Below are 90450 nucleotides of genomic sequence, written 5' to 3'. Positions count from 1 at the left end.
GATATATTATAACAACAAAAAAAACATTCCTCTTTTTTATTAATAAAAATATCGTTATTTTATGATAGGAATTTTTTCATTGGTCGATAAATATTTCTTGAAGATTATATACTGTCTCCTCTCCTCTCTCTTTAGCAAATGATAGCAACAAATCACATAAAAAAACACGTCACAGCTATCGATAACTGACCAACTATGATACGATAAAATCAAAGGAGGATGCCATGCCTAAGAAGAAAGTCATCTTACATACTAGAACCAAACCATTTGCACCAGTGACCCAATTACTGACGCAGCGGTTGCTGCTCCTCTATAGTTGCTCGTTGATCTTGATTGGCTGTCTTTCAACGCCACCTGCAGCTTTATTCGCAGGTTCTGTGCGTATTTTAAGCGCATCGAGTCAGCTGGTCTCGGATTTTATGGCCGTCGGAAATATTGGCAGTGCTTTTTTGAATAGCGGTCTATTGATGTTGGTCACTGTTTTACTCACAAGAAAGCAAGGAACCGTGATCACAGGCCCGATGATTGCCGCAATCCTGACCTTATCTGGTTTTTCTTTATTTGGAAAGAACATGTTCAACTCGGTTCCAATTCCATTAGGTGTTTATTTATACGCGCGGATCCAACAACGTCCTTTCGCTCAGTATTCATTAGTAGCTTTATTCGGCAGTGCTGCATCGCCAGTGATCAGCTATCTCGCTTTTGGCTTACAACTGCCTTTGGTCGTCGGTATTCCTTTAGGCTATGGCGTCGGTCTATTGATTGGGATGATCCTCCCCGCGCTTTCAGCACAATTTTTGCAATTCCACCAAGGTTTTTCTCTATATAATATTGGGTTTGCTGCGGGAATCGTCACGATGTTTTTCACCAGTTTTTTGCGACTATTTGACGCAGATGTCATTCCTCAAACAATCGTATCAACAGACCATCACACCTTTTTGGTGTATTTTGTCCTGATTTTGTCTTGTCTGCTCTTTGCCATTGGTTATATCGTCAACGATCGATCCTTGACCGGTCTGGAAAAACTTTTTCAGACATCTGGTAAACTGATGACCGATTTCGTGACGATTTTTGGCTTAGGCGTTGCCTTGATGAACATGGCATTGATGGGTTTCTTGATGCTTGGTTTTATTTTGCTCATGCAAGGTCAGCTTTCCGGCCCATTGCTAGGTGCAGTCTTGACGGTCATCGGCTTTGGGGCTTTCGGTAACCATTGGAAAAACAGCGTGCCGATCTTGATTGGCGTCGTCATAGCAAGCAAGTTTGGCTTAACTGCGGATGTATCCACCTTCAGTATGCTTATGACAGCGATTTTCGGCACAAGTCTAGCGCCAATCAGCGGCTACTATGGACCGTTGGCCGGTATTGCTGCTGGTATTACCCATGCGGCATTGGTATCAAACGTTGCATTTTTACACGGTGGTCTTAATCTATACAACAATGGATTTTCAAGTGGATTCGTTGCTGCTGCAATGGTCCCGATATTAGACGAAATCAAACAATTTAAAAGGCGGAAAAACAATGATTGAAAAAGAACGCGCACGGCGTATAGCTGACGAAGTGGTGACCTACTTCCTCTCCCATCACTGTACACAGATCACAAGTCAAATGACTTTTGAAGCAGAGGGATTCTATGGCCGCGTCCATGGTCCCTGTTCAGAGAAACCGGATGATCTTGCTCATTTTATCGATATGTTGAACACTCCTAGAGATATCACTTTAGAAAATTATTACGTTGAGCTTTTGGGCGGACACCAAACGATCCATGAAGAAAAAGACTACTATCTATTGGGGACAATGATCGATAAGGCTACGATTACTTACGAAGATAACTATTTGACAGTTTCAGTATTTCGTAAAAAATACGGACGTGGATCTTCTTGACCCCTCCTCCCTCGCATCATCATGTTTCCCTCAGCGCTTGCTTGGTCACTAAGACGAAGAGCAAGTGCTGTTTTTTTTGCGCGCCTTTCTCTTCACCTGTATCAGTCGATACTTGTGACAAAACTGAAAGTTTTTTGATAGATTTTTCCCATTACTTTTCAGAAAGTCAGCGCTATACTTTCAACATAATCTAAATTGAGGTGAACCACATGAAAAAATTATTGGTTGGCTTAGCAGTCGTTGTCTTGGTTCTTTTCGGCGGATTGCAAATAGCACAGAAAATGGTGATGGGCGGAGAAAGTTATTATGTCCAGATCACAACCAATGGAGAGAAAAGCACATCACAAGACAGCAATGGCAATGTCAGCAATGAATATGATTATGATTTGACAGGCTATAACGAAAACGGAGAAAGCAAAGAATTGTCCTTTACCGCCTTCAAAGATCGCCCATTGCGTAAAGAAGCTTATCTGAAAATCACTTGGAACGAAAAACGCGGTGTCACCAGCTACGAAGAAGTCCAAGCATCAGATATTCCAACGAAAGCGTTGAATCAATTAAAAGGAGCATAATCAGCACATGGAAAAAATCATTCAAGCACATGAATTAACCAAAACATACGGCAAGAACAACGAAAAACAAACCCAAGCCTTGAAATGCGTCACATTTGATATCGAAAAAGGAGAATTTATTGGGATCATGGGTGCTTCTGGCTCAGGCAAATCAACATTGTTGAATATTCTATCAACATTGGATCATCCAAGTACCGGTTCGATCAAAATCAACAATAGCGACATTACCAAATTAAAAGGCAATGCGCTGGCAGATTTTCGCAGCCGTGAGATTGGCTTTATTTTCCAAGACTTCAATTTATTAGAAAATCTGACCGCTTCAGAAAATATCGCAGTCCCATTGTCGTTGCAGGGCGTCAAACCCAAAGTGATCAAACAACGGATCACGCAAGTGGCACAAAGATTGTCCATCAGCCAAATTCTTGATAAATATCCATCCGAAATCTCTGGTGGTCAAAAACAACGGGTTGCAGCTGCGCGGGCATTGATTACAGAACCAACTATTCTATTCGCGGATGAACCTACTGGTGCCTTAGATTCGAAAAGTGCCAAAGATTTACTGGATATGATGGATGATTTAAATACCAATGACCAAGTATCGATTTTACTCGTTACCCATGATCCGTTGTCTGCTAGTTATTGCCAAAAAATACTGTTTATCAAAGATGGCATGATCCATCAAGAAGTCAAAAGACATGACCAAAGCCGAGAAGATTTTTACCGACAAATCCTTGTCATCCTTGGCAACTTGGAACAGTAAGGAGGAACCATTATGCTTTGGAAATTATCACTTACTGGGATCAAAGGCCGCTTAAAGGATTACATTGTCTTGTTTTCAGGATTGATCATGGCTTCGGCCATATTCTATATGTTTGAATCAATGGCCAGCAATGAAGCATTTCTGACCAGCAATTCGATTCTGGGAACCATCGTATTTATCTTCCGCTTTGGGTCTGTATTGCTGGGCATCATTACTTTCGCCTATATTCTCTATGCCAATTCATTTCTAATGGCGATGCGTCAAAGAGATTATGCGATGTTTATGATGCTGGGCGCTAAAGGACGCAAAATTGCCCAAATGATTTTCATTGAAACCTTTATGGTCGGTTTTGTGGCAACCGTCATTGGGTCCATCGCAGGCATGGGATTGGCTCATGGGGTCAATGCACTGCTTGTCAGTCGCTTGAATCTGCAAATTACCCATTATTCAGCGTTTAGCAGTAAAGCGTTGATGGTGACATTGATTTTCTTCGCGTTATTATTTTTGGTAGCGGCGATCTTCAACGCATCTGCGATTACCAAGAAAGCCATTCTCGAATTATTACGAGAAACCAGTACACCCGCTCGGTTGAAACAACGGCCTATCTGGCTCGTCTTGCAAGCAATCATCGGTGTCTGTTCTTTGGCTTTTGGCTACTACATGATGAGTGATTTGATGAAGTTTCAATTGATTGGTATCGGGGTCGCCTTAGTGACGATCGTCTTAGGTACCTATTTGGTTTTCAGCTCAGTGATCATCACCGTATTGTCTGTGTTAAAATCAACTGACAAAATCGCCATGAAAAAATTAAACAACTTTACCTTTTCACAATTAAGCTTCCGAATCCGGGACTATACACAAATGCTTTCAATGGCTGCGATGCTTTTTGCTTTGGCGTTGGGCGCATTGACCGTTGGACTTGGCTTCAAAAACGAGATTCCTATCATGGCCAAATCAGTCGCTCCCTATGATTTGATTTTGAACAATGCGCAAGATGTAGATAATGCGTCAGTATCAGCGTTAAACCCAACCTTCGATACAACATACAGCCAAAAAGAAACAACCGATGCTATCTATTACATCAAAGAGCAATTCAATGACCAACCGTTACTCGCACCGGTTTATAATGAACACGGTGTCGATGCCGAGGGAAATTACAGTCAACTATCTGGGGATCTTTTGCAAGAAGACTTGAATGCTCAAGACGAATTGCGGGGCTATGAAGTGATGGAACAACGAGACAAAGAGATACGTTTTGTAGATGCAACGGATTTTGCAGCTATTGACGCGCAAGAAACCAGCTTACGGCTCATTCAAGTGGCCGATTTTGAAAGTAGTTATGCTGCATTGCGTACATTGGCAGAAGCCAACCAAACTGCGAATACCGTACAACCGATCGAAGCCAATTTCAATCAACGGGTGTTTGTCTATGACACGTACAACGGGATGTTCTCTGGCTTTGAGTTCATGGGCTTTTTCTTAGGCATCGCCTTTTTGACCATGCTGGCTAGCTGTTTGATGTTCAAAATCTTATCTGGTGCCAACAACGATATCACCCGCTACACGATGCTACGTAAAATCGGTACCCGAACAGCTTTACTGAAACAATCTATCAGAAAAGAAATTGGTGTCCTATTTTTAGCCCCGGGTATTTTGGGTATGATCCATGTCTTGTTTGGGCTTAAGATGTTTACGGCGTTAATGATCAATCCTTACGATAAATTATGGATTCCATTTGGTATCTTCATCGCTTTATACGCCATTTACTATTGCTTGACCGTATGGTTGTATGCCAACATTGTATTGAAAGACAAATAACCAAGAAACTGGATGACAGTAGAACGACTACGTTCTAACGTCATCTAGTTTTTCATTATTTATGACTTTTCTTAGCTTTTCCCCAGCTATTCACATCATCGAAACCTGACATTTGACGGCCAACCATTTACATGCTATCGTATTCTGAATATGTCTTGATTGTAATTAAACATGCTATCAACAATGAAACATTATCCAGATATCAAGAAAGGTTGCTGTTTGTGACAAATAGTTTAGCTTTTATTTCATATATTATCGTTGCCAGTTTCTCTCCTGGTCCCAATGCAATTCTATCCATGGCTCACGGTGGCAAGTACCGTTTGCGCAAAAGTATTCTATTTAATTGGGGTATTTTCATCGGCGTTTTGGTAGTCATGAATATCTGCGCTTTCTTTAGTCGCATGCTGCTAACCATTTTCCCTAGCTTTCAATCAATCATGATTTGGATCGGTGCAGCTTACATTCTCTATCTCGCTTGGCAAACACTAAAAAGTCAAACCAAGTCTGACGCCTCTGTCGAAGAACAAGAACATATTTTTGTCCAAGGAATCTTATTACAGTTTGCCAGTCCTAATACATTGCTCTATGGTATTACGGTATACTCTTCTTTCATCTTGCCTCATTATGAAACACCTGCAGCACTAAGCTTCTTTTCGCTTTTATTGGCTGTCGTCGCATTTATATTTACAGCTTGTTGGACGGTTTTCGGGGCACTGTTCCAACATTTCATACGGAAATATACGTACTGGGTCAATGTGACATTAGCGCTGCTCCTCGTATACAGTGCAGTAGCACTGATTATGCGTAATTTCTAAACAATAAAAGTGGTATCGATAATCCAGGCAGTTTGTTGCCTGTTTCCTCGATACCACTTTTTTATTCATGTTTCCAAAGAATCAAAAACGCGATTCGTACTGCGATCAATCCTAGTACCACCGCAAAGATCAGTGGATTTTGCATCCAAATCATCACATGACCCAAGTAGGGAATGTGCACAGCCATGCGACCGACAAACTTATCCTCTGTCACTTGTTTCATATCATTGACTGTATTGTGGTCGCCTCTCGTTTGGATGCCTTCATCCGTTATGGAAATAATGCGATGGGTCACCATCATGCCCTCATCTTCAAAGGTAATGATTTCGCCAACTTGCAACTGATCGAAATCCTCCGCCTTCACGACGACATAATCGCCAACCTTCAAGGTAGGTTCCATACTGCCGCTGATCACCGTATACCCTTTATAACCGAATAAACCGTCCCCTGATGGTTTCGAAAGAAAATTCAACACCGCCAGCAATAAGACTGCTGCCACCAAAAGCGTGCCGCAGCATGACCAAATGATCCGCATCACCGTTTTTATTTTACTCAAGATATCTCCTCAACTTTGATCAATTGATTTTGTTTGGTTGAATTGTACAAATAAAGCCCCCACTCGCTTGTCACAAACACTCGACTCTCATAAGCGGTCAACCCATTATCTGATTGGACTTTTCCGACGAAAGCTGGCAGCGCGGACAAAAATTCTTCCGGTCGCTGCTCATTGGTCACCGACATGTCATAACGAATCGTTTTCGAGACCAAACCAACTTGTCCTTTCCCATCGATTTGAAAGACATCGGCCGCAGGTGTTGGCTGCAACACTAACAAAAGATAGTTTTCCCTTAAAAGCAAATACATTCTTTGCTTGATAATTGCAATCGATACACTTTCTAATTCAGTGGAATGATCATCACTGGCTGACGCAAAGGCAGTTAGATTGGTCAATTGCAGCAATTGCGGCGAACCAGTTGTTTTAGCGACATGCTTCGCCTTTTCCACGAATGCCTCTCGGGTCATTGGTTCTGAATAAGTAGTCGTTTCAAAAAAATCAGTCCGAAATATATCATCTTTGATTTCATCATTCAACACAGCTGTCGATAACAAATGCTGATTCTCAGCATTTTTTTCATTCATATGGACTTTAAAAAAATAAAAGAAACTTGTAACTGCAGCAAACAACAACAAACTTACAACAATTTTATACGCTCTTTTCACCCAGTGCTTCGCTACTTTCTACAAGTCGTGTCAATCTCGTTTAAAAAATGACCAAACAAAGAATAGCGCAATTAGCCCACATAGTAAAGCAAAAATCAGCGGATTTTGCATTTTCATCATAAAAGTGCCTAAATATGGAATCACGATGATTTGTTTGCCAATGTAATTGCTTTTCGTTACCGTCTCTTGATCAGGTGTGTCATTTTGATCTCCTTGCACTGTCACTGCATCAGCCATTTTTTCCACAACGCGATGGGTCACGATCGTTTGATCCTCTGCTTGGTAAGTGATAATATCGTCTGTCTCGATCGAATCAAAGGCAGCCATTCGATCAATCACATAATCTCCTGCACGAAAAACAGGTTTCATACTATTGCTCAACACAGTATACCCTTTAAAGCCAAACAGCCCCTTGCCTTGCGGCGCGGATAAGACGTTTAATAGCACGAATAGCAGTAAGATGACAGTAACGATAGTGAGTAGGCTGTTGGTGATTGTTCTGAGTTTCATTCTGGCTCCTTGCTTGGTTCGGTTTGGTTGGTGGCTGGTTCGGTTGACTGGCTTGTTGAGGATTCCGGTTTTGATGCGCTACTATTCTCAAAAAATTGCTCCGAAGATTCATCAGCCGTACCTTCTGATGAATCAGGTGAAGTTTCTTTTGCTTCTTGCTGAACATCGCTATCTAATCCTGACTCTTTATATGTAGAATCAGAAAGGATAGAATCTATTAAATCCTTATTTTTTGTACTTTGACTATTGATATTGTTTTCAGGGGAATTTCCTGACTCAGAGGACTGACTTTGATTTTCAATCATAAGTTTCTGCAAGGTACTTTGATCATTCAAAACTTCAAAGGATATCCATTTTTCAAGAATTTTTCCGCTCATATCAAATTTTTTAAAAATCATAGTTTGATTGATGCTCCATGGAAAAGTAGTTGACTGATATTGGTAACTAATTTCCATAAATTCTTCATCCAAACTATATACTATGTTATAAGAAGTGATCCCTGGTCCAAGTGTAATAGTCTGGTCATAGAATTGAGAAATAAAGTTTTTCGGAATTTTAAGATATACTTTCATTCCACTTGAAAAAACACCATTAGATAAAGTTATATCGTTATTTATTGCTTTAAACTGGAAATCATCGTACAAACTGGCAGTCAACTCTTCGCTCAAATCTTTTTGATTAATTGAAGTTATTTCACGGGAAAAGACCACTATATGAGTATCCTTGTCCCGAAATGTCAGTTGACTCGACAATCCACCTTTTGAATTTTTCTGTTTAATCATCAAATCATTCGTATCAGAAAATGAAAATGAGAACCATTCACTATCCACGCCTTCAATAGAAATTGAATAATGTTCTTTTATGTATTTGATGTCTTCAAACTCAGTTATTCCCCACCAAAAGTTATTTGATTCTGTTATTGAAAAGAAATTATACCGTGTGCCGGAGATACTACTTTGTAAAGGTAAATCCTTATCAGCATCTGTTTCGAGAGCATCTGGAATCATTAAAAGGGGCTTAACAGCTTGAGAAATATCAACCTTTTTTGACTCCTGATCTAGTGTTTCTAATGTAATTCCATAGACATTTGATCTACCTTCTAAACTTTTATCGTCCATTTTGAATTGGATGCGGAAGCCTTTTTTTTCAATATAGTCTATTTTATCAACTTCCACATTGTTGTTTAAATTACTACTATTCAATAATGTTGTTAGATTCTTTATCGCAATATCTTGTTCAGCTTGACTCAATAATTGCTTATCTTTAAATTTGTAATAAACAATCCCAGGAATCACAGTTGTCGCACGACCGTTTACAATACTATAAAAGAGTTTTTTTTCAACATATAAATCATTATTCTTGAATAGATTGTCATCTATCCAGTTATTTGAATCAGCACTTTTAGGCTCTGAATACGAAAATACAATTGTTTTTTCATCAATGAAACCATATGTAGCCTCTTTTATGTTTATTTGACTTAAACGAACTTTTATTTCAAGCGTTAATGTTTGTCCTTTTAGCAGACTTTTTAACTTTTTAAAGTTAAACAATATACTATGAGTTTCAGTAGACAAGATGCTGGTATTTTGTTTTGGAAGTGTAAAGTTAAAGTACTCGGCTAATTCTGAAGGCTCAATAGGTTTGCTGTCCAATAAAATAGTTTCAAGAGTATACGATAGCTTACCATCAAGTGATCCAGAATTTTTCAAATCTACAGTGATTTCAGTTTGATTTGAATGCTCAGTAAAACTTATTTGATGTTTTTCTAATTGATTACTATCAAATGAAAGAAACCCACTCGATAGCTGAATTTCATCTTGTATGTCTTCTACATCTTGAAACTGCGCATAAGTAGTAGTGGGCAATAAAAAAAATAAAGCAGATACCACAAAAAATAGTGGTAGCTGATAGCACCGACAATTCATTATGGTATACCCCTTAAATTAGTTTGGTTAATTTGTTTGAACTGCAGTAACAGTTATTGGATTTAATTGATTTAATGAAAGTCCATTACTTTTATTTCGCGATCCATCCTCATTAAATTTCTCAGGCTCATTTTTTGGTGATAAACCAATTTTTATTGTGATTTCGATTTCTTCATTTTGTTGAACATCAAATCCTGCATATTGATCAGGATTAATAAGCGAGCCATTCAACTTGACAACAACAGCTGCGTCGTATTTCACTTTTTGAACATCTTGAATAAGCGTATCAATATCCTTAATAGATATTTTAGCACGAAGACTACCGCTATAGTGAATTGTTACTGTCTTTTGAAATGCATCACCTGGTTGCAAATTATTAGCACTTTTATTGACTAAGCTTAAATTTCTAGATGTTGATGAATTATCCCAAGTTACGTACTGCCAATCACCTACATTTTTCGTATCAAAACTAACTGTACCAGCTGTCAATTCGATATCCGTTCTAATACTCGTACTATCCGTAAAATAAGCATATGTCCCATAAGTAGCAAAACCGATAAAAATAAGTGCCAGCATCAAAATTGAATAACGGTTGCTTTTACGCTTTGCATTTCCTTCGCTCTTTTGTTGTTTGTGATTAAACATGTTTACTCTCCTTTTTATACGCCTTTTCAGCTCAACGTTCTAAAGTATAGCAAAGGAGAAACCTTATGACAACAAGGAAAAACAGCATTTTTAGTTTTATAACGCTAGGCAAAATATTCAAAATGAACTTTTTATACAACGCAATTGATTTTCACGTAAATATAATTATTAAAATTATTTACAGAAAAAAATGAATGCATACTGAATGAAGTTGCAAAAAAATATACAACATTCCAGAAAAATATTCATTTTTATAACATTAAAATTAGATTAAAAAACTTACATTTATTTAGTAAACCAGTTTAACCTTGATGCGTTTTCAAGAAAAAAATTGTCTCTTCAATCGTTCGAATTCGAAATAAATGTAAATCTTTACTTTTGTAGTATAACGGTCAATGTCTGATGCGATAGTGATAAAAACTGATATATCAATATTTACAGCGTATTTCTCAACATTTTCCACCTTTAAAAAAGTCCTCTTATTAAAAGCCAAACGATCTAAATACAGTATCGGCTAAAAAAAAGTTGATTTAAGTCCTGACAAGAATTATTTTTTTCTCATCGTTAACAGGAAAAATGCCGATTTCATTTCATTGTATATGTTCTAAATCCTGCTTTCAGAATATTCATTTTTGACCACGGATTGGGCTTTCGCCAGATGTAAATAGCGTGGGTTATAATAACTCTAAAAAATCACCGTTAAAAAAAGGGTCATTTTTAACGGTGATTCTTAGTATGATTGAATGAAGATCGTTGATATTAATTCGTTTCAGCTGTCGGCACGCCCTCGATTGTTAATGACTCAATACTTGCAGCGGTCATATCAGCGGTCACATTGGCTTGGAATGTCACTTGATCACCCACTTGCAAGAATTGTGCATAAGGCGAATTGTTGATATTGACACTGTAGATGATTGGATCATTTTCTAATATAAAGGAAACCACTGTTTGACTGGTACCTGTCAATAGCTGTACACGTTGCACGGTGCCTTGTTTTTCGGCCATATTGGCTGGATCACTGTTTTGATTGTTGCTACCGCTAGTGGCCAGCTCAATTCGGTAGGCATCCAGTGCGGCTTGTGCTGTATCTGCATCAATGACAATATCATTATCGACGGCATTGATGTATACATATTTTTTGAAGATGCCTTTTGAATCCATTAGTGAAACAATCCATGTTTGGACACCATCAATATTATAAAGTACCGGCATTTCCGCCTTCCACTTTTTCTCTGGATAAATTTTTGAAGCGATCGAAATCGCACCGTCACTATCCATGATACCAACATCCGCATCACGATAGTACGTTAGTTGACCGGTCCGTGCATTGATCAGTGAATAGCCTAATGCAGAGTCTTGGTTGCTGTCATCACTAGTAAAATCCGTGAAATATAATAATTCACTGTCTTTGTTCAGCAATGGCGTGATTTGTCCAGATGCGTAGATGCCGTTTTCTGTCGGTATTTTGACATCTTTTTTGGCACCAAAGATAAATTGATTCCACCAACCTTGGCTATATCGGCCATAGTATTCATTCAGACGATTGGCTGCCGCAGAAGTGATTGGTGCGTCAATGAAGCTTGGGGCTTTTTCGCTATCATACAAGTCAACTGCACCGGTTTGTGCATTTAAGACTGCCGTTTTAAAGTGGTCAAAATGCATCAATCCTGTGACGCCATATTCTTTGTACAATGTTTGGATATAAAATGGATTGCCCTCTTCATCGATTTCCAAATTAATGGTTCCTAATGAACCATACCCAGGAAAGGCTGCATATATTTTGCGGGCTGCATCTTCATTGAAGTATGCTGACGGTGTATAATGCAATGGCTTGCTAACAAATTCAGGCTGTGCATTGATGTCTGTCGCACTGATTTTGAAGTAGCCGGGGATTTCCTTCAGCTTGAACCATTTCCAGAACCCGTTGTATTCTAACGTCGCCACATAGACGTACTCTCCATTGATGGTTTGTGCTGTGATTCCATCTAAAGTAAACATGTTAGAGTTCGGAATGACTGAAAATTTTTGCAACATTTTGCGTTTCGCTGTATCCGGTGCAATTGCAATGGGGGTTTCTTTCGTCGATGTCAGTGTTTCTGCTTGTTCTTGCGTTGTAGCCGGAATCGTGGCATAGATCGAATCAGTAGAGACGATTCGTGTGATCCCGCTCACACCCCATAGCAACAACGCGGCGAGCACACCGAGCCAAAAAACTTTTGGCGCCAACGCCAGCGGTTTCTTCGCTGGTTTGACCACTTTGTTTTGTCTAGCTTGTTTGATTTCTTCTGCAAGTTGTCCAGATCGTATGTAACGCAGCAGCCATAAAATGGCACTGGCTCCTAACACACCAATCAAATTGATCCATAAAATCGAAGACAGCGTTTTACTCGGCAGTAGCGCATAAACTGCGCCGCCCAAAATCAACAGCTCAACAATCGTCAACACGATAATCGGTTTCTTCTTTCCTTTTTGCAACATAGCTACCCCTATGTTGGTGCCCAAGATCCCTAATCCAAAGAGGATGGTTAATTGTATAAAGTCAATAAGCATCTCATTTCTCCTTTCATTTCCCTATAGTTCATTATTGAACAAAAGAACCTATTTGTCTATCCACCTTTGGTTGGATTTTGGCTGGCAGACCAAAAAAACCACTGAGATCCGTAAGCTGAAGCATCAGTGGTTCACCGATTGATTGGTTTGGCTTATGGTTTGAAGCCCATGTGCATGGCTGTGACACCGCCAGCATAGCTTTTGATTTGCACATCACGAAAGCCGGCTTGCTCAAAATCATCCCGCAACTGTTCTTTGCCAGGAAATGAGTGGGCAGATTCTTGCAGCCACGCATATTCTTGGAAACTTTTTGCAAAAAGTTTGCCAAAAAAGGGCATGATATAATGAAAGTAAAAACGAAACAATTGTTTCCAACCCGGTATTTCCGGCTGCGATGTTTCCAGACATACTACCATGCCTCCGGGTTTTGTTATCCGATATAGCTCTTGCAAAACTTGCTGATGATCTTCAACATTGCGCAAGCCAAACCCAATCGTCACATAATCAAATTGGTCATCCGCAAAGTCTAACGCCATTGCATTGCCGATTTGCCAAATAATGGGTCCGCTGTTCTCCGGTCTTGATTTGTTGGCTGCAACCGATAACATTTGCCCGCTGAAATCGACGCCAGTAACTTCTCCAGTGGGTCCGACAGCTTCAGCCAAAGCCAGACTCCATTCGCCTGTCCCGCAGCAAACATCCGCTATAACGCTCCCTGCTTGAACAGACATCCGTTTCATCACATCTTTTCGCCAACGCTTGTGCAGCTGAAATGAGATAATGCTGTTCATTGGATCATACTGCGGGGCAATCCGTTCGAAGACTTGGTGTACTTTCGCTTCTTTGCTTGGCTGTTCCATCCTTCATCCTCCTCATTGTGGTTCCAGACGTATCAATTTTTTATCAGTCTATCACGAACCATCTGAATCAACAAAAAATAGAACTTGTCTGACTTTGCACAAAAGTCAAAACAAGTTCTATCCTATTTATTCTTATCCCCTATTCTGAATTCACTGATTGCCTCGCCTGCTATAAAGTTTCATCCTGCAAAGGATTGATTTTACTTAATGCAAACCCCCAGCGAATCAATTTGTTGAACTCTGGATAATCATGGATGGGGATTTTCTTTTTTCCTGTACGGGATAGTTTGATCCGGTTGCGTATCTCACTATAGCGTTCTTCTTCCACTAATCGTGCAATTTCAGAAAGACCTTTTTCAATGTCTGGGTCCTGATGATCAGATTGTTTATACTGATGATAGTAATAATCTAAGTACTTTCCGTATTGAAGAAAGTAGCGGTACTCAATCTCTTCGATCCCCATTTTCACTCTGATCTCCCCTTGATAGTTCTACACTCATTGCTGTAATGCGCGCAAGTAATGATAAATCCTATTTGATGCTGTTTCTGATGAACCCTCCGTTAAGCCAAAGACTTCAACTAATGCACCTATGTCACTCGTCTGTATCACTTCAACTTTTGGCAATAACTTATATGTGGTATGAACATTGTCGATCAACGGCAGATGGCAGTCAATTTTATCTACCAACGAGTATGTCGTAGCATCGTGGTTGTCGGACGTATATGATGCATCGATTGGGACAGAATAATAGAACCAACCGTCTTCAGGATTGTACACCCAAGAATCTCTTTGGATCTCTCGAAAATCACTTACAGCCCCAAAATGAATTTGAATGTTAGCCGCACCTAACTGTTGGTGCGCCGCAGTCACAAAACTATTGACCACCTTAACGCTTGCAGAAGGATAGAGTCCGACAGCGTCTGGGAATGTACTAATTTTCTGAGGCAATTGAAAAGCATCACCTAATCCAGAGTCAGTCAATGAGTAATCAAATTGAGTCATCCGACTCATACCTTGTTGGCCCAAATAGGTGAATCCCGTTGGCTGCGTATCTGTGGAATAAGGACTGACCAATTCAGATTTGGCCCAATTTTTGACAGCGTAACGATAGCCATGCTCATAATAACTGAACCGCAGCTGTCTTGCTTCGTACCGACGATCATCCCAATCAAGAGATGGATCTTGAACATACAATGTGCCTGTCATTTTTTGGACAAGCTCGTTATCCTCTGCAGCATAGCGATAAGCAAAAAGCACATCATTGATTCGATAATTATCCCCATATTCCGCACCCTTCTTCAGCCAAACATTGACCAGACCTTTTGTTTGATCAATTGGCAGACCGCCAACGACATCGGTAATGTCTACATAACCCGCCAAAGGAAATGTTTGACTAGTCACTTGCTGAATGACTGGCAAATACTCCCCCATGGCCTCATGATTTGCGGGCGCATCTTTAGTTATTTCACTTGCGTCTTGCGGAAGATACTGCAACACTTCTTCAAAACTCGCGCGGACAAATACCGGTACGTCACTATCATTTTTTACTTTGACTGATTTTTGGATCGTTTTAATGGTATCGTTGGTATATTCTTGCCCTTCTTCTAATAGTTCAACTTCAGTCAAAACGCCACTTTCCATTTGCATATGTTGGATGTATTGTAATTGCGTATTCTGCCAGATCATGACACAAATGATGACCATAAACATACACATACTAACAATCAATCGCATTAAATTTGTTTTCTTCTTCACTGTAAGGCCTCTTATTCATCTTTTCCGTCGTCAACTAAAGAGATATACGCCTAATAAAATAAATAACGTTATCAGTGAGACACAAAAAACCAATGATAAAAATAAGTTATAGTCTATAAAGCGAAATAAATCTGCTAAGTTGCGGATACTTGTGGCAACGATTCCGACGAAACTATCGGCTGCGACACTTTCTTCCTCAAAGGGTTGCGCATCACCTACAACGCGCAATTCCTGCGTCTGGTCTTCCGCGCTTTCAATGGCGACCAAACGGCGTGCGGTATAGACAGGTGCTTGTGCACGCTGTAACACGATCACTTCATTCATGGCGGTTTCCACCAATGTCTGCTCTTTTACAATCACTATGTCTCTGGTTCGCAGTCCACTGGTTTGTGTCATCATGCCATTGTCTTGCAGTCGAACAACGCGGTGACCAAATACAGAAAGATTCATTTGATAGGCCATATAAAGGGAGCTAAACCCTAGAAGTAAGAGCATCACGACCGTACATATGAAATAGTATAGAACTTTCAACCCTTTCCCTGATGGCTTGGCTTGTGTGTTTTTCGGTTGCGTATTTCTTTTATTTTTTGAAGCGATTTCTTTATTTGGGTTGGGTCTTTGTTTCTGCCCAGATTGACCCGTATTGTTCTTTGGCCTTTTCGTTGCACTTTTTTGTGTTTGACCCTCTTTTTTCTTGACTGCTGTAGGTTGGGCAGAAACAGTACGTTGTGGGGCCGGCTTCTTTTTTCTAGGTTGTGCAGCCGGCGATTTCTTACTGTTCTTACTTGAGACTGCTTTATTTGAACTTGAAGGGTTTGTATTGGTTGGTCTTGCTGGTTTACGCTTCTTTTTTACCTGATTGAATTCCTTGTTTTCAAGAACTACAGGTTTTTGGGGTTTATTCGACGCTTTGTTGGCGGCTGTTTTCTTTCCTTTCACGCGTTGCTCAGGATTTTCAGTCACTCGATTTCGTTTTGACACCTGTGTGATATCTTGCGCATGTTGCTTTTTTTTGCGCTTATTGGCCGGCAGTTGCGGTGGACGGTTGCCATTTGATGATTTGGTCTGCTTCATCTCATTCATCCCGTACCACCTCATTACCTGCAGGTTCTTTGCCTTTTAGTTGCAAAGCATATTGATTGGCATTGGCATTATTTTGCAAACGTGCTTCCTTTGTTTGCACAGATGCAGAGGATGACTCCGACCACTGAGGACTCGCGGACAATACCTGTCTCTCTTTTGCTTGTTGTGTTTCCTCGGTATCCTTTGTATTTTCTTGCGCTTGAGTATCCAATCGTTCCTTTTCATCAACTGTTTGGGTGAGCGCTGGAGATGTATCAAAACGTTGTAGCTGATATGTGTTGATCAATGCGTCCAGTTTCTTGTTGTAGTGGATATCTGTGGCATAACGGCCTGTTAGCCAAGCAGTTGCTTCTTGATAGGTAGCCGCATTTTCTTTCCAAACAGGGGCATAAAAATGGGCATTTCCAGATATACCGCCTTTTAACAAGCGCGCATAATCCTCAATCGATTCTTTATATCCTGGATATTTCCTAAAGTTTGACGAAATCGTATACCAAGTGCCATTTCCTTTGTCTTCTTGTGTATTAAAGACTACTTTCTGTCCTAAATAACTGCCTTTGATGCCGAATAAATTGTAATTTGGCGCGCTGGATAATGTACTATTTCCTGAGCCTGTTTCAAGAATGGCTTGGGCAATCATCACAGAAGCGTATAAACCGTTTGCATAAGCAACCTCTTGCGCATCCTCACCAATCATCGCAATAAATTCGTTTGTTGTTTGGTTCTTCACAACTGAAAATTGAAAATGTTCCTCGGTTTGCTCTTCATCGATTTGTGTCTTGGCTTCTTCTTTGATTTGCTCAATTACTGGTTCATCCGTCTCTTTTTGGGTCGTTTCCTGTGTCGTTGACTCTTCTTTGGGTGCAGGACTTGATTGCTGAGTATCAGATTCTTTATTTGACGTACTTTGTTCCTTATTCTCTGTCACATCAGGTTGGTCCGGAATAGACGGATGGCTACTCTCGATTTCCTGCTCATCGAGCAAACTTTCCTCAGCTTCTGCCGGAATCTCTGATTCTATTGACTCAACGTCTTGATTGATGTCTGCTAGGTTATCCTCTTCCGGAACATTTTTTGCTTCAGGAGCTGAAATGAAATCATTCCCTGAAGATTCTGAATTTTGTCCAGAAATAAAATGCTCTTCTAAAGAATCAATTTCCTGATTGATATAGGTTAATGGTACATGGGTTGCTATCGCTGGTTCTACTGGTTTTTGTGCCCTACGTTCGTCAACGGCTGTCATATATTCCTTCGGCGACATCCCAAGAAACGGTTGGACGAATGCTTCTGATACTGTCTCTTGAAAGAGCCCTAGACTAAGAATGGCGCTCATAGCTAGTCCTTTTGCGCCTTTGCTTCGATTTTTCACCTTTTTCTTCAACCTCCCTAAACCCAACACTGGTTCCCAATTTTTTCTCACGTACTATTTTACTTTCTTAATCCTCAAAATGGACAAGGAGCAACTGATAATGAAATGCGTTATTTCGTAAATGCATGGTAAATCCCAATAAGAATGCTAAAAGAAAAAGATGGCTGATCGTCACATAATCACGAAATGCAGACAAGTAAAAATAGGCAGTCAATTGTAAGAATATTGCCAGCGGGATGAATGAAGCAATAAAGTAGATCCGATACAATAATACAAGCCTTTTTCTTTTATCGATATGCAACATATACATCTCCTCTACATATGCGTTTGAGTGACAGAAATTTTTTGTTCGATCAAATAGCTTTCTCCTTGCAGTAAATCGAAATAAGCAGATTTCCTTAATAGATTGTCATAATCCATTTTCATCATTCGTACGTAAGGTTTCTGGAACCAAGGTCTCTCATTGATTTTTACTCTGGATTCAATGACACTGCATTCATAAAAAACCAAACTGATATCTTTGGCAGAGAGGTGATTGTCTAATATTTCTTTTGTTTGTCCACGCTCATATACCAATTCATTATTGTTTAATGTCATTTTTTCTATTTTTTGAATCAAATTATCATTGATACGCCACATCTGTTCAAGATATTTGGCTTTTTGAAACAAGTAGGTATATTCTTTAAGGCTGATTTTGTAGCGCTTGTGCCATTTCTCATCTTCATCGACAGATAAGGCATTCAAATATTGGATACTGTTTTTTATCATCGATGCTTCTAAATTTTCAACGTATAGTTCCAATTTTTGATTGGCTAATCGTAACCGCTCTTTACTGGCACGTTCTCTTTTTGCGTCCTCTTGTAACGCAATGTGGGTCGAATCAATCTTTGATATTTTGTCTGTATCTTTCATTTTCGCTACACGATTTTTCTTTTTGACATTTGGTGCAGACTGCTGTTCTTTGATAGCTTGATATTCGCTTTCCCTCTTTCGAGTCGCTAATTTCTTTTCAATGTTTGTTCGTCGTTCTTCAAACACTTGCATTTTAGGTAGGTTGATGACCGAAACGATTTCTTTTCCCAAAACCGATCCAATCATTTCGCTCATTCTTTGTTTCATTTCTGACACAGAATACTCGGCTTTTTTTTGTTGATCGAGACTCTCTTCAAGACTGATCATAAATGGCCACTCATTGTCAGTCAGCGCAATCGGGATAAATTCTAGAATCAGCGTTCTAATTTTTGGTGATAAGAAGTTTGTTCCTACTTGCGTCCACACCCATTGAGGAAACTCTTTTTTTAATATAGAAAGACAAGTGTCTAGATCAATCTCTTTGTTGACAATATCGATTGAGAAATGGTGTGTGAAAGCTTCAACAGAAAAATATTCACTGAAGTAATGATCCAGTTGATTTTTATTCAATGGGGTGTCTGGCCACGTTCTTTCATAGAGGTCCACACAGGTTTCGACCATGGTGGTAAGAACATCAACTGTATATAATACGTCCTCTAGATTTGGGCTTAAAGTTGGATATACGTCTATTCTTAATATGTCTTTAGTCAAGTTTTTCCCGAAAGCTATTTGTACTAAATGAAATGGTCGTTTGTTACAAAAGTAACAAAGAATATCAAAAAAACAAATAATTTTCGGTTTCCCTCCTTTACCCAAGTTCTTGCCCTCATTTGGCCTTCATCTTTTTACATATATGGCATCGTCTTGTATCCATCAAGGCAAATCAAAACCCTCGCTCGATTTGAGCCATTGTTTAAAGAGTCCTTCTGATTCTTGATGAAACTGCGTCAATCGCTCTTTATATTGTTTCAAGTCTTGCCTGATGCGGATCACTTCCATTGATGCTTCTGAAACAATTTTGTTTGCTTCATTTTCGGCTTTTTGTCGTCGATGTTTGGCTTCAATCTCTGCCGCAGCGGTGGTCTCCCGCGCTTTTTCCTTCGCTTCTAAGAGAATCGTTGCCAACTCATTTTTCATGTGTTCTTGTCTTTCCAACTCTCTTTCGAGATCTCTTTGCATCACATTTCTGTCGGCCAATTGCTGCACTCGTGAATTTTCTAGTTCCTGGTATTTATGATTAACGTTTTGCAAACGATCGCTCATTTGTTGGTGCTCGTGCTTTAAAGTCTTCAGTTGATCTGATAATGCTTCTTCATTTTCCTTCAACCTTGAGATGATTTCGTCTTTGGTTTTTCGTTCTTTTGTCCACTCTTCTTTGACATCTTTTAGTGGAGAGAGTTCTTCAAGCTGACGATTCAATTCTTCATTTTGATCCAGTAGATCTTTTATTCTATCTTCATACGCCTCTGCATGATCAGCCGATTCTGATAATTCAGACAAATCACGTTGATATGTCGCGGATAACGCTCGTTTTTCTTCTTGCGCTGCTTCTAGTTGTCTGCTTAATTCATTGACTTTGGCTTGTAGTTGATCTTTTTCGTAAACAACGCTATCATGCCTTGTCACTTGAGCGGCCATTCGATTGATTGATTCTTGTTTATTGTCGAGTTGTTTTGAAAGATGTTCAACCGTTTGACTCAGTTGCGTAATCGTTAATTCAAGATTCTGAACATGTCCACGGGTAGATTCGTGACCAGATGAATCGTCTTCATCCTCCTCATAGTCCTCATCCTCGTACTCGTCTTCATCATAGTCATCTTCATCGTATGCTTCTTCATCGTATGCTTCTTCGTCATATTCATCTTCATCATATTCGTCTTCATCATATACGTGGACGTTTTCATATGTTTCGTCCTCTTTTTTCTTTCTAAAAAGCCCCATCTTACTCCTCCTAGCGTCCTATCGTATTACTGATGTACCAGCAGTGCGCTTTAACCATTGGCAACATCCAACAACCTTTTTTTAAATTTGATCACTTAAACAAATCAGTGACCATGGAACGTCATCAATCGTTCGTTTACCTAATGACTCTCGGTAATACGTTCGACAATCAGATTCAATGATTTGAATCAGCTCTTCTTCACTGACACCAAAGCTATCAATGATTTCTTCTTGCGCTGTAGACAATCCTAGCAGGATTTGAAGTTTGGCATCCAGATTTAGCAGCAATCGCATTCTCTCAATGAAGGAATACGTTTTTTGATGCTCGATCATACAAATCTCGGATTTTAACATGTCGTAATAATCTGCAACCCGTGGATGTGTAGCTAAGAAATGGGGACACATTTTTTTATCAATACCGCGTACATATTCTTGAATATCTTTTATATCATTCAAATTCATCTCGTAGACTCCTCCTTCCATTCAAATCACTTGTTTATTTTTTACAGCTGAATGTTTCTTGCCTAAAGACCTATTTATAATAAAACATCCGACCAACACTTGTAATATCACAGTCAAGATGCGAATATACCCGTTTATTTGGCTCTTTTGCCACTGTTCATATTGCGTGGTGATCCTATTGTCCCCTGCCGACTGATTTTGTTCCTGATCAGGCAATGTCTCCTCTTTCACTGGCAAAGCAATGATTTGCCAGCGATGTGGGGAGCGTCTGGCATTTGGACAAGTAATAATGGTCAATCTCGGTCCATAATTGTTTTCCGTGACAACCATATTGGTTTCTTCGATGAAGTTTTTTTCAATGATTTGATACGTCACTTTTTCATCAAAGTAGGAGACTGTCACTTTCGAACCTACCGCTAGATCAACAAACTGGCCAAACAAAACACGCTGATTGCCTAAATTATGTCCGAGAAGCACTACATTGTCTTTTGACAACTGTCTTTCAGGAAACATCACCACACCACCTTGTAACAGATTCTGATTGGTGATGCCAATCAATAGTGGTTCCTGAAAGGAAATGGACGGTATTTCTATAAATCCATACGCATCCACTTCACTCGTCGTATTCTCTAAAATTGCTGGCACATCGACAGAACGAATGGGTTCTTCAGGTGCTACAACTGGGAACTCTTGATGCAGTATGATTTTTTTATTACCCAACTGGATGGCTACGATGCTTTCTTGCAAAAATGGAAAGTAAACCATCATGATACCGAAAATAGTCAAAAGATATATCATACAGCGAATCAATCTATCTGCTTGCTTCATTCCTTGTTTTTCTTTTTACGGTAAATCAGCAGCAGGAGTAAACCAATCAATAAGAAGACAATTCCGCCAACAATATACATCCATGTGATATCATCCTCAATCGTCACATCGGCTGCATTTAAGGTCCGGGCAACTTCTGCAGTAATTTCAAAGGTTTGATCGAATTCCCACTTGTACATATACGTGTCAATCTCACCTGCTTCATTTTCCACTTCATACTCGCCCTCATCGCTTTTTATCCCATAAGCAGTTGACGTGAAATGATAGGTTCCAGGTTCAAGTCTCTCTCCGTTCAAGGAAATAGGATACGTAAATTGTGAATTTGGTGCGACTTGCATACTTTCTTGGTCGGAAGCATACAGAACATCCGTTTCATTTTCTTTGGTCACTTGATTGATCAATCGCAGTTGATTCAAATAGGCAGACGCTTCGTTGCGGAAGGTTGCATTGATGACATTTCTCGCATTGACTTGACCGGCTTCGACATTTGTTAAATCTAATGTGGGTGATACTTCATTCAGATTCTGGCGTAAAAGAAGGGCTACAACATACGAATATTCATTCTTGATGGTCATTCCTTGTTCTTCTTCTGTTTCCACATCCGAGTCATCGATTTCTTTGAAAGTGATTCCACCAGCAATCAGCCCATCAAAAGCTGTGTCTGGCATTTGAATTGCCAAGCGCAAAACCGTTGTACTTTCTTTGGGTAATATGATTGAATCCTCAACTTCTACGAGATCCGTCAGGTTATAACGTAAGGATTCGTCTGGTATGATATCATTCAACCCATATTCGACTACCCCGTTCAAGTTGGTAGATGCGGGGGCAATTTCTATGCCGACTTCTACTTCTTCATCAGAATCATTTCTTAATTCAACTTCTATCGTCTGTGATTGACCCGGATCCATCTTTAAATCAAAATAAGACTTCGTTGTATCTACTTGATTATCTGGTGTAATCGGATTGACCGCAAACCGAAACTGTGATGCTTGAACAGTTGATATACCCAGCGTACATACGAGCGTCGCCATCAAGATACTAATAATGAGTTTTTTTAACATACATAATTCCTTCCTGTTTCTATGTACAGATCTAGGGTTCATTGAAAATCCTAGATCAAAAAATAAACTTGTCTACGGTGTATCGTTTAACGTCCAAGTAAAGGTCGTTGTATATTGTGTTGCATATTTCGTTGATGAACCAGGCACTTCCAAAACAATACTTTCGCGGGCTTCATCGACGGTTTCACCCCATGTCATCAAGTATGTTCCAGCCCCTTCACCTTCATGGGCAGTCATTACATGTGACTCAGCACCATTAGGATCTAAGACGATCTTGTTGGCACTTTCAGATGGTTTCGTAGAATCTGAATTTGTCACGATTCCACCATTGTTGAAAGTAATTTCTGCGTTGTCCAACTCTTGCTCCCACTCAGAAGAATAGAATTGACCATTTTGTTTCACTGACAATGACCAGCCGGCTTCTGTTCCGCGGTTGTCCGTTACTTGGACAAAGTTCGGCCCTTCACCGTCTTCGCCGTCAAAGTCCGTATATTTTTGGCTTGCTGCATGATAGTATTCTGTTCTAGAGGTGATTTCTTGGGTACCAAAATCTAGACTTGACGCAAAGTCAATCGACAATGGTCCTTGGGTTCCTGGATTTGGTTCCCCGCCAGGTACAGTTGGATCCACCGGTTTGATTGGTCTATCCGGATCCGGATCAAGTGGATCTAATGGATTTGTGCTATCAGTACTTGGTTGAAATGAGATTTGACCGTTAGAGTCGTATTCAATGACATCATTGGCAAATGCCAGTGTCGGTGCCAATACACAGACACTAAGTAAACTTATTACTGCACTTCTTTTCTTCATCGTTGATTTCCTCCTTAGTTATTATCAGTTCCGTTCAAGGGTGCATCGGTTAGATTCCAGTTTAATGTTGTACGATAAACTACCGCTTCTTTCGGTGTGCTGCCGGGTACGCTCAAAGAAACAGCTTTCGTTACGTGTGCTTCAACATCGTCATTGTCTTCATTCTTTTCAGTGATTGTTTCAACTTCACCCCAACCGTTTACCCAAGTTCCAGCACCACTTTTGTCTTTTGCTGCCATAACTGTTGAAATAGCACCATTTGGATCAAGCGTGATTTGGCTAAAGGTTTCTGGTCGTGCAACCTGTGCAGCGGCATTAGAATTCACAAATGAGTCAGTTAGTGTAATTTGAGAACCATCTAAAGTGCCATAGTCTGCTTCCTCACTATAAAATTGACCATTTTGCTTCACAGTCAATGTCCAACCTGCATTTGTCCCGCGATTATCTGTCACTTGGACATAGTTTGGTGTGATCAATTCTTCAGCATCTTCAACATCCGAATGATAGAATTGCGCACGGGCATAATAGGTCTCATCCCGATTTGAGATGCGGTTGATCCCGAAATCAAAACTTGATGCATAATCGATCGACAAAGGACCGTTTGTTCCAGGGTTTGGACCTTCTGGATTAACTGGATCGATTGGCTTCACTGGTTCTCCTGGATCTGGATCGATGGGATTGACTGGAGACGTGATATTATTATTGGGAATAAATTGCACGCCACCATTTGATTCATATTCTCCGCCTGTATTGGCACTTGCTTCTGTGCTGATTGCAACAGCTGATAAAAGTAGGACACTGCATAATCCAATTGTTTTTTTCATATTGTTTTCTCCTTTGATTTTAACCTGGCGTATTCCTCAGACTCCATGTTAACGTTGTTGAATATTCTTTTTCTGAAATAGGTTGTTTGTCCTAATCATCGTCTTACTTTGCTCTTTTCGAAGCCCTAGTTTGTTCAAATTATAAAATTTTTTTATATTTTTTAACTATCATAAGTAACTGTTGGTATATTACTTAAAGTCCACGTTATTGTTGTGCTGTATTCTTGTGCTAATTTGACAGTTTTTCCAGGAACGTTTAATTTCACCGCAGTTCGGCCTTCTTCGGCATCATTTCCAAACTTATAAATCCAAGTACCCATACCTTGACCACTATTAGCACTTACTAAAACATCTTGAAATCCATTTGGATTTAGGGTTACTTCTCTTTTTAGTGTAGCTCTAGGGCTATACTGTTGATCTGTAACAGAAGTGGTCGTTCCAGCAGATAAAAATAATTCTGCGCCTTCAAGAATATCTCCATTTCTTGTTTCAAATTGTCCGTTTTGTTTCACAGATACCGTCCAGCCTTCTTGTGTTCCCCGTTTATCCGTGATCTGGATATAGTTGGGACCGTCTTCGCTGTCTTGGAAGGTTTGCAGGCCTGCATAGTAGTCCATTGTTTCTGTAGTGATTTTATGACCGCCGAAGATAAAACTTGACGCGAAATCGATGGATAATGGGCCGCCAGTCCCTTCAGTAGGTTTGTCATCCGGTTTTGAAGGATCAATCGGTGTTACAGGTTTTTCTGGATTAACGGGATCCACAGGCGGTGTAATCGAATCATCTGCTTCAAACGTGATGGTTCCATTTGTTTGGTAACTTGCGACTTCTTCTGCGGATACTTGTGTTGCTTGGATCAATGCCAGACTACATACTGTCAGTCCTAAAGTTGCTAGATTTTTTTTCATTTTCACTTCTCCTTTTTAAGATTGCAATTCCTGCGACAAGCAGGATAACGCCATAAGTTTGTATGATGAGATAGGATTGCGCACCTGTTGCTGGCAATACTTGCTGCTTGTCTTGATTGATTTGCTGGCTGCCTGCTTCTGGGACAGGTCGCTCATTGTTATTAGATGGATCGCGATCATTGTCTGTTGTTTCTCGATCTCGATCATCTTTATCAAGAGTGTCCTCATCCTCTTGGATCACTTCATATTCCCCAAAGAATGATGTGGCCCCATTGCTCTCATAAGCACTGCCTACCACCGGTGCCGACAGCAACAAACATAACGCGCCTAACACGCGCCAACAATAGAAACTGCTTTTCTTCATGCTGAACTCCTTTTCGTGAATAAGTCCGTTGACTATCTGCGATGATGCACGCATCAAATAATTGTGGTTCCTTATTTCTCTTACGATACTACCAAACTCACTATCTGATGAAAAATCAATCATTTCTTCGATCGAAGAAAATTGTGCTATTTTCTTTTTTCGCAACGTCCTTATACGCGTAATTACTATAAAGGGAAGCGAAAGCGCAATACACATTTTCAAAAGATACTGGTTTACACTTTTATGATTCCTCCTGCCTTACATTTTTTCTGATATGTTATTTACATATCTCAGTATGTGGACAAATGAAAGGATGGGGGACACTTTCTTGTCTCGAAATATCTTATCAAAGCTCATTTAGATGACAAAATCAATCATTTCTTCGATTGATGAAATACGTGAATGAAACTGATTGCTCTGGGATTCAACAGCGTACTATTATAATTTTATTCTGGGTTTTATAAAGAAATTCAAGAAGCAGTCAAACAATCAACGTCTCCTTAGATAAGCAATACCATGTCTTAAAAAACAGGAAAATAAATACCTCTATACGTATCAAGGTGTTTTTTGGACAATCTGACATGTAAGACAAAAAAAAGCCACTATATATGTTTGACATACAAGTGACCATTTCTTGATTTATAAGTTATTCCGTACTTCAATGAAATTAAATACAGCACCCATTACATTTGCTTCTTTTGAAAAACTACATGGGTGTATGTTAGTTTGCACATCTATTGCCCGATTCTGTACCAAATAGTGATTGACTCTTTGTTCGATTTCTTCAACAAAACCTGAACGTGTAACGATTGCCCCACCAATCAAAACACAGTCAGGATCAACCACCATCATCGCATTAAAGATACCTCTTGCTAGTGAATCTTTCAAATAATCCACCGACTTTTTTGCAAGATGGTCTTTTGCGAGTGATAAATTAAAAAGTTGTTGACCTGTGATTTCTTCTTTTAACCCTTTTTCGAGACTATATCTACGGGCATGGTGAACTGGACTTGCTGCTTGACTAAATGTATGCTCTTCATTTAATTGCATATAGCCAAACTCTCCACCAAACAAATGACGTCCTTTCACTATGTTCTTATCAATAATCAGCGCACCGCCAATGCCTGAACCAACAACGATTATTATTGCTGAATGAACATTTTTAGCGCCGCCAGCTGTTAGTTCAGCTAACGCCGCACAATTAGCATCATTTTCGATACAAACTGGACACTTGAAAATATATTCCATATATTCAACAAATGGAAAACCATGAATATATGGAACAGCACTAACACCTCCAATCTGCCCCTTCAAGGTATCAACCGCTCCGGGCAAACTAAAGCTCAGGCCTTCCAGCTTTCCATACACTGTTTCAACTGATATCTTCAGCAATTCTATGGCCGACACAAAACTTGCTAAATCTTTCGGTGTAGTGACTGATTTTTGAAGAAAAAGTTTACCTTCTATCCAGACGCCTGACTTTATGGCAGTTCCGCCAACATCGATTGCTAAAATTTTCGCTTTCACCGAATATCCTTGAGGCTCATAGATAATTTCCTTTTTTGACATAATAATCCCCCAAAAATCATGTATTTCTTAGATGATATGTTTGACACATTGATTGCTTACTGGTCAACACTTAAACCATTGTTGTCCACAACTGATTTAAACCAGTAGCCAGATTTTTTAATTGTTTTGATTTGCGTGTGGATATTATTAGAAATGAAACCATAGCGATTCCGATAAGCATTCATCCAAGACCAGCAATCAATTGGTGTCCAACTATGGTAGCCAAAGCAATGGCTGCCTTCTGAGATGGCTTGATGCAGATAACTTAAGTGTTCTTTCATAAATTGAATACGATAATCATCAGCAATTGACCCATCGGCTTGCAAAAATCGCTCTTCTCTGGAAACACCCATACCATTTTCAGAGACAAACCAATCAATATTGTCATAATTGTCTCGAATATCAATGGCAATATCATAAATGGCTTTTGGAAAAATCTCCCATCCTTTATCTACATTCATACGCCTTCCCGGCATGGCATACTTATCAAAATAACGTGAAGGTACCCAATCAACAGCCAAACTATTTGCAGAAACATCAGGCGCTTTGACTCTAGAAGGATGATAATAATTGATTCCTAAGTAATCAATCGTATTTTCTCGAATGATTGCCTCTTCTTCTGATGTTCCTTGCCAGAACACATTATCTGCTTTTAATAGGTCGACCAATTCGGAAGGAAACACGCCTTTTACTGACGCATCCAAAAATAGTTTGTTCTTCCATAGGTTTGCATGAGTCGCAGCTTGTAAATCTTCTACCTTATCACTGGCTGGATAAGAAGGAGTCAAGTTAAGAATGATACCGATTTTTCCGTCTTCATTCTTTGACGATTTTCTAAAACGTTCAATAGCCATGGCTGAAGCTAACTGTAGATGATAGGCTGTTTGAACAGCCTTTTTTCCATCAACCAAATTGGGATAATGAATTTGATGTAAATATTGCCCATCTACAATAACCATTGGCTCATTGAAAGTAAACCAGTCCGTCACTTTTTCACTGTACAAATTAAAACAAGTTTCGGCAAAATCAGCAAACAATTTCACCACTTTTTTTGATGTCCATCCACCATATTTATGATATAGATCAACAGGCAGATCAAAATGATGCAACGCAATAACCGGGCGAATATCTGCGGCTAAAAATGCATCGATCACATCATGATAAAAGCGTACACCGTCTTCGTCCACTTCTCCCGTTTCTAGATTTTTGATTAACCTTGTCCATTGAATCGATGTGCGAACCGAATTCAATCCAATGTCTTTCATTAATTGAATATCTTCGCGAAAACTATGATAAAAATTTGATGCTGTGTCAGGACCTACCTGATCGTAGAAAACTTCAGGCTCAATTTCGTACCAATAATCGAAGACATTTGCATTGGCTTTATTGAATCTTCCTTCACTTTGTGGTCCTGAAGTGGCAGCCCCCCACCAAAAATCTTGCGGAAATGTTACATTCATTTAAATACTCCTTTTACTCTCACTTATTTTATTCCTTTATCGAGCCCTTGACATAAAATTGAATGTCGGAAACAAAGGACCATTTCCGACATTGTCTTCTTATTGTTGTTCTGCTTCTGCTGTTTTGACCGCTACTCTTTCTGCAACTTTGATAAATGGAATATAAATCAACGTACAGATTGCAATAATCACAATTTGTACCAATACTACTTTGAAATCTCCACTTGAAGCAATCAATCCGCTAACAATTGGCGGTGTAGTCCAAGGGACCATTACTGCCAATGGGTCTACAAATCCCAGAATCGTTGCGAGATAACCAATAGCAGTCCCAATGATTGGTCCCAATACAAAAGGAATAATCAGCGGTAAATTAAATACGATTGGCAAACCAAAAATAATTGGTTCGTTGATATTGAATAAACCTGGTGCAATGGAAATACTTGCAACATCTCTAAATGGCTTGTATTTTCGAACAAAAAAGACGATCGCTATAATCAAACTTATTGTCATTCCGGTACCCCCAGCTTGAGCATAGACCGTTCGAAAAGCTGTACTCAAAATATGTGGAGGAACCATCCCATCTTGAACCGCCTGCATATTCTCATTCATGTTTACCAAAAGCAATGGATCCAATAAAGTACCGGCTATCACAGTCTGATGAATACCTAACGTAAACAAGAAATTTGCAACAGATGTAATAAAAATAAAACCGAAAATCGACGTATTCAACCTACGCAAAGGTTCTTGGACGACGGTTGAAATAATTGAAATTAAATTTGTATCGAATAATGCTAAAACCGTTGCCAATAAAGCGAAAAGACCTATAACGATCAAAGTCGGAATCAACGTACTGAAAGATTTTCCAACTGCTGGTGGTACTTGATCTCCTAAATTGATTTTTAGCTTTTCGCTTTCCGATAGACGAATAAATAAATCTGTAGCAACTAATCCACATATGATTCCAGCGAACATCCCTTTTGTTCCGATATCGTTGAATGTGATCACACCGGAAACCGTCACTGCTTCATCGGCACCAATAGGAACAATTGATTGTGTGATAGATAGCATCACAATCAAACAGGTTGTCGCAACAAATGTCGCATTGATCGCGTTATCACTTTGTTTGTTTCTGCCAAGAAAATAAGCAATCATTGGCGCAATCAATAGACCAGCAACGTTTAAAGTTCCATTGCTGATCGAGTTGCCAAACACTTGTAGTTTCGATAATGTATCACCCTCGAAAAACCACGGTAAAAAAACACTATTGATCAATACCGCAATCCCTGCAATGATAAACGCAGGCATGAGTGTAGCAAACGCATCTCGTAAACTTTTTAGATGAACCTGATTTGCAAGCTTTACAGAGAACTCTGTGAATTTATCTAAAAATGACTTCTTTGATCCCGTTTCCATTTTTTTCCTCCTATAATAGACCAACTTTATACAACATCCAATAATTTACCGTATATCCTCATCCCTATCGATTGTTAAAATCCGCTCGTCAATCAACGAACGATACCAACTTGCTGATTTTTTCAAGCTTCTTGTTCTGCGCTCATCTAACTCAATCCGAACAAATCCATAGCGATTTTTAAAGGCATTCATCGGAGATACACAATCGGTAAAGGCCCACATCATGTATCCTTCACAATTTGCGCCCTCAGATACCGCACGTAACAAGTGTGCAACATGCTGACCGACAAAATCAATGCGATAATCGTCCTCGACTTGACCATCCTCATTCATATATGACTCTTCGTTTTCTTGCCCCATACCATTTTCAGTGATTAACCATGGTATGTTCTGATATCGTGACTTCATATACATCGCCATATCGTACATCATCTCTGGATAAATTTCCCATCCACGAGATTGATTCATTTTTTTGCCAGGTAAATCAAAATTTTCATAAAACATTGCCGGATGGAACGGGGTATCTGGATGCCATTGATACCTAGGTGCCATGACACGCTTTGGATAGTATTGGTTCAATCCCAAAAAGTCAACGGTATTTTCTGCGATCACTGCTAATTCAGCGGGTGATGGATCGAAATCAATTCCATACTTTTGACAAATCTCAATAAATTCTTCGGAATAACTACCGTTGATCATTGGGTCAAAAAAGACACGGTTAAAAAACAAATCATACATATATGCAGCTTTTTGATCTGCTTTTGCACTTGATCTCGCATAAACCATTTCTGGATTCAAGATACAACCGATCCTTCCATTGGTCTGGTTACGACGGAAGACTTCGATTGCTTTCGCATTAGCCAAAACTTTATGATAATTCCAAAGCATCCATTTGGCTGTATTTTGCTCATGCGGCCACCGAATCGCATCTAGATAACACCTGCTCTGAGGAACGATCGGTTCATTAAATGTGAACCACTGCTTTACGCGATCACCGTATCGTGCAAAAGCAATTTCAGCATATTGCGCATATAGTTCAACAACGATTTTTGAAGACCATCCGTCGTATTTTTCGAGTAAAAATGCGGGCACTTCATAATGCTCTAAACACAACATCGGTTCCACACCAGCGTCAATCAAAGCATCGATCACATCATCAATATGCTTTGCATACTCTTCATCTACAATCAATGCCTCATAATCAGTGAAGAAACGGGCCCAATTAATAGAGGTGCGATAATGAGTTAGATGCATATCCTGCATTAACTGTATATCCTTATGATAATGGGTCATAAAATCAGTAGCTACAGCTGGTCCATATCCTTGATGCCATACGAAACGTTCTTCTTTATACCATTTGTCCAAAAATGAATCTTGTCCCTCTTTTTTTCCAAGCCAACCTTCAGTTTGCCAAGCAGAAGAAGCTGCGCCTAATATAAAGTCTTTTGGTATATTTAAATTCATAATTACCTGCCTTTCAAAATAACTAGCATAAAAGTCATCTGATGTATTTAGCGAAAAAATACCTTCATAGCCGTAATAAAGATAAAAAAATAAAAAAGCAAACGGATACAAAGAATAAATACGAAAAAAGTCATCTGATGTATTTATCATAAAATACATCAGATGACTTGTCAATATCCGTTAAACACTTTTTTTCTTTTTCATTTTATTTCGATTCATCGCCATATGAACTGTCATCGCATCCATTGCGTATACAGGGTCTCTCGCTTCAATTGCAGCTAAGATTTCATCATGAAAATCTATTGATCCTTTAGGGTCTTTGGGATCATTATTGCTATTGTATAACCCTATAGATTGATTGATGATCGGCACAATATGAGAAAGTGCAATGTTCCCGCTTGCCTCAGCGATTGTCGTATGGAACTCCATATCGACTAAAATATGTGTGTCGTCCCCTTCTCGAATAAGTCTCTTTAATTCATTTTGCAAATATTTAAGCTTTTCTATCTGCTCAGCCGTCGCATGTTGCGCTGCCATAGCCGCCATTGTTGGTTCGAGCAAATACCTAAGTTCAAATAAGTCAGCAGTCATTTTATCTTGATCCTTGATCAAACCGAATCCAAAAGGATCATTCGCAATTCCTTTTTGCTTGCTGACGAAAGTACCGGCTCCGTGACGAACTTCTAAGATATTTTTCGACACCAGCATTTTGATTGCTTCTCTCAGTGTACTTCTGCCAACACCTACAACATCGATCAATTCATACTCATTGGGTAATTTGTCGCCAATATCTAAATTTTGATCTTTCATAAAATCAATGATTTTATTACTAGTAACCTCTACTAAAGTTTTATGTTGTTCCATTATATAGACTCCTTAGACAATATATTTAATATCAGTATAATAAGGATTCTGTGGAATTACCACTGAATAAAAAGTATTGGGTTCTATTTTCATTACACCAACTTCTTATGCATATACAAAGTTGCCAGTCGATAATCATAAAATATTTTAGAAAAAGCCAACAACTCTCCATTTTTTAAATAACTATCGTCTCGCACTGTCAAGGTTGGCATCCCTTCTTTTAAATGAAAGAAATCGGCTTGGATTGCATCCAGCGCGTCACTTTGGATAAATTTATCGATGAAACCTACGCGCAGGTCTTTTTCTATTTCCAATGCTTCAAACATTGATCCCAATACCATCGTATCAGATATGTCTCCAACAATTTCTGGAATATAATAGGAATGATCGATCAAATAGGGCTTATTATCCAATGTACGATAACGCTTCACCTCAATGAATTGCTGCTCTTGTGAAAACTGTTTTTGACTCGGCAAAAACAAAGCTTCTTCGCTGTGGATGATGCGCTTGGTGAAATGAACCGTTTGAATATTTTTCTCCCCTCGAGTCAGATCCTCATTAGAGCCCAGATCGCCTTGCTCATAACTTGCTGCGGACATATTTCGCCCACGAATATAGGAACCTCGGCCTTGCATTTGATAAATACGCCCCATTTTGCTTAATTTGTCCAGTGCTTGTCGCAGCGTATAACGAGAAATGGGATAACGCGCCAGCAATTCTCGCTCACTGGGTAATTTCCCCTCTTCATTCGCTAAGGCACCGCTATCTATTTTGCTGATCAGTTCTGCCACCAATTGATCGATATTTAGTTTCTCCATTGTCCATTCTCCCTTATTTCTGTTACTCAATATGTACCATATTATACAGACAAAAAGCCAGCTATTTTTAGATAGCCGGCTTTTTGTTTGACGTAATTATCTTATGCATGTGTCGCTTTGCTTTGTTCTTCGCTATATAATTTCCCATCATACATTTTGATGAACGGGAACCAAATCAAGAATGCTACAGCTGCACAGATGACTGCTAGAACAAACGCACGCCAGTCACCGCCAGATCCGATGAAGCCGGAGAGACCGATTGGTGTTGGCCAGGCTACTTGGGCAATCGGTGGATTCACAAATCCCCAAGAAATGCCAAAATATGCAACGGACATAGAAACCATCGGTGCTAAGAAAAACGGAATCGCTGTATAGGGATTATAAACGACTGGCATACCGAATAGTATTGGTTCATTGATATTAAAGAATGACGGTACTATAGCCGCTTTTCCTAAAGCACTTAATTGTGCTGATTTTGCAAAAAACGCAATGAAAACCACCATACCCAATGTCGCACCAGATCCACCGATCGTTACAAAACTATTGTTAAACTCACCGGCAAAAGCGATATTGGCACCACTTTGATTTTCTACCATATTTGACAATACAATAGGCGTTAAAAATGATGTCACGATTGTCGCTCCATGAATCCCAACGATCCACAAGGCATGCATAAAGAAGTAAATGACAAGCAATCCGAACCAGCTGCTTGTTAATTGAGAAACAAAACTAAATGGTACGGCTATTACTTTAAAGATATCCGTTCCAAAAGCAACCAAAGTACCATTGATCACAATCACAATCAATGCTATCAGTGCTGTTGGAATCAATGCTGTAAATGAGGTAGAAACGCCTGTTGGCACAGTGTCTGGCATCTTAATATATATTTTGCGTTTCACACAAAATGCGTAGACTTTCACTGCGATGATCGCCATGATGATTGCTGTAAAAATACCTGTTGTGCCCAAACGTGTCACGCCACCTGCCATTTCCCAACCGTCGATGATTTTTTGATCATCTGTCACAACATTGACTAATGTAGCCATACCGCCTTCAAAAACTAATTGAGGTAAACACATAAAGAATGCCATCATTGATAATAAAGCACCATTCACAGGGCTTAGAACAAGTTTTTCTTCTTGCGCTTGAATTTTTGTATATTCATATCCAAACACTAAACAAAAGTATAAGGCCAAAATGCCCATCGTTGCGGTATTACCAAGCATATATAAGCTTTCAATCTTATCAAATGAAGCTGCCCAAATGCCTTCTAATGCTGGAAAACTTTGTGGCAAAACACTAATGATCAAGAACATTGATCCCACAATCGTAAATGGAATCGACGCCATACCAGCTGCCATCACACCTCGTACGATACGTAGTTGAGAAATTTTCCCCATTGGTCCCATTAAATAGCGATCTAAAAACGCAAACATCTTGTTGTTTTCTGTATCCATATTATTTCCCTCCATATCCTTCAAACGCTTTCAAATAAGTTAAATATTTATCACGATCATGTTCGATCAACCAAATCTTGCGTTGTACAAAAAGACAAATCAATAAACCGAGCATAAACATGATAAGCAAGAGCCAGCGACCTGTTTCATTCACAAACGGTACGATGCGTTGCTGCTGGCCAACCAACACAAGAAACACACCCATGACATTGACCCCTGTCTGTATCCAAAACACATATTTTGTGACCTGCAAGCGATTTGACTGCTGCCAGTATTTTTGCGTTTGTTCAACCAAAATACATCCATCCATCACCATCAATACGATCGGTATCATTCCAACAACCGTCCAATGGACTAAACTTAATATGCCCCAATATAAATTGACGAATAAAAAAAGTGCGGTAACATATCGAAAAATCAAAAACCGATTAAAGCGCATACTATTTTTGGCTACTAGTTGTTTATCCTCATTGGCCATTGGTTTGCTGCTTTTCACCTGTATCCCTCCTTTCACTTAACTATTCATTTGCTATGTCGATAACTTGTTCGAACAAGTTATATTCTACCATATTTTCATTTGATTGCAATCGGTTACTTTTACTATCGATGAATTTATTCTAGAATGCTTGATTTCGTGGGAATTTTTGCTATTCTATTAGAAATGAAGGGTCGCGATACCTTGATTGCATTTAGAAAGAAGGCTTTTTCGTATGGAAGACACATTTGCGTTTGACGGCTATGAACACAAATTAGTAGAATGTTATACTGCTGAACTCGATAGCAGCGTTGATCCCTATTTCTCTGTGGGATTTATTATTCAACCGCTTGACCAAGATTATTTTATTTTCAATTCCATCAATTTGACTGGGTCACTTGAAAGTATTCAACTGAGAAAGGTCCATGATATTACTTTATTGAAGGAACACACGGCCTATCTTGATGCGTTTGCTTACTATATCGATTATAACCAGCAGCATGGTCTCTTCGATCCCTATCAGCTTGAAGCACAAATGAATGAACATACTTTTGACACGATTTACGAGCTATTCAATCAGCTTTTGCAAAAAAGTCAGATCATCAACATTCTTACCTACGAAGATCAAGTATTCACAGGGAAAATCGCCCTTTTAGATACCGAAAATATTGTCTTACATTTGTTGGATTTTGAGGACTATACTTGGCATCAGAAGCAAACGATTGCCTTACAACAGATACAAACGATTGATCTTTATCATCGAGAAAATTTCTTGATTCAAGGCTATCTCTCGAATAAAAAATCAAGATGAGACACACATCCCGTTGATAACATGCGTTCTCATTGCCTTTTTTATCGTTTCAACATACACTCTAGTCATATAAAGAAATGAAGGGAGACTTTCCAATGGATGCGTTAGAACCATTTCTTGCTAAAATCACCGATGAAGACAAACAAAATAAACTACGCACATTATTTACACATATACTACAAGAATTTCCTGATCTAATTCCTGTCATCAAGTGGGGCCAACCCATGTTTACACATCATCAAACGTTTATTTTGGGTATTAGTGTGTCGAAACAACATTTTGCTGTTTCACCAGAAACACCATGTTTAAATCAATTCACTTCTGAGATTGAAGATGCGGGTTACAGTTATACCGAGAATATTATTCGTATTAAATGGACCGAAGCCATCAATGAAGATATGATTTTTAAAATGATTGCCTTTAATTTGGAAGACAAATCCGAAGTGACAACGTTTTGGCGTTAACCTGAAGAAAACCGATGATCAATCACTGATTGGTCATTTTTTTATTGTCTTGGCATTAAATACGTGATAGGATGTAGAAAATTCTTTAGGAAGGTTGTGACTACATGCTAGGAAATCTTCGGTATATGCCAAAAAAATATCGACTTGCTTATATAGCGTATCTTTGTGCACTCATAGGAAATTTCATTTATATCATCTGGCAACAGCCATCATGGACTTACGCATTGCCAACAGTGATTGTGTTGTTTGCGATTGACTGTTTTTTGTTTTCTAAAAGCACTAAGAGAGTATTATGGCCGTTGCTGGGTGATTGCCTTGTATACATTTTTATTTTGTTATACGTTTTCCTATAAATCTAACTTACATCAAATATGGTTTGAACGAACGCTTTTGTCATCTCCTTGATTTGGTCATTTTTCGTGTTACTATAAATTACACAAACCCAAATTGATGAGGAGAAAAAACTTATGTTAACCATTGCAATCATTATTTTTGCTGCTAGCGTCATTTTTCTAGGACTAGCAAGTATTATTTTTCGTATACGAGCATTTGCCAATAAACCTGCTTGGAATGGACCTGTCATCCCCTTAGGTGTGATTGGCTTTATTTTATTGGTTGTTTCATTGGTATTGATTTATTTGAATTACCCTCAATATGCGAATGAACAAAACCAAACAGCCCTCTCAAAAATTATTGAGAGAGGCTGTTTTTTTTGTATGTTAGATACCTAATTCACTGGCTGGATCAAAGAACCCGGACCAAAGACCTGTGGCCATACCTAAGTGCAAATGAACACCTGTTGAATTTCCAGTTGTACCCATTCCGCCGATATATTGACGGGCAGAAACACTTTGCCCAACAGAAACGGCTGGTAGACTATTGAAATGCATATAGTAGCTATAGATACCGTTGCTATGTTTGATGATGACATAATTTCCTGTAGAGGGTCCGTACCCCGCTTCAACGACCTCTCCTGCTTGTATTGCATAGATAGGTGTGCCGCTGGCGCCAGTGAAATCAATGCCGTTGTGCTGATTTCCAGAAGATCCAGTTGGGTCAGTCCGATAACCAAATCGACTTGACACATGCACAGCGTCGACAGGCATTGACCAGCCACTGGTAGTCGCAGGCGTATCAGATTTATCTGAGGATACTTCTTCGACAGCTTCGTCAGGTGTAACAATAGAAGAAGCCGAAGCTGTGACTGTAGTTGTTTCCGTTTTTGACACATCCGCGTTTGTTTGGTTCGCCTCTTGTTTTGCTGCAATATTTTTGGCTTCGGCTTTTGCGACAGCTTGTTTTTCTACTTCAGCTTCGGCTGCTGCTTTTGCTTGTTGCGCCAATGCTTCTTCTTCAGCTTTTTGTTTCAAAGCCGCTTCCCGTTTGCGCTCTGCTTCTGCTTTCTCTTTTTCTAAGTCGCCTTTCTTCTCTTCTTCTTCATTCAATGAAATGGCTAAAGCCGCCAACTCTACTTCTTGATTCAAATGAATATCTGCCAACTCGGTTTGTTTTTTCTCAACAGTTTGGGTATTGGCATCGATTTCTTCTAGTTTTTCAGTTAAGTCTTTTTCTAAGACTTGACTGGTCTCAATGTCTTGTTGCTGTTGTTCAACAATACTATTGCTGGCATTCATGATTGTCACTGAAGCAATCGCTCTTTGGATCACTTCTCCAAAAGATTCTGCTGCCAAAAGTGATTCCATCATATTGCTTGAAGGTTCTGACACTTGAATATCACGGGCTTGATTAGCTAACGTTTCCGTTCGCTTGGCAATTTTCTCTTCCAAATCCTGAATGTCAAGTACAATCTTGTTGACTTGCTGCTCTGTTGTTGATTTTTCCTCAAACAGCGCGGCAATTTCTGCCTCGATTTGTTTGATTTCTGCTTCCGTCTCTTGTTTATATGCTTCGATAGAGGATGATTGTCCTTTGATATCATTGATACGTTCAGTTTGCTGCTGGATTTTTTGATCGACTGTTTCTTCTGCTTGCCCAACCACTGGCAAACCAAACAAGATCAAGGAACCGGCAAATGCGATCGTCTTTTTCATATGTTCTCCTTTTTCCTTTTACTCACTTTATACAGGATAATTGAAAACATATCGTTTGTGGGCATAATCGATAGAAAATCATCTCACTGCAAACAGATGTTATCTCTTTGTAAACAAATTGTTATTTAGTTATTGGAATGTAAGTTGCATTAACTCACTATCTAATATTTGTCCTATTTTACCGATTCTCTCTCAAAGGTTTGCCCCATTCGTTGAGATAACATCCTTATACCAGTTGAAAGACTGCTTTCGATATCTATCCAGCGTTCCTTGTCCATCATCATCACGATCGACATAGATAAATCCATATCTTTTTTTCATTTCTGCTGTGGAAGCACTAACCAAGTCAATACAGCCCCACATGGTATAACCCAATACTTCGACACCGTCATCAATTGCATCTCCAATGGCTTCTAAATGAGTCTGTAAATAATCAATACGATAACTATCCAACACCGTTTTTTCACCATTCACTTCGATAAGTTCATCGATCGCACCTAAGCCATTTTCCACAACAAAAATAGGCAGTTCATATAAATGCGCAAATCGGTTCAACAAAATGCGTAAGCCTGCTGGATCAATTTCCCAACCCCATTCTGTTTCTTCAAGAAATGGATTTTTTAGTACATTGGTCATATTGCCTTTCCCTTGTTGATACTTTTCAGGTGTAGCAGAAACACATCTGGACATGTAATAGCTGAAGGAAACAAAATCAACAGTATGCTTTAGCAGATCGAGATCTCCCTCTTCAATCTCAATAGAAGCACCATACTTTTGCCATTCCTTTTTTATCCAATTAGGATAATACCCTCTAGTTTGGACATCCATAAAATAATTTAAATTTTTGTCAGCTTCAAGTACAGCTAATGTATCCTCAGGGTTTGATGTCATAGGATAATTATAGATACCTAAAACCATATTGCCTACTTGAATACTTGGGTCTATTTCATGGGCTATTTTAACTGCCAATGCACTTGCAACCAATTCATGATGAGCAATTTGAAACAAATCCTGCTTAGTCAATTCTTCTTTATTCGTCATGACACCTGCACCCATCAAAGGGAAATTCCATAATGCATTGACTTCATTAAAAGTCAGCCAATAGTTTACTTTCCCTTGATACCGTGTAAAGACGGTACGACAATACCTCTCAAAGAAAGTAATTAATGAACGACTTCGCCAACCATCATATACTTTTGTCAGAAAATAAGGTGTCTCATAATGTGACAACGTAATCAATGGTTCAATCCCATAGGATAAACAGCAATCAATTACTTTATCATAAAAATTCAAACCTGCTTCATTGGGTTGCTCTTCATTGCCGTTTGGAAAGATGCGCGACCAAGCAATGGAAAAACGCAACACTTTAAATCCCATTTCCGCAAACAACTTGATGTCTTCTGCATAACGATGGTAAAAATCTATTCCTTCTAATTTTAAGTTTTGCGGAATGATTGTCGGATCTAGCGGTTTCGTTACCCCTTTAGAAAGAAAATCCTGAATTGAAAGTCCTTTACCATCTTGATCAAAAGCGCCCTCGGATTGGTTGGCGGCAATAGCGCCACCCCATAAAAATGAATCTGGAAATCTAGTCATATTTAACTCCTCTGTTTACTGAAAAATTGAAAGTAACAAATCACCTTGTTTAACATGCTCATTCTCCTGATGTACGATCACATCTGTAAAATCAGCTGTATTCGTCACTACCACGGGTGTGATTGTTGAATAGCCTTTACCTTGAATAAACTCTTGATCAAATTGGACCAATACATCACCTTGTTTAAAGGTATCACCAGCTTTAACATAAGCTGTATACCCTTCGCCATCCAATTCAACTGTATCGATGCCGATATGAACAAGCAGCTCTACACCTTGCTCATTTTTTATACCTATCGCGTGTCCTGTCGGGAAAATAGTGACAACTTCTCCATCAAACGGTGCAATCACTTGACCAACTTCGGGATTGATTGCAATTGTTCGACCCATGATTTCATTTGCAAAAACACTATCTGGGATATCACTTGCAGCTATACGCGCTCCGACCAATGGGCTGATTATTTTCAAAGGGGTCCGTAAAGGTTGAACTGAATCATTACTCGAAATGGATATCGCTGGTTCATTTTGTTCTGCAGGAATCATTTTTTCTTTTCCTTCTGCATTAACGAAAAACATTGTTAGAACAAAAGACATTGCAAAGGCAATCACGATACAAATTACTGCATTAATGATATTGGATATATCATCAGTTAAATATACTGGCAGTGCCAAAATCCCTGCAGTAGCAGACGCGTAGGTACGCATATTTGTTAATCCTGCCCATAGTCCTGCCACACCACCAGAGGCAATCACAACCCATAAAGGGGTCCGTAATTTCATTGTTACACCATATAAAGCAGGTTCTGTAATACCAAAAAGTGCAGTCGTACTTGCAGAAAAAGCAGTTTGTTTCATTGTTTTGTCTTTCGTTTTCAATGCTACTGCTAATGAAGCTCCCGATTGGGCAATGTTTGAAGCCAACATACCAGGACCGAGTAATGTACCATACCCTAACGTAGCATACTGCGCTAATTGCACAGGCATAAAGCTATAATGCATTCCTGTCATGACAAAGAACGGTGTAAAGGCACCCATCAATACCGGCAGTACCCAACGCGCTTGGTTATTGAAGAACTCAAATACAACGAGTAAAACATCTCCGACCAAAGCACCTAAAGGACCAATGATACTCCAAGCAAGTGGTGCAGTTACAAGAAAGACAAGCAGTGGTACAAGGAAAATCTTCACTGGATCTGGTGAAATTTTCTTTGCCAACCGTTCGATATGCGCCATTGCCCAAATAATCAAAATAGGCGGTACGACAGCTGACCCATAGGATACTGCACGAACAGAAATACCTGCAAAAGAGATTGGTTCACCCGATGCAACCATCGCTGCAAATGTCGGATGGATCAACATCGCACCTAAAACAGCAGCATAAAATGGATTGGCTTTGAAATACTGCGCACTGGTCACAGCCAACATAATAGGTAAAAAGTAAAACGCAGAATCAGCCAACAAAGCCAATAGTTGATAGGTTTGCGCTTCTACATTCAATACGTTTAAAAATACCAGTAACGCTAGCACTGCTTTCAACATACCCGCTCCACAGATTGCCGGTATAATTGGTTGGAAAATAGACGTAATTGCACCTAAAACCCGATTAATGACTCTTTCATCATTATGATTATTTGATTGATCATCAGTAGGTGTAAACTTGCCCATTTTATTGATTTCTTCTGTTACGTTCGCAACATCTGTCCCAATGATCACTTGATATTGTCCACCTTTAAAAGCAGTCCCCTGTACGCCAGGTGTTGCTTTAAGGTCGTCTTCATTTACTTTTTTATTGTCTTTTAAAACAAACCTTAATCTTGTCATACAATTTGTAACTGATTCAATGTTGTCTAATCCCCCAATATTTCCGATAATATTTTCTGCTAATTCTTGATATTTTTTCATCATTATCCTCCTTCAATAATAAAAACAGACCAAATAAAAATTGAGGCAGATTTGCCATCAACTTTTATTTGGTCTTGCCCATGCGGTAACAAAACTTTCAAGTTAATTCTCTGGTAGTCACGCGATTAATATGAATAACAAAGTACAATAGTTCCGAATCCGTGATTTTGACTTTGTACTGTCCATCGATATGCTTTTTGATTTTCAAACCCGTTTGATAAGCTTTCGGATACAATGATTTTACATGTTGCAACAGATCTGACTCATCTTTGACTTCTTTGCTTTTCGAAAAAATCCGACTCACAAAGTAACGTATGTGCGTTAAAAAACGGTCATAATTCATCGAAGTATCATCTAGCTTCATTCCGTAATCGTATTCGACGATTTGAACGATTTCTCCAATAACCTTTGTCGTAAAAATCGTTTCATTTTTGTATCTTGAACCTGAGCTAGCGTTTACAAAATGTAATGCGATAAAACCCGCTTCGTCTTCAATAAATCTGATTTTTTCTGAACGTTCAATAAACTGAAGTGACCGTTTTGCCGCAGCAAATTCTCTAGGATAATATTTCTTGATTTCCCACATTAAATCATTGGTGATTGCTTCACCTTTATGATTTCTCTCGATGGCATAATTGATATGATCTCCTAAAAATAAATAAATGCTTGGATCAAATGTTCGAGCAAGATCTTTTTCAGCTTCTTCAATGATTTTTGCGGTTAATATAACATGTCTTTCATCCATACCTGCCATAAGGTTTCCAAACTTATTCTGTGTGAATTCACTATCAAGTATATATTTTTTGTCGATTTTTCTTTCATCAATCACACCACTACCTTTTACCCCAAATCCAACACCATTGCCAATCACTACACATTCCGTGCCATTGTCATCGACTAAGATAGCATTGTTGTTGTAGATCGTGATTGGTTTCATCGTTACACTCCCTTTCATACAGACAAAAAAACCGACAAAAATATACAATCCAAGCATAAATAACCCAGTGTATATTTAGTCGGTTTCGCCTTTTCAGTAGCAATCCTAAGACAGATTATAACTTTGTCTTTTGTACTTGTCAATATAAGGTCCAAAAAAATAAAGCGTTTTTATTTTATATGTCACTTTATTATCTATCATCATTCAATCGCTTCACTTACTAACGACCAAGTAATCGTTGATTCATATTGTACATCCCAATCAGAAATATCGACACGACTATCATTGCCATTCACTTGCAAAGCAACTTCTGTCGCATCCCAATATTTCACTGAGGTGATTCATTTGCATTTCCCGCATGTTCTTTGGTACCAAACACTTTAGACTCATTGCTGGTAATTTTTTGACCTAGCTTGGCAGTCGAATTGGCACTATTTACGAATAGACTTCCCTTGACTTCCTCATTGGTACTATTCCCTTCTCCAAATGGTAGATAAAGGATTGTACTGGATTCTGCCAATGTGTCCGTTTCATTGTGAAATGTGGAACGCTTTGCTTTCACTGTCCAGCCGGTCTGATCTTTCTCTGTGACTTGAATCCATTGTTTATCATAATGAGGGTTTGTATTGATTGCATAGTAGATATTGATTCCATAGTCAAAGGATACTGTGCAAAAATCGAAGACACTTGGTACATCGTCTAATGTCAATTCGCCGATTTCACCAGTTCGACTGTTTTCTCTTTCCGTATCCGTGGCAGGAGCTAGAATTTCTGGATTCAATGGGTTTGTGGCAGTGTCCAACACACCATCGTTTTCAATAACAGTCAAGGTAACTTCTATTGAAATCGCAGCAGTGTGTAAGTTACTAATGCCTTCTGGTAAAGTAAATTGCACAGCGTCATCACCACCATTTGCGAAACTATCACCAGCTATAAACGTCTTGATTTCATCAAGATTTGAGACCTTGATCTGATGTTTATCATATGTTTCCAGTTGCCCTAATGAAATAATCGTCACTTTAAGGTTGCCGTGATTCAGCAGCAATTCGGTTAACTCAGTCTCAGAAATAGTGCCCAGAGTTTCTTTTGAAAGGCCAATATCTTTAGCTGTAATAACTAGCGTGGTTTCATAAACAGATACTTTGGCATTGATCGTCGAGACATTGCCAAGACCATCATAAACTAAGATCGGCACCGTTTGAACACCTACTGTATCAAACACCTTTGTTCTATCCGTACTATTTTCAAAAGCATAGGTGAATCCAGTATTTAGTGGATTTGAATCTTCAACATTATTTAGTAACTGTTCTGGCATGATCGTTTCTGGAAAAGAGTCTTTTTTGATTAGATAATATGTCTTCGTTTCTGCTGTTGGTCCAGTTTCATCCAAGACAATTTGACCATCCTCTTGTGCATCATTTTGATAGGCGTAGGCGCCTTTTCCTCCGTAAAAAGCATACAATCGGATACGACTGTTGGCCATGAAGTAATTCTCGCTTATACCGTATCCTTGATTTAAATCAAAAGAAAAATTGCCGCTATCATCCGTTTCAATTGTGAAATTATCCGTAAAATCACTATTGTCACCAATCGATAAAGCAACTGGAGTGGTTATTTTCTGATATACAGAATTATCGATTTCTTGAGTACCGCCAGATGCTGGCGTATCTGTAATTCTAACAAATGCATTTGGCAACTCAGTTCTTTTAACAGTTACATCTACACTATATACGACTCTTGAGACGATATGTAATCCGTCGGCGTTTTTATCATCGGTAGCTAAGGAGGTACATTCTACATCTACCGCATCAATATATTCAAATTATAGTCTTTGAAACCCTGTTTGGTAACTGTATCAAATTTAGCAATAAATTCATTCAATGTTTCTTCATACATGGACATTCCTTGAATACTGCTACTGGTGACCGCTGAACCTACATAAGGTATTTTCAGATCGAACATAGGTGTCCAAGTATAGGAAGGCTCAGAGGCAATATCAGATCCAGTTGTCCGTGCGTTGACCTTCTGTACGTCTATTTCGAAGTAACTATTTCTTGGCATATAAATTAATGCTGATCCAGCAATAGGCGTCAAGTTAAATTGAATATTGATATTTTTTGCATCATTGAATTTGAAAGTAGATATACCTGTAAAATGGATAATATTTTTGGCTTTGGTACCGTCAGTTTGTATGTCGAATGTTGCTTTTGCACCTACTGTAAACGTTGCTTTCCCTCCTGAGTAGATCACAGCTCCAGTTCCAGTTGTATCAAGAGAGGATACCAAAAAGTTTCCACCATCGCTATCGGCTAATTTTGTATCTGCACCCAAATAGATCGTAATATAGTAATATGCATCTCAATGAGGATTCCCTGATGATTTCACATCCAGTGTCGCACCATCCCCAACATTTATGGTCGACCCGGTACCTATCAAACTAAGGAAATTAAAAATGATCAACTGATTGGTAGCGAAGCACAGATTTTCTATTTTTTCAATTGTTTTTTTTTGGCTTTCTTACGAAGATAAAACCAGTCTCACAAAAAAAGGATCCATTATTCGGCACAACATGTCAAATGATAGAAACCTTTTTCCGATTTGACCTAACGTCAGCTCATCGAGAGCAAATGCTATTTTCCTCGCGATTCGCAAACAACGCCTATATGCAAAAAAACTTTTCCAGAAGCATACACAAAAAAAAAGAGACCTACATTTCGTGACTTCAAAAAGCACACTGAAAAAGGAGGTCTCAAGCATTATTCTGAGATGGATCTATTCCTGTTGTATGATATTTGTCATGCCTTTATTCTTCCGTATAACGATAGCCCTTATCAGGTCCGTTGGCTGCAGGAAAATGACAGTCATACGGCCATCGGAAAAGGGTGCACATTGATTTTGAATACATTGCGCACAATGCTCAACAGCAATATACAGGAATCCGATGATACACAAGCCAAGCAGCATTTATGGTGGTTGGCAACGAGCCAATACTATTTTCAGGGATCCTTTTCCGAAATCGATAAATGGGTCGCCGATCATTTCTTCGAAGCACAACAAATTTTCAATGAAACGAATTTCCATACATTCACATGTACTTTGCAAAAAGCAAAAATCAATCAATACCTTCATTTCGATCCAGCAGCCAATTTTTGGCGAACAAATTTAGCCCATTGCGGATTTTTGATTCTTAATGAACGCAAAAAAAGGACCATTCATATCGGCATTCATGATCCATTGAATCCATTGAATGCCCAAATCAATGCACAGCAACTTGAACGTCTATTGGAACTCAAGCAAGATGTTACGATTGAGCGATATGTGCCAACAAACACATATGATTGCCTCATCTCTACGAGTGCATTTCGCCAACTCGAAGAACAAGACCCGCTCCCGGAACAGGTGCCTGTTTTTCGCTCCTCAGGTATTTTGACGCAACGACAAATAGAGTTGGTGCAAGATTTTTTCGAAAAAGAAGTACTAATAAAAAATAGTTGACTCCTTTTGACGTACTTACATAATGAGCAGTCAATAACGGCGCTCATTATTCGCCCGAAAGGTGCAAAGGAGTGTAACGACTATGATTATTGCAAAAACCGGACTGACAGAAATCTCAGTTCAATTCACCGAATCCCAAGAGAGTTTCAAGATCATCTGCAGCAGCGAAGAATTGGCAGACCGCTGGTGCCAAATTTTGACAGCATTGACAAAGGATATTTAGGAAATCATGGTAAGAAAAAGGACCAATCTCATTGATTGGTCCGATTATTTTCTTTGCCGATTTCTTCTGCTTGATGCTTGCGAAATCCCATATTATCTAATTGGGCACTATTTACAGTATCATTTTTATTTAACCCGCCGAAACCTGAATCAACCATTTTACCCCAGCCTTTCAATGGCTCTTTTCCCTGTGCACGCAAAGCCGCATTTTTGCGGCGCAGGCGATCTTTTTTCGCTTCACGTTTAGCTGTCACATAATCTGAGAATTGCTGCCACATGATAAACATCCTTTCGCTGGTGATTGCGATGGAAACCCTAACCACTCAATCTTTCCGAATTCGTTTGGCTTCTTCGATAAAAAATTGTTTGTTGTCGATTTCTTTGCTCAAAAAATTTTGCGCTTGATTGTCACGATTCATATTGTTCAACCCGCCGGATCCTGTGTCGATCATCGTGCCCCATCCTTTGTGGGGATCAATGCCTTGCTGCTTAAGTGCCCAATTCTTTTTGCGCATTTGATCAAGCTTGTTTTTTTTCCGTTTGGCAAAATAACCTGTAAACTTATTTTCCATCTCCCACACCTCGGCTTTTTTTACAATTATACTATATTTTTACATTTTGTAAAACGTTCTCATTTTCACGCATCATTTATCCCTTAGTATTCGTCGACGCAACCAATTGGCACACAGTGTCGTCCATTCAGCAACAGTTGGTTCGATATCTTCGGCATGTAAGGCGGTCACTTCATTGGCAAGGGCTAATCCATGGACCCCTTTCTCAAAAATATGGACTTCGATCGGGATACCGTAAGCACGGGCAGCCATCGCTAAGTCGAGGGTCTGCTGCACATCTACCACCTCATCCTCAGCTGTATGCCATAAAAATAGAGGCGGTGTTTCTTCTGACAAATAATGAATCGGATTGGCAGCAGCAATGACTGCTTCACTGGGTTCCTCACTGCCAAAATAACGCTGATTCAAAAGAGACTGTGATTTCTCTTCAAATCTTGCTTGGTTTTCAATCAATGTCTGTGAATAATAGACCAAGGGGTAGCCGCAAATTGCAAAATCGACTTGAAAATCTTCAACTTCGCCAATATGTAACACTGACTTTGCCAATGCACACTTCTTTGTTGCCAATTGCAGCGCAATATGTCCACCGGCTGAGAAGCCGCATACACCAATACATGCGGTATCCAGCGACCATGCCTGTGTTTGCTGACGGATCAAACGAAGTGCTTCTGCCGCTTCAACCAATGCATGCTGGACGATATTGTCCAGTGCTGCATCGGTTCGATAGCGCAACACCCCACTGTTCAGACCCAAGCTATTGAACCACAAGGCAATCGCTTCGGCTTCCCGATCACTCGTGAAGCGATAACCGCCACCTGGTATCACCATGACGAAACCTCGCTTCTTCAATGGATAATGTTGATTCAATTTTGACAACAAAAATAGATCTAAGCGCCCACCCGTTGATAACTCAATTCGTTCTTGCATTCGCTATTACCTCCTCATAACAAACCGTTGCTGTCCGTGTGTCACTTTTATCCTATCACGTCTGACTCGTTGCTACGAGGGAACAGACAAAAAAGCAACCAGCGATGCGTAGCTGATTGCTTGGTGATTTGGAAGAATATAGCATTGCTGGTCCTGATTTATTTGCATCTATTGAGAGCCATCCGATTACGCCTACTCGTCTGCAACAGCTGATAAGTCAGCCTGTATTGTTTCCGTACCGCGCACCTCCTCATCTGTATAAACTTGATCGTTTGTCAATAGCCTAAGTTCAGCTTCGAGATAAGCGATTCTATCACTTAATTCACTGACTTCATTCGTCAACTGTGCATTTCTTTCCACTAATGTTTTATAATGATCACTATCTACAATTACGCCAACATCTTTATTATTATTTAAAATATAGACAGCATCTCCACTTACTTTAGACAATTCAATGATTTTCATTGGCGATTTTTTAAGGTCACTTACAGATGTCAACGGATTATAAATAACATGCATCATAAACACACCGCCCTTCTTTTTTCTTATATGTTAGCACTTTAACAAGCCTTAATCAAAACTAAATAAAGTCTTTATTCCACCCGAAATCGAAACAACATGCCCAATTAACTCGCTTCGAAAGCATATTCGATTCCTGCACGTTGCAGCGCATTTTTAACAATAAACAGACCCACACCGCTGCCACCTGCGTGTTTATCATGTTCCAGCAAATCAAATACAGCAGCTACGAGCGGGTCCGCTTGCGATGCACATAAGCCCAAGCACGTTGTATAATGGTCAATGGTGTATCCTCCCTTTCCTACAACCGCGCCCTCGCTTTTCTGAGAATCGAGCAGCAAGAACGCAGCTTTTTTGATCAGAAAGGGATTTTGCAAAGTATTCCTGTCTTGTGGATTAAATTCGGTCATACCAATGTCAGTTATAACTGGGTCACTTTAGGTGCCGATAGCATGATCGTTGAAATGGAACGTGATTCCCGCTGAGATTATTTTGGCGGTCGCAGAAAAACTGAGATGTGGGACAATGACGACTGGGTTTTGGCCCGTTATGGCAACGGCCCGCAACTGTCAAGTCCAAATGCATTGGCCTAGATAAGGAGAACAGAATCATGACAAATCATACAGATGATCTTGATAATATAGTAGCAAACATTCAACAACTTGGACAGCTGCGGGATCGCTTGCAGCGTCTCGAAGAAACAGATTACATGATCGCCTACCATAAAGGCTATAGCAATAGCGGCGCAACCCTCGATGAAGTGCAAGCAGAGATGGCTGCATTGGCAGAGGAAATTGCGGTGTTGGAATCGCAAATTGAAGATACGGCTTGGTAGTGGGATAGGTTGGATAAAAAAAGCATGGTCACCGAATATGTATATAAAGTAGAAATACTTCATACGCATATTCAGACCATGCTTTTTTATTTTGTATTTAACCTGTTCCTATCTATTCACTGATCGTGCGAATCGAGCAGCAGTGTGTCGTTTCCCACGAATCGTATTCGACAACACCTCGATATTTTCGATTCCATAAATACCCATATTTGCATCACCAATATGTTGGATATCGACACCTAAGATTTTATTGCGCAGTGCAATTTCTCGTATTGTTTCAGGGTCAGCACTTTCTTGACTAGTACCAATTGCACTCATCACCAATACATCATGCTGATGCGCATACGTTATGGCATTTGCTAGAACTGACTCTGAAATCCCCGGAACGGTACCGATTGCTGGAACCAATAAAATATCCGTTCCGGCTGAAACGATTTTTTCTACTGTTTCTTGATCAACTACTGGTTCATTGACCCCAGCGCCATGCATTTTACCCGCAATGATCAACCCGTCAAAGTGTTCTTTGGCTGTCGCAATACTGCCAATGATTGCTTCATTTGAAACACCGACACCTGGATTACCAGTCAAACAAATAAAATCAAACCCTAGTTTACTTGCTCGAGCAAAGCTCTCTTTCGTCGCCTGTCTGCCTGCTGCGATTTCTGTTCTGTCTTCAGCCATTTGCGCGTTTGGATCCACTGGTTCAAGATTCACACCTACTGGTAATCCAACTAATTTTTTTAAATCACGAATCAAATGCTCTTTTCCTGTGCTTTTGATTTCTGATGCGGCATTTTCATTATACATGCCTAAAACGACTGGATTTTCTGTATCGAATCCATTCAACAAAATCATATCTGCACCATAAGCCCGTGCAAATTCACTATACGTGATATTATGTTCCAATGGTGGATGCAGGACAACATTTTCCGATAAAACAATACGCCCTTCACTCGCCTTGATACTTTGCTTTAATTCATCTCTTGTCATTTGTTCAACTTCGCTAGCTGTTGCACTTAATAAACGTTTAACCATGATCATCCTACTTTCTGAATTTAATCCATTTTTTTATTCTGTTGTGCTCTATCCATTATCAAGAAAAATGGCAAATAGCACAAGACATCAATCGCAATCAAAATGATTTGCCATATGACACCCGAAATATGCCCAGTAGCGAGAAAACCGCTGATCAAAGGCGGTGTCGTCCAAGGGACAGCTACCCCAATCGTTTTATGCAGCAATCCAGCGTTCATCGCAAAATAAGCAATCACAACGTTGACAACTGGCGTGAAAAGAAACGGAATCAATAGAGTCATGTTCAACATGACTGGCAACCCGAACATGACCGGTTCGCTAATATTAAAAAGATTTGGTACTGCAGCAATTGGTTTCAAGGCTTTGGATTGCGCACTTTTTCCAAAGAAAATCAGAACAATCACCAACCCTAAAACTGCCCCTCCACCACCAATATAAGCAAACATATCAAAGAATTGGGAGGTCAAAATATGCGGCAACTCTTGTCCACTTTGAAATGCTACTCGATTGGCATCTGTATTGGCTAAGAAAATAGGCCCAGTCACTGAACCGACAATATTTCCACCATGAATTCCCATGAACCAAAACAAGCTGTTTAAAAAGACTGTCAGAATAGCGCCTGCCAATGTGCCCCCGATAAAACTCAAAGGTCCTGCCAAACTTGTTGCCAATAATAAATGGGCATTTTCAAACGTGGAAGAATCAATAATAAACGCTACAATAAATGCAAGTAATAATATCACTGTACCTGGAATCAAGGCAGCAAAACTGCGACTCACTGCCGGCGGAACACTTTCTGGCATCTTTATGACGATATTACGTCGAATAAAATATTGAAATATCCAAGCGGATATCAGGCCAACCACAATCGCAATAAAAATTCCTTGACTGCCTAGAAATTTAACCGGAATCCCTTCGCCATCATCTGAAATAATATTGGGTGTTAAAATCAACCAAGCGGAAATTGAAAGCACACCTGCGCTTGCTCCATCCACGTTGTATTGTTTGGCCATGCCTGAAGCGATTCCAAAAGCGGCCACCAAACCCATTATACCAAACGAGGAATTGACTACATGATTAAACATCGCTAAAAGACGCCCATCATACAGACTAGCCAACCAATCCGTCCAGCCCGCAATCGGAAAGCTACTGATAATCAAGAAGATACTACCTATAATGATCAATGGCATGGCAAGCGCTATTCCATCCCGAATGGCGATCAACCCTTTTACATTTCCAACCTTTACTGCTATCGGCATCAAACTTTTTTCCATCCATGCTTCAATTTTTTTCATCTATATCCCTCCATTTCAACAAATTAACCTATTTATAATTTAAAACCTGCACCCTCTTAAATGTATACAAAACAAATATAGATATTAAATGACACATATCATGTATCTGTCTCTTATACACATCTAGATGTGTATAAGAGACAAGATTTAATTATCTATATTGTTAAATTTTAAACATGAAAAAGTCAACATATTTGAGCGAAAAACCTAATTAAACATTATAATATTTATCATTTCAATAAAATTCCTTCGTTTAATTCTAACGCTAGTTAAATCATAATTTTCTTTTCACAAATTATTTTTTCTTGAAGATGGTTCATCCAACAGCTGTAACTAATCATTGTAACTTTTCGTCAATGATCTCTTTTATTTCTCGGCAATAAAAGCAAACGAATAGAAACCACTGCCCGAGACATACCTCTTCCGGAACACACATACATCTCATCATTGGCCAAACCAACAACAGGAAAAACAGCGTCCCATTTCTCTCTGCCAACCAATAAAAGAACAACAAAAAAGGCATCAGACCCATTTGTCCAATACCTTTGACATAGTGAAATAAACCTCAGACTCCCCATGAAATTTTTGCGAAAAAACTGCATCCGTGACTAGTAATCACAGACAAATTTCGGTAAAATAAACACGTTGAGTTCTTCGGGATTCAGCAATGGCAACTTGATTGGTCAACAGGGGTAAAACGTTTGTGACTGATCAGGGCTTCGTATCTGTATGTCGGAGTACAGATATGAAGTGCCTTTTTTATTTTGGTTTCTATTCCTCTCCAGATTATAGAAAGCGCTCACTTTTGACAAGGGGGAACTTTTTGATTTGACGGTTAAATAACGCGGGATCACTAGTCCTTTATAAGGAGCGGTTATAAATAACAAAAAAACTTGGTGAAGTTGAGCATGTGTATGTGATTGTTCATCTGTTGTATTGATAAAACGGATGAAACCAGATAAATATATCGACCGCACAAAAGCCAGACATAGTGCAAATAGTTCTGGCTTTTGTGCGCTCTATTTATAAAAACATGTGGATTAGATAGCAACTTGCTATGAATCATCAGCTTTGTCCTTCTCGTCTAACCAACGAGAAAATAGCTCTTTCGCTATACTCACCGAAATGAGGTAAACTATTTCACGCGGACACGATGACTCAATTTTATTTGACAGAATCCTTTACCCAATTAGTTCAAGAGTAAATACTTTATTACATCATATTCTTGCTACTTTGTTCTCCGTATGATTTTCCAATCGACAAACTGGATTGATGAAATTAATGTTTTCGATTATGGTTCAGTTTCCAAAAAGCCACACCAGAGAGAGTCAACACACCACAGCCTAATAATACAACCATATAGGTATCTTGGCTCCCTGTTGCCGGCAATGCTTGTTTATCATTTTCATTCGAGGATTGGCTCACCGTGGAAGATTCCGAATGTTGATGAATTTGCTTATCATCTGTACTTTCAGTTCTTTGTGAACTTTCGCTATTCTGTGAACTTTCTGTACTTTCACTGCTTTGCGAACTTTCGCTACTCTGTGAACTTTCTGTACTTTCACTGCTCTGCGAACTTTCGCTACTCTGTGAACTCTCTGTTCCATCTGTATCTTCATCAATGATGTCACGGATTTTAATCAGCCGCAAATCATCTATTGTTCCCCATGAGTTGGCCGAAGCCTTTATATTCAATGAAACAGTGACTTCGCCAGATTTTACTTCAATTTCATTGATTTCTCCAGCTTGCCAATTCATCCAGCCATTCAAATCAACTATTTCACCTGTGTACACATCATCGGAAACAGCAGAAACTTGAAAGAAATCAGCACTATCTGTAAATTGACCTTGCACATATGCCCCAAAATAATAAATACCATCAGGCAGATTCTCGACTTTTTGAGACACAGTAAAGGATACGGCTTCAGAATGCCAAAAATGCATCGCCAGCGCACCGTCTTTGCTATCATAATCTACTTGATTAACATAACTTGCAATCTGATCTTCTGCATCTATTATTCGCCACATAGATAGATCAGCATCTTCAAAACTGCCATTCAAAAGATAATTTTTCGCTAAAATCAGAACAGAAAGTGTTGCAAAACCTTCATATCCGTCAACAGAACCTTGGACATTATATTCACCGGCCTTTGTCACATCAACTGCCGTTAACTCCTCATCATTCCACTGTACTGAAACAATTTCCTGTGTCCCATCGTTATATTCAACGGTAACGGAATCTGGCACAACTAGCGGTTCTCCTAAATTCATCTGCAGGCGCACAGGTAAAACTTGTTCGATTTTCTTTTCAGTAGTCGCACCTGTTTCTATATACGTCAAAATTTTTAATGACGGCAACGGATTTCCTTTAAAATCAAACAAAGCTTGATTATCGACTGCACTTCCCCCATACCAAACACCGGCATCTTCTGGGTCATATTCTGTAGCATAGCTAGTTGCCCAGCCAGATCCATGTGTTTCCCACAACAGCTTATTCTGATCGAGCGCATCCGGTGGTCCAACTGGAAGCCAAGCGGGTTCCCATAGGAATACGCCTAGCCCTTTATCCCCCACATCAGCAACCGCTTGAAACACATTTCGTATAGCGGTCGCTTGTCCTTGAACAGAAATTGGATAATCATAGACCAAAGATTCCCCTTCTCGCACAGTGTTGGCATGTCCATCCCCATCATCCCATGTATACGCATAGGAAGTTTCTGCCACCATCACTTCTTTATCATAGGTATCAGCAACTTCCTTTAAGACAGACGTCAAGTTACTGAGCGTGCCATGCCAATAGGGATAATACGAACTTGCAAAAACATCATAGTCAACTGAATACTGATTTAAAGTTTGACTAATTGTTCGATAAAACCCGCTACGTTCAGGATTGGTGAAATGTAAAGCAACCTTACTTGTTGGGACCACCTCTCGTACTGCGCGGCTACCTGCGTTGAATAGACGGCTAATATCTGCCCAATTACTCTCCCCTACAAACTGGCTATTTGTTTCATTTCCTACTTGCACCATGCCAATATTGACACCCGCTTCACTCAGCTTTTCTAGCGACTTTTTCGTATAATCATAAATAACTGTTTCTTTTTCGGACACAGTGTATGTTTCCCACGCTTTTGGTGTGTGTTGTTTTCCAGGATCGGCCCAAAAATCAGAATAATGAAAATCAATCAGTACCTGCATCCCGGCTTGTGTAGCACGAAGTCCCATTTCCAAAGCTTTATCTAAATCATTGTTGCCACCTCCATAACCATAACCGTCAGAAGTGTAAGGATCATGCCAAATGCGGATTCGTGCATAGTTTGCACCGTTATCCGCAAATAATTGAAAAAGGTCCCCCTGATTCCCCTCATCATCATAAAACATTACTCCACTATCCTCTAAGGATAGAACTGAAGACACATCTACGCCTTTGATTGTATCACTATTGATTCCATTCACTGGTTCCACATATATCGACGAAATTAATGCCGCTTTCACTTCTTTGTTGTCAAAACCTAATACCATTAGTGCACTCAACAAAAACAATACATACTTTATTTTCATTCATTACTCTCCTTCCAAAAAAAGGAATTGAAATGATACATTTCAATCCCTTCCAGATTTTACTCATACATCAGTTGTTCGTATCACCTTGACCTCATATGGAGCCAATTGGATTTCTTGCATCGTCGACTCTTTTTTTATTAAATCAATCCCTTCAGATGCCACGCAGATTTCTTGGCTTTCTTCAGAGAAGTTCATCACAAAATAATGATTGCTGCCTCGTTGTTGGACAGAAACTGCGGGATGGCCTTGTTTTACCCAAGGATTTGCTAAGCCTAGTGTACCGATGATTTGATCATAAAAAACACCTAAGAAATCAGCCTTGGTACGGGCACCAATATAATAGGCAGTACCTGCGCCAAAAGGATGCTTTGTCACACTCGGACTTTGCGCATAAAAATCTTCTTCGTATGTCGCAAGGACTTCTGCATCATGATTGTCCAAGATACTACAATAATCTTGTACCTCAAAGCTTGCTCCTGCAAATGCGAGCTTGTTGCTTTGCTTTGGATACAATGCGTCTGTCTCTTTGACGGCAATACCAAATAAATCTTGCAACGCTTGCGGCCAACCATTCAAGTAGGCTAAATCTGTTTCATTCACGTAGCCAGTCAAATATGTTGCCACTAAAGTACCGCCATTTTTTGTATAGTCCTGAAGTTTTGTCATAGTATCTTCTGTGATTAGATACAGCATTGGTACGATCACCAAATCGTATGTCGAAAAGTCTTGTGTCGGCGTAATCACATCAACAGCAATATCATTTTGCCAAAAATAGCGATAATGCTCTTGCAGCGTTTGCGGATAGCGCTTGCTCTGTAACCCAAATCCTTGTGCATCATTCAATGCCCAATTGTTGTCCCAATCGTAGACGATAGCAACTTTCGCTTCTTTGTTTTTCCCTTTGATTTCTTTGATATGTTCTAAGGCATTTCCGACTTCTGCGACATCTTTGAACACACGATTGTTCTCGTCATTGTCATGGTCGACGACTGCCCCATGAAATTTTTCAGAAGATCCACGGGATTTTCGCCATTGAAAGTACAAATTACTGTCAGAACCATGGGCCAAAAATTGCATCGAAGACAACATATGCATCCCCGGTCGTTTGGTTTTGTTGACATCATGCCAGTTGACACCACTTGGTGTTGATTCCATGATCAAAAATGGCTGTTGCTTCAAGCTGCGGTATTGATCATTGATAAAGCCGACCTTGCTTGCTAAATCAGCAGTCGTCTCCCAATCGTTATGCCAAGCAGGATAGCAATCCCAGCTAATAATGTCCACATGCTGGGCAAATTTTCCATAATCCAAGCTTTGAAAAGGAATCAAATCATACGTATCTGCCATGAAGTTGGTTGTGATTGGTACATTGGGTGACAAGGAACGGATATCTTTGATTTCATGTTCATAAAAATCGATCGTCTGATCTGTGACAAATCTGCGCCAATCAAGATTTAGCCCATGCACTTGCATCTCACCAATCGGCGAAGGTGATTCGATTTGTGACCAATCCGTGATCGTATGACTCCAGAAAGGCCCCCACCAAGCTTGATTCACAGCGTCTAACGTTTGATATTTTCTTTTGACCCATTGACGGAAATTTTCTTGACACAAGTCACAGTGGCATTCACCAGAGTACTCATTCGAAATATGCCACATCAATAACGCTGGATGATCGTGGTAGCGCTCTGCAAGTTTGCGATTGATACGCGCAACTTTTTCTCGATAGATAGGTGATGAGAAGCAATGATTATGTCTGCCGCCATGGCGCATCTTTTCCCGTTGGCCATTGGTTCTTAAAACTTCTGGATATTTTTGCGACATCCATGCAGGTCGTGCACCGCTCGGGGTTGCCAATATGACATTGCCACCATTTTGCGCAATATCATCTATCATTTTATCCAGCCACTCAAAATGAAAAACGCCTTCTTCTGGTTCAAGTGTGCTCCATGCAAAAATGCCCAGTGAGAATGTATTGGCTTTTGCTTTATCCATAAGCGCTAAATCTTTTTGCAACACCTCTGGATAATCCAGCCATTGATCCGGGTTATAATCTCCTCCATGCAAAAAGCGTTTCTCTAAGTTATATTTCATTTGTTCCATGTCTCCATCCTATCCTTTCGTTCCCCCAGCTGTTAAGCCAGAAACGAAATGTTTTTGTAATGCAATAAACACTAATGCAATGGGAATGCTGATCAAAATGGCCCCCGCTGCAAAGGTCGTATAACTTGCACCCATCTTATCTGTGACAAGCTTATACAAACCGATTGGCAAGGTATAATACGCGGGATTTCGAAGCAGCACGGAAGAAAGCGCAAAATCACCTAGCGGACCCGTGAAACCATTCATCGCAACAACAGCCAACATCGGACGAGACAATGGAATCAAAATTTGCCAAAAAATACGCGTATTGCTCGCCCCATCAATTTTCGCACTTTCATCTAAATCAATCGGGATCGAATCGAAGTACCCTTTGAGCAAATACGTATTCATCGGGATTTGTCCCCCTACATAAATCAATATCAACAACCAATGGCTATTGATCAAACCAAGCATCTGAGCCAAAACGAAAATCGCGATCAACGCAGAAAACTGTGGAATCATTTGCAACAACAAGAACAGCATCAAACCATTCTTTCGTCCAGAAAAACGAAACCTTGAAAACGAATAAGCGGTCATTGAGACAAATACCAAAGATAGCAGCATGGTGAAGACGCTGATTTTCAGGGAATTCAAGTACCATTGGCCATAGTACAGTTCATTTTCTCCTGAAAACAGTTTGAGATAATGGCCGAGAGTTGGATTTTCCGGAATCATGCTGGTACTGACCAAGCTATTTCCCGGATTGAAACTCGCGCCGATTGTCCAAAGAAGTGGATAAATGATGACAACTACAACTAAGATCAACAACAAATAAGAGAGCCCCAACCTGAATGTCCGTTGTTTTTTTAAACTCGATTGCTTCATATTAATCCACCTCCTTGAAAGAATTCGTTCGTCTAAATTGCCAAAGTGCAATCGCAATCACAAAGATTGATAACAGAATCGTTAATGCTGCTGCAAGTGCATATTGGCTGTTTTGCATCGTAAGTTTGTAGATCCAAGAAACCAAAATATCCGTCCCTCCGGCAGTAGAGCCAGGAACTGCTGGACCGCCTGAATTGAATAGATAGATGATATTAAAGTTGTTAAAGTTAAACGTATATTGGGTAATCAAGATTGGTGCCATTGCATATAGCAACAACGGCAATGTAATTCTGCGGAATTTTTGAAATGCCGATGCACCATCGATTGTCGCCGCTTCATACAAATCATCAGGAATAGACTGCAAAGTGCCTGTCGTCACAATAAAAATGTACGGAAATCCCAACCAACCTTGAATCATCAACAATGCTAGACGTGTCCAGTTCACACTGGTCAGCCAAGGAATCGCAGAAATATTGAAAAACGCTAAGAGGGATTGATTGATCGCACCAAAGCTGTCATTAAACATTCCGGCAAATACCAAAATCGTGACAAAACCAGGTACTGCCCACGGCAAAATCAATATGGTTCGAAAAAATTTCTTAAAACGCAGCTCTTTTTGATGAACCACAACCGCTAAAAAAATGCCTATCGCTACTTGGAGTGTGGAAGCAACTAAGGTCCAAGTCACTGTCCAACCCAATACATTAAAAAAAGTGGCCCGCCAAATATCAACTGTAAAAATCTTCTTAAACGTGTCTAAGCCAACCCAATCAGCTAAGTTGGCTGGTGCCGAATGGTATAAGTCATAATTCGTAAAGGCCAGCGCAATACTGAACAAAATTGGGAAAATCACTGAAAAGACCAATAGTACAAACGCTGGGCTACTCATGAGATAAGGATAGCCCTCGCTTAACAATGCCTGATAACTTTCGCGAATTGAATTGACCCTTAGCCCATTGTCTCTCAATTCGCCATTTTTATACGCATCACGCAAATTTAAATAATAAAAAAAGATGCCAAATGCGATAACGATCAGCGCAACCAAACCTTCAGCCAACAAGAAAATCGAATTGTCTCTTGGTACCTCTACCCCAAGCGTTACCAATCCCCAAAGCCCCATATTAAATAAATCTTTGAAGACAATGCCATACATGACAAAAAAGAAAAGAAACAAAGCACCTTTGATTTTTTGATGATTATAAAATTGTCCTAGACCAGGAATCAGAGAGAACAGCATGGCTTTTTTTCCGTAAGAACCTGTTGATTGGTCCATTTTATATGCCCCCTAGAAAAAAGGCGACGGGTAACGCCGCCTCATTTTTTTTTAATTTTGAGTTGCTTCGATGGCCGATTTGATTTGATCTACGGCTTGAGGTAAGGCTTTTTTTGGTTCGTCTTTTCCAGTCGCAATCGTTTGTAAAGCTGCGTCGATTGGCTCCCAGACAGCGTTCATTGCGGTAATTCCAGGTGTCAATTCAGCATATTGAGATTGCGTAGCAATCGCTGTGGCACTTTCACTTTCCTTGACTGTTGGATCATCAGCCAATGCTTCAACTGCTGGTACTTCCAATGTTTTTTCATAACGAACTTTTGAATTTTCTTCATTACTAATAAATTTGACAAATTCTTCTGCTAACTCTGCATTTTGGGAATAACTGCTCACATTATAACTTTTCACACCGATGAACGATCCCATGTGCTCGCCATTTCCCAGCAGAGGCAATTCTTTGACGCCATAATCGATCCCAGCTTCTTCATACGGAGATAAATTCCAAGGTCCTGAGATGACTGCTGCCGCTTTGCCTTCTGTGAACAATGAGTCCAATACATTGATACCTTGCTCGCCAACGATTCCTGAAGGAAATACACCAGAATCATAGAACTGTTGGATATACTCAGCACCTTCGATCGCACCATCATTGGCTAAACCAATATCATCTGCATTGAATCCACTGGTACCATCAGTACCAAAGACATAGCCGCCATAACCACTTAACACGCCTTGGGCATAGTATATTTGATCCCATAATGCCAATAAACCGAATTTGTCATCTCCAGCAACGGACTCAGAATATTCTAACCATTCATCCGTTGTCGTTGGTAATTCATCTTCTGAAATCAACGCCTTGTTATAATATAGTATTTGCGTTTCAACAGCTTTTGGCAAGCCGTACACTTTTCCGTCAACAATCTGTGATTGCATAGCAGCATCTGCGTATATCTCTTGCGTGGCTTGATCAACATCTAGTTCCTTCAGTAAACCTTCTGTTACTGCCGTACCAATCTGGTCACCTGGAATCGTAATGACATCGGCACCTGTGCCCGCAGGTCCATCAAGTCGCAAATCTTCAATCTGACCGCCATAGGCCTTCTCAACGACTTTGATCGTCACATCGTGTTCTTCTTCAAATTGTTTCACGGCATCTTCAATCCCTGATGATTTCGACTGATCTTCCCAAACCAATAAATCGTACGCATTGTCATTCGTTGCCTTTGCACCAGAAGTATCTGTACTATCTCCTTGCGGGCCGCACGCACTTAATCCAAGAGCTGCAGCACTTAATAATAAAAGACCCACACTTTTTTTCATTGAACATGACCACCTTCACTTTTTTGTAAACGCTTTTTTTCATTTCTAATAATAAATTATTTTACTTAATTTGTAAATAGTTTTACTAATTTTTTTTAATTTATTCACTTAAACACGGAATAAAACCTTATGCGTAAGGATTTTAATGATTATTCCAAATATCAAATATAGAAGCAATGAACATTTAGTAAATTCATTTAGTAAATTTCTTTACTTGCTATTTCAATTCATCTATAATGAATGTAGAGGTGAAAAATATGGTGACGATAAAAAAAATCTCGGAACACTCCGGCTATTCACAAGCCACCGTTTCAAGGTTGCTGAATGGCGATGAATCACTCTCCATCACACCAGATACCAGAAAGAAAATCATTCATGCAGCACTTGCACTAGGATATGATCGCTCAAAAATCAAAACAACCCTTGAAAAAATTGCCGTCGTATTTTGGCTAACAGAACAAGAAGAATTACAAGATGTTTATTTTCGCCAGTTACGGATTTCCTTAGAAAAATACGCCAAAATCAACAATATGGAAATCCAATTGATTACCCATGAGGATCATGTGTTGGACATACTCAAACAAGTATCCGGCTTTATTGGTATTGGGTCCTTTGGAAAAGAAGAATTACAACAATTCAAAACAGTTTGCTCTGCTGGTGTGATTCTCGAAATCAATCCTGAAGCAGAACTATTTGATACGGTGAAACCTGATACCGATAGAATCACAAAAAAAGCCCTTGATCTATTTATAGACAAAGGCTATAGTGAAATTGGATTCATCGGTGGGGCATTTTTTAATCCTGACACCCAACAAGAAGAACAAGACAGTCGCGAAATCGTCTTCCGTCAAAAAATGAGCGAGAAACTGTTATTCAAAGAAAAATATATGTACTCAGCTGGAAAATTCACCGTCGATCAAGGCTATCAATTAACGATCGACATGATAGAAACGTTGAAAGAAGATTTGCCTGAAGCGATTTTTGTTGCTTCTGATACAATTGCTGTAGGTGTTTTGCAAGCCTTGAATGAGCATTCGATCACAGTTCCTGATCGCTTAGAATTAATCAGTGTCAATGACAATGATATTGCGAAATTTGTCTCCCCCCCATTAACGACTTTTCGGATTGATGTGGAAGAAATTGCCAAAACGTCCATCGATATGTTGGTCGATCAAATCGTCCATCCTAGAAAAATCACAAAAACAGTCTCACTGGGATTAGAATTGATCGTACGAAAAAGTTTCCTACCAAAATAACTGATAGCAAATGAAACAAAAGAGCGAACAAAGGCACCATTTGATCCATGGTGCCTTTGTTCGCTCTTTTCTGCTATATCTTGCCCCTATTCCTCCACCCAAGACAAGTCATCCAAGATCCCCATCAATTTCTGGACATCTTGATTCAACACCGCACTTTTCAAATACGCATACTGAATATAGAAGATTTCTTTGTCCTCAGGTACCAGCGGAATCTTGACAAGGCCATCCATCTCTTGAAAGACTGGGAAATCAGTCATCAACGTAATCCCAATATTTGAACTCACCAACTGCCCAATCGTTTGGACATCTGAAAAATAAAACTGGACTTCAGGTTTCTTCGTCAACTTGTCACTCAAGTTACGAAAGGCCAGACCATGGGTATAGCCTTTTTCCAAAAGGATGAATGGATATTCCGTAGCTTGTGCAAAGGAAATTTCCTTTTTGGCCGCTAACGGATTGTCCTTAGACACAAAAATAAAAAATTCCTGCTGAAACAATAATTTAACATGTAAGTTTGGATGAATGATTGGATTGACGCTGCCCAACAAGCTAAAATCGATTTTTCCAGATAAAAGTTTTGACAATAATTCATTCGATCCACCTGAAACCAAATGAAAATTGGAAATAAAGCGAATGATTTCTTTATCATCCAAAAGTTTCGAGAAGACTTTCGATCGAATAATGGGCGGGAAACCAATATGGGTACGGTTGTTTTTGGCATGTTCGATAGCCCGATCCAATGTCACAAATTCGTCCAATATATAGCGTACATGGGCCTTCAGAATCTCCCCTTCGTTGGTCAAGGTAATCGATCGATGGGAGGCCTCTCGGGCGATCAAATCACAGCCGTAATGCTGTTCCAAGCGTTTGACGGCGTAACTGATCGTAGGTTGACTGACTGCAAATTTATGCGCCACTTGCGTAAAAGAAAGCATGTCTGCTAAAGCACTGAAATATTCTAAATCACGTATGTTCATTGTCTGATTTCTCCTTTGGCTCATTTTAACATAGAAGCTGTTTTGTTATAAATAATTTTTATTATACCACCGTTAGTTGACTATAATTCTGCCGAAGGATTAAAGTAGCTAATGGAAATGAGCGCATGACCAAAAAAATATACAACTTGGAGGAACATAATGAACGCACATGAAATTTTAAATAACCCATTTTTGAACAAAGGAACTGCCTTTACATTAGAAGAACGGAAAGAATTAGGCTTGATTGGTTTGTTGCCACCCCACGTTCAAACCATCGAAGAACAATCAGAACAAGCATATTTGCAATATGTGACCAAAGATTCTGATATAGAAAAACGTCACTTCTTAATGGAAATCTTCAATACAAACCGGACATTGTTCTACTATTTATTTAACCAACATATCGTTGAATTCAACCCAATCGTTTATGATCCAACTATTGCTGACACGATTGAAAATTACAGCCGTTTGTTCGTTGATCCTCAATACGCTGCATACTTAGATATCAATCATCCAGAACATATCGCTGAAACATTGAAAAACGCTGCTGGCGATCGCGACATTCGTTTGATCGTTGCAACAGACGCTGAAGGTATTCTTGGTATTGGTGACTGGGGTGTCCAAGGTGTGGATATTTCTGTCGGCAAACTGATGATCTATACAGCAGCAGCTGGTATCGATCCTGCGTCTGTTTTGCCAATCGTGATCGATGCAGGAACCAACAGAAAAGAATTATTAGATGATCATTTATATTTAGGAAACCGTCAAGAACGGGTGTACGGTGACACGTATTATGAATTTATCGATCAATTTGTGCAAACTGCTGAATCTATGTTCCCTAAACTTTACTTGCATTGGGAAGACTTCGGCCGCTCAAATGCAGCAACCATTTTGGACAAATACAAACAAACCATTCCAACATTCAACGATGATATCCAAGGTACAGGAATCGTTGTACTTGGCGGGATCTTTGGTGCATTAGACATCACTGGCGAAAAACTGACCGATCAAGTGTACTTATGTTATGGCGGAGGTTCTGCCGGTGCTGGTATCGCGAGCCGTGTTCATGCAGAAATGGTCAGTGAAGGTCTTTCAGCAGAAGAAGCATACAACCACTTCTTTATGGTTGACAAACAAGGACTTTTGTTCGATGATATGTCAGATTTAACACCTGCACAAAAACCATTTGCCAAAAAACGGGCTGACTTTGCAAACGCTGGTGATATGACTCAATTGGTCAACGTCATCAAAGCAGCAAAACCAACAATCTTAGTCGGTACATCGACAGATGCGGGTGCCTTTACCAAAGAAGTTGTAGAAGCAATGTGCGAAAACACTGCACGTCCAGTGATTTTCCCAATCTCTAACCCAACCAAAAAATTAGAAGCTACTGCTGAACAAGTCATTGAATGGTCTGACGGTAAAGCCTTTGTCGCAACTGGTGTCCCTTCAGGAACAATCCAATACAAAGGTGTAGATTACCAAATCGGTCAAGCCAACAACGCATTGATCTATCCTGGTTTAGGATTAGGTATGTTGGCATCAGAAGCTTCACTATTAACTGATGAAATGATCGGTGCCGCAGCGCACTCACTAAGCGGTTTGGTTGACTTGAACCAACCAGGTGCACCTGTACTGCCACCATTCGAATATGTTGCTGATGTCTCTATCAAAGTGGCTGAAGCTGTTGCAAACAAAGCCAAAGAACAAGGTTTGGCGAAAGCTGCAGAAACAGATATGGCGAAAGCTGTTCAAAATCTTAAATGGTATCCAACATACTAGGAAGGTCTGAAAAATGAATAAACTAAAAACAATGACGATTTCGGGAATTAGTCTTCCCTTATATGTATTCTTTATGGTTGTCATATTTGGTGCCATCGCCTTGGACAAGTTGCCCTTAAATATGGTCGGTATCACCATTCTACTCGTTGCCTTAGGTCACTTGCTGTATTTCATCGGTGAAAAATTGCCGATCATGAATTCTTATCTTGGCGGTGGATCAGTTTTCACCTTGCTAGGTGCCACTCTTTTGGCTTCATTCAATCTCGTACCCACAAAAGTCATTGACGCTGTCAGTGATTTCATGGGTGGCGGTTTTGGTTTCCTTGATTTCTATATTGCTGCTTTGATTTGCGGCTCGATCTTAGGAATGAACCGCAACTTATTGGTGAAAGCTTCAACTAAATTTATTCCAGTTGCATTGATCACCATGGTTGTCGGATTTTTCGCAGTCGGATTGGTTGGCATGCTGTTGGGAAATGGTTTTGCTGATTCTGTCATGTATGTCTCCTTGCCAATGATGTCTGGCGGTATGGGTGCTGGGATCACACCCCTTTCACAAATCTATGCGGATGGTTTGGCAAACGGCAATCAAGCAGCGATTTTCTCTCAATTGGCACCTGCTGTTACATTCGGGAATATTCTTGCCATTATTGGTGCATTATTTATTTCAAAAGTCTTTGCCAAAACCAAATACAATGGTCATGGCACATTGATCAATGCCACCAAAGAAGAATTAGAAAAACCAAAGATCACGCTTGATGCGCAACAAATCGGCGTCGGTATGCTATTTTCATTCTCGCTATTGGTTGTCGGCGCGATTTTGAGCAACTTTTTCCCTAAGGTACACGAATATGCCTTTATGATTGTGATCGTCTTTATTTTGAAAGCATTGAACGTTGTTCCGAAAAAACTAGAAGACTCTGTTGTGATGTTCAACAATGTCATTATGACCAATTTGACCCACGCTGTATTGGCTGGGATTGGTTTGGCATTGATCGATTTGTCCACATTGGCTTCTGCCTTTACATGGCAGTTTGTCTTGCTCTGTCTAACAAGCGTTGTTTCAATGGGCGCTGCCAGCTGGTTCTTCGGTATGCTATTGGGCATGTACCCAGTCGAAACATCGATTGGTGCAGGTATGATCAACAACTCCATGGGCGGAACCGGTAATATTGCTGTATTATCTGCTTCTGAAAGAATGGAAATGATTGCTTTTGCACAAATGGCCAACCGTTTATGCGGCGCAATCGTATTGATTCTTGGCGGGATCTTGATTCGCTTCTTTTACTCATAAACCGCTAAAATCAAACAATATAAAGCAACAGGCGCTGCGATTTGCAATGGATCGCAGCGCCTGTTGCTTTGATTGCGTTATATGAAGGATACTGCTTATCCCTTTACACAGAATAAAAACGCATGCTATAGTCGGTTCAGATAGAGGATCTGAAATCACACAAGCATCGGAGTCGTAAAATATATGGATAAACAGACATTTTTGACAGCTGTATCAAACGGGGTGATTGTTTCTTGCCAAGCATTACCCGGTGAACCATTTTATCGAGAAGAAGAAAGCTTGATGCCCTATTTCGCACGAGCTGCTGAACAGGCTGGTGCCGTTGGTATCCGTGCCAATTCAGTCAGAGATATTTTGGCAATCAAAGAGAGCGTCTCACTGCCGATGATTGGGATCATCAAACGCGATTACCTGCCTGAGAAACCTTTTATCACCGCAACCATGCGTGAAGTGGATGAACTTGTGGCAACTGGTGTGGAAGTGATTGCGCTTGATTGCACCCGCCGCAAGCGCCATGACGGCTTATCGATCAATGCGTTTATTGCTGCAATCAAAGACAAATATCCCGAACAATTATTCATGGCTGATATCGCCACCTTTGAAGAAGGCCTGAATGCCCACCAAGCAGGTATCGATTTTGTTGGCACAACATTGAGTGGCTACACTGAAGAAAGCCTGCAACAGACCGGACCTGACATCTCGTTGATGCAACAACTTGTTCACGCAGGGGTTTCTGTGATCGCAGAAGGAAAAATCCACACCCCTGAAGAAGCAAAACAAATCAAAGCCCTTGGTGTAGCAGGGATAGTTGTTGGCGGTGCAATCACGAGACCACAGGAAATTGCCCAACGTTTTGTTGATTTTCTGGCATAACGATAGTCGAAGCGGCGAACATACATGGTCCTCATAACAAAGCACAGAAAAATATACTGCTTTGCTGAAATAATTGAATCGACACGCGTCCACCTGCCAGATATTGATTGGCAGGTGGACGCGAGTTTCTTTATTTATTCATATACACTTAACGCAAAATCAACTTGATCTCCCCCTTCTACTATCGTTTCATCGGCCCCTTTTGAGCCCATTTCTCCATTCACAGTAAAAGTCCAGTATTTGTTCTGACTTTCATCTTGACTATGGCCTTCGATTGATGTAATGAAGCCGTCCTTTTCTTCCACAGAAAAGTGTTCCTTCAAAACATCCATCAATGATTCCCCAGATTGAACAGCGACACTTTTGCTATCAATCGTGTCCTCTCCGTCAGTCAAGACGATTTTGACTGATGAGGCAACGACTGCGCTGGTTGCTTCAGTCGATGCTTGTGATGATGTTTGTGATGGTGTTTGGTTGGTTTGACAACCAGATAAAACAAATAATCCGATGATCAAGCTAGAAATGACAGTAAATTTTTTCAATGATAACATCCTCTCTTAATGAAATACGTTGCCGGCCCGTTCATAAAAGGGCTCGGTTATACCATAGCTGGTATTGATATAGCGCGCCAGCACAAAAAATAAATCAGACAATCGATTGATGATTTTGTATGCTGTCAGGTTGATATCTTCTTCTGCAAGCAATGCTGTTACTTCTCGTTCTCCGCGACGGATCACGGTTCGTGCTACGTGCAGATCACAGGCAATTGGATGACCGCCGGGCAAAATAAATTTCTCGATCACAGGCACTTGACCTTGGTAATGATCGATCAAAGCTTCCACACGCGCCAAGTCTTGTTTCCCAACGATCGGCGTATTGATGCCACTCGGTGTTGCGAAATCAGTACCTATATCAAATAGCAGCACTTGCAACGCCGTCAATTCAACACGCAACGTATCAAAGCGTGACTCGGTCAACGCAGCAATCACTTTGCCCACCCATGAATTGACTTCATCAATACTACCATACGCACAAACCCGCAGATCCGATTTTAGGACGCGCTGACCGCCAATGATACTAGTTTTGCCTTTGTCACCGCTTTTGGTATAGATTTTCATGCTGATCCTCCTCCATCATAATCCACACTTCAGTTGGACTTTGCAATGGGTACAGGTGCTGCAACCGCCGATTTCTTCGATCGTCCCTTCCTGACAAATCGGACAAATTTCGCCATCTACAACTTCCTTATCGACCACAACCGAAGAAGCTTCCGCTGGTGCTGTTGGTGTCTCTTCTCCAGTCAACGTCAAGACTTGGCTGTCTCGGCTGCCGTCCACGTAGACGGTCCCGCCCTTGGCACCACCGCGATACAATGCTTCATAAATAGCGGCCACTTGCTCAACTTGATAGCCCTTCGGTGCATTGACTGTTTTGGAGATTGAACTATCGATCCAGCGTTGGATCGCACACTGCACGCTGACGTGGGCTTCTGGTGTCAAATCCATCGCTGACACAAAAAATGGCGGTAATGCATTGGTATCTGCTTCTGGATGTGCACGGAGATACGCATGAACAATGTCTGCGTGAACTTCAATAAACTTGCCCAACCGACCACTTCTGAAATAAGAAAAGGAATAATAAGGTTCTAAACCAGTCGATACGCCAGCCATTGTTCCTGTAGATCCCGTAGGTGCCACAGTCAGTAAATGTGAGTTGCGAATGCCATGGACCAAAATCGATTGACGCAACGCTTCTGGCATTTTTTTCATATAACCAGACTCGATAAAGCGTTGCCGCAAGGCGCGTGTTTCGGCCTCTGTTTCACCAATCAAGAAAGGAAAACTGCCTTTTTCTTTTGCCAGTTCAACAGACGTCTCATAAGCTGTCAGCGCAATCGTTTCAAACACTTGATCAATCAAGCGATTGCCTTCTTCAGAACCATAGACCTTTTCACAATAGATCAGCAAGTCTGCCAACCCCATAACACCCAAACCTACACGGCGTTCACCCTTGGCTTGGTGTTCGTTTTTGTCAAAAAAATACGGTGTGGCATCAATCACATTGTCTTGGAAACGGACACTGGTTCTGACAACTTCTGCCAATTTATCGATGTCGACAGACTTGGTTGAGTGATCCACCATTTGCGCCAGATTGATGGCTGCCAAGTTGCAGACCGCGTACGGCGTCAATGGTTGTTCGCCGCAAGGATTGGTGGCGACTACTTTTTGACCATAGGCTTGTGCATTGGTCATCTCGTTGGCATTATCAATGAAGAATATGCCTGGCTCAGCTGAATAGGTCGCGCAAAATGTGATCAAATCCCATAAGTCTCGCGCCTTGATTGTTTGATAAATCGTCACCCGTCGCCCTGTTGCTGCCCATTCACGAACATCGCCGATCTCAGCCCAGTGCGCATCGTAATCCGCCATTTCATCAGCGTCATAGGAATCAATTGACGGAAAGCGCAAATCATAGGTGCTGTCTTCTTCGACAGCCTGCATAAATTCTTTGGTCAAACAAATAGAAATATTCGCCCCCGTCAAAAAATCCGGCTCTTTGACCCGATACGTACCACCAGCGGATAATTTCTGCTGATACGCTTGATAAGCATCAGCGTGTTGATTTGCTCCTTTATGGTCAACCGCGAAAGACAACAATTCTTTTTCATCCGCCGTTAATGGTTCAAAGTCCAATTTTTGCCCAGCCAATTGACGCACGATTGGACTATTACTTGTACGACTCAACTGATACAAAATCGCTGGATTTTGGATCTTTGAAATAATGAACGCAAAAATATCAGGATGCCAATCATTCAACATGATCATCTGCGCCCCTCGACGGCTGCCTCCTTGCTCAACCAAATGCGTCAGATTTGCCAAATCATTCAACCATGAAACAGCCCCCGAAGACTTGCCATTCACACCATGGACCACCGCTGATGCTGGCCGCAAAGTTGACCCATTGGTACCTACACCACCGCCACGGCTCATGATTTCCATCACTTCTTGGCGATGTGTCGCTAGACCGCCACGTGAATCATGAATAAATGGCATCACATAGCAGTTGAAATAGGTGACTTCCGATTGCGTCCCAGCGCCATATAACACACGACCAGCCGGAATCAAGTTTTGCGCCGTCAAATGATGATAAAATGCTTGTTCATACTGCGCCTGCTGGTCCCCCTCCATCGCCGCGATACCTCTAGAAACACGCGCAGCGATCTGTTCGAAATAAAGTTCCAGCGGTTTTTCTACCTCATTGATGCGCCGTTGTACTTGACCAGAAGCCATTTCAACAGGATCAGTGAGTGCGGAACGATAATCATCTTCCACGCGAATCGTTAACAGTCCATCAACCTTCGCTTCGACCCAGCCAATTCCACGGGTTGGATATTGCGGATCGGGATGTGTTGTCAGAATGACCAAATCACCGATTGTTAGTGTACGGTTATCTTTGAAGGCATAGCAATCCAACATGATCAACCGCGCAATTCCTTCAAAGGTTTGTGTCATCTCACTCGTAATAACTGCAACTTCCGCTACTTTTGCAATATCTTGATTCAATTTTTGTTTATATACTTCTGGATATTCCATTATTTGATTCCACCTTCTCATTCAAAAAACACAATATGTTGTGTCCGTGAATTAGTATGGCACTATATAAAGTATAATTCAATCTTGAATTTATTTTTTATTCTGATACAATGAGAACTATTATCAATTAGAACGAAGGATCTTCACAATGAACAGTCAAAAAAAATCAACATTTCCAATCAGAAGAATCACACACTTGGCCCTCTTTTCAGCCGCCTGTATCGTGGGGCGTCTGTCATTTACATGGTTACCCAATGTCCAACCTATGAGTGCTATTTTGCTGCTATTGGTCTGTTATGGTAGTTATAGCGACGCAATGATTGTCGCCGTGATTGGCTTATTAGGGACCAATCTCTATCTCGGAATGGGCAGTTGGACCATCAGCCAACTCGTCGCTTTTACTTGTATGGTGACCTTCTTTTATATCGTCACCCGTCTGCCATTCGTAAAACGTCATATCATGTGCCAAGCTGTACTGGCTTTTCTTAGTGGTATGCTCTATGGTTTCTTTGTATCCTTAGTCGAAGTTTATTTGTATCAACTCCCCTCATTTTGGGCTTACTATCTGCAAGGGATTGTCTTTGATATGTTGCACGGAAGTGGAAATTTGGTCTTTTATCTCTTGTTGACACCCGTTTATCGACGATTGTTTCAACCGGTTGCAGCGAGGATCAAAGGAGAACAAAAAAACCAGCAAGACTGAATCTCTGCTGGTTTTTTTGTCTTATGCTAAATGTATTTACCCACTAAGTACCAAATATGTGCTTGCCAAAGTAACCATTACAACATCTTCTTGTTGCAACTACACCATGCCGCCATTCACAAATACCACTTGACCATTGATCCACTTGGATTCGATGACACGAAATACCGCTTCTGCAATATCTCGCGGTTCACCTAAGCGCTCTAAAGGGTTGGCCACACTCAATTTCTGGATCAATGCCTCCGATTTTCCATCCAAAAATAGTGGCGTAGCTGTCGGTCCAGGTGCAATCGTATTGACCCTAATCTGTTTGCACCGCATCTCCTTCGCCAAGATTGGCGTCATCGTTTCAACTGCCGATTTCGCTGCGGCATACGCGCCATATTCGACAAATTGCAATCTGGTGACCGAAGTGGAAAAGTTGATCAAGACACCTCCCTCAGTCAAATGTGTCGCAGCTAATTTCGCGATGACAAACGTCCCTCGTACATTGGTGCGCATCACTTGATCAAATGCATCAAAATCCAAATTCGCTATCGGCGATAAGCGCATAATACCCGCTGTATTGACAATGACCGTCAATTTACCTAGTTTTTCCTCAATAAAGAAGACTTGTTTGAACACCTCGCCTTGCGCTGGTTAGAGGATTCAATGGCCACCATTTTTACTTGGGAACCAGAGAATCACGGATCAGCGCTTCATGATTGGCTATGGCTGATGACGAATACAAAGAAAACCTTACATCAATCAATTCCTAAAATGTTCAAATTATATACTGAATATATTGAGAATAACGCAAGGCTAGTGAACCCCCACGTTCAAAAACTGGCAGAAAAAGCTGAGGACATCGATCCTTCAAAGAACGGCGCTGCCGTCATTACTGCGTTTACCTATTTTCACAATCCATACTTTGCAAAACGGTGGTGCAACGAAAGTTATCAAGAAGATTTCGAGGCATTGTGGACATTGCTTGGTGAATAAATGAAATGTATGCTTCATTTCACTTGATTGTCAGTTTGCTGAAAAACGACAAAAAATAGCCGTCACTTTCGCGTGGGGCTGCTATTTTTATCAAGAAATATTGAATAACGCCACCGTGTTTTAAACGGTGCTGCCTAAGAGAGGTTGTTGTCGCAACTTCTCTTTACATAGATAGTATAGCATGATGTGACGCAAAAAACTAGATGAACGGTAATGCAAAAACGCAGATTTAAAATCATTTAACAGAAAAACAAACAATTTTATTGACGATTACCATGTTATAATCAAGTATGGCAGGAAAGTTTATTGACGGTGGCTATCCTAGAAAGTGAGGTGGTGCGTATGTGCGTACTTCCAAAATCTTACGAAAGGAGATGCCTTTTGTCTGCATATGAGACAATTCAGACGATCTTTGGCTTTGGTATGTTTACCATAGCTTTGATTGGACTGGTTGTTAGTTTGCTGAAAAACGACAAAAAGAAATAGCCGTCACTTTAACCGGAGGCGGCTATTTCTTTTGAAATAAACGAAATGTCTGTCACCGTATTTTAAACGGTACTGTCTAAGAGAAGTTGTTGTAGCAACTTCTCTTTACATAGATATTGTACCATGACTTTCCACGAAAAACTAGGTGAAGGTTAGCCACAAAGTCAAGAAAGTACGTATTTGCTGTCTTTGATATAAGTTGTCCGTTTCCTATTACACATAGTAAACCAACTCTTTCGTAACGCCACTTTCTGTTTCAACGGTAACAATCACTTTCAATTCATCCATATCCCATCCGATACGATGAGATAATGCTACTCCCCAACGATTTCCTGAATAAATCGTCGTATTGATTCCATCTCTTTCTAGTCTTTCTTGAGTATAATCTGATGACCAAAATGAACCATCATCTACACGAACTTTTTTAACAGTCAGGGTACGAGAATCATTATTGGTGACAGACACGGATACACGCCATTTGTTGCGTTGAAGCCCTTATCACTTGTCACCGAGACTGCGTCAACACCACTGATTGTCGGTTCTTTGTAATTCAATGTCGACGACAGCGCTTTTTCTCCGTAAGTCGTCAAATTTTTGCCACTGATCCGAAACTGACTCGACTTTAATTTACTTTTGGCTATTTTGATACTGTAAGTCGTTGACTTCGTCACTTGTTTCCCAACAGTATCTTTGCCATTTGTGATGACGATTTCTGTATTCTTATCTGTCTTACCAGAGAGTACCAATTGAGTACCTGATACTTTTTTAGTATCTAATGTTCATTTAGGTGCAGGTGATTCCTTGACACGTGTATCAACTGTTTTACTTTTTTTACTCACACTCGATACGACTGAAATTTTTTGATTCTTCTTCAAACCCGATAGTTTGATTTTGAAACTCGTCCCTTTTACTGTTATTGTCTTGACCGTTTTTCCATCCTTCTTCACGACAAGCTTTGATCCTTTTGTAGTAGTGCCTGAAATCGTCCCTGCTTTCACATAAACACTGTCTACTTTCAATGTTTGGCTTGCTGCAGAGACGGTTACAGATGTCGTGACAAAACATGAAGTCATCAACCCCACAGCCAATAATTTTTTACCCCAACTTTTCATTTTTACCAACCTTCCAAAAAAATAATTTTTCCACAACTTATCATAGCATTATAAATAGCTATTCACTATACTTTTGTAAGGTCTTATTAAAAAAAAATTTAATTCACATTTATGGAAGTAACATACCTATTGTTAAGAACTTTTTTGGATCATAAAAAAACAAATCAATGTTATTCAACTAGAAAATCCTTTTGAACAAAAAATAAATCCTCTGTCAATAAATAACATCATATATCATCTGATTACACATCAAATAGGTGAACATATCATTATACCTTTCCGTCCTGTATCTTCAAATTAGTTTTTTCAGAGTTAGACGAAAAACGCGCATATTTTTTAAAAAAAATTTTTGTTATCATATAAGAAATTGAAGAAAATTGACGCATTATATACCTACTTTAACAAACGTGGTTCCCTCATAGCGCATAGTAGGATATACACGGCTCGATACATCAGCTAGTTTGAAGAAGCAAAGAACATGAGTTGACCGACTATGATCATCCATCCCCACACCTTACGTTCACCACGCTTACCATCTAAAACATTTGAAGCAGGAGGTATCTGATCGATTGAAAAATTTCCAGTTAAATTTTGTATCTGATAAAGTGAAGTTGCGCCTCATTCAAATATTAAATGAGTTAGAATATCATCCCCTCTGTTCAACCCAACGCTTAACAACAGTGACGAAAAACACAGCGCGAACAATCATTACAGATATCAATTATCTTAGAGACTATTTAGACAAATCCGCACATATTACGTCTTCAAAACAAGGGTATACATTAAACATACATAATTCAGAAGAATATATTGATAAAAAAAGCAGTATTTTGGAAGATGAACCTTTATTTATTATTCTTGAACGCATCTTTTTTAATGAATTGCTCTCAATCTACGAGTGGGCAGATTACTTTCATGTGTCGGAAAGTACAATGATCAAATATTTGAAAAGTATCACGAATGAAGTCAAAGCATTCAACATAACCTTGGATTTGTACCCCGTAAATTTAATTGGCTCAGAAGCAGACATCCGCTATTTCTACTTTGCCTTTTACTACGAATCCGACATTACTCCTCACACCGTTTTTCCATCCATTGCTGCCCAAGAAGCTGTTCTTCAAATCAGCGATCAATTAGCAGCAACGGAAGAAACAGCGTCATCCTTTGGCTATTTTAGTTATTTGCTCTACTTATCCATTGAGAGAATTCTTTGCGGTTTGGAAGTGACCATCAATCCAGAATTGAAAGCATTGGTGCTTTCAGATCCGGAATACGTCACCATTCTGCCAGCAGTCAAAACCATCGAAGAAACTTTTCAGCTTCGCGTACCAGAAGACGAAATCGTTTTCATGTATGTGTCGATTCTATGCCGTCGAACGGTCGATTTTCCACAGCAAGAAGAATACTTTTGCTTGCGGTACAATAAATGGGGAGAAATAAAAACACTTGCCCATGCGTTTCGTGAAAGTTTGACGGACCATTCACTAAATAAACAACAAGATCTCGTACTTTTGGAGTCATTCTTTACCTCTATCAAGCTGCGCTGTTTATTGTCTGAAAACAGCAATAAGAACATTCAAGATACCAACGACTATGCCAAAGCCATTTTCCCTCACGCCTATCAAAAAAACCGAGCATTTTTGCATACAAATCAACAATTCGGTGACTTGTTTCATGACACACTATTAGAAGACATTTGTGCCCGCTTGACACTTTATTCAGAAACGATCAAAGAACAGTACTGGCATACGAGCTTGAATATCGCCTTTGCAATTGAAGGCAATGAGTATATCAATCAATATATCACCTCTTGGGTCAAAAAATATTTAGGAAAATTTCAAACGATCCATTTTCTCGGACCTAGCGATTTATGTGAATCATTTATCAATGACAATCAAATCGACCTATTGGTGACAAACTATCATGAATACCTTTCCTTGCCATTTTTGGATTTAGAATATTTTCTGATCAAAACAGTGCCCGATTCGACGGACTGGGCACGACTTTTACAAAGAATCAACCCAAATATTTTGCATAGTTTCACACGTATTGATACCTCTTCTCTGATTTCTTGATTCGCAGAAAGAGAACATACGCTATCCGACGTTCTGCCAGTCTGATAGCGTATGTTTATTGCCTATTTTTGATAAAAAAAAGGATTGCACAAAGCATTCGTGATGAATGCCTGTGCAATCTTTTTTGCTTATTCGAAACATTCTGAAGGGACAGCATTAAACGAATAATTGATCGTTGTGGTATATCTTGCGCCCCTTGTTTTCGCGCCAGAAGGTACGGCTAAGGAGATACTACTGTCTTTCGTTGTCTCGTCTCCAAAGGCGTAGTACCATGTGCCTTTGTCGCTGGCGATGTTCGTACTGATCAGTTGAATACTCTCACCGCCCGGTATCAAAGTACCACCTGTCCGCACAATACCGAAGTTGCTCTCATTGGCTGTTTGTCCATTGCTTGATAGCACACGACCGTTTTTCCAACTTAATTGTGCACCTTCTAGCTCGCCGTGCGCAGCACTTGAAAATTGATTTAGTTGACTCACATACAATCTCCAGCTTGATGTTTCTGAAGCCGCTCTTGCATCAGTGACTTGCACAAAGTTTGCCTGTGCAGTTGTCTCTCCGCCTGATTGCGTTGAAAACGGCAAGGCATCATAAGACATTGCTCTAGATGTCAACGGATGCTGCCCAAAGTCCCAATCAGTCGCTCGATCAATCGTAAGCTCTCCTTCAACCATTTCTCCAACAATCAAGATGGTCGCCTGTGAGAACGTAGCATCTCTAAAATCAAGTGCTTCTACAGGATTGATATTTCCGCTATTGTTGTTGGTAATTGGCGGATTGACAACACCTGCAGCTTGCGCAGAACCATGCTGATCACGCAGGAAGACTTGGATCTCATCGCCCACCGATAGGTTCAGGTGTTCAACCGGGATAGCAAATTGATTGTCAACCCCACTCACCTGGACATCTCCAACAGTGACTGTCTGTCCATTATGAGTGATGGTGACTTCAACGTCAGGATTATCCGTAGTTCCTGTGACCTCCGTGGCATTTACTGGGATTGTTTCACTTGGAAATGCTGCAGGTGTTGGTGGAACGATCGGAAAGACTGTGACCTCATCCACTTCATAAATATTTTCAAAGCCTTCTTGAATCGCGCCAGCCATTACTTCTAAGTCGGATACACGGACAACATCACCAGCTTGCAGATAATCATCCAATTCGATTTCGAATAATCCGCCGCGGGCGGCTTCACCATATATACTGATACCGGGGTGCTCATTTGTGTGCCCTTGAGTAAATGTTTCAACCGTTTGGATCGTTTCACCATTGCGTTCGATCTCGACGGTTACTTTGACTTCATCTTGCCATGCAGGTCTAGAATCATAGATCCCTACTGGCATGTCGACTTGTCCATGAATTCGTTTATCCGCATTGGTCGGTACTCTTAATTCAGCAAGAATCGACCAGCGGGCATTGTTTGAGCTCAATCGCGCATACGACGCCATTCCCGCATTGCCAAATGCTTCAAAATCAAATACATCTAGAGGCTCAATAGAAGAAAGTATCCCGAAGTTTGCCCCTGTGAAGGTGTAATCCATATTTCTATAAGCTAAATGAGGATCACCATCCAAATCTGAGCCTTTCTTCCAGACAGCAAGATCACTTGCTTTCGCTTCTAGAATAGAACCAGCCGCATTGCTGAACACATTTCCACCGCCAACGCGATTGTTCCGGTAATTCATGAACAAAGGATTGTTAAAGTAGATTTCTGTGACTTTCCCTCGGAAAATCCCAGCATTCTCGGATGCAGTTCGACCAACTGCTTCGAAGTAGCCAAGATTGCTGGCTTCGATGCGGCCATCACCGCCGGGCTCCCCGCCTACTTGTACTTGTTCAATCTTGACTACTGTACCGGCGATGTAATCATCACTCATATCCAATGCAGGACCATCGGCAGCATAAATTCTGACTTCTGATCCAGGATCTTTGACTGTAAAGCCATTATTCGTACCTGCAGTATAATGAATTCCTTGATTTCCGCCACCTCGGTTGCCATCGTGGGCGTTGCCACTTCCTTCATTGACAACCAAGAAGCGACCACCATTGCTTACAGTAACTTGATTATTACTACCCCACATTCTGATTGCAGGTGCCATCTCAGCTTCTCCATCAGGCGACCCGCCACGTTTTACTACAGACATGACAGCATCATCAATATTGAATTGATAACCGCCATGTGTTGATCCTAAAACATCTTCTCCGGAACGCATAAATCGTAATGTTGCATTTGCATTGTTTGTATCCAGTTCTCCAGAAGGTGCTGCTTCTAATTCTAACTTCGCATTACTATTTACATTGAACACACCATTAATTCCTTGTAAAACCATTGCTGAAGAAGCATTTGCTTTTATATCCATTACAGCAGAATCTGATACAGAGATAATCGGTTCATAACCAATGTCTGTATCTTCATTGTCTTTTCCAACTTTTATTGTCGATACGCCGTTAAGCACTGTTTTTTCATAGTTACTATTGGCAGTGAGTAGCGTACCTTCATTTCTGGCAATCAATTTTACATGACTTCCGTCCAATTGAATAGCTGTAGCTTCATGTGTCGATACATTGATATGCGCGCCCTCTGACATTTCAAGCGTAGAATAATCACCATCTAATCTAATCCCTCTTTTGTGACCTGACGATATTTCTAAATCGACAACAGCATTTTGCGAAACAATAAATGAGGATGAGGCACCATCCAAATGGATAACATTATTTGTTGAAGGTGTTTTTTCCCTAAGCGGCTCTCTGAGTGCACCCTCATTATTTACCGTTGAATTCCTTATTACGTCACTAGGTACTGATGCAATCAACCTAGATTCGTTGGTAACCTCTATTTTAGATTTTTCCCCTTGAAGCAAAATGTTTGGATTAGATCCAACTTTATTATTTATCGTCATTTTGCTTTCTTTATCTAAGATAAGCTTACCTTCATTTCCTTCAACAATAAGGGCAGCAGCTGAACGATTGGAGTCGGTATTGATTTCTGCATTCATCAAGCGGATAGTTGTATCGCTTCCAATCATATGCATCGCATCATTTGATATCGTATAGATATTCAATGTAGCAGTATCGATATCTAGCGTTGTATGGTCACCAACCATTTTTATTCCTCTTCCGAATTCATTTTCAACGGTAAGATTGATTTCTGAATCGTCTAATACTTCTATTGACGAATCATTTCCATGTACGGCTAATAGACTATCTGCATGAATATTTTTTTCTTGTTGATTGTCTTGATTAGACGCTGTCGTATCTTCAGCTGAACCTTTGATATTTATTATAGAATGATTGGATACTCTAAAAGATGAACTGTTTTGTCCACTACTTAACCCAATGTCAACTAAATTTCCTTTTGTAGGTGTATTATTCGAAATATTGACCTCACTATTATCAACTGTCATTATAGCACCAGCCGATTTCATGTGGATGACTCCACTCACAGAAGAATGCATGTCGACCCGACTATTTTTGATTGCAAATGATGGAGATACACCTGATAGTCTTACAGCGCTCAGATTGATACCCGTAATGTTAGGGTTAGTCGTCACAGAAATTTGTTCAGCATCCGTCATATTTAACTTGGCATTGGCCCCCGACATGTCAATTCCTACTCCACTTCTCGAATGTACTTCAACTAAGGAGGATTTTCCAAAAATAACCTGACTATCATTTCCCCTTAGCAAAAGCGATGACACTTCAGCGGATTGCGTAGTCAATTTCCCATTACTTGTAACCTCAAGGACTGATTGCAATCCATCCATAAGGATATTTGAGCCACCCGTATTCGTAGTGACAAGTTCTCCTCCATTCACATGGATTTCGGAATGATCACCGGTCATTGATATCGTGTTACCTATATCTAGATTAGGAGTTGTGAGAGCCTGTCCTGCTGATTGAATAGTTACTTTAGCGCCGTTATCAATGTTTATATGTGCATTTTTCTCTCTAAATAGGAGTGAATTTTGCATATTGATTGCACCGCTGTGTGAAATGTTTAAGGTCGCACCATCAGTAACAGTCATCTTCGCATTTTCCCTCGTAAATGCCAAAACAGTATTTTGAACACTTGCGAAGTCCATCTTGGCGCCATTCTCCATGATGAATTCTTTGGTTGTGAGGAACGCGCCAATCACGTCTACAGTGCTAGCAAAGGTATTTGTGCCATCTGTGATCCTTGTCGTCGCTTCAGGAACTGTCGCTAGTCTAAAATTTTGGATACTGGATCGAGATTTGGCGATACCAGCTAATTGCAGCTCCCAATTTTCTGCTGCATTTTCACTGATGACGTATGCAGCCGCATCCGTTTTGTCCAGAAAGATATTTTCGAGTCTAAGTGTCTTGTTTGCTGATGTGTTCATTAACCGTAATTGCGCGGTTCCTAGATTTAAGGTGTATTGATTGTCGCCGTCAATAATTATTGAGCGATTAATATTCAAATTCTCAGAGGTAGCAAGAAACTGAATATCTATATTTGCTGTCAACGTGATTTTTGAAACACTGTCATCGGCGAGGGCACTCATCAAGGTGCCACGCGTTCCCACTGTTATAGAACGCCCATTAAACACTTCCGCATGCCGACTCGCAAGATCTTCCTTGGGCTCGATCACTTGTTCAGTATCATTCTCTGGCACTGCTTGTAATTGTGGGCTTGTAGCGGCATCGTCTGATGAATGAACATCGACCGTGGTTTCTCCATCGCCTACTGTGATAGGAAATGACCCTTCTGCAGTGAAAATCACTGGTAACGCAAAGGTCGTTGTGGCTTCGGTCGCAGTCAATGTCCAATGATTGGATGCTTGATCCTTGGATGCCTTCAAATGTGCTGGCAAATCATCTTCACTCAATTGCGCATGTTCTGGAAGTTCGAAGGACACTTCATTGATATACACTGTACTTTCGAAAGGAATCGTCGTGACTTCGTTCTTCACGGTAGCGAATTGTTTCTCCGCAAATGAAAAAGAAGCCGCGGCCGTCTCTTCGACAGGTTGCTCTTGATTCGATAAAAGATGAAAAGATAATCCACTAAAATCTATCGTTTCTGCTACTGCGAATATAGGATTTCCTAGAGAAGAGATCGCTAACACAGTGAGCGTTGCTTTCGTGACACTTCTCCGTACTTTATGATTCATAGGCTTACTCCTTATTATGATTTCTTTTTCTCAGAAAGAGGATCATGATCGATTTCTTGACTTCGTTTTTCTAGTTTCTTGTTTTTGTAGGTATTGTAGGCAAGCCAGCTGATAATCACTACAGCTGCGGCTACGCCTGCGACGATCCACCACCAATTGGTTTGTTCAATCGATACATCTGAACGATTTAGTCGTCGGGCTTCGTCCGCTGTGACTTCGAAGGTTTCTTCCCAACGCCATTCATTTTTTCCGGAACGTGCCGTCATGTCTAACACATAGGTGCCGCTGACGAAGCGTTCGCCATCCAAAGGAATCGGAAACTTGAAATTAGAATTCGGCGCCATTTGCATCATCTCTTCAGCTGCTTCATACAACACCTCATCTGAATCTGCCAGTCTAACCGTTGCTTCAACACTCAATTCATTTGTAAATGTCGGCAAAAAATTTTGAATATTGGCACTAAAGACATTTCGATAATTGAGTTGATCTGCAAATACAGCCAGTAGTTCAAGCTCCGGCGTAATCGTTTGGGTACGAGAATTGCTCGCTACAACCCCCACCACGTATGAAAACGTGTTTTCGACGACCATTCCGCTGTCTGAATCCTCCGCCTGATCGTCATCCGTCTCTTCAACCAATTTGATGCCGCCAACCAGTAATCCTGTGACATCTTCTTTGGGCATATGTAGCTTGACGACGACTTCTTTCTCCTCAAAGGCATCAAATGTGATGGCTTCACTTGGCGGTTCCAGAAGGTCTTTCATCTCGTGGGCAAGAGTTGGATCTGGTTCCTCACTATCCGCACCATATTCCACCACACCATGTACATTGGTATACGCAGTATGCGCCGTCAATTTGACATCGATGGGCTGGTCACGGACATTTCGGATCACCAAGACCAAGTCCTCTGATTCATTCGGCAGCAGTTCCACATCAAAATAGCCTTTGTCATCACCAAACTGAGTTGCTGGTGGGACTGCACGTACACTGAAATTCAATTCACCATTTGCAAAAACGTCTTGAGAAAAACTCACTATTCCACCAATAAAGCAGACAATAAAGAGTAAAACTTTGACGAGCGGAATACGCAGTAATTTCATCATGTTAAAAAAAAATTCCCCTTTCAAAAAAAGCAACAATGCAAACGAACATTGCACTGTTGCTATGTGTATTGATCATCGGTTATTTCTTAAAGTGTGTTAGATATTATCTTCATCTTCAACGATATTTTCTGGTCCACTTTGTAATGTCCATTCTAATGTTGTTTTATATGCTTCTCCTGCTGATGTACGCGTAGAGCCTGGTACTGACAATTGAACGCTAGGGTTAGATAAACCACCTGTTACATCTTTATCAAGTGTAAGGTCTGCTTTTACTCCCCACATTACAGAACTTAGCCCAAAACCTTCATCATTCGATTTAGTACTCATAATAACTCTTGACTCTTCAGGTTCTATAGTGAAAGGATTGTTATTAACATTTGGAACTTCCCCGCTGGTATTTTGTGCAACGCCGTTTTGGAAAGTAATTTTAGCACCCTTTAATTCTTTGTCACCCGACTTAAATTGGCCAGCTTGTTTAAGCGCTAGATTCCATCCAGTCAAGTCAGAACGCAAATCTCTAACTTGCGCGAAGTGTGCGCGTGCAGCTGTTCCGTCATACACATTAATATAATCAGGTTCTTCACCTTCTGGCCATTCAGGATTTCCATATTCTTCTGAATCTGGATCAATATCGAACCACCAAGCTGCCGCATTGTAGCTTTGATTTAATGCTGAATTTGGTCGTGTACCAAAGTCATAATTTCCTACATAAGCAAGGGCGAATGCACCTTGTTGCGTACCAGGAATCGTAATCTCTTCTTCTGGTCCAGGCTCTGGATCGATCGTTTCATTGTTGTCATCGTCCGCTTCGCGGAAGTCTACTGTACCTTCTGTATCTAATGACCGTGTCTCTTCCGCAGCACTCGCTACGATGGTGCCACCTACTAAACCTGCTGTGATTGCTGTTACTGCTGCTAATTTTACGAATTTCATCTATTCATTCTCCTTTTGTTCGTTCTTATTTTTTATTTAGTTGGATAATTGTAATTGGACATTGTTCTTTTTGTTCTTCAATATCTTTCGTGTGACGAATAAAATAAAGATGATGCCGACCAACCAAAGTAGAGTGCTAACTTGATTCAGTTGGGGCAATTTCCCGCCGGGTTTTGTACTTTGCCCGCCATCAGGTTGCTTTTGTTGTTGCGCATCCTTTGGCGTTGTCACTTCGGGTGCTGGCGGTTCTGGCTTTGGATCACCTTCGTAGTCCACCTCGCCATAGAAGCTGACGATACCATTGGTCTCGACGGCTGATTGTTCCTCAGCAGAAACAGGTGTTGCACAGAAAATCACCCCGAAACATAGTAGAAGTGCATAAGATAAACACCTCAGTTTATTTTTCACATTCATATTTCCCCCTTTGACTAAACACATTCCGTAATATAATAAACCACCATTTAAAAAATAACATAAACCGCATAAGCTATTCATAAGCTAAAACAGTAGTTATACTATTTACACCTGTCTCTTATACACATCTAGATGTGTATAAGAGACAGCCGTAATATAATAAACCACCATTTAAAAAATAACATAAACCGCATAAGCTATTCATAAGCTAAAACAGTAGTTATACTATTTACACTTATTAATTTAAAGATTTATAAACACCTTATCAAATAAGAATTTTCACGCTACTATGCAATTACATAAGTTTAGACCCTTGAACTGATTTGCTATAATTATAGTAGATTTTAATAAGAAAAACGGATTTAAAATAACACTAATATTCCATTTGAAGATATAGGAGTTTGGCTATTGAAAAATTTCCAATTACATTTTGTGACCAATAAAACAACTGCCCGATGGTTGCAGATGTTGAATACCCTTGAAAAAAGCACAGTCTGCAGCGCGACGGAATTGGCAGAGATTTCTCATAGTACATCAAGAACGATTGGGAAAGATATCCATCTCATTCGTGACTATTTCCGAGATGCCATCCTGCTGAAGTCTACCCATCATGGCTATGTGTTTACGCCATTGTCCTTGACAGTCTATGAAGAGAAAAAAGCATCGTTGCTGTCCAATGAGCCTTTATTTATCATCCTTGAAAGCATCTTTTTTTCAGAATTACTGCCTTTGGATGAATGGGCGGAACGACTCTATCTGTCAAAAAAAACATTGGCGAAATATATCAGCAATCTTCAAGACCAGCTGAATCACTTCGACCTAACACTAAGCCTTGATCCAGTCAATATCATTGGAAATGAAGCCGATATACGCAAGTTCTTTTGCACGTTGTTTTACGAGTCAGATATTACCCCTCACACTGTATTCCCCTCACTAGCTGCCCAACAAGCGGTCAATGAAATGAGTAGTTTATTCGAAAACGAAAGCTATCAAAACACGTCCTTCTCCTTATATACCTATCTCCTCTACATCACTCTGGAACGGTTTATCCAAGGAAATACGGTTGAAATCAACGAGGAATTGCATCATGCTCTGAGACATAGTGTCCAGTTGTTTCATTTTCAACAAATCAATATAGTGATCGATAAGTACTACGACTTCAAACTTTCGGAAAATGAGTTGATCTTTTTGTTTGTGAGTATTATTACCCAACGAAAATTAAGCAACATCACGATTGAACAGAAATTCTGCTTGTCCTATAACCATTGGTCACGGATTGGCGCGTTGACTACTGACTTTGCGCAGCTTCTGGCACTGTCGCCTCAGCATGATAAACGCGATCTTATTTTTTTGGAGTCTTTTTTTACCACAGCAAAACTCAAAGAATGTATGTCTGTCTCGGCCAATCGCAATACTGAGGACATCAATATATTCATCCAACAAATTTTCCCAGATGAATTCTTGCATTATTACGAATTTCTCGCGCAAAATGCCCACTATTTGGCTATTTTTTCCAAAACCTATCTGACTGATTTTTGTTCCAACTTGGTCATTTATATTGAAACGATTCGCCTCAGATATTGGAAACAAACACAGCATATCGCCTTTATCTTCGAAGGCAACAACAATATCACCCAGTTTATCGAAGCCTTGTCCTATAAGTACTTCAGTGGACACCATCAGCTCTTTTATCCAGATTCTGGTGAAGTCAATCGTTCCTATCTGATCGACAATCAAATTGATTTGCTGATCACCAATTATCCTGAACATATGAGTGAATTTAGAGAGGTGACTGACTGTCTCTTGTTCAAGACGATCCCGGATGCAGCTGATTGGAATCGCTTGATCAAACAACTAAATCCCAAAATCATGAATCAATATCAGATCGTTGATAAAGCACACACCGATTACTATCAACAAACAGAATAAGCTACCAAAAAAAAACGCCTTTGCAAGTATTTTGCAATGGCGTTTTTGATGAGTGAGGTGTGATTATTTAACGTGTGTGTTTAGCGTGATTCTGTTAGTGGGAATGTATCCGTATATTGCGGCGCGCCCGTACCTGCCGTATACTCTCTATAAGCTTGGAAGCCCATGAAGTTTTGCGAGAAACTGGCCAAGTTCGATTGAAGCACTTGGCTGCCGTTGACACCGGTCAATTGCGCTTGCAAATATGGACTCCAATATTGTGACGGTGACCAACCGAAATTATTGTTGGCCCAGAAGGCATTTCTTGCTGCATTGATTTGGATATTCGTTCCCAATGCTTGTACCAATGGACTGTACATTGCACCAGTACCTGTTTGTGCCAAGTGGATCTGATAAGGGTTATCGATCAAGAAATACCCAGAACCCGCCATACGAATCACTGGATTGGCCCCGCTGTGGCTTGCAATCAACGAGCTATATTGTCCCGCATTCAAACGGCCATTTGTCGTGATTTCAATTGGTGTCAATAAATTGGCGCGTACAGTCAACTGACCGTAGTTGATAATGTTCAATTGATTGGTTTCGATTGCTTCATTCATCACCACATTTGACCCCGAAGGAATCTGGATCGACCCTGCTGTGCGGATAAATGGATGTTGGCGAGATTGTGTATTGGTATTTCCAACAACAACATTGCCTGAGAAAGTCACATTTGACCCCCAGTCACCTTGAACGAATGGCTGTTTGACTTGGTTGCCGTTGGTAATGATTGGTGCAGTTGAGTTCGACATGAAAGTCACAGAGCCGCCGTATCCCACATGCAATGAATGGTTGTCATTCATATTGATCGTTGAATTGTTGATAAAATTGATGACCAATGGTCGATTCACGGTATTTAATTTCAGCAAGCTGCTATTGAAGCTACAAGCAACATTGATCACACCGACATTCGAATTATTGACCGCTGTCCGAAAAGCAACCCACGTTTTTACAGTCGATGTGGATGTCGCTGCCACTGAAGAACGCCCTGATGCATCTTGCAACACTTCTTCTCCCGAACTCGTTGTGATGGTATTGCCATAATCGCTCAATGTTTCCCCATCGTTCAAAATAATTCCATTGACCTCATCTACTACGTTCACAGATTGTGCTTGTGTCGTGACTTGAGCTGATGCATCTACTGTTGATAATGGTGACAATAATAACATACCGCCCAAAACAACCGTACTAAGTAACCGTACATTTTTCATTTCTTGATTCCTCCATTCCTTTGATAGTTTTCAGATTAAACAATTCACGTTATAGAAACAAAGTTATTTTTTCGCTATGCTGTGAAATTTGCCCTTTGTCAACACCTCGCCCTGAACAGTCAAAAATAAAAAAACACAAGACACGTGAAGAAAAAATCTCTTCGCGTGTCTTATGCAAGTAGGAAAGATATAACGATTGATCTTGTGTTATATCTTTTTTTATAATAGCCTTTGGGGAAAGGTTATTAACACAAATAAATAAAACTTTTGATGCTTACGCACTCGTCTGTTCTTGACGCTCCTTTTGGAAGATCCGTTTGCTGGCAGCGATGTTGCTAGCAAAAAAGATCATCGATGTATGGCCTTGTTCTTTCAAGTTGTATCCACACATTTCATGGTTATAATAGCCTGAATCTGTATGGCTAAATTCAATGATTTCTTCATATGAGATCGTATCAAAAAAACCGGATTTTTCTTTTTCAGCATATAAACTTTTCACGATACAGAGTTTCGAATCCAGATCGATCAATTCACAGAGGTTGTACCACAAATTGTCCTCGTTGATCTGTTCGGTAATTTGGATAATCCGTTGTTCTAATGTACACCAATACGCATATAACCTCTCTGATTTGTCTTTCAGACTGGTTATATCTATGCCGCTACGCATCAATAGCAAGTAATCTTTTGTTGATTCAACTATAAGTTCATTCATTTAGAAACGTTTCCTCTCAAAAAAATTCATCCTGTATTACGCTGCACGTCCATCCGCCATCCTTACGTCAATCTACCTATGCATACCAACTCAATTCTTTATCTAATGCACCCAACTAGCTTCGTTCATCGCTATTCCCTCTTTCCATCATATTTATAAAACAACAGGTAGTATTCTTGTATTAAACAATAACAATGTCAGTTATTTTTTTAAAGTCTATTATTTCTCATCCCTCCGAAAAAAAGGTTTAACCCTTGATAGATAAGGATTCTGACGATTGACCCAAGGAAGTCATTGCCTATGATCAAGACAAAAAAAGTATGTGAAAACAACTTCTTTTCACATACTTGTCATTCACGTACAATGCTCAGGGAACCATTTCGATCGTCCAGATCAATGCTGTCGTGTATTCTTTTGTCAAAACGATCGCATGGTCCGGTACTTCCAAATGGACACTCTCTTCGGCACTTTCTTCATTCCCGAACCGATAGATCCAAGTACCCAATCCTTCACCTGTTTGGGCTTTGATCAGTGTTTGTTTGTAGGCAGGTGTCAAATGAACGGATGACTCAAAGTGGGACGGTGCTTCCTTGTCATGAACACTGATCATTTCGATGTTGTCAAAGGAAAGGGCCGCGCCGACTAGTTCATCATTGTCCTTTGTCACAAATTGATTTTTTTGTCTAACTGATAATTGCCAACCCGGTGCTGAAGGTGAATAGTCCGTCACTTGTACGAAATTCGGCGTTGGTGCCTCTTTGTCGGATGCAACTGCCAGCGCATGCGCATGATACACCTTTCGATCGTTGGCTATTTTGCCTATCCCAAATTGTAAATTTGATGCGTAATCAATATTCAAACTTCTTTGATCCACGGGACTATCGGGAATCTCTATGGGCCAAATCGTCTCTTCAGGCATGACAGGGTCATGGATACTGTACCAAGGCAAATAATAGGTGATTGTGAACGTTTGCTGTTCTCCCACCGGATGGCCCGTTGCATCTTCCCTTCTGCCCATGATCATCGTATAGTAAGGTGCAGCCAAAGACCCCCGTGACCAGCCAAAAATCTCTGGCGGATAATAATCCTGATGAGAGAGCGCCGGCCCTCTGATGGTTTCAGAAGGAATCAAATTTTCCGATGTTTCAGCAGCAATAAAATGGATGTCGACGGTAACCATGGGCGCCCAGACATACTCACCTGCTTTTGTTCCATCGTAGGTATTCATCAGATCCCAGCTGGTAACATGTTCACAAGGCAAAGGAAAATAATCACCTGCAAGATCTTGATTATAGACCCATTTGCCACTATAGGTGTCATCTAAATCAACTTCTGGCAAGTCAACTTGATTCGTAAACAAACTATTTTCGCCTAGTTTGAGGACGCGCAATGCATCTGTATTGGTGAAAAGATTGGCTGAATTGATGACTTTGCTGGTATCAAAACCCGTAAAATCCAACGCTTCAATCGCAGTTGCATCGTGAAACATATTGTCAATATACAACACATTTTTTGCTTGCCAATTCGACATATCAAAGTCCGTTAAAGCATAGGTTCTAAACATCATATGCCCCATATTTACCACATTCGTCACATCCCAATTTAACACATCGACAGATGCCAATGACCAGCAATTGTTGAATAGACTGTTGATCCGCGTCATGTGTTTGAGATCCCACTTGCGGGTGTCTATTTCTTTCAAATTCGTGGCACCTTGAAAGAGATAATCAATCTGTGTCGTTTCAGAAAAGTCAAAATAGTCCGCACCAATCACGCGTTCCAATGCAACTAATCCTCCAGTGGGTGTGGGATGAACATATTCATTGTTGGTTCTGAACATATAATTGGCATTTATGGGAAATTTGATCGTAGCTCTTACGTCGATGGTTTGGACATTTGTGTAGGTGCGCCATGGTGCATCATCTACTTCACCCATGTCTCCGCCATATAAGACAATGGTGGCTGTTTCACTATCCCATGTCCAATCAACAGTCCCCCACACGCCTTCTATTTCTGCGGTAGTGTTTGACGTCGTATCAACGGTTGTAGCATATGCAGTATGCGCACTAGAATAAGCCCCCAGCAACAGACCGACTGACATACAAAGCACGATCATAAAAGTGGATAGCTGTTGTTTGTTCATTTAAGCCTCCTTTTATTTATTATCCTGTTATCCTTAAAATAATTTTACAACATTTCTCTTTCAAGGTCTATTTATTATCAGAAATAAATAAGTAAACACATTATAATGACAAAAAAGACATCAAACAAGATTGTCCAATGCCTTTGACATAGCGAAAAAAGCGTCTTACATCCCTTGAAAATTTCTCAATAAAAAGCCAAAATCTAGCAAAGACACAAGAAATGAAGACAGATTTTGGGTACAAGAAACACGTTGATGCAATGCGTCAACTATGGCAACTTGATTGGTCAATCGTTCTTAGGGGGTGACTGATCAGGGCCTTGTAAACCTGCTCGAACAGGAATATGAGGTGCCTATTTTTTTGGTTTCTATTCTGGAACTAGTGCAGCGGAAAATGGAAAGGTTTTCAAGCGAACAAGAGAAAAAAGACAAATTTTCGTTCGATTTTAGTCAAATATACGAACAGAATTATACGATTATGAAAAATATTCAGAATTTTGACTAAACGAAGTAATCAATTGTGTTACAATGAACAAGAAGACTTGCTGTCATTCAGGTGTAGTATTGCACGGTCGTGGT

At 40.1% G+C, this 90450-nt stretch carries 84 protein-coding genes and 1 pseudogene; 22 read left to right on the top strand and 63 right to left on the bottom strand.

Annotation, left to right across the window (positions count from 1 at the left end; all coding sequences use genetic code 11):
• The first annotated feature begins 224 nt into the window (after positions 1-224).
• The 6 genes from A5886_RS05260 (at position 225) to A5886_RS05235 (ending at position 5849) form a co-directional block, all read left to right on the top strand.
• Entirely contained in the window at positions 225-1529 is a 1305-nt protein-coding gene (locus tag A5886_RS05260) for a DUF1576 domain-containing protein (protein ID WP_086273971.1), read from the top strand.
• Positions 1522-1884 (top strand): hypothetical protein, encoded by a 363-nt coding sequence (locus A5886_RS05255; RefSeq protein ID WP_086273970.1) that lies wholly within the window; start codon positions 1522-1524, stop codon positions 1882-1884. Before A5886_RS05260 ends, A5886_RS05255 begins: the two co-directional genes overlap by 8 nt.
• Positions 1885-2093: 209 nt before the next feature.
• A complete protein-coding gene (locus A5886_RS05250; protein ID WP_086273969.1) occupies positions 2094-2456 on the top strand; it encodes a YxeA family protein in 363 nt (120 codons plus the stop codon).
• A gap of 7 nt (positions 2457-2463) precedes the next feature.
• Positions 2464-3216 (top strand): ABC transporter ATP-binding protein, encoded by a 753-nt coding sequence (locus A5886_RS05245; RefSeq protein WP_086273968.1) that lies wholly within the window; start codon positions 2464-2466, stop codon positions 3214-3216.
• 12 nt (positions 3217-3228) lie between these two features.
• Positions 3229-5034, top strand: a complete 1806-nt coding sequence (locus A5886_RS05240) for an ABC transporter permease (protein ID WP_086273967.1) — start codon at positions 3229-3231, stop codon at positions 5032-5034.
• 221 nt (positions 5035-5255) lie between these two features.
• Positions 5256-5849: a LysE family transporter gene (locus tag A5886_RS05235; protein ID WP_086275999.1), complete on the top strand. Its 594-nt coding sequence runs from the start codon at positions 5256-5258 to the stop codon at positions 5847-5849.
• A gap of 61 nt (positions 5850-5910) precedes the next feature.
• Here A5886_RS05235 and A5886_RS05230 read toward each other — a convergent pair whose 3' ends face one another.
• The 29 genes from A5886_RS05230 to A5886_RS05090 form a co-directional block, all read right to left on the bottom strand.
• Positions 5911-6405, bottom strand: a complete 495-nt coding sequence (locus A5886_RS05230; protein WP_086273966.1) for a signal peptidase I — start codon at positions 6403-6405, stop codon at positions 5911-5913.
• Positions 6402-7070, bottom strand: a complete 669-nt coding sequence (locus tag A5886_RS05225) for a hypothetical protein (RefSeq protein ID WP_086273965.1) — start codon at positions 7068-7070, stop codon at positions 6402-6404. The genes A5886_RS05230 and A5886_RS05225 overlap by 4 nt, the downstream gene beginning before the upstream one ends.
• 30 nt (positions 7071-7100) lie before the next feature.
• A complete protein-coding gene (locus A5886_RS05220) occupies positions 7101-7580 on the bottom strand; it encodes a signal peptidase I (RefSeq protein ID WP_086273964.1) in 480 nt (159 codons plus the stop codon).
• The gene (locus A5886_RS05215) at positions 7577-9505 is read right to left on the bottom strand and encodes a hypothetical protein (RefSeq protein ID WP_086273963.1); all 1929 of its coding nucleotides are present in this window, start codon (positions 9503-9505) and stop codon (positions 7577-7579) included. Before A5886_RS05215 ends, A5886_RS05220 begins: the two co-directional genes overlap by 4 nt.
• A gap of 27 nt (positions 9506-9532) precedes the next feature.
• Positions 9533-10150: a hypothetical protein gene (locus A5886_RS05210; RefSeq protein ID WP_086273962.1), complete on the bottom strand. Its 618-nt coding sequence runs from the start codon at positions 10148-10150 to the stop codon at positions 9533-9535.
• A gap of 759 nt (positions 10151-10909) precedes the next feature.
• Positions 10910-12700, bottom strand: a complete 1791-nt coding sequence (locus A5886_RS05205) for a DNA-binding protein (RefSeq protein WP_086273961.1) — start codon at positions 12698-12700, stop codon at positions 10910-10912.
• Positions 12701-12852: 152 nt separating this feature from the next.
• Positions 12853-13560: a demethylmenaquinone methyltransferase gene (locus tag A5886_RS05200; protein WP_086273960.1), complete on the bottom strand. Its 708-nt coding sequence runs from the start codon at positions 13558-13560 to the stop codon at positions 12853-12855.
• Between the two features lie 169 nt (positions 13561-13729).
• Positions 13730-14023 carry a hypothetical protein gene (locus tag A5886_RS05195; RefSeq protein ID WP_086275998.1) on the bottom strand — a complete coding sequence of 98 codons (294 nt, stop codon included), beginning with the start codon at positions 14021-14023 and terminating at the stop codon, positions 13730-13732.
• A gap of 33 nt (positions 14024-14056) precedes the next feature.
• Complete coding sequence (locus tag A5886_RS05190; protein WP_086273959.1) at positions 14057-15316, bottom strand: hypothetical protein; 1260 nt, start codon at positions 15314-15316, stop codon at positions 14057-14059.
• Between the two features lie 30 nt (positions 15317-15346).
• A complete protein-coding gene (locus tag A5886_RS05185) occupies positions 15347-16399 on the bottom strand; it encodes a hypothetical protein (protein WP_086273958.1) in 1053 nt (350 codons plus the stop codon).
• Positions 16392-17768, bottom strand: coding sequence for a glucosaminidase domain-containing protein (locus A5886_RS05180; RefSeq protein WP_256926153.1), 1377 nt, complete (start codon positions 17766-17768; stop codon positions 16392-16394). The genes A5886_RS05185 and A5886_RS05180 overlap by 8 nt, the downstream gene beginning before the upstream one ends.
• Before the next feature lie 67 nt (positions 17769-17835).
• Positions 17836-18072 (bottom strand): hypothetical protein, encoded by a 237-nt coding sequence (locus A5886_RS05175; RefSeq protein ID WP_256926152.1) that lies wholly within the window; start codon positions 18070-18072, stop codon positions 17836-17838.
• 11 nt (positions 18073-18083) lie between these two features.
• Positions 18084-19190, bottom strand: coding sequence for a hypothetical protein (locus A5886_RS05170; RefSeq protein ID WP_256926151.1), 1107 nt, complete (start codon positions 19188-19190; stop codon positions 18084-18086).
• A 303-nt stretch (positions 19191-19493) separates the two neighbouring features.
• Positions 19494-20561: a DivIVA domain-containing protein gene (locus tag A5886_RS05165; RefSeq protein ID WP_086273956.1), complete on the bottom strand. Its 1068-nt coding sequence runs from the start codon at positions 20559-20561 to the stop codon at positions 19494-19496.
• An 81-nt stretch (positions 20562-20642) separates the two neighbouring features.
• Positions 20643-21023, bottom strand: a complete 381-nt coding sequence (locus tag A5886_RS05160) for a DUF7006 family protein (protein WP_086273955.1) — start codon at positions 21021-21023, stop codon at positions 20643-20645.
• Positions 21024-21044: 21 nt separating this feature from the next.
• Positions 21045-21851 carry a class A sortase gene (locus A5886_RS05155; RefSeq protein ID WP_086273954.1) on the bottom strand — a complete coding sequence of 269 codons (807 nt, stop codon included), beginning with the start codon at positions 21849-21851 and terminating at the stop codon, positions 21045-21047.
• The gene (locus A5886_RS05150) at positions 21848-22912 is read right to left on the bottom strand and encodes a WxLIP family cell surface protein (protein ID WP_086273953.1); all 1065 of its coding nucleotides are present in this window, start codon (positions 22910-22912) and stop codon (positions 21848-21850) included. The genes A5886_RS05155 and A5886_RS05150 overlap by 4 nt, the downstream gene beginning before the upstream one ends.
• Before the next feature lie 72 nt (positions 22913-22984).
• Positions 22985-23722: a WxL domain-containing protein gene (locus tag A5886_RS05145; protein WP_086273952.1), complete on the bottom strand. Its 738-nt coding sequence runs from the start codon at positions 23720-23722 to the stop codon at positions 22985-22987.
• A 14-nt stretch (positions 23723-23736) separates the two neighbouring features.
• Positions 23737-24546, bottom strand: a complete 810-nt coding sequence (locus A5886_RS05140; RefSeq protein ID WP_086273951.1) for a WxL domain-containing protein — start codon at positions 24544-24546, stop codon at positions 23737-23739.
• Positions 24547-24707: 161 nt separating this feature from the next.
• Positions 24708-25454 (bottom strand): WxL domain-containing protein, encoded by a 747-nt coding sequence (locus A5886_RS05135; RefSeq protein ID WP_086273950.1) that lies wholly within the window; start codon positions 25452-25454, stop codon positions 24708-24710.
• On the bottom strand, positions 25414-25818 hold the full coding sequence (locus A5886_RS05130) for an LPXTG cell wall anchor domain-containing protein (RefSeq protein WP_086273949.1): 405 nt from the start codon (positions 25816-25818) through the stop codon (positions 25414-25416). Before A5886_RS05130 ends, A5886_RS05135 begins: the two co-directional genes overlap by 41 nt.
• A 639-nt stretch (positions 25819-26457) precedes the next feature.
• Complete coding sequence (locus A5886_RS05125; RefSeq protein ID WP_086273948.1) at positions 26458-27387, bottom strand: ROK family protein; 930 nt, start codon at positions 27385-27387, stop codon at positions 26458-26460.
• 56 nt (positions 27388-27443) lie between these two features.
• A complete protein-coding gene (locus tag A5886_RS05120; RefSeq protein ID WP_086273947.1) occupies positions 27444-28847 on the bottom strand; it encodes a glycoside hydrolase family 1 protein in 1404 nt (467 codons plus the stop codon).
• Positions 28848-28946: 99 nt separating this feature from the next.
• Positions 28947-30260 carry a PTS sugar transporter subunit IIC gene (locus tag A5886_RS05115; RefSeq protein WP_086273946.1) on the bottom strand — a complete coding sequence of 438 codons (1314 nt, stop codon included), beginning with the start codon at positions 30258-30260 and terminating at the stop codon, positions 28947-28949.
• Positions 30261-30305: 45 nt separating this feature from the next.
• Positions 30306-31724, bottom strand: a complete 1419-nt coding sequence (locus tag A5886_RS05110) for a glycoside hydrolase family 1 protein (RefSeq protein WP_086275996.1) — start codon at positions 31722-31724, stop codon at positions 30306-30308.
• A gap of 180 nt (positions 31725-31904) precedes the next feature.
• On the bottom strand, positions 31905-32588 hold the full coding sequence (locus A5886_RS05105; RefSeq protein ID WP_086273945.1) for a FadR/GntR family transcriptional regulator: 684 nt from the start codon (positions 32586-32588) through the stop codon (positions 31905-31907).
• Between the two features lie 92 nt (positions 32589-32680).
• Positions 32681-33406, bottom strand: coding sequence for a GntR family transcriptional regulator (locus A5886_RS05100; RefSeq protein ID WP_086273944.1), 726 nt, complete (start codon positions 33404-33406; stop codon positions 32681-32683).
• A 101-nt stretch (positions 33407-33507) separates the two neighbouring features.
• Positions 33508-34863 carry a PTS cellobiose transporter subunit IIC gene (celB, locus tag A5886_RS05095; protein WP_086273943.1) on the bottom strand — a complete coding sequence of 452 codons (1356 nt, stop codon included), beginning with the start codon at positions 34861-34863 and terminating at the stop codon, positions 33508-33510.
• 1 nt (position 34864) lies between these two features.
• Positions 34865-35359: a hypothetical protein gene (locus A5886_RS05090; protein ID WP_256926150.1), complete on the bottom strand. Its 495-nt coding sequence runs from the start codon at positions 35357-35359 to the stop codon at positions 34865-34867.
• A gap of 214 nt (positions 35360-35573) precedes the next feature.
• On the opposite strand from A5886_RS05090, the gene A5886_RS05085 reads away from it, so the two are divergent.
• The 3 genes from A5886_RS05085 to A5886_RS05070 all read left to right on the top strand — a co-directional run bounded on the left by A5886_RS05085 (position 35574) and on the right by A5886_RS05070 (position 37344).
• Complete coding sequence (locus A5886_RS05085) at positions 35574-36149, top strand: hypothetical protein (protein WP_086273942.1); 576 nt, start codon at positions 35574-35576, stop codon at positions 36147-36149.
• Between the two features lie 95 nt (positions 36150-36244).
• Positions 36245-36613, top strand: a complete 369-nt coding sequence (locus tag A5886_RS05080) for an iron chaperone (protein WP_086273941.1) — start codon at positions 36245-36247, stop codon at positions 36611-36613.
• A 467-nt stretch (positions 36614-37080) separates the two neighbouring features.
• On the top strand, positions 37081-37344 hold the full coding sequence (locus A5886_RS05070; RefSeq protein WP_256926149.1) for a hypothetical protein: 264 nt from the start codon (positions 37081-37083) through the stop codon (positions 37342-37344).
• On the opposite strand, the gene A5886_RS05065 is transcribed toward A5886_RS05070, so the two are convergent.
• The 7 genes from A5886_RS05065 to A5886_RS05040 form a co-directional block, all read right to left on the bottom strand.
• Positions 37333-38664: a M23 family metallopeptidase gene (locus tag A5886_RS05065; protein WP_086273939.1), complete on the bottom strand. Its 1332-nt coding sequence runs from the start codon at positions 38662-38664 to the stop codon at positions 37333-37335. The genes A5886_RS05070 and A5886_RS05065 overlap by 12 nt on opposite strands.
• 192 nt (positions 38665-38856) lie before the next feature.
• Positions 38857-40260 carry a glycoside hydrolase family 1 protein gene (locus A5886_RS05060; RefSeq protein ID WP_086273938.1) on the bottom strand — a complete coding sequence of 468 codons (1404 nt, stop codon included), beginning with the start codon at positions 40258-40260 and terminating at the stop codon, positions 38857-38859.
• Between the two features lie 15 nt (positions 40261-40275).
• The gene (locus tag A5886_RS05055) at positions 40276-42162 is read right to left on the bottom strand and encodes a beta-glucoside-specific PTS transporter subunit IIABC (protein WP_086273937.1); all 1887 of its coding nucleotides are present in this window, start codon (positions 42160-42162) and stop codon (positions 40276-40278) included.
• A 97-nt stretch (positions 42163-42259) separates the two neighbouring features.
• On the bottom strand, positions 42260-43099 hold the full coding sequence (locus A5886_RS05050) for a PRD domain-containing protein (RefSeq protein WP_256926148.1): 840 nt from the start codon (positions 43097-43099) through the stop codon (positions 42260-42262).
• A 200-nt stretch (positions 43100-43299) separates the two neighbouring features.
• The gene (locus tag A5886_RS16020; protein WP_256926147.1) at positions 43300-43431 is read right to left on the bottom strand and encodes a hypothetical protein; all 132 of its coding nucleotides are present in this window, start codon (positions 43429-43431) and stop codon (positions 43300-43302) included.
• On the bottom strand, positions 43428-44795 hold the full coding sequence (locus tag A5886_RS05045; RefSeq protein ID WP_086273935.1) for a WxL domain-containing protein: 1368 nt from the start codon (positions 44793-44795) through the stop codon (positions 43428-43430). The genes A5886_RS16020 and A5886_RS05045 overlap by 4 nt, the downstream gene beginning before the upstream one ends.
• Positions 44796-44899: 104 nt before the next feature.
• Complete coding sequence (locus tag A5886_RS05040) at positions 44900-45385, bottom strand: hypothetical protein (protein ID WP_218776630.1); 486 nt, start codon at positions 45383-45385, stop codon at positions 44900-44902.
• A 480-nt stretch (positions 45386-45865) separates the two neighbouring features.
• Between A5886_RS05040 and A5886_RS05035 the strand changes: the two genes are divergently transcribed.
• Together A5886_RS05035 and A5886_RS15765 are read left to right on the top strand one after the other, a co-directional pair.
• The gene (locus A5886_RS05035) at positions 45866-46594 is read left to right on the top strand and encodes a hypothetical protein (protein WP_086273933.1); all 729 of its coding nucleotides are present in this window, start codon (positions 45866-45868) and stop codon (positions 46592-46594) included.
• Between the two features lie 82 nt (positions 46595-46676).
• A complete protein-coding gene (locus A5886_RS15765; RefSeq protein WP_179189975.1) occupies positions 46677-46817 on the top strand; it encodes a hypothetical protein in 141 nt (46 codons plus the stop codon).
• Between the two features lie 28 nt (positions 46818-46845).
• Here the strand turns inward: A5886_RS15765 and A5886_RS05030 are convergent, their stop codons facing one another.
• The 5 genes from A5886_RS05030 to A5886_RS15970 form a co-directional block, all read right to left on the bottom strand.
• Positions 46846-47094: a hypothetical protein gene (locus tag A5886_RS05030; protein ID WP_086273932.1), complete on the bottom strand. Its 249-nt coding sequence runs from the start codon at positions 47092-47094 to the stop codon at positions 46846-46848.
• A 45-nt stretch (positions 47095-47139) separates the two neighbouring features.
• Entirely contained in the window at positions 47140-47388 is a 249-nt protein-coding gene (locus tag A5886_RS05025; RefSeq protein WP_086273931.1) for a hypothetical protein, read from the bottom strand.
• A 72-nt stretch (positions 47389-47460) separates the two neighbouring features.
• The gene (locus tag A5886_RS05020) at positions 47461-48315 is read right to left on the bottom strand and encodes an alpha/beta hydrolase (RefSeq protein WP_086273930.1); all 855 of its coding nucleotides are present in this window, start codon (positions 48313-48315) and stop codon (positions 47461-47463) included.
• A gap of 192 nt (positions 48316-48507) precedes the next feature.
• Positions 48508-48837, bottom strand: coding sequence for a type II toxin-antitoxin system Phd/YefM family antitoxin (locus tag A5886_RS05015; RefSeq protein WP_086273929.1), 330 nt, complete (start codon positions 48835-48837; stop codon positions 48508-48510).
• A gap of 104 nt (positions 48838-48941) precedes the next feature.
• On the bottom strand, positions 48942-49244 hold the full coding sequence (locus A5886_RS15970; RefSeq protein ID WP_218776629.1) for a hypothetical protein: 303 nt from the start codon (positions 49242-49244) through the stop codon (positions 48942-48944).
• On the opposite strand from A5886_RS15970, the pseudogene A5886_RS16160 reads away from it, so the two are divergent.
• Both A5886_RS16160 and A5886_RS05005 read left to right on the top strand, forming a co-directional pair.
• A pseudogene (locus A5886_RS16160) lies at positions 49158-49427 on the top strand (hypothetical protein); the annotation flags it as partial. The gene A5886_RS15970 and the pseudogene A5886_RS16160 overlap by 87 nt on opposite strands.
• Before the next feature lie 17 nt (positions 49428-49444).
• Positions 49445-49669 (top strand): hypothetical protein, encoded by a 225-nt coding sequence (locus A5886_RS05005; RefSeq protein ID WP_086273928.1) that lies wholly within the window; start codon positions 49445-49447, stop codon positions 49667-49669.
• Positions 49670-49777: 108 nt separating this feature from the next.
• Here the strand turns inward: A5886_RS05005 and A5886_RS05000 are convergent, their stop codons facing one another.
• The 7 genes from A5886_RS05000 to ganS all read right to left on the bottom strand — a co-directional run bounded on the left by A5886_RS05000 (position 49778) and on the right by ganS (position 61120).
• A complete protein-coding gene (locus tag A5886_RS05000) occupies positions 49778-50704 on the bottom strand; it encodes a DUF7916 family protein (RefSeq protein WP_086273927.1) in 927 nt (308 codons plus the stop codon).
• 20 nt (positions 50705-50724) lie between these two features.
• Positions 50725-51999 carry a PTS sugar transporter subunit IIC gene (locus A5886_RS04995; protein WP_086273926.1) on the bottom strand — a complete coding sequence of 425 codons (1275 nt, stop codon included), beginning with the start codon at positions 51997-51999 and terminating at the stop codon, positions 50725-50727.
• Between the two features lie 1278 nt (positions 52000-53277).
• Positions 53278-55560 carry a glycosyl hydrolase 53 family protein gene (locus A5886_RS16155; RefSeq protein WP_086273925.1) on the bottom strand — a complete coding sequence of 761 codons (2283 nt, stop codon included), beginning with the start codon at positions 55558-55560 and terminating at the stop codon, positions 53278-53280.
• A 63-nt stretch (positions 55561-55623) separates the two neighbouring features.
• Positions 55624-57666 (bottom strand): beta-galactosidase, encoded by a 2043-nt coding sequence (locus tag A5886_RS04985; RefSeq protein ID WP_086273924.1) that lies wholly within the window; start codon positions 57664-57666, stop codon positions 55624-55626.
• A gap of 9 nt (positions 57667-57675) precedes the next feature.
• Positions 57676-58530 carry a galactooligosaccharide ABC transporter permease GanQ gene (gene ganQ / locus A5886_RS04980; RefSeq protein WP_086273923.1) on the bottom strand — a complete coding sequence of 285 codons (855 nt, stop codon included), beginning with the start codon at positions 58528-58530 and terminating at the stop codon, positions 57676-57678.
• A gap of 1 nt (position 58531) precedes the next feature.
• Positions 58532-59803: a carbohydrate ABC transporter permease gene (locus tag A5886_RS04975; protein ID WP_179189973.1), complete on the bottom strand. Its 1272-nt coding sequence runs from the start codon at positions 59801-59803 to the stop codon at positions 58532-58534.
• 51 nt (positions 59804-59854) lie between these two features.
• Positions 59855-61120 (bottom strand): galactooligosaccharide ABC transporter substrate-binding protein GanS, encoded by a 1266-nt coding sequence (ganS, locus tag A5886_RS04970; RefSeq protein WP_086273922.1) that lies wholly within the window; start codon positions 61118-61120, stop codon positions 59855-59857.
• A gap of 257 nt (positions 61121-61377) precedes the next feature.
• Here ganS and A5886_RS04965 point away from each other — a divergent pair, with 257 nt between their 5' ends.
• Positions 61378-62376, top strand: coding sequence for a LacI family DNA-binding transcriptional regulator (locus A5886_RS04965; RefSeq protein WP_086273921.1), 999 nt, complete (start codon positions 61378-61380; stop codon positions 62374-62376).
• A gap of 86 nt (positions 62377-62462) precedes the next feature.
• Here A5886_RS04965 and A5886_RS04960 read toward each other — a convergent pair whose 3' ends face one another.
• Complete coding sequence (locus tag A5886_RS04960; protein WP_086273920.1) at positions 62463-63356, bottom strand: LysR family transcriptional regulator; 894 nt, start codon at positions 63354-63356, stop codon at positions 62463-62465.
• Positions 63357-63515: 159 nt separating this feature from the next.
• Between A5886_RS04960 and A5886_RS04955 the strand changes: the two genes are divergently transcribed.
• From A5886_RS04955 to A5886_RS04945, 3 genes are all read left to right on the top strand, one after another.
• Entirely contained in the window at positions 63516-65138 is a 1623-nt protein-coding gene (locus A5886_RS04955) for a malolactic enzyme (RefSeq protein WP_086273919.1), read from the top strand.
• Positions 65139-65151: 13 nt separating this feature from the next.
• Positions 65152-66432, top strand: coding sequence for a 2-hydroxycarboxylate transporter family protein (locus A5886_RS04950; RefSeq protein WP_086273918.1), 1281 nt, complete (start codon positions 65152-65154; stop codon positions 66430-66432).
• A 183-nt stretch (positions 66433-66615) separates the two neighbouring features.
• Complete coding sequence (locus tag A5886_RS04945) at positions 66616-67305, top strand: N-acetylmannosamine-6-phosphate 2-epimerase (RefSeq protein WP_086273917.1); 690 nt, start codon at positions 66616-66618, stop codon at positions 67303-67305.
• Positions 67306-67439: 134 nt separating this feature from the next.
• On the opposite strand, the gene A5886_RS04940 is transcribed toward A5886_RS04945, so the two are convergent.
• From A5886_RS04940 to A5886_RS04930, 3 genes are read right to left on the bottom strand one after another with little or no spacing between them, the layout of a single operon-like run.
• Positions 67440-67856 (bottom strand): DUF4430 domain-containing protein, encoded by a 417-nt coding sequence (locus tag A5886_RS04940; RefSeq protein WP_256926146.1) that lies wholly within the window; start codon positions 67854-67856, stop codon positions 67440-67442.
• A gap of 6 nt (positions 67857-67862) precedes the next feature.
• Positions 67863-68423 (bottom strand): cob(I)yrinic acid a,c-diamide adenosyltransferase, encoded by a 561-nt coding sequence (locus A5886_RS04935; RefSeq protein WP_086273915.1) that lies wholly within the window; start codon positions 68421-68423, stop codon positions 67863-67865.
• Between the two features lie 15 nt (positions 68424-68438).
• Positions 68439-70898 (bottom strand): vitamin B12-dependent ribonucleotide reductase, encoded by a 2460-nt coding sequence (locus A5886_RS04930; RefSeq protein ID WP_086273914.1) that lies wholly within the window; start codon positions 70896-70898, stop codon positions 68439-68441.
• A 148-nt stretch (positions 70899-71046) separates the two neighbouring features.
• Between A5886_RS04930 and A5886_RS04925 the strand changes: the two genes are divergently transcribed.
• The gene (locus tag A5886_RS04925) at positions 71047-71601 is read left to right on the top strand and encodes an ECF transporter S component (protein ID WP_086273913.1); all 555 of its coding nucleotides are present in this window, start codon (positions 71047-71049) and stop codon (positions 71599-71601) included.
• Between the two features lie 99 nt (positions 71602-71700).
• Here the strand turns inward: A5886_RS04925 and A5886_RS04920 are convergent, their stop codons facing one another.
• Positions 71701-72225 (bottom strand): SDR family oxidoreductase, encoded by a 525-nt coding sequence (locus A5886_RS04920; protein ID WP_086273912.1) that lies wholly within the window; start codon positions 72223-72225, stop codon positions 71701-71703.
• A gap of 27 nt (positions 72226-72252) precedes the next feature.
• Between A5886_RS04920 and A5886_RS04915 the strand changes: the two genes are divergently transcribed.
• Both A5886_RS04915 and pepG1 read left to right on the top strand, forming a co-directional pair.
• The gene (locus tag A5886_RS04915; protein ID WP_218776628.1) at positions 72253-72582 is read left to right on the top strand and encodes a hypothetical protein; all 330 of its coding nucleotides are present in this window, start codon (positions 72253-72255) and stop codon (positions 72580-72582) included.
• 342 nt (positions 72583-72924) lie between these two features.
• The gene (gene pepG1 / locus A5886_RS04910; protein WP_306297903.1) at positions 72925-73068 is read left to right on the top strand and encodes a type I toxin-antitoxin system toxin PepG1; all 144 of its coding nucleotides are present in this window, start codon (positions 72925-72927) and stop codon (positions 73066-73068) included.
• A gap of 213 nt (positions 73069-73281) precedes the next feature.
• On the opposite strand, the gene A5886_RS04905 is transcribed toward pepG1, so the two are convergent.
• The 3 genes from A5886_RS04905 to A5886_RS04900 are packed head-to-tail and all read right to left on the bottom strand — an operon-like array spanning position 73282 to position 74180.
• Positions 73282-73533 (bottom strand): hypothetical protein, encoded by a 252-nt coding sequence (locus A5886_RS04905; RefSeq protein WP_086273909.1) that lies wholly within the window; start codon positions 73531-73533, stop codon positions 73282-73284.
• Positions 73500-73814 carry a hypothetical protein gene (locus A5886_RS15640; protein ID WP_143353758.1) on the bottom strand — a complete coding sequence of 105 codons (315 nt, stop codon included), beginning with the start codon at positions 73812-73814 and terminating at the stop codon, positions 73500-73502. Before A5886_RS15640 ends, A5886_RS04905 begins: the two co-directional genes overlap by 34 nt.
• A 33-nt stretch (positions 73815-73847) precedes the next feature.
• The gene (locus A5886_RS04900) at positions 73848-74180 is read right to left on the bottom strand and encodes a hypothetical protein (RefSeq protein ID WP_086273908.1); all 333 of its coding nucleotides are present in this window, start codon (positions 74178-74180) and stop codon (positions 73848-73850) included.
• Positions 74181-74749: 569 nt separating this feature from the next.
• On the opposite strand from A5886_RS04900, the gene A5886_RS04895 reads away from it, so the two are divergent.
• Positions 74750-76255 (top strand): AcpB/EbpR/MafR family transcriptional regulator, encoded by a 1506-nt coding sequence (locus A5886_RS04895; RefSeq protein WP_143353757.1) that lies wholly within the window; start codon positions 74750-74752, stop codon positions 76253-76255.
• A 128-nt stretch (positions 76256-76383) separates the two neighbouring features.
• On the opposite strand, the gene A5886_RS04890 is transcribed toward A5886_RS04895, so the two are convergent.
• The 4 genes from A5886_RS04890 to A5886_RS04875 form a co-directional block, all read right to left on the bottom strand.
• A complete protein-coding gene (locus tag A5886_RS04890) occupies positions 76384-81387 on the bottom strand; it encodes a WxL domain-containing protein (protein ID WP_086273906.1) in 5004 nt (1667 codons plus the stop codon).
• Between the two features lie 14 nt (positions 81388-81401).
• Positions 81402-82490, bottom strand: a complete 1089-nt coding sequence (locus A5886_RS04885; RefSeq protein WP_256926145.1) for a WxLIP family cell surface protein — start codon at positions 82488-82490, stop codon at positions 81402-81404.
• A 96-nt stretch (positions 82491-82586) separates the two neighbouring features.
• Positions 82587-83423 carry a WxL domain-containing protein gene (locus tag A5886_RS04880; RefSeq protein WP_086273905.1) on the bottom strand — a complete coding sequence of 279 codons (837 nt, stop codon included), beginning with the start codon at positions 83421-83423 and terminating at the stop codon, positions 82587-82589.
• A gap of 36 nt (positions 83424-83459) precedes the next feature.
• Complete coding sequence (locus A5886_RS04875) at positions 83460-83837, bottom strand: EF2685/EF0750 family sortase-dependent surface protein (protein ID WP_086273904.1); 378 nt, start codon at positions 83835-83837, stop codon at positions 83460-83462.
• Between the two features lie 408 nt (positions 83838-84245).
• On the opposite strand from A5886_RS04875, the gene A5886_RS04870 reads away from it, so the two are divergent.
• Positions 84246-85766, top strand: a complete 1521-nt coding sequence (locus tag A5886_RS04870; RefSeq protein ID WP_256926144.1) for an AcpB/EbpR/MafR family transcriptional regulator — start codon at positions 84246-84248, stop codon at positions 85764-85766.
• An 80-nt stretch (positions 85767-85846) separates the two neighbouring features.
• Here A5886_RS04870 and A5886_RS04865 read toward each other — a convergent pair whose 3' ends face one another.
• The 3 genes from A5886_RS04865 to A5886_RS04855 all read right to left on the bottom strand — a co-directional run bounded on the left by A5886_RS04865 (position 85847) and on the right by A5886_RS04855 (position 89871).
• On the bottom strand, positions 85847-87016 hold the full coding sequence (locus tag A5886_RS04865; protein ID WP_086273903.1) for a hypothetical protein: 1170 nt from the start codon (positions 87014-87016) through the stop codon (positions 85847-85849).
• A gap of 274 nt (positions 87017-87290) precedes the next feature.
• Positions 87291-87728, bottom strand: coding sequence for a DUF7006 family protein (locus A5886_RS04860; RefSeq protein ID WP_086273902.1), 438 nt, complete (start codon positions 87726-87728; stop codon positions 87291-87293).
• 367 nt (positions 87729-88095) lie between these two features.
• The gene (locus A5886_RS04855; protein WP_086273901.1) at positions 88096-89871 is read right to left on the bottom strand and encodes a WxL domain-containing protein; all 1776 of its coding nucleotides are present in this window, start codon (positions 89869-89871) and stop codon (positions 88096-88098) included.
• Positions 89872-90450 lie beyond the last annotated feature (579 nt).

Source organism: Candidatus Enterococcus testudinis, from assembly GCF_002140915.1.
GTDB lineage: Bacteria > Bacillota > Bacilli > Lactobacillales > Enterococcaceae > Enterococcus_D > Enterococcus_D testudinis.
The sequence above is the reverse complement of the archived record's forward strand: the minus strand, read 5'-3'. Positions and strand labels throughout refer to the sequence as shown.

Excerpts from the sequence above, each read along its gene's own strand:
- A5886_RS04955 (WP_086273919.1), top strand. The coding sequence starts at position 63,516 with ATGAACGCACATGAAATTTTAAATAACCCATTTTTGAACAAAGGAACT.
- A5886_RS15970 (WP_218776629.1), bottom strand. The coding sequence starts at position 49,244 with ATGACCGAATTTAATCCACAAGACAGGAATACTTTGCAAAATCCCTTT.
- A5886_RS05085 (WP_086273942.1), top strand. The coding sequence starts at position 35,574 with ATGGAAGACACATTTGCGTTTGACGGCTATGAACACAAATTAGTAGAA.
- A5886_RS04880 (WP_086273905.1), bottom strand. The coding sequence starts at position 83,423 with ATGAAATTCGTAAAATTAGCAGCAGTAACAGCAATCACAGCAGGTTTA.
- A5886_RS05155 (WP_086273954.1), bottom strand. The coding sequence starts at position 21,851 with ATGAAGCAAGCAGATAGATTGATTCGCTGTATGATATATCTTTTGACT.
- A5886_RS04940 (WP_256926146.1), bottom strand. The coding sequence starts at position 67,856 with ATGTTATCATTGAAAAAATTTACTGTCATTTCTAGCTTGATCATCGGA.
- A5886_RS05145 (WP_086273952.1), bottom strand. The coding sequence starts at position 23,722 with ATGAAGAAAAGAAGTGCAGTAATAAGTTTACTTAGTGTCTGTGTATTG.
- A5886_RS05060 (WP_086273938.1), bottom strand. The coding sequence starts at position 40,260 with ATGACTAGATTTCCAGATTCATTTTTATGGGGTGGCGCTATTGCCGCC.
- A5886_RS05175 (WP_256926152.1), bottom strand. The coding sequence starts at position 18,072 with ATGTTGCATATCGATAAAAGAAAAAGGCTTGTATTATTGTATCGGATC.
- A5886_RS04995 (WP_086273926.1), bottom strand. The coding sequence starts at position 51,999 with ATGAAAAAAATTGAAGCATGGATGGAAAAAAGTTTGATGCCGATAGCA.
- A5886_RS04975 (WP_179189973.1), bottom strand. The coding sequence starts at position 59,803 with ATGGACCAATCAACAGGTTCTTACGGAAAAAAAGCCATGCTGTTCTCT.
- A5886_RS04875 (WP_086273904.1), bottom strand. The coding sequence starts at position 83,837 with ATGAATGTGAAAAATAAACTGAGGTGTTTATCTTATGCACTTCTACTA.
- A5886_RS04925 (WP_086273913.1), top strand. The coding sequence starts at position 71,047 with ATGAACAGTCAAAAAAAATCAACATTTCCAATCAGAAGAATCACACAC.
- A5886_RS05100 (WP_086273944.1), bottom strand. The coding sequence starts at position 33,406 with ATGGAGAAACTAAATATCGATCAATTGGTGGCAGAACTGATCAGCAAA.
- A5886_RS04960 (WP_086273920.1), bottom strand. The coding sequence starts at position 63,356 with ATGAACATACGTGATTTAGAATATTTCAGTGCTTTAGCAGACATGCTT.
- A5886_RS05260 (WP_086273971.1), top strand. The coding sequence starts at position 225 with ATGCCTAAGAAGAAAGTCATCTTACATACTAGAACCAAACCATTTGCA.
- A5886_RS05115 (WP_086273946.1), bottom strand. The coding sequence starts at position 30,260 with ATGGAAACGGGATCAAAGAAGTCATTTTTAGATAAATTCACAGAGTTC.
- A5886_RS04950 (WP_086273918.1), top strand. The coding sequence starts at position 65,152 with ATGAATAAACTAAAAACAATGACGATTTCGGGAATTAGTCTTCCCTTA.
- A5886_RS15765 (WP_179189975.1), top strand. The coding sequence starts at position 46,677 with ATGATTATTGCAAAAACCGGACTGACAGAAATCTCAGTTCAATTCACC.
- A5886_RS05105 (WP_086273945.1), bottom strand. The coding sequence starts at position 32,588 with ATGGAACAACATAAAACTTTAGTAGAGGTTACTAGTAATAAAATCATT.
- A5886_RS05070 (WP_256926149.1), top strand. The coding sequence starts at position 37,081 with ATGTTAACCATTGCAATCATTATTTTTGCTGCTAGCGTCATTTTTCTA.
- pepG1 (WP_306297903.1), top strand. The coding sequence starts at position 72,925 with ATGTGCGTACTTCCAAAATCTTACGAAAGGAGATGCCTTTTGTCTGCA.
- A5886_RS04915 (WP_218776628.1), top strand. The coding sequence starts at position 72,253 with ATGGCCACCATTTTTACTTGGGAACCAGAGAATCACGGATCAGCGCTT.
- A5886_RS05000 (WP_086273927.1), bottom strand. The coding sequence starts at position 50,704 with ATGGTTAAACGTTTATTAAGTGCAACAGCTAGCGAAGTTGAACAAATG.
- A5886_RS05050 (WP_256926148.1), bottom strand. The coding sequence starts at position 43,099 with ATGAAACCAATCACGATCTACAACAACAATGCTATCTTAGTCGATGAC.
- A5886_RS04900 (WP_086273908.1), bottom strand. The coding sequence starts at position 74,180 with ATGAAAAGTTGGGGTAAAAAATTATTGGCTGTGGGGTTGATGACTTCA.
- A5886_RS04985 (WP_086273924.1), bottom strand. The coding sequence starts at position 57,666 with ATGGAACAAATGAAATATAACTTAGAGAAACGCTTTTTGCATGGAGGA.
- A5886_RS05135 (WP_086273950.1), bottom strand. The coding sequence starts at position 25,454 with ATGAAAAAAAATCTAGCAACTTTAGGACTGACAGTATGTAGTCTGGCA.
- A5886_RS05140 (WP_086273951.1), bottom strand. The coding sequence starts at position 24,546 with ATGAAAAAAACAATTGGATTATGCAGTGTCCTACTTTTATCAGCTGTT.
- A5886_RS05245 (WP_086273968.1), top strand. The coding sequence starts at position 2,464 with ATGGAAAAAATCATTCAAGCACATGAATTAACCAAAACATACGGCAAG.
- A5886_RS05220 (WP_086273964.1), bottom strand. The coding sequence starts at position 7,580 with ATGAAACTCAGAACAATCACCAACAGCCTACTCACTATCGTTACTGTC.
- A5886_RS05110 (WP_086275996.1), bottom strand. The coding sequence starts at position 31,724 with ATGAATTTAAATATACCAAAAGACTTTATATTAGGCGCAGCTTCTTCT.
- celB (WP_086273943.1), bottom strand. The coding sequence starts at position 34,863 with ATGGATACAGAAAACAACAAGATGTTTGCGTTTTTAGATCGCTATTTA.
- A5886_RS04930 (WP_086273914.1), bottom strand. The coding sequence starts at position 70,898 with ATGGAATATCCAGAAGTATATAAACAAAAATTGAATCAAGATATTGCA.
- A5886_RS05130 (WP_086273949.1), bottom strand. The coding sequence starts at position 25,818 with ATGAAGAAAAGCAGTTTCTATTGTTGGCGCGTGTTAGGCGCGTTATGT.
- A5886_RS05195 (WP_086275998.1), bottom strand. The coding sequence starts at position 14,023 with ATGGGGATCGAAGAGATTGAGTACCGCTACTTTCTTCAATACGGAAAG.
- A5886_RS05215 (WP_086273963.1), bottom strand. The coding sequence starts at position 9,505 with ATGAATTGTCGGTGCTATCAGCTACCACTATTTTTTGTGGTATCTGCT.
- A5886_RS04860 (WP_086273902.1), bottom strand. The coding sequence starts at position 87,728 with ATGAATGAACTTATAGTTGAATCAACAAAAGATTACTTGCTATTGATG.
- A5886_RS04965 (WP_086273921.1), top strand. The coding sequence starts at position 61,378 with ATGGTGACGATAAAAAAAATCTCGGAACACTCCGGCTATTCACAAGCC.
- A5886_RS16155 (WP_086273925.1), bottom strand. The coding sequence starts at position 55,560 with ATGAAAATAAAGTATGTATTGTTTTTGTTGAGTGCACTAATGGTATTA.
- A5886_RS05165 (WP_086273956.1), bottom strand. The coding sequence starts at position 20,561 with ATGGGGCTTTTTAGAAAGAAAAAAGAGGACGAAACATATGAAAACGTC.
- A5886_RS04855 (WP_086273901.1), bottom strand. The coding sequence starts at position 89,871 with ATGAACAAACAACAGCTATCCACTTTTATGATCGTGCTTTGTATGTCA.
- A5886_RS04935 (WP_086273915.1), bottom strand. The coding sequence starts at position 68,423 with ATGAAAATCTATACCAAAAGCGGTGACAAAGGCAAAACTAGTATCATT.
- A5886_RS05250 (WP_086273969.1), top strand. The coding sequence starts at position 2,094 with ATGAAAAAATTATTGGTTGGCTTAGCAGTCGTTGTCTTGGTTCTTTTC.
- A5886_RS04885 (WP_256926145.1), bottom strand. The coding sequence starts at position 82,490 with ATGATGAAATTACTGCGTATTCCGCTCGTCAAAGTTTTACTCTTTATT.
- A5886_RS05185 (WP_086273958.1), bottom strand. The coding sequence starts at position 16,399 with ATGAATGAGATGAAGCAGACCAAATCATCAAATGGCAACCGTCCACCG.
- A5886_RS05200 (WP_086273960.1), bottom strand. The coding sequence starts at position 13,560 with ATGGAACAGCCAAGCAAAGAAGCGAAAGTACACCAAGTCTTCGAACGG.
- A5886_RS04865 (WP_086273903.1), bottom strand. The coding sequence starts at position 87,016 with ATGAAAAATGTACGGTTACTTAGTACGGTTGTTTTGGGCGGTATGTTA.
- A5886_RS05030 (WP_086273932.1), bottom strand. The coding sequence starts at position 47,094 with ATGTGGCAGCAATTCTCAGATTATGTGACAGCTAAACGTGAAGCGAAA.
- A5886_RS05055 (WP_086273937.1), bottom strand. The coding sequence starts at position 42,162 with ATGAAAAAATATCAAGAATTAGCAGAAAATATTATCGGAAATATTGGG.
- A5886_RS05020 (WP_086273930.1), bottom strand. The coding sequence starts at position 48,315 with ATGCAAGAACGAATTGAGTTATCAACGGGTGGGCGCTTAGATCTATTT.
- A5886_RS05015 (WP_086273929.1), bottom strand. The coding sequence starts at position 48,837 with ATGATGCATGTTATTTATAATCCGTTGACATCTGTAAGTGACCTTAAA.
- A5886_RS05205 (WP_086273961.1), bottom strand. The coding sequence starts at position 12,700 with ATGCTTATTGACTTTATACAATTAACCATCCTCTTTGGATTAGGGATC.
- ganQ (WP_086273923.1), bottom strand. The coding sequence starts at position 58,530 with ATGAAGCAATCGAGTTTAAAAAAACAACGGACATTCAGGTTGGGGCTC.
- ganS (WP_086273922.1), bottom strand. The coding sequence starts at position 61,120 with ATGAAAAAAAGTGTGGGTCTTTTATTATTAAGTGCTGCAGCTCTTGGA.
- A5886_RS05240 (WP_086273967.1), top strand. The coding sequence starts at position 3,229 with ATGCTTTGGAAATTATCACTTACTGGGATCAAAGGCCGCTTAAAGGAT.
- A5886_RS05150 (WP_086273953.1), bottom strand. The coding sequence starts at position 22,912 with ATGTTAAAAAAACTCATTATTAGTATCTTGATGGCGACGCTCGTATGT.
- A5886_RS05025 (WP_086273931.1), bottom strand. The coding sequence starts at position 47,388 with ATGGAAAATAAGTTTACAGGTTATTTTGCCAAACGGAAAAAAAACAAG.
- A5886_RS05005 (WP_086273928.1), top strand. The coding sequence starts at position 49,445 with ATGACAAATCATACAGATGATCTTGATAATATAGTAGCAAACATTCAA.
- A5886_RS04890 (WP_086273906.1), bottom strand. The coding sequence starts at position 81,387 with ATGAATCATAAAGTACGGAGAAGTGTCACGAAAGCAACGCTCACTGTG.
- A5886_RS05255 (WP_086273970.1), top strand. The coding sequence starts at position 1,522 with ATGATTGAAAAAGAACGCGCACGGCGTATAGCTGACGAAGTGGTGACC.
- A5886_RS05210 (WP_086273962.1), bottom strand. The coding sequence starts at position 10,150 with ATGTTTAATCACAAACAACAAAAGAGCGAAGGAAATGCAAAGCGTAAA.
- A5886_RS05065 (WP_086273939.1), bottom strand. The coding sequence starts at position 38,664 with ATGAAAAAGACGATCGCATTTGCCGGTTCCTTGATCTTGTTTGGTTTG.
- A5886_RS05035 (WP_086273933.1), top strand. The coding sequence starts at position 45,866 with ATGGATCTATTCCTGTTGTATGATATTTGTCATGCCTTTATTCTTCCG.
- A5886_RS05080 (WP_086273941.1), top strand. The coding sequence starts at position 36,245 with ATGGATGCGTTAGAACCATTTCTTGCTAAAATCACCGATGAAGACAAA.
- A5886_RS05160 (WP_086273955.1), bottom strand. The coding sequence starts at position 21,023 with ATGAATTTGAATGATATAAAAGATATTCAAGAATATGTACGCGGTATT.
- A5886_RS05125 (WP_086273948.1), bottom strand. The coding sequence starts at position 27,387 with ATGTCAAAAAAGGAAATTATCTATGAGCCTCAAGGATATTCGGTGAAA.
- A5886_RS05120 (WP_086273947.1), bottom strand. The coding sequence starts at position 28,847 with ATGAATGTAACATTTCCGCAAGATTTTTGGTGGGGGGCTGCCACTTCA.
- A5886_RS04945 (WP_086273917.1), top strand. The coding sequence starts at position 66,616 with ATGGATAAACAGACATTTTTGACAGCTGTATCAAACGGGGTGATTGTT.